Origin of the sequence: Escherichia sp. WS1451 (assembly GCF_046487365.1) — a bacterium.
Classification (GTDB): domain Bacteria; phylum Pseudomonadota; class Gammaproteobacteria; order Enterobacterales; family Enterobacteriaceae; genus Escherichia; species Escherichia coli.
Window position 1 is genome coordinate 1 of the sequence record NZ_JBJQJP010000004.1, and the last position, 115,343, is coordinate 115,343.

Consider the following 115,343-nt stretch of genomic DNA (forward strand, 5'->3'; position numbering starts at 1 on the left):
TCAAAAAAGAATAAAACTCAGTCTTGGGGGACTCAGCCCGGTAGAATACCGGACTGAGTATCAAAAAGCCGGTTAACTGAAACTGTCCAGGTTTTGGGGTTCAGTTCAGCTAGCGTCGCATCAGGCATTGTGCTCCATTGGCGAATGTGTTTAATGGCGATGCCCATGTCCGCGGCCTTTTCCGCGATGATCGTCACGATCGCGCCAGCCTTCACGATAGCCACGCTCATAGGCTTTACGCTTATCCCAGCCACGGTGGTAGCCATTATCATGACGCCACCAGCGGTTCTTACGCCATTCATAATTGCGATGCCAGTAGTCACGGTCGCGCCAGTGACCACCGTCCCAGTAATTACCGTAATGATCGCGATCGCCAATTTGTAATTTGATTGATGGCAGTAGGGTGATTTCACCTGCGTTTGCCGCAAGCGGGGTAAATGCCATCAGGGCGGCCGCCAGAAACAGTGACCTGAACATTGTTATTCTCCTTCACGATCGAAGCCGTCAGCGGCCTGTTAACGCAATATTACGGGGAGGTAAAGCCCCGTATCATCGCCATAACTCTTAAATCATAAAGGAGAGCATTTTTTGCTAAACGTTATCGTGGGGTGGCTGTTGCTTCGGACGATTGACCATCATCATCGGCTTACCTGCTAATAACAGCCATGCCGGAAGCATGACGATACAGAGCAGCGGTAGCAATGTGGTATTGGGTACAACGACTGCCGCCATAAAAAGACTTAACCAGCCATCGCGTGTTACCACCAGCACGATGCCGAGAATAGCGCAGGAAACGGTTATTGCCGCTGGAACGGCGGGAACGTGCTCATGCAGCATCAACCCTAATGCCACCCCGACAAACACTGCCGGGAATATTCGCCCACCGCGAAAGCCGCTGGCGGCAGCAACCACGAGAGCGGCAAGTTTAATCACGGCCAGCAAAAAGTAATCGCTGGTGCTGAAAGCCTGATTTGCCACCATCTGCTGCATCTCATCCAGCCCTTTAAATAGCGAAACTGGTCCAGCAATAACCCCCAGAATACCGAGAATAAATCCGCCCACTCCCAGCATTAGCACCGGATTTTTAATCTGATGCATCATCGCGTGCAACCGTGGCAGACACCATACGGCAACCATCCCTGCTGCGATGGCAATCGCCGCCACAATTGCACCGCTGAGAATATCGGTCATCTCCATCTGCCCATAATGCGCAATGGGCAGTGAAAAATGAGGATGGAAAAACAATCCGGTGGTTAGCGCACCAGCCGCCGCCGCCATTAACGGCGCAAAGAGACGATCCCATAGCGGGACTTCACTACTGCCATTTAAGGTTTGCGAAAATATCAACGCCGCCGCAACAGGTGTGCCAAACAGCGCGCCGATAGTTCCAGCAGAGGCTAAAATAGTCCACTCCATCCGGTTGACGCGCGGTAACAGACGAGCACCTATCGCAACCGCAAGGGCGATATTGACGGTCATGATCGGATGTTCCGGCCCCAGGCTGACGCCGCCAGCAAGACCGAGAATTAATGCTACGATAAGTCCTGGTAGCGCAGAGGGCGGAACCGGTGCGCCGATCAGCGGTTCACAGGCGGGGTCTGGTCCAGCATGCCCCTGGCTGAAACGGATAACCAACCCCACCGCAATACCTGTTAGCGTTAATATGGCGATGATCCAGAAAGGTGAATCCTGGGCTATCCCCAGAGTTCCCGGCAGTCGTAGCCAGAGCAAATTCTGTAATACCGAGGCGATTTTCATCACCACAATCAGAATAAGACTGGACGCAATCCCAATTGCCACGGCGGGGAGCGATAATAACAACATGGTTCTGGCTCGCGGATGGAGCATGTTCTATTCCTTATGCGGGGTCAGATACTTAGTTTGCCCAGCTTGCAAAAAGGCATCGCTGCAATTGGTGCTGAAACGATAAAGTAATTGTGTGACCCAGATCGATATTTACAGGGAGCCTGCCTTTCCGGCGTTGTTGTTATGCCCCCAGGTATTTACAGTGTGAGAAAGAATTATTTTGACTTTAGCGGAGCAGTTGAAGAATGACAAAGTATGCATTAGTCGGTGATGTGGGCGGCACCAACGCACGTCTTGCTCTGTGTGATATTGCCAGTGGTGAAATCTCGCAGGCTAAGACCTATTCAGGGCTTGATTACCCCAGCCTCGAAGCGGTCATTCGCGTTTATCTTGAAGAACATAAGGTCGAGGTGAAAGACGGCTGTATTGCCATCGCTTGCCCAATTACCGGTGACTGGGTGGCAATGACCAACCATACCTGGGCGTTCTCAATTGCCGAAATGAAAAAGAATCTCGGTTTTAGCCATCTGGAAATTATTAACGATTTTACTGCTGTATCGATGGCGATCCCGATGCTGAAAAAAGAGCATCTGATTCAGTTTGGTGGCGCAGAACCGGTAGAAGGTAAGCCTATTGCGGTTTACGGTGCCGGAACAGGGCTTGGGGTTGCGCATCTGGTCCATGTCGATAAGCGTTGGGTAAGCTTGCCAGGAGAAGGCGGTCACGTTGATTTTGCGCCGAATAGTGAAGAAGAGGGCATTATCCTCGAAATATTGCGTGCGGAAATTGGTCATGTTTCGGCGGAACGCGTGCTTTCTGGCCCTGGACTGGTGAATTTGTATCGCGCAATTGTTAAAGCCGACAACCGCCTGCCAGAAAATCTCAAGCCAAAAGATATTACCGAACGCGCGCTGGCTGACAGCTGCACCGATTGCCGCCGCGCGTTGTCGCTGTTTTGCGTCATTATGGGCCGTTTTGGCGGCAATCTGGCGCTCAATCTCGGGACATTTGGCGGCGTGTTTATTGCGGGTGGTATCGTGCCGCGCTTCCTTGAGTTCTTCAAAGCCTCTGGTTTCCGCGCCGCATTTGAAGATAAAGGGCGCTTTAAGGAATATGTCCATGATATTCCGGTATATCTCATCGTCCATGACAATCCGGGTCTTCTCGGTTCCGGTGCACATTTACGCCAGACCTTAGGTCACATTCTCTAAATCCTTCCTGTTATATCGGGAGGTAACTCTCCCGATAATCTTTTAAATCATACAGTTAATTCAATTTTTCTTTGTGTCCCCTCACAAGGCCGACCTGCGTCACACTTCCGTACAGCGGGATTAATTCTCCAGTAAATGCATTATTTGTCTGGTAACGGCGATTTGTTTTGCACGTTCATAATTTCACTCGTTAACTATCACTGAACGAGGAATTAACGATGAGTAAGAAACTGATTGCCTTATGTGCCTGCCCAATGGGCCTGGCTCACACTTTTATGGCCGCTCAGGCGCTGGAAGAAGCGGCGGTAGAAGCCGGTTATGAAGTGAAAATTGAAACCCAGGGCGCGGACGGTATCCAGAATCGCCTGACGGCGCAGGATATCGCCGAAGCGACCATCATCATCCACTCCGTGGCAGTTACCCCGGAAGATAACGAACGTTTCGAATCACGCGACGTTTATGAAATCACTTTGCAGGACGCAATTAAAAACGCTGCGGGAATCATCAAAGAAATCGAAGAGATGATTGCCTCTGAACAACAGTAATATTCGACAGGGATAATTGTTATGGCCATTAAAAAACGCAGTGCAACCGTTGTGCCTGGCGCATCCGGTGCGGCAGCGGCAGTTAAGAATCCGCAGGCCTCTAAATCCAGCTTCTGGGGTGAACTCCCGCAGCATGTGATGTCAGGGATTTCACGCATGGTGCCGACCTTAATTATGGGCGGTGTGATCCTCGCTTTCAGCCAGCTGATTGCTTATAGCTGGCTTAAAATTCCTGCTGATATCGGCATCATGGATGCTCTTAATAGCGGGAAATTCTCCGGTTTCGACCTCTCCTTACTGAAGTTTGCCTGGCTGTCACAGTCCTTTGGTGGCGTGCTGTTTGGCTTTGCCATACCGATGTTTGCCGCTTTTGTGGCGAACTCCATCGGTGGCAAACTGGCGTTCCCGGCTGGTTTTATCGGCGGCTTGATGTCTACCCAGCCGACGCAACTGCTGAACTTCGATCCCAGCACTATGCAATGGGCGACCTCTTCGCCGGTGCCGTCCACCTTCATTGGTGCCCTGATTATTTCTATCGTTGCTGGTTACCTTGTGAAGTGGATGAACCAGAAAATCCAGTTACCGGATTTCCTGTTAGCGTTCAAAACCACATTTTTGCTACCGATTCTTTCCGCCATTTTTGTCATGCTGGCGATGTACTACGTCATCACCCCCTTTGGTGGCTGGATCAACGGCGGTATCCGTACCGTGCTGACTGCCGCAGGTGAGAAGGGCGCGCTGATGTACGCGATGGGGATCGCCGCGGCGACAGCAATCGACCTTGGTGGCCCGATCAACAAAGCAGCTGGTTTCGTTGCCTTCAGCTTTACCACTGACCACGTATTACCGGTTACCGCGCGTTCCATCGCTATTGTTATTCCGCCGATTGGTCTGGGTCTGGCGACCATTATCGACCGCCGTTTAACCGGCAAACGTCTGTTCAGTGCTCAGCTTTATCCGCAGGGTAAAACCGCCATGTTCCTGGCGTTTATGGGGATCAGTGAAGGTGCGATTCCGTTTGCACTGGAAAGTCCCATCACCGCCATTCCGTCCTATATGGTTGGCGCGATTGTCGGCTCAACCGCTGCAGTCTGGCTGGGCGCAGTGCAATGGTTCCCGGAGTCCGCTATCTGGGCATGGCCACTGGTCACTAACCTGGGCGTCTATATGGCGGGGATCGCGCTGGGAGCAGTCATTACTGCGCTGATGGTGGTGTTCCTGCGTCTGATGATGTTCCGTAAAGGCAAATTGTTAATCGATAGCCTGTAAGAAGGAAAATCCAGATGACATTACTCGCTTCGCTGCGTGACTGGCTTAAGGCGCAACAACTGGATGCGGTGCTTCTCTCCTCACGGCAGAACAAACAGCCGCATCTGGGGATCTCCACCGGATCAGGCTATGTGCTGATTAGCCGTGAAAGTGCGCACATTCTGGTGGACTCGCGCTATTACGCGGATGTAGAAGCCCGCACGCAAGGTTACCAGCTGCATTTGCTTGACGCGACGCACACGCTTGCAACCATCGCCAGGCAAATCATTGCCGATGAGCAGTTGCAAACGCTCGGTTTTGAAGGCCAGCAGGTGAGTTGGGAAACCGCGCACCGCTGGCAGTCTGAACTCAATGCGAAACTGGTAAGCGCCACGCCGGATGTGCTGCGGCAAATCAAAACGCCAGAGGAGGTGGAGAAAATCCGCCTCGCCTGTGGGATTGCCGATCGCGGTGCAGAGCATATTCGCCGCTTTATTCAGGCGGGAATGAGCGAGCGCGAGATAGCCGCTGAACTGGAGTGGTTTATGCGCCAGCAGGGCGCAGAAAAAGCCTCTTTCGATACCATTGTCGCCAGTGGCTGGCGTGGGGCGCTGCCGCACGGTAAAGCCAGCGACAAGATTGTTGCAGCGGGCGAGTTTGTCACTCTTGATTTTGGTGCGCTGTATCAGGGCTACTGCTCTGATATGACGCGCACCTTGCTGGTGAATGGCGAAGGGGTGAGCGCCGAATCTCACCCGCTGTTTAACGTCTATCAGATTGTTTTGCAGGCACAGCTGGCGGCAATCTCCGCGATTCGCCCCGGCGTGCGCTGCCAGCAGGTTGACGACGCCGCGCGCCGGGTGATTACCGAGGCTGGATTTGGCGACTATTTCGGTCATAACACCGGTCATGCTATCGGCACTGAAGTCCATGAAGATCCGCGTTTTTCACCGCGGGACACCACGACGCTACAGCCAGGCATGTTACTGACCGTGGAGCCGGGGATTTATTTGCCAGGGCAAGGGGGCGTGCGCATCGAAGATGTTGTGCTGGTCACCCCGCAAGGCGCAGAAGTGCTCTACGCCATGCCGAAAACAGTGTTGCTCACGGGAGAGGCATAATGGATTTATCGTTATTAAAAGCGTTGAGCGAGGCAGATGCGATCGCCTCCTCGGAACAGGAAGTGCGGCAGATCCTGCTGGAAGAAGCGGATCGCCTGCAAAAAGAAGTGCGATTTGATGGCCTGGGATCGGTGCTGATCCGCCTCAATGAATCGACAGGTCCGAAGGTGATGATCTGTGCGCATATGGACGAAGTAGGATTTATGGTGCGCAGCATCTCCCGCGAAGGGGCGATCGATGTGTTGCCGGTTGGCAATGTACGCATGGCTGCCCGACAGCTTCAGCCGGTGCGCATCACCACCCGTGAAGAGTGCAAAATACCTGGCCTGCTTGACGGCGACCGGCAGGGAAATGACGTCAGCACCATGCGCGTGGACATTGGTGCGCGCTCGTATGACGAAGTGATGCAGGCGGGAATTCGTCCAGGCGATCGCGTCACCTTTGATACAACTTTTCAGGTTCTCCCGCACCAGCGGGTGATGGGGAAAGCCTTTGATGATCGCCTCGGTTGCTATCTGCTGGTGACGTTACTACGTGAGCTGCACGACGCCGAACTGCCTGCGGAAGTGTGGCTGGTGGCAAGTTCCAGCGAAGAGGTGGGATTACGCGGCGGGCAAACTGCCACCCGCGCGGTGTCGCCGGACGTCGCCATTGTGCTTGATACCGCCTGCTGGGCGAAAAACTTTGATTATGGCGCGGCTAACCATCGTCAGATTGGTAACGGGCCGATGCTGGTGTTAAGCGACAAGTCGCTGATTGCGCCGCCAAAACTTACCGCGTGGATTGAAACCGTGGCGGCAGAAATTGGCGTGCCGTTACAGGCAGATATGTTCAGTAACGGCGGCACGGACGGTGGAGCGGTGCATTTAACCGGCACTGGCGTACCCACAGTGGTGATGGGGCCTGCCACCCGCCACGGACATTGCGCGGCATCGATTGCCGATTGCCGCGACATTTTGCAGATGCAGCAACTTTTATCTGCCCTTATTCAACGTCTTACGCGTGAGACGGTTGTTCAACTGACGGATTTCAGATGATCTCCTGATTAACCCGGAGCGGTTATGCTAACGATTCAATTTCTCTGTCCTCTGCCTAACGGTCTGCATGCTCGTCCGGCGTGGGAACTTAAAGAACAGTGCAGCCAGTGGCAAAGCGAAATCACCTTCATCAACCATCGCCAGAACGCAAAGGCAGATGCGAAAAGCTCGCTGGCGCTGATTGGCACCGGCACCCTATTTAATGACAGTTGCAGCCTGAACATTAGCGGCAGCGATGAAGAGCAGGCGCGGCGCGTGCTGGAAGAGTACATCCAGGTGCGCTTTATCGACAGCGACAGCGTCCAGCCAACGCAGGCAGAACTGACGGCGCATCCGCTGCCGCGTTCATTAAGCCGTCTGAATCCTGATTTACTGTACGGCAATGTGCTGGCAAGCGGCGTCGGCGTGGGTACGCTGACCCTGTTACAGAGCGACAGCCTCGATAGTTATCGGGCAATCCCCGCCAGTGCGCAAGATTCCACCCTGCTGGAGCACAGCCTGGCAACGCTTGCCGAGCAACTGAACCAGCAGCTGCGTGAGCGTGACGGCGAAAGCAAAACTATCCTCAGCGCCCATTTGTCGCTGATTCAGGATGATGAATTTGCAGGCAATATCCGTCACCTGATGGCAGAACAGCATCAGGGACTGGGGGCGGCGATCATCAGCAATATGGAGCAGGTTTGCGCCAAACTATCTGCTTCTACCAGCGATTATCTGCGCGAGCGGGTCAGCGACATTCGCGATATCAGCGAACAGTTGCTGCATATCACCTGGCCGGAACTAAAACCGCGCAATAATCTGGTGCTTGAAAAACCGACCATTCTGGTGGCTGAAGATTTAACCCCAAGCCAGTTTTTGAGCCTCGATTTAAAAAATCTTGCGGGCATGATTCTGGAGAAAACCGGGCGCACCTCGCATACCCTGATCCTGGCCCGCGCTTCGGCGATCCCGGTACTGAGCGGCCTGCCGCTGGATGCGATTGCCCGTTATGCCGGGCAACCGGCAGTGCTTGACGCCCAGTGCGGCGTGCTGGCGATTAACCCGAATGACGCGGTGAGCGGTTATTATCAGGTCGCGCAGACGCTGGCGGATAAACGCCAAAAACAACAGGCGCAGGCTGCCGCGCAGCTGGCCTATTCCCGTGATAACAAGCGTATTGATATTACGGCGAATATTGGCACCGCTCTGGAAGCCCCAGGCGCGTTTGCCAACGGCGCGGAAGGTGTCGGGCTGTTCCGTACCGAAATGCTCTATATGGATCGCGACAGCGCGCCGGACGAGCAGGAGCAATTTGAAGCCTACCAGCAGGTGCTACTGGCGGCGGGCGACAAGCCGATTATCTTCCGCACGATGGACATCGGCGGCGATAAAAGCATTCCTTATCTGAATATTCCCCAGGAAGAGAACCCGTTCCTCGGCTATCGCGCGGTACGTATTTACCCGGAATTTGCTGGCCTGTTTCGCACTCAACTGCGGGCCATTTTGCGCGCCGCCAGTTTCGGCAACGCCCAGTTGATGATCCCGATGGTTCACAGCCTCGATCAGATCTTATGGGTGAAGGGCGAGATCCAAAAAGCGATCGTTGAGCTTAAGCGCGATGGCCTGCGTCATGCAGAGACGATTACGCTGGGTATCATGGTGGAAGTGCCGTCGGTGTGCTACATCATCGATCACTTCTGCGATGAGGTCGATTTCTTCAGTATCGGCTCCAACGATATGACCCAGTATCTGTATGCGGTCGATCGTAATAACCCGCGCGTATCGCCGCTGTATAACCCGATTACGCCATCGTTCCTGCGCATGTTGCAGCAGATTGTTACCACTGCGCATCAGCGGGGTAAATGGGTAGGTATTTGCGGTGAACTGGGCGGTGAAAGCCGTTATCTTCCGCTACTGCTTGGGCTGGGCCTGGACGAGCTGAGTATGAGTAGCCCGCGCATTCCGGCGGTGAAAAGCCAGCTTCGTCAACTGGATAGCGAGGCGTGTCGGGAACTGGCGCGTCAGGCATGTGAATGCCGCAGCGCGCAGGAGATTGAAGCGTTACTCACCGCGTTTACGCCGGAAGAAGACGTTCGCCCGCTGCTGGCGCTGGAGAATATCTTCGTTGATCAGGCCTTTAGCAATAAAGAGCAGGCGATCCAGTTCCTGTGCGGTAACCTCGGCGTTAACGGGCGTACTGAACATCCGTTTGAGCTGGAAGAAGATGTCTGGCAGCGGGAAGAGATTGTTACCACCGGCGTTGGTTTTGGCGTAGCGATCCCGCACACCAAATCTCAGTGGATCCGTCATTCCAGTATCAGCATTGCCCGGCTGGTGAAACCGGTTGACTGGCAGTCAGAAATGGGCGAAGTCGAACTGGTGATCATGCTGACGTTAGGTGCTAACGAAGGGATGAGCCATGTGAAAGTCTTCTCGCAGCTGGCGCGCAAACTGGTGAATAAAAACTTCCGCCAGTCGCTGTTCGCCGCGCAAGATGCGCAAAGCATCCTGACGCTGCTGGAAACGGAATTAACCTTCTGACGTTAGCCCTGAAAACGGGCGCTGTACTCTCCCGGCGTCAGGCCAAACTGACGCCGGAAAATGCGACAAAAATAGTCGCTGTCCGGAAAACCGCAACGCTGTGCCACTTCATGAATCGACAGATGATATTTCTGCAAAATCATCCTTGCCTTTGCCATTCGTACCCAGCGAACATACTCGATAAAACGCATTGTTCCATGCTGAGCAAACAGTTTTGACAGATGATTGGGCGTGATATTAAAAAACTGAGCCACGCTCTCGCGGGTGAGCTGCTGGGCATAATTATCCTGAACCCAGTTACAAATGCTGTGATAGAGAAAATCGCCGCGCGGCTGCGAATTGCCCGGTGGCATATTCACCACGTTGCGGCAAAGATGCAGCAAACTTAACACCAGTGGCTGAATGATATTCTGCTCCAGCGGCGAACGGCTAAGATGGGTGAGGGCGGTAAGCATCGCTTCACCTTCGCCGCGTTGCAGGCTGGGAAGCTGGATCTGGCGGGCAGGATGCAACAACGACGTGGTGCGGCTATCGTAAAACGATAACCCAAGCCAGGTCGGTGCGAACACCAGGCTTAACAGCATCACCGGTTTGTTGTTGACCGGTAAATTAGCCGCGCGTGCCGGAATAAACAGCATTTCTCCTTCCACCATACGTTGCTGCTTTGCTTCCAGCAGATTGCCGTATTCGCCGCGTAGCACGATATCCAGACGGGGAAAATCAATACATAAACTGCCCACTGGCAATGAGGCAGGCTGGCTGGCAAACCAGACGCGCCCCAGTAGTTGCGGGTTAAGCACCAGGCCGCTGAACAGATCGGCGAAAAATTGTTGATCGGCGGGCAAGCCTGGTGCTTTCATGAAAGTTCCCGATTAAAGATGCATTAACTGGCGGAATTCTTTAACTTTGCTGCGGCTGACCGGCACTTCAAAATCCAGATCTTTCAGCCGCAGAATATAGGTGTTATTAAACCACGGTTCGATCTCGCGGATTTTGTTCAGATTGACACAAAATGAGCGATGGCAGCGGAAAAAATGCGACGGCGGCAACTTGCTGCAAAACTCGGTAATGTTCATCGGCATTACGTAGGATTCACGCCGCGTATAGACAAAGGTCATTTTCTCGTGCGCTTCGGCGTAATAGATATCGTTAATGGGCGTGACGATGATTCGCTCATCTTTCACCAGATTAATGGTGTCATTCTCACGCGTTACCGTCGCGGCAGGCGTACTGCTGGTCTGCTGTTGTTGCCAGGCCGCTTCCAGTTTTTGCAGCATCCCGGTAATGCGTGACTCCTGATACGGTTTGAGAATGTAGTCAAACGCTTCCAGTTCAAACGCTTCTACCGCATGTTCTTTCCACGCGGTGATGAACACAATAAACGGTTTATGGGCGAACTGGCTGATGTTTTGTGCCAGCAACACACCATCCAGCGACGGAATATTGATATCCAGAAAAATGGCGTCGACGCGGTTATGCTGCAAAAACTTCAACACGTCCAGACCGTCGTCAAAGGTGCCGACAATCTCCATCTGGCTGTGCTCTTTAATTAGCCAGCTCAGTTCCTGTTGTGCCAGGAATTCGTCTTCAACAATGATGACTTTCACAATATCACTCCGGCTCAAAGCAATAACGTAGCCTGTGAGGCGACTGGGGTGCGTTGGTTAGGAATGTAAAACGCAATTTCCGTTCCTGGTTCGAGGCGGCGGATATGCAGCCCCTCGCCATACAATAACTTCACGCGATGATGGACATTCAGCAGGCCAATTTTATTGCCCGGCATTTCGTTCGCTTCGACCCGCTCAATCACCTTTGGATCGATGCCGTGCCCGGTATCTCGCACCGCAATACGTACCCGATTACCGCACTCTGCAACGCTGATGGTGACAACGCCTTTACCTTTGCAAGGCTGGATACCGTGGACAATGGCGTTTTCCACCAACGGCTGGATCAGCAGGCTGGGAATGTAGCAATTCACCTCTTCATCAATATCATAGATAACCGTCAGCTTGTCGCCAAAGCGGGCCTGCTCAATGGCAATATAGTCTTTAATTTGATACAGCTCTTTTTTGATATCGATTTGCTCATCGTCTTTTAATTCAATGTTATAGCGCAGATAACGCGACAGATTAAAGATCAGCTGGCGAGCTGTATCCGGATTCAGACGGATTGACGATGAAATAGCGTTCAAAGCGTTAAACAGGAAATGGGGATTAATTTTGCTTTGCAGGGCGCGAAGCTCTGCCTTATTTGCCATTTCACGTAGCTGCTCGGCGCGTGAAACCTCCAGTTGGGTGGAGATGATTTGCGACAGACCGACCGCCATTTCCTGTAATGACGAGGTGATCTGATGCGCGTGGCAGTAGTAAATTTTCAGCGTTCCGGTCACAACGCCTTTCTCCCACAATGGGATCACCAGCATGGAATGAATCTCTGGTGTGCGGTGGGCTTCATCATTGTTTTTAATGATGATTTTTCCATAATTCATCGCCTGACGGGTAGTCGGGCTAATGAAGTCATCGCCATTCTGATAGTTATGTTCACCCACGCCAACGTAGGCCAGCACATGATCGGTATTAGTAATCGCCACCGCATCGGCGTGAATGTCATCGCGGATAATTTCGCAGACTTTGCGTAATGACTCGCTATTGACATGGCGAAACAGCGGCAGCGTTTTGTTGGCGATATCCAGCGCCAGCTTGGCCTGCCGCGCGGCGCTGGCCTCTTTTTCGCCCTCAACGCTTTGCACCAGCAGCACAATAAAGCCGATACAGACGCTACCGAGGATCATTGGAATCCCGATTTTAGAGACGATATCGATCCCCAACGCGGTAGTTGGTGCCCAGACAATCACCAGAATCATGGTCAACGTTTCACATAACATGCCGCCGAGAATACCGACGCGCCAGCGCTGTGCTTTGGGGATTTTCAGGTTGATCCAGCCCGATATACAACCCGCCAGAATGCTGGTGATAAAGCAGGGGATCGCCGTCACGCCGCCGATATCAATTAAATACCGGTGAATACCCGCAATCACGCCGGTAATAATGCCTACCCACGGGCCAAACAGAATCCCGCCTGACATCACCGCGATAATACGTACGTTCACCAGTGAGCCTTCTACGGGAACGCCGGACCAGGTGCTGAACAGGGCGAACAGCGAGAAAATGGCGGTAACAGCGAGCAACTCTTTTGGGGAGTGTGCCGACTTGTGCAACAGTTCGCGAAACAGGCGGATACGGATGAGAAAGAACAGGCAGATAAGCATTAACGCTGCCCGATCGAAGACCGCCAGCAGCATGTTGAATATTTCGTGCACGGGTGACTCTGAATAAGGATTAAACCTCTATGATAGGTAACCTGAAGGCTGATGACCAGCAGGCCGTTTTTGAGGAAAAACCACAATTTTAAAAGGGGATTGAAAGATAAATGGTGTATTAGCAATGCATCTCTTGATAATGCACATCTGGTTGGTAAATTTATTGAAATTATAATGTTAATAAAATGAGTGGTAATTTTCTTGTTAGCGTAGATAAATTTCCTGTTTTTGAAGTGGAGTTCCTCATTTAAAACCATTGATAAAAATGTTCTAAAACGCTGGACAGACAGAAATTAATCAGGCTATTTTCAAAACAGCCACCATCGTGGCAGCGTCGCTCGGACGGTCCGGGCGCTAACGTTAATCTGAGGAAATTATGGCTGACACTCGCCCTGAACGTCGCTTTACGCGTATTGATCGTCTCCCGCCCTACGTTTTTAATATTACCGCTGAACTGAAAATGGCTGCGCGTCGGCGCGGCGAAGATATTATCGATTTCAGTATGGGTAACCCGGACGGTGCGACTCCGCCGCATATCGTCGAAAAATTATGTACGGTGGCCCAGCGCCCGGACACGCATGGTTACTCCACGTCGCGCGGCATTCCGCGGTTACGTCGCGCCATTTCCCGCTGGTATCAGGATCGCTACGGCGTTGAGATCGACCCGGAATCAGAAGCTATCGTCACCATTGGTTCGAAAGAGGGACTGGCGCATCTGATGCTGGCGACGCTGGATCATGGTGACACTGTACTGGTGCCTAATCCAAGCTACCCGATTCATATTTACGGCGCGGTGATTGCCGGGGCGCAGGTACGCTCAGTGCCGCTGGTGGAAGGTGTCGATTTCTTCAACGAACTGGAACGCGCCATTCGCGAAAGTTATCCGAAACCGAAGATGATGATCCTCGGCTTCCCGTCGAACCCAACCGCGCAATGCGTGGAGCTGGAGTTCTTCGAAAAAGTAGTGGCGCTGGCGAAACGCTACGATGTGCTGGTGGTCCATGACCTGGCCTATGCGGACATCGTCTACGATGGCTGGAAAGCGCCGTCAATCATGCAGGTGCCAGGTGCACGCGATGTGGCAGTCGAGTTCTTTACGCTGTCGAAAAGCTACAACATGGCGGGCTGGCGTATCGGCTTTATGGTCGGTAACAAAACGCTGGTCAGCGCGTTGGCACGTATTAAAAGCTATCACGATTACGGCACCTTTACGCCGTTGCAGGTGGCAGCGATTGCGGCGCTGGAGGGCGATCAACAGTGCGTGCGCGACATTGCCGAACAGTACAAACGCCGCCGTGATGTACTGGTAAAAGGGCTGCATGAAGCGGGCTGGATGGTCGAAATGCCGAAGGCTTCGATGTATGTCTGGGCGAAAATCCCGGAACCGTATGCGGCCATGGGTTCACTGGAATTTGCCAAGAAAATGCTTAACGAAGCGAAGGTCTGTGTCTCTCCAGGGATTGGCTTTGGCGACTACGGCGACACCCATGTTCGCTTTGCACTGATTGAAAACCGCGATCGTATTCGCCAGGCGATTCGTGGAATTAAAGCGATGTTCCGTGCCGACGGTTTACTACCCGCCAGCAGCAAACATATTCACGAAAACGCGGAATAAACACCATCGCCAGAAATGCAAACAGGAGCCAGATGGCTCCTGTTTTTCATTGCACAGTTTGCTTTTAGATCATCAGGGCAAAAGTACCGGCCCAAACGATGACCATAAAAGAAATGCCCATAAAGAAATATTTCACTTTACATCTCTCCGCGTAATTACTGTTACGCCTGAATGACTTCATTACACCTGATACAGTGAGTTGACACCGGGCAAAACGACCTTAAAAGTCCTGTATTTTACCGTGGGCATCACCCCAGAATTCTGAGCTAAACTGCTCCAGACGGCGCTAATGTACGCCTAAAACTGAAACGAGACAAGAGGCATTTTCTTATTTACTTTTAGTAACTTACAGGTGTCTCATATCGGCGACAGTTTAATTTCTGACGGTAATAATTAGAGATTCAGCGAAGGAAAAAACCTTAAGAAAAAAGCCATAAAAACCATGAGGTTATTATGGCTGATTTGAGGAGGGAAAGAGTAAGAGCAGTTTGTTAAATGTATAGCGACGATTCTCCCACCGGGCGCGTTTTAAAGCGACGGTGGATCCATAGGTACTGCTCCGGTGCGCGCATGATCTCTTTTTCGATAATCTTGTTCATATAGGCAGCGGCTTGATTTTCATCTGCCGGGTAGCCTTCCATCTCTGGGGTGATGTACAAACGATATCCGCTGTAATCCGCTTTTCTTACCATCGTTACGGTTAACATGGCTGCGCCAGAGAGACGTGAAAGGACATACGTACCATTGGTTGTGGCAACATTTTCCACCGCAAAGAACGGCGCGAAGGAGCTGCCTTTACGACCATAATCCTGATCGGGAGCAAACCATACCGCTTCACCTTTCTTCAGTGCACCGACAATGCCGCGCAGATTATTTCTGCCGATCATCGCTTTGTTAGAGCGCATGCGCCCACGGGTCTGCACCCATTCCATCAGCTGATTATTATGTGGACGATAGGTAGCCATCATTGGTTGGCACAGTCCCATCACGCGGCCGCCCAGTTCCAGCGACATAAAATGGACGCCGACAACCATTACGCCGCGATTTTGCATTTGTGCGCGTTTAAGGTTATCCAACCCTTCAACATCAAACCATTTACGTACGCGACTGTCGGGCCAGAACCACGCCATGCCGGTTTCTACCAGCGCCATGCCGAGTGAACGAAAGTTTTCGGCAATCATCTTCTCACGTTCTTCCGCAGAATGCTGCGGGAAGCAAAGTTCCAGGTTTTTACGGGCGATAGATTCACGACGTTTCAGGAATGGTCGCGCCATTGTGCCGATACGCGTGCCGAGAAAGCAGAGAACAGGATAAGGAAGCTGTACCCAAAGCCAGAGTACACCAAGCCCAAACCACGTGAGCCAGTAGCGAGGATGCAGAAACTCGCGTGAAAATTTGCATTTTGGAAACATAGTTACCTTCTGTAGATACGAATTGTTGTATCGCAGAAGATTCCATGTCGACAGCGGTACACTCAATTGATTAGGCCATCATGTACGACAATGGTTCCTGTAAAGAGTGTAAAGACTAGTCAGGACATAACCACGAGGAGCATGAATGCGGTGGCTCTACTTTATCACTGGCTGACTGCTTTCAGCTACTGATTATTAATCGTGCAAAGTAAAAAGTTTTCCGCACGCAATAGCGTTGCATTTAACGTGCTGTTTTCATTGATGCTTAGCAAAAATTGCCAGAGGTTAAGGATTGTCTTACTATTAAAGTGACTGAAGTTACAGGTTTTTTAGCGCGGCAGGAGGTTGAGCTATGATTTATTTATGGATGTTTCTCGCCCTGTGTATTGTCTGCGTAAGCGGATACATCGGTCAGGTCCTGAACGTGGTCTCGGCGGTCTCTTCTTTCTTCGGCATGGTGATCCTCGCTGCACTCATTTACTACTTCACCATGTGGTTAACTGGCGGTAATGAACTAGTGACGGGGATATTTATGTTTCTTGCCCCGGCTTGTGGCTTGATGATTCGCTTTATGGTGGGGTATGGCAGGCGCTAGTGGGTCAGGATGGTTCATTTGGGCAGGTGTTCACATCAGCATCAGGCATGATTGTTCACCTGCCATGTGACAGACGCTATCGCACAGGATGGATAAGATAATTCGCCTTTGTCGGAAAAGGGGGCGGAATTTCATCTGTGAGGTTTAATGGTGGCGCATCTTCTCTCATTTTTAACAAAATCGCCTGTGATGGCTGAAATTTTGTAGAATGAGTTGTCGTCATCATTGACGTTTTTTCTGTCTCTTTATAGCTCGCCTCACTACCACCACCAGAAATAGAAAATGCAAAAACATTGCATGCCATAATAGAGACCAATAAAAATAAGCTAAAAAGCATTAAGTTTACTTTCATAGAAAGTTATCCTGAAAATGGTTCACTGAAAACCTACGACGTTATTGCTGTATTTACATATAATTAATCAGTATTTACATCGATATAATAAATGACATCTCTTTTTGGTATATAAGAATAGTTCTCTGTGACAGGAAGCATATTCCTACAACTGTAAGACTAAATGCCGCTTTGCGATAATAACTACAGTTGTAAGATAACCCTTTCAAAATGTCCGTTGCTCTCTGATTTCTCATTTCATGCTCACCCAATATGATGGCGGCGTTTTCTAAAACTGTTAAAGAATGAGGTAAGTATGAAACGTTTAATTATGGCTACGATGGTCACAGCAGTTCTGGCATCTTCAACTGTATGGGCTGCTGATAATGCACCGGTAGCGGCACAACAGCAAACTCAGCAAGTTCAGCAAACGGCAGCAGCAGAGCGTATCTCTGAACAAGGTTTATATGCGATGCGTGACGTGCAGGTAGCGCGCCTGGCTCTGTTTCATGGCGATCCGGAAAAGGCAAAAGAACTGACCAATGAAGCTTCCGCTTTGCTGTCTGATGATAGTACCGAATGGGCAAAGTTCGCAAAGCCAGGTAAAAAGACCAATGTCAATGATGACCAATATATTGTCATTAATGCATCTGTCGGAATTTCTGAGAGTTATGTAGCGACACCCGAAAAAGAAGCCGCGATAAAAATTGCCAACGAAAAAATGGCGAAAGGGGATAAAAAGGGCGCAATGGAAGAGCTTCGCCTGGCTGGTGTTGGTGTAATGGAAAACCAATATCTGATGCCGCTTAAACAGACTCGTAATGCACTTGCTGATGCGCAGAAACTGCTTGATAAAAAGCAATACTACGAGGCAAACCTGGCGCTTAAAGGTGCGGAAGATGGAATCATCGTCGATAGCGAAGCACTGTTTGTGAATTAATGCTGACAGGCCGTATATTGAGGTAAAGGATTTAACTCCCTCCAGCCGACAATTTTTTATGACCACAATACGACAGGTTGTGGTCATAAAATTATTTGGCGCTCGCAGTTCTATAAACTCGAATTTTATCTTCCTCAAAGTAAACCGCAATAATCCCGTGTCATCACAAATCATTTATTATGTTATGTTTTATGGTACGCTTTAAAAAGCATAATCATACCCTTACTTGTAGATCACCGACGCTTCTTACAGTTGTAAGAATAACATCACAAATGCCGCGACTCTCTCTGATTACCACGAACCAATATTTATCATATTCTTCTTTTCGTCCTCACTACTTACCATGCAGAAAGGAATTGGAAGTAGCGATGAAATGATTTTCAGTACTTGATACAGGAATTTAAAAATATCGAGTGCAGCTACGACGATATTTTGCGGATTATTTATAGAGGGCATTATGCCTTAAATAAACGCTAAATTAACACATATTTAATTAACTAATAGGTATTGCTATGTCAACTCCACTTCAAGGAATTAAAGTTCTCGATTTCACCGGTGTGCAATCTGGCCCATCTTGTACTCAAATGCTGGCCTGGTTTGGCGCTGACGTCATTAAAATTGAACGTCCCGGCGTTGGTGACGTAACGCGCCACCAGCTGCGAGATATTCCTGATATCGATGCGCTTTACTTCACCATGCTTAACAGTAACAAACGTTCTATTGAATTAAATACCAAAACAGCGGAAGGCAAAGAGGTAATGGAAAAGCTGATCCGCGAAGCTGATATCTTAGTCGAGAACTTTCATCCAGGGGCCATTGATCATATGGGCTTCACCTGGGAGCATATTCAAGAAATCAATCCACGTCTGATTTTTGGTTCGATCAAAGGGTTTGATGAGTGTTCGCCTTATGTGAATGTAAAAGCCTATGAAAACGTTGCTCAGGCAGCGGGTGGCGCGGCATCTACTACGGGTTTTTGGGACGGCCCGCCGCTGGTAAGCGCTGCAGCGTTGGGTGACAGCAACACCGGAATGCATTTGCTGATCGGTTTACTTGCTGCTTTGCTGCATCGCGAAAAAACGGGGCGTGGGCAACGAGTCACCATGTCAATGCAGGATGCCGTGTTGAACCTTTGCCGCGTGAAATTACGCGACCAGCAGCGTCTCGATAAATTGGGTTATCTGGAAGAATACCCGCAGTATCCGAATGGCACATTTGGTGATGCAGTTCCCCGCGGTGGTAATGCGGGTGGTGGCGGTCAGCCTGGCTGGATCCTGAAATGTAAAGGCTGGGAAACCGATCCTAATGCCTATATTTATTTCACTATTCAGGAGCAAAACTGGGAAAACACCTGTAAAGCCATCGGCAAACCAGAATGGATTACCGATCCGGCATACAGTACAGCCCATGCCCGACAGCCACATATTTTCGATATTTTTGCTGAAATCGAAAAATACACTGTCACTATTGATAAACATGAAGCTGTGGCCTATTTGACTCAGTTTGATATTCCTTGTGCACCGGTTTTAAGTATGAAAGAAATTTCACTTGATCCCTCTTTGCGCCAAAGTGGCAGTGTTGTCGAAGTGGAACAACCGTTGCGTGGAAAATATCTGACAGTTGGTTGTCCAATGAAATTCTCTGCCTTTACGCCGGATATTAAAGCTGCGCCGCTATTAGGTGAACATACCGCTGCTGTATTGCAGGAGCTGGGTTATAGCGACGATGAAATTGCTGCAATGAAGCAAAACCACGCCATCTGATATTAACGGGGGCTTCTGGCTCCCAATTTATAAAAATTTCGAGGTTATTAATCATGTCAGATCAACTTCAAATGACAGATGGTATGCATATCATCGTTGAAGCATTAAAACAGAATAATATTGACACTATTTATGGTGTTGTAGGTATTCCTGTGACGGATATGGCACGCCATGCCCAGGCGGAAGGCATTCGTTATATTGGTTTTCGTCATGAGCAGTCGGCAGGCTATGCCGCTGCGGCAAGCGGTTTTCTTACCCAAAAACCAGGGATCTGCCTGACAGTGTCTGCGCCAGGATTCCTCAATGGTTTGACCGCATTGGCCAACGCAACGGTAAATGGTTTTCCGATGATCATGATTAGCGGCTCCAGCGACCGCGCGATCGTCGATCTCCAGCAAGGTGATTATGAAGAGCTGGACCAAATGAATGCGGCAAAACCGTATGCCAAAGCAGCATTTCGCGTTAATCAGCCGCAGGATCTTGGCATTGCATTGGCACGTGCTATCCGGGTCTCAGTATCGGGTCGTCCTGGCGGTGTTTATCTTGATTTGCCAGCAAATGTCCTGGCCGCGACGATGGAAAAAGACGAAGCGTTAACCACGATTGTTAAAGTTGAAAATCCGTCGCCAGCATTATTGCCATGCCCGAAGTCAGTCACTAGCGCAATTTCGCTTTTAGCAAAAGCTGAACGACCATTAATTATCCTTGGCAAAGGCGCGGCGTATTCACAATCTGATGAACAGCTTCGTGAATTTATTGAAAGTGCCCAGATTCCATTCCTGCCAATGTCTATGGCGAAAGGGATCCTCGAAGATACGCATCCACTTTCTGCGGCAGCTGCGCGTTCGTTTGCCCTGGCAAATGCTGACGTTGTCATGCTTGTTGGCGCACGACTGAATTGGTTACTGGCACACGGTAAAAAAGGATGGGCGGCAGATACACAGTTTATTCAACTGGATATTGAACCGCAGGAAATTGACAGCAACCGCCCCATTGCTGTGCCAGTCGTTGGCGATATTGCATCCAGTATGCAAGGTATGCTGGCAGAACTGAAACAAAACACATTTACGACTCCACTGGTATGGCGCGATATTTTAAATATCCACAAGCAGCAAAATGCACAAAAAATGCATGAAAAATTAAGTACAGATACTCAACCATTAAATTACTTTAATGCATTAAGTGCTGTGCGCGATGTATTGCGCGAGAACCAGGATATTTATTTAGTTAATGAAGGTGCAAATACCCTGGATAATGCACGAAATATTATTGATATGTATAAACCACGTCGTCGTCTGGATTGTGGCACCTGGGGTGTCATGGGTATCGGTATGGGCTATGCCATCGGTGCTAGCGTGACCTCTGGTTCTCCGGTTGTCGCCATTGAAGGTGATAGTGCTTTTGGTTTCAGTGGGATGGAGATTGAAACGATTTGTCGATATAACCTGCCGGTGACGATCGTTATTTTTAATAATGGCGGCATCTACAGAGGAGACGGTGTTGATCTCAGTGGCGCTGGTGCACCATCACCAACAGATCTGTTGCACCATGCAAGGTATGACAAATTAATGGATGCGTTTCGTGGCGTTGGCTATAACGTCACCACGACAGATGAACTTCGTCATGCTTTAACCACCGGTATTCAGTCGCGCAAACCGACCATTATTAATGTGGTCATCGACCCTGCAGCAGGAACTGAAAGTGGCCATATTACCAAACTTAACCCAAAACAAGTCGCTGGTAATTAAATACTGACATCGTCTCCTCTTGCCAACTCATTATCGATGGTGAGGGGACCCTTATCGGAAATACTATTATGCTAACATTTTTTATTGGCGATTTATTGCCTATTATCGTAATCATGCTGTTGGGTTATTTTAGCGGCAGACGAGAAACTTTTTCAGAAGATCAAGCCCGGGCATTTAATAAACTGGTATTAAACTACGCTCTTCCTGCGGCCCTATTTGTTTCTATTACCCGGGCAAACAGGGAAATGATTTTTGCGGACACTCGCCTGACCCTTGTATCACTTGTGGTTATTGTCGGATGTTTCTTTTTCTCCTGGTTTGGTTGCTACAAATTTTTTAAACGTACCCATGCAGAAGCAGCAGTATGTGCATTAATTGCAGGCTCACCTACCATCGGATTCCTGGGGTTTGCAGTTCTCGATCCTATTTATGGTGATTCCGTATCAACAGGTTTAGTGGTAGCAATTATTTCTATTATTGTTAACGCAATTACTATTCCTATTGGTCTGTATTTGCTGAATCCTTCCTCAGGAGCGGATGGTAAGAAGAATAGTAATCTGAGCGCATTAATTTCTGCGGCAAAGGAGCCAGTAGTATGGGCACCTGTTCTGGCAACGATCCTGGTGTTGGTTGGGGTAAAAATTCCGGCAGCATGGGACCCAACCTTTAATCTGATTGCGAAGGCTAACTCAGGGGTAGCGGTGTTCGCTGCGGGGTTGACTCTGGCTGCACATAAATTCGAGTTCAGTGCCGAAATTGCTTATAACACCTTCCTGAAGCTGATTCTGATGCCACTGGCGCTGCTTCTCGTGGGTATGGCATGTCATTTGAACAGCGAACATTTGCAGATGATGGTACTGGCAGGCGCATTACCGCCGGCATTCTCCGGAATCATTATTGCCAGTCGGTTTAATGTCTACACCCGCACTGGTACAGCGTCATTGGCTGTGAGCGTACTGGGTTTTGTCGTCACGGCTCCCTTGTGGATTTATGTCAGTCGACTGGTTTCATAATTAATCATGTTATTGATTTTACATAAATGCCGAAGTGCCTTTTCACCTTCGGCTTTTTTCAAGGCATAAGCAAATGACAAATAATGAAAGCAAAGGGCCGTTTGAAGGCTTATTAGTTATCGATATGACACATGTCCTTAATGGACCTTTCGGAACTCAACTTCTTTGTAATATGGGCGCAAGGGTAATTAAAGTTGAGCCGCCGGGCCATGGTGATGATACCCGCACATTTGGTCCCTATGTGGATGGACAGTCACTCTATTACAGTTTTATTAATCATGGCAAAGAGAGTGTGGTTCTTGATTTAAAGAATGATCACGATAAAAGTATATTTATAAATATGCTTAAACAAGCTGATGTATTAGCTGAGAATTTTCGCCCAGGTACAATGGAAAAACTGGGGTTTTCATGGGAAAGGTTACAAGAAATCAACCCGCGCCTTATATATGCTTCATCGTCAGGTTTCGGACATACCGGTCCGCTAAAAGATGCTCCTGCCTACGATACCATCATTCAGGCAATGAGCGGGATAATGATGGAAACAGGATACCCTGATGCTCCGCCAGTGCGCGTTGGTACCTCTCTTGCGGATCTATGTGGTGGTGTTTATTTATTCAGCGGAATAGTGAGTGCACTTTATGGCCGCGAAAAGAGCCAGAGAGGTGCGCATGTCGATATAGCGATGTTTGATGCCACGCTGAGTTTTCTGGAGCATGGACTGATGGCATATATCGCGACTGGGAAGTCACCACAACGCCTGGGAAATCGCCATCCCTACATGGCACCTTTTGATGTTTTTGATACTCAGGATAAGCCGATTACAATTTGTTGTGGTAATGACAAGCTTTTTTCTGCGTTATGCCAGGCACTGGAGCTTACAGAACTGGTTAATGATCCCCGATTTAGCAGCAATATTTTACGCGTACAAAACCAGGCTATTCTTAAACAATATATTGAGCGAACGTTAAAAACGCAGGCAGCTGAAGTTTGGTTAGCCAGAATACATGAAGTTGGTGTACCCGTCGCGCCGTTATTAAGTGTGGCTGAGGCCATTAATTTGCCACAAACTCAGGCGAGAAATATGTTGATTGAAGCCGGAGGAATAATGATGCCAGGTAATCCGATAAAAATCAGCGGCTGCGCGGACCCGCATGTTATGCCGGGAGCGGCAACGCTCGACCAGCATGGGGAACAAATTCGCCAGGAGTTCTCATCATAAATGTAAGATGTGCTGGTAAATAGCTCCCACATTTGAACATTGTGGGAGCCGCTATTTAGTCATTTTGTTGACAGAAAACAGCAATCTCCTGGTCTAACTCTGCAATGTGTTCTTTAACAGAGTTCAGCAACTGAAGAATTTCAGGCTTGCTGTCATCTGAAACGGGCGTTATTTCTAACTGGTGGCTAAGATTAATCAACTTTTGCAAATTCAGGATGTTAGCCGCACCGTGGATGCGATGAATACACTGATGGAAAGTTCTGTTATCGCCAGCTTCTAGTGCATGAAACGCAGCGGGTAGATCTTTATGCGTTTCATGCAGGAAAGTCATGAGAATCTCCTGCATCAGTTGTAGATCGTTCGCCGTATTATTTTTCAGGGCCTCGATATCAAGGTGGCGATACTGAGGTGCAATAGGCGCAACCTGGTGTAACTGACTTAAATGTGTTTTCAGTACATCCAGGGTCAACGGTTTGAACAAACATAAGTTCATGCCGCAATTTAACCCTTTTTCACGTTCGTTAGCCTGTGCGTTGGCTGTAAGCCCCCAGATGGGTAAGGAAGAATTTTGCTCACGGAGTTTGCGAGTCAACTCAAAACCATCCATATTCGGCATATTAACGTCAGTAATAAGCAGATCATAATGTTGCATACTGACTTTGTGTAGCGCTTGCACACCATCAGTGGCTTCATCAACATCATATCCTAATAGATTTAGCTGGCGTTTGAGTAATAGCCTGTTGGTCGGATGATCATCCGCGATTAATATGCTCAACTTTTCAGGTAGTGTGATAGGTTGTTCTGCTTTTGCCTCGACAGCCGCCACTTGTTGGGTAATTTCTACCGGGATTGTGATCGTAAATGTTGTTCCTATGCCTGGATGACTTTCTAATGACAAATCACCCTGCATGTTTTTAATTAATTCTTTGCAGATCATTAAGCCTAAACCAGAACCTGTTTGCTGACGACCTGCACTTGTTTGGCTATAGCGTTTAAACAGTTGTTGTTGTTCTTCCTGCGATAATCCACTTCCAGAATCCATAATCGTCATTTTGATAACAGCGTGGTTGTCATCAATGTGACCCAGGGAGGTCGTAATTTTTACTGCCCCCTCGGTAGTAAATTTGAGAGCATTACTCAGTAAATTAGATAAGACCTGCTTAAACGCCTGAGGGTCGATCTTAACCAGGTAGCGTTCAGGAAGCGTACTGCTGCAACTTAATGCGATCGATTTGCTTGCAGCAATCGCACCGAAAGAGTGACAAGTGTTCTGGACTAAAGTAGGGATATCGACCCATTGTGGTTGAAGTTGATAGTTACCCGATTCAATTTTGTCGACATCAAGGATTTCACCAATTAAGCCGAGGAGTGATTGTCCGGTGGCGTAGGCAAGTGAAATCGCCTCCACCCGTTGTTCCTTGCTAAGACCAGAACCCGACAGTAGTTCCAGGAAGCCCATAATGGAGCTTATTGGTGTTCTTATTTCGTGACTCATTGTTGCCAGAAACTGGCTTTTTGCGACAGTTGCATTGATCGCTTTATTTCTCTCTACTTCGAGTGCATGAATTAAATCACGCGTCTCGGTAATATCTTGCCAACCACAAATATAAACAGCATGTTCGCTTGCTGGCAGATTACATAAGGTATGCCAGTGATTAATGCATCTTTTCTCGATGCCATTATCAATTTCAAATACCTGTGTGTATATTGTTCGGTTTTCTTTCGTTTCTGCTGTGACTTCATGCGTATTAGAAAAAACATCTTTAAAGGGGGATTCACTGTTTTCTAATGGTAACATTGCACTTTTATAGTAATCAGCAGTGAAATAATGTTCAAATGCACTATTGTGACTAATGACATTACCTTGCCAGTTTACAACATAAGTTGGATTCGGTAAGGAATCCGAGAGTGCTTTTCGGAATGATATTTGGTTTTCTAAATCACCCTGAATGACTTTACGACGACGAACTGAGCGTAACAGGTAGAATCCCCATAAAAGGCTACTGCCAACTAATAAAACGGATAATGTCGTGACAATATAAAATTGCTCGCTATAGAGGTCCCATGTGTCAATGGTCACATTGGGCATTTTAATCCATTTTTCCGTCAGGCGCAGAACTTCGCTTGGGGGAATTGCATTCAGTGCTTTATTAATAATATCCTTAAGTTCCGGTTCTCCGCGAGGAAAAGCGAACGAAAGTGATGCATTCTGAACGCCGGGAATAAGAAAATGATAAAGTTCATTAGGATAGTAATGGTCGATCATGTAACGCGAATTTAACTGTGTCGCGACCAGAGCATCAAGTTCACCTTCCTTGACCTTGTGAAATGCAGCGCTGGCGTTATCGACTTTTATCCACTCTACCTCCGGATACATCTCTTTTAATTGCGAATGAAGCTCATAATAATATGGAATGGCAACTTTCATTCCTTTTTTTAATGTTTGTTCACTGTCAGGCGCTTTTTGCATGACAAAAACGTAAGGCGTTGTTATGAAGGCTTCAGCAAATGAAACATTATTTTCTCGATCTTCACTATAAATAGCGGCGGGCAATATATCCCATCCACCGGGGTTAAGCTGTGTCCCAGCATGAATATTGTGTGAAACGGTGATCGGAGAAAAATTTAAACCTGTTTGCAAGGTAATAATATTAAGAATATCACCCATCACGCCCCGAACTGAGCCAGTTTCATCTGTCATAGAATAGGGTGGCGAGTAAGGATTTTCCAGCACCTTTAAATCGGGATGCTGCTTAATCCACTGTTTTTCATGTTCAGTGAGTTCTAATGGTTTGTTCAGAAAGGCCAGGTTTCCTGTATCAAGCCAATTTTGTGATACTTCATAGCGAACTTCATTTGTTAAAGCATCAACAAATCGATTGAGTACTTCATTAAGAACGATTGAATCTTTTCTGGTTAATAAAAAGTTATATTGACGCGGTGAGTTATAATACTTCACTACATTTAAGGAGTGAGTAAAATAACGGGAAATCATACTGCTGGTAATGATGTTACTACCAATAAAGTAATCATTCTGTCCGGCTGAGACGGATGCTAATGCCTGATATAAATTTGTAAAAGAGATAATTGTTGCTTTTGGAAATGATTGATGAATTACCTCGTCTGGGGGATAATTTGCTACTCGAGCAATATTTACTGGTTTTGATGAGGTAAGCGGTCGCATTGAATCGTGAAGGGTAGTGACCAACGCAGGAAAGGTAATTATCAGAGGATTAGTTGCAGCAATGTCATCATTAAGAGGCGGCGAAGCAACTAAATGTGATAACACTATATCAACTTCACCGTCTTCCAGCGCGTCCATTGCTTTTTGATGATCTGCGTATTCCCGGAGTGTTAATTTGATATTTAACGCTCTTTTTAAAAGATTTAAATAATCAGCATTAATACCACGAATCCGTTGCTGCGAATCGGTATGCAACAACGTAGCTGTTTGGGACTTGTGTACTGCAACCACAAGATTTTTTTTGCTCGCGAGCCAGCGTAATTCCTTGTTGCTCAGACGTAGTGGATCAAGTGTGACACGGTTGTTACTACTGATGCCACGATATTCGATGTAATCTCCGTCTGCGAAACTTATGGTCGACCAAAGACCACAACAGAGAAGAAAAATATAGGGTAAAAACTTCATGTGGTTAGCCGATTTTGTTACGTTGTGCGAATGTATAAAGATCCATCAGTGATTTGCATTCTAATTTTTCCATCAAGCGACTTTTATACGTGCTGACAGTTTTGTTGCTGATGAACATTTTTTCAGCAATGTCATTATTATCCTTGCCATCAAGAATATACCGCATGACACTAATTTCTTGTTTCGATAAGGAGTCGAGTTTTTGCTGGTCGGACGTTAAACTTCCAACAAACCGGTTGAGAGAGAAGGGGAAATAGCAGTAGCCATTTTTTGCAGCTTCAATAGCCGCAATGATATTGTTCATGCCTTCTTTTTTACTCACGAAACCATTAGCGCCAGCATCAGCACAATGTTTCCCGTAAAAATGGTCATTTTTAGCGGAGACAATAATAATAATTCCGCTATATTGGCGCTTTCTCAGCGTTTCTAACACCTGGATACCGTTAACTCCGGGGATATCGACATCAATGATGACGATATCAGGTTTAAGTGTTTCCACCCGCTGAACGGCACTTCCGCCTTCAGTCAACTCTGCTAAGATTTCAATATCGTTTTTGATCAATAAATTACGAATTGCTGCGATAGCAAGAGGATGGTCATCAATAATTATTGCGTTCATAGATTATTCCCTTTGCAATGAAGCATTTCCCTTCTCCCTGTAGTAATACAGACATAAGGCATCATCTCATTTTCTCAATAAAAATAAGAAAATTTGAGCTTCCTTTAAGATAATTCGACAAGTATACCATATAAATAGTCGGCATAAATAAAATGTCAACAATAAAATCAGGGATGATACCGATGATTTATAGTTTCACATTAGCACTATAAGTCTTCTCACTAATCCTACAGGCGTAAGAATTGTATTGCAAAAGCTACGGTTTAGTCCTCTGTTGTTTCTTTTGCACCTCATTTAAATTAGGCCTCCAACGTTCCTGGGATAATGTGCAACACATGCACTGTGTTTGATATGAAGAATGAATACTCTTTTCATTCAATTCATAAATTTCATCTATGCGAAATGAGAGATAATAGTGGAACAGATTAATTCAAATAAAAAACATTCTGACAGAAGAAAATATTTTGCTTTGTTAGCGGTGGTTTTATTTATTGCGTTTTCAGGTGCCTATGCCTATTGGTCAATGGAATTAGAAGACATGATTAGTACAGATGACGCCTATGTCACGGGGAATGCAGATCCAATTTCTGCACAAGTTTCAGGCAGCGTCACTGTCGTTAATCATAAAGATACGAACTACGTTCGACAGGGTGACATTTTAGTCTCACTGGATAAGACTGATGCCACTATCGCACTCAATAAAGCTAAAAATAATCTGGCCAATATTGTTCGGCAAACGAATAAACTGTACTTACAGGATAAACAATACAGTGCCGAAGTCGCTTCAGCACGTATTCAGTATCAACAATCTTTAGAAGATTATAACCGTCGTGTACCTTTGGCGAAGCAGGGGGTTATTTCAAAAGAAACGCTGGAGCATACCAAAGATACGTTAATAAGTAGCAAAGCGGCATTGAATGCCGCTATCCAGGCTTATAAAGCGAATAAAGCTTTGGTAATGAACACACCATTAAACCGTCAGCCACAAGTCGTTGAAGCGGCGGATGCAACCAAAGAAGCCTGGTTAGCGCTTAAACGTACGGATATTAAGAGTCCTGTTACCGGCTATATTGCCCAGAGAAGCGTTCAGGTCGGCGAAACAGTGAGCCCCGGACAATCGTTAATGGCTGTCGTACCGGCACATCAAATGTGGGTTAATGCCAACTTTAAAGAAACACAACTCACGGATGTACGGATTGGTCAACCGGTCAATATTATCAGCGATCTTTATGGTGAAAATGTTGTGTTTCATGGTCGGGTGACAGGGATCAATATGGGAACCGGCAATGCGTTCTCCTTATTACCTGCACAAAATGCGACAGGGAACTGGATCAAAATCGTTCAGCGTGTCCCGGTTGAAGTTTCTCTTGATCCAAAAGAACTCATGGAACATCCCTTGCGCATTGGTTTATCGATGACTGCAACTATTGATACCAGGAACGAAGACATTGCCGAGATGCCCGATCTGGCTTCAACCGTGACGTCCATGCCTGCTTATACCAGTAAGGCTTTAGTTATCGATACCAGTCCGATAGAAAAAGAAATTAGCAACATTATTTCGCATAATGGACAACTTTAATGGCAATCACTAAATCAACTCCGGCACCATTAACCGGTGGGACGTTATGGTGCGTCACTATTGCATTGTCATTAGCGACGTTTATGCAAATGTTGGATTCCACTATTTCTAACGTCGCAATACCGACAATATCTGGCTTTCTGGGAGCATCAACAGACGAAGGCACCTGGGTTATCACCTCGTTTGGCGTAGCAAATGCCATTGCGATCCCTGTTACCGGCAGGCTGGCACAAAGAATAGGCGAATTAAGGTTATTTTTACTTTCAGTCACTTTTTTTTCGCTGTCTTCCTTAATGTGTAGTTTATCGACCAATCTTGATGTGCTGATATTTTTTAGAGTCGTTCAGGGATTAATGGCGGGGCCGTTAATTCCACTGTCACAGAGTTTATTATTAAGGAATTATCCACCAGAAAAAAGAACATTTGCTCTGGCATTATGGTCTATGACCGTGATTATCGCGCCGATATGTGGGCCGATATTGGGCGGTTATATTTGTGATAACTTTAGCTGGGGTTGGATATTTTTAATCAATGTCCCTATGGGGATTATCGTCCTGACATTATGCTTAACCTTACTTAAAGGAAGAGAAACTGAGACTTCACCGGTCAAAATGAATCTACCAGGACTGACCCTGTTAGTGCTCGGTGTTGGTGGCTTGCAAATTATGCTTGATAAAGGGCGCGATCTGGATTGGTTCAACTCGAGTACAATAATAATATTAACAGTAGTATCAGTTATTTCTCTGATCTCTTTAGTCATTTGGGAGTCGACCTCAGAGAACCCGATTCTTGATCTCAGTTTGTTTAAGTCCCGTAATTTCACCATTGGTATTGTGAGTATCACATGCGCGTATTTATTTTACTCTGGAGCGATCGTCCTTATGCCGCAGTTACTCCAGGAAACGATGGGGTATAATGCGATATGGGCCGGACTTGCTTATGCGCCCATCGGCATCATGCCACTATTAATATCACCTTTGATAGGACGTTATGGCAACAAAATTGATATGCGGTTGTTGGTGACATTTAGTTTTTTGATGTATGCGGTTTGCTATTACTGGCGTTCTGTGACATTTATGCCAACGATTGATTTTACAGGCATCATTTTGCCACAGTTTTTTCAGGGATTCGCCGTTGCCTGTTTCTTTTTACCCTTAACAACGATTTCGTTTTCAGGCTTGCCAGATAATAAATTTGCCAATGCCTCGAGTATGAGTAATTTTTTTCGTACCTTGTCAGGATCAGTTGGTACGTCGTTGACAATGACGCTGTGGGGACGCCGCGAATCGTTACACCATAGTCAGTTGACAGCAAACATCGATCAATTTAACCCCGTGTTTAATTCATCGTCACAAATTATGGATAAATACTATGGTTCGCTTTCAGGAGTTCTTAATGAAATTAATAATGAAATAACCCAGCAGTCACTTTCTATTTCTGCAAATGAGATTTTCCGTATGGCGGCTATTGCTTTTATCTTACTTACGGTTTTGGTTTGGTTTGCGAAACCGCCGTTTACAGCGAAAGGCGTTGGGTGATGGAAAAAGAGGAGACTATAGCAGGTAAAACGGCAGAATCTTAAGTCTGCGTCATCGGCAGCATCGCTCACCCAGGGAAAGGATGGCGATGCTGCGTTGAAACGTTATTAACGGCCTTTTGCCAGATATTGATTCATCTCTTCTTCCGGCACCATTCCACCTCCCGTCGCCCACACCAGATGAGTGGCATTACGCAGTTGTTCTGCGCTGAAACCGTGCATCTGTTGGTAACTTACTGATGCGCACACGCGCTGAGGCCCGGCCATACCCGCCAGTGCCGAAGATTCAAGACGAATACCTTCTTCCTGCGCCAGCCAGCCAAGCATGTCATACATGGTTTGATCGCTAAGGGTATAGAAGCCATCCAGCAGACGCTCCATCGCCCGCCCGACAAAGCCTGATGCGCGACCAACTGCAAGGCCATCCGCTGCGGTAAGGTTGTCGATACCAATATCCTGAACAGAAATCTGATCGTGTAATCCTGTATGGACGCCTAACAACATACAAGGGGAGTGCGTTGGTTCGGCAAAAAAGCAGTGAACATGATCGCCAAACGCCAGTTTAAGTCCGAATGCGACGCCACCAGGACCACCACCAACACCACACGGCAGATAGACAAACAGAGGGTTATCAGCATCGACGATACGACCTTGCTGGGCAAATTGCGCTTTAAGACGCTGGCCAGCGACGGAATACCCAAGGAACAACGTGCGGGAATTCTCGTCATCAATAAAGAAACAGTTCGGGTCAGACTGCGCTGCTTTACGTCCTTCCTCGACGGCAACACCATAATCTTGCTCATATTCCACGACCGTAACGCCATGGCTGCGCAGTTTCGCTTTTTTCCATGCCCGGGCATCAGCAGACATATGTACTGTCACCTTAAAGCCAATGCGGGCGCTCATAATGCCGATTGATAACCCCAGATTTCCGGTTGAGCCCACAGCAATGCTGTATTGGCTAAAGAACTGTTTAAACTCCGGAGAAAGCAGTTTGCTGTAGTCATCTTCAAGCGTCAGCAACCCCGCTTCCAGAGCCAGTTTTTCTGCATGTGCCAGGACTTCATAAATCCCGCCGCGTGCTTTTATGGAGCCGGAAATGGGCAAATGGCTATCTTTTTTCAGTAGCAGTTGCCCGCTGATCGGTTGTTGATATTCCTTTTCCAGCCGTTTTTGCATAGCCGGAATGGCAACCAGTTCTGATTCAATAATCCCCCCAGTAGCAGCAGTTTCAGGAAATGCTTTTGCCAGATAGGGTGCAAAACGGGATAAGCGCGCATGGGCGTCCTGAACATCCTGTTCGGTCAGGCCAACATAAGGTAAACCTTCAGCCAATGAGGTCGTGCCAGGATTAAACCAGGTGGTTTCTTTAAGAGCAACCAGATCCTTTACCAACGGATACTGGGCGATGAGCGAGTTCATTTTAGCGTTTTCCATAGTACGTCTCTTTGCGCTTAGATGATAAATGACAGCAGGAATGTGCCCGCCAGAGCGATGACTGAAGCGATAAATGTCGCTGTCGTATAGTATTTAAATGTTTCATTGAGCGTAGCGCCGCAATATTGCTTCACCAGCCAGAAAAGCGAGTCCGTAACGATCGTGCAGCCAATCGCACCTGAACCGATAGCAATCGCAATAATTTCCGGGCTGATGTCGGGATACAGCGGCAGCATGGGTGCAACAATTGCCGTTGCCCCCATCATTGCCACCGTAGCGGAGCCCACTGCAGCATGCAGAATAAGTGCCACCAACCAGGCCAGAAGAATCGGGTGCATATGCATATTGGAGAGAATAACTGCCAGCGTATCAGCGAGACTGCTGCTTTTTAAAATGGCGTTGAATGCGCCTCCGGCCCCGATAATCAGCAAAATATTAGCAATAGAACCGAAGCCATTTTCCGTATGTGTGAGCATTGTCCCCATGCTCATATGCTGGCGTATACCCAACACATAATAGGCGACAAACACGGCGATAAACATGGCAGTAATAGGGTTGCCAATAAACTCAAGCAAGGTATACAAACCACTCTCACGCGCCATATTCAATTCGGCAATCGTTTTAACCAACATCAGCGCAATGGGTAGCAGTATGGTGAATAACGTTGCGCCTAATGACGGTAGTGTTTTTTCATCGCGAACTTTGAGATCGGCAAACTCTGTGGGTACAGGTTTAAAGGGCAGTCGTTGACCCAGAAATTTAAGGAAAAGTGGGCCACCGATCAGTGATGCCATCAGCCCAACCAGCAAACCGTAGACGATCACCGAACCGATATCTGCGCCAAGCTTATTGGCAACATATAAAGCAGCCGGATGTGGGGGAACCACGCAATGCACTGCCATCAATGCGGTACACAGCGGAATGGCCAGCTTTAACAATGAGGTATTGGTTTTTTTGGCAATTGAAAAAGCCAGAGGAATCAATAGCACGACGCCCACTTCAACAAATAGCGTGATGCCGCAAATCAGGCCAACCAGCACCATAATGACATCAGCTGAAAGCCAGCGACAGCGTTGAAGTGTCAGACCAATTCTTTCTGCGGCCCCGGATACTTCCATCATTTTTCCCAGTATCGTGCCCAGGCCGATAACCGCAGCAAGGAACCCCAGCGTTCCGCCAATTCCACTTTCAATAGCATTTACCATATCCAGTGGTCCCATACCCATCATCGTTCCCACGAAGAAGCTGGCCAGCAACAGCGCCAGAAACGGGTGGAATTTGAACTTCACGATGGTCAGTACAATTAACACGATGCTGATAAGCAGCGTGCTCACAACCCAGATTTGAGAGTGCATATCTCACCTTCCCCTGTGATTAACCTGATGATATTGGACAAAAAAACAACGCAGGCTGACAAACGATAAAATTTGCCTTTCACATGAGCTAAATTGCATCAAGGGAGTGATTTACATCTAAAAATGAAGGTGAATTGAGATATGGTTCACTTTAGCTCACCTTACAGCTGAAATTTTGCCGCTATTTTTTTACACTTAAGAGAAAAATGAGGTGATTATGGAACCCCTTCGTGAAATAAGAAATCGACTGCTTAACGGCTGGCAACTATCAAAACTGCATACTTTTGAAGTGGCAGCCAGGCATCAGTCCTTCGCCCTTGCGGCAGAGGAATTGTCGCTGAGCCCCAGTGCGGTAAGTCACCGTATCAATCAGCTGGAAGAAGAATTAGGTATTCAGTTGTTTGTTCGTTCCCATCGCAAAGTGGAATTAACGCACGAGGGGAAACGCGTTTATTGGGCGCTAAAATCGTCGCTGGATACCCTGAACCAGGAAATTCTTGATATCAAAAATCAGGAATTATCGGGAACGTTAACGCTGTATTCCCGGCCCTCTATCGCCCAATGCTGGTTGGTGCCCGCATTAGGTGACTTTACACGCCGCTATCCGTCTATTTCGCTCACCGTGCTTACTGGTAATGACAATGTCAATTTGCAACGTGCCGGAATCGATTTGGCAATATACTTTGATGACGCGCCGTCAGCGCAATTGACTCATCACTTTCTGATGGATGAAGAAATCCTGCCTGTATGTAGCCCGGAATACGCTCAAAGACATGCTTTAACCAACCAGGTAATTAACCTGCGCCACTGTACGTTGCTCCATGACAGACAGGCATGGAGCAACGACTCCGGTACGGATGAATGGCATAGTTGGGCGCAACATTATGCGGTTAATTTGCCGACATCTTCTGGGATTGGCTTTGATCGTTCTGATTTAGCTGTTATCGCTGCGATGAATCATATTGGGGTAGCGATGGGAAGAAAACGCCTGGTACAAAAAAGGCTTGCCAGTGGTGAGCTCGTCGCGCCGTTTGGCGATATGACGGTGAAATGCCATCAGCATTATTACATCACCACATTACCGGGCAGGCAGTGGCCAAAAATTGAGGCATTTATTACTTGGTTAAGAGAACAGGTAAGTCAATATGAATGTTATACCTTATAATACATTAAATCATCTGGTTCCTAAATAACCTTATTATGCACTGTAAGTGTATGTTGGCTTTATAAATTGCAATTTTTATATGGGAATTGTTTTGTCAATAGTTACGAAAAGGATAAATAAAATAACCACATCTTCTTGGCGTCGAATATTGGAGAGCGATAATTTATAGTAAACTAGATTACCAGAGAAAAGATAAGTGGCAATATATTTGCTGGTGGCATTTTTATTAAATATTATATGTGTTGGTTTGTGACTTTAAAAAAATTAATTTTTAATAAAAAGGTGATTTATTTCTCATTTTGATTAATATTGAGGATCTATTATGATTATCAGTTGTATGTCATAAAAATGAGGGGCTAAAAGCCTCAATGAATTGAGGCCTTTAGAACAGGGGTTATATCTTCTTTATATCTAACACATCACCCTCCCATACTCGTTTAAATCTTGCTGCATTACTGGCTGTATATAATACCGTATGATGTATATTTCTGTGCCCTAAATAATCTTGTATTAGTCTGGTGTCTAACCCTTGATTAGCTAAAGCATACCCACAACCATGCCTAAGCATGTGAGGATGAATATTAATATTCATATTGTGACTATATTTCTTACACATCTTATACACATATTGTCTCGAGATTTTATTTCCTTGACAAGAAAGAAATAAAGAGTCTTCAAAAGGTTTTTTTACTATGTTATCACGTAGTGCTAGCCATTTTTTTAATAACAGAACAGTTTCTTTTTGCAGGGGATGTACTGTGGATAATCCATTTTTTAAACGCTTGATATATATTGCTGACTCTGAAAAGTCAATGTCGCTAATCTTTAGTGCAATAAGCTCGCTTACCCTAAGACCATGTACATATGCCATTTGTAACATGGCTTTATCTCTAATTTCATTTTTTGAACCGTTGATGGCTTCAAAAAATAACAACCATTCACTATGAGTAATAAATTTGCGCATAATATTATCGGTTATACTAATTAAGTTAAAAAATAAACTATAAATACCAGAGCCTGGTATTATTGCTTGTTTTTTATAAGCAAATAATGAGCTGGGGTTTAAATTATGCCACTAAATGGATATTCATCAATACCCCGCCAGAGAGATAGTTGCCCAGCGGGCATAGATCATTATTAGTCAACTAATGAGCATAAATAAGCACAAGGAGGTGTGTATTGTGAATAGTAATTCAATGACATGCTGGTGGTTTTTTTGTGGTGAAAATATTTGTACCTTTTTGTTTACGGATGAAAAATAAACAGTCATATTATTTTGGTTAATTGTTGTGTTAGTTTTAACACTCGGTGATGTTTTTTGTTATAGTGCATTAATTTTTAAATAAAAAAATTCATACATTCATGGATGTAATATATACAAGATACAATGTTAATTTTAGATAAAATATTAATTGCATTGGATACTTTTTAAATATGCCGATGTTGAGCTTAATTTTATGAGGGGATGCTATTTCGGGTTATAGGACTTTTTTATAATCATCTTATAGGGCTCTTTATATTTACAGGAGGGTTTTGAACGATAGTTACATAACGAAGGTTGTTTATATGCGTTTACAAGCGATTAATTAGATTAGGTGAATTTTAATAAATTAATCTATAATCATACAGCAACTATATGAATTATATTATTGACTAAATGTAATTCTTTCATCATAGTTGACATGGCTATTTTATATAAATAGAGGTGATTTATGCAAAACAGAAAATTTTTAACGCATCATGAAATTAATTTACTACTTCAATCTGTAAGACAAAAGAGTTGCTCTTCACGCGATGTTTGCATGATTTTATTGGCTTATTTTCATGGTCTGCGTGTTAGTGAGCTCTTATCTCTGCAGTTGTCGGATTTAGAACTAACTACAGAAAAAATATATATTCAACGGATAAAAAATGGATTCAGTACAGTCCATCCACTTCAAAAGGAAGAGGTGATTGCAATAACAAACTGGCTGAATGAAAGGAATTCATTAAATGTTAAACATTTCAATGATAACCCGTGGTTATTTGTTTCCCGAACAGGAAAACCATTATCGAGACAACGATTTTATAACATAGTTTCTGCTGCGGGTAAAAATGCAGGTTTAAATATTAAAGTTCATCCACATATGTTACGCCATGCATGTGGTTATTCACTAGCAGATAATGGTGTGGATACCCGTCTTATTCAGGACTATCTCGGGCATCGTAATATCAGGCATACGGTAATTTATACTGCTTCTAATTCAATGAGATTTGAAAAAATGTGGGGGAGAGGTGACGCAAAAAAGCAACATTTTGACCCAAAATGTAAACCCAATCTTTGTTTAGAAATTCTCGTATAGAAAAACATTTTTTTCTATAAAAAACATTAAATTTACTGATTTAGATCAATGTGTGACGTCAATCTACACATAAAGAGGTAGGTTTGTCTTCTTTTTAATCTTTGGCGTATAAAGCCAAAATGTAAATAATAATCAAAATTATATTCTGAATTAAAATAAATACGCAGGTTTTTTACCTGCGTTTTGTGCTATTTGTAGTTAATTAAATTGATGTTGTCAAAATGGGTCATTTTGTAAACCTGTGCCTCAAGGTTTGTCTCCCCCCGGTGTGCAAAGCAAAAGGAAATTGGGAAAGGGGATAACAGGAAATTGATTGCATGGTTTTGATTACGACGACAAAAAATATTTTTATAATTCAAGCAATTAAGAGTATGCGTTGGCGGGGTTTTTCGTACGTGAAAGTCATCGCTGTGGACGACTATTCTTCTCTGATTCGTGATTTTGGCACATCTTGCTTTCGGGATGAGCAATCGTTGTTGTTACCTGTATTCCCTGATAATGATTCTACTACCTGTATACGCTCACTGTATTTCATTCACCAATGGCTAAAAAGCCAGCCTGTCAATATTCCGTGCCTGGCATGGGGGGATAATGGTGTAGTTAGTAATAAAGGCATACCTTTCATACCGTGGAAATTAACAGCAGAGCAATTTTGTTTCTATATAGATAAATTTATCAATGGCTGGAGGTGCAAAAAAAATATTCGCGCGAGTCATAAAGTTTCTTTTTTAGAACGACAATTATCCCCGAGGGAGAAAAGTATCTTTATATATACCAAGGAAGGAAAAGATATTGCATGGATCTCTAACACCTTGGGTATATCCAGTAAGACTGTGTGGACGCATCGTCGTAGAGCTATGGATAAACTCGGGGTAAAACGTTTACATCAATTTATAAATATTCCGCGTTCCCTTATTAGTGAAAATATTCAATTATAATGTACGTTCAAGAGTATTAGTGTTATGAATAAGATATATAAAGTCATTTGGAACCATACAACCCAAAAATGGGATGTTGTTTCAGAATTGACGAGTTGTAGAAAAAAATGTAAATCAACTCGCTTAGGAATTGCTTTATCAGCAATGGTTCTGGGGGGCGCTATTGCAATTAATTGCAATAACGCAATGGCAGATGTCATATTGTCACCAGACTGGCGTCCGGGTACGAATAACTCGGGTGTTGGGGCTGCAACAGTAAGTGGTAAAACCGAATACATCACTGGTCCAAATGTCGTCCAGTCTGGTGGGTCAGGTCTTATCTGGATGACTGTAGAACAGGCAATTTTAAATGGTTACACCACTGGAGATAATTTATCCGGATTGATTTACGTCAATACCGGAGAAAAAACAAAAACCATTACAGTGAAGGATGAGGTTACTGGCGCTTATCAAACACTTCAAGTGTTTGATACTGACTCTTTCTCACAACGCGATGCGGGGACTGGAGGAAATGAAACCATTCCTGGTTTTAGTGGCACTGCAGATTTTTTCAATGCGACACGTTTTGTAACAGCCAATAATGGCGGTACAGCTATTTTGGATGTGGGTTCACCAGCAATCGGTAATTTTTTTAAAAATACACAGCTTGCTGTAGCTGATGGAGAAGGTTCCTCTGTTGTATGGAACTCGGTCAATGATTTTTATTTTCAGCCTGGTGCAACCATGCAGGGGGGCGGCGTTACTCAAAAAATCATTGACTCAATGAAATATGCTGGAACAATTACTGATTGGGCGGGAAAAGTACACCATATTAACTCTCTTGATGATTTAAAGCAATATAATCAATATTTGATAAAGTCACTAGAGGACAAAACGCTTTCTTATAAGCAGTATGATGCTGAATTTAATAAGGCCCTTATTGTCACCAAGCATAATTACAATGTGGATATGACCGCTGGGGGACGTATAGACTCAACTCCTTACAAAGAAAATGTAGGGCTGCTTGCTGTTCTCCATGCAACCAATAACGCACGAGCAATATTAGGTAAAACGGGTAAATTAACTGGAGTTCTTCCTGCCTATGGGAATGGAGGAGGGATCGTTGCAACTAATGGTGGGACCGGTGTTAATGAAGGGGTCATTGATGCCATTGGTACTGAAATGATTGCCTATCAAGACAGTACCATTGTTAACGATGGTACACTTTTTGTTTGGGATAATAATGATAAATATGCTCTCCAGGCAGAGGGGATGGTTGCCGGTAGTAATGGTTCTTCAGCCATTAATAATGGTGTTATTAATATTCGCCCATTTAAAAATGCTTTCGCTCCAGAGGGGATTAACACCGCAATTGTTGTTAGTAATGGGGGCATGGCAACAAATAAAGGCACAATAAATATTACTGCCGATGCATCAACTAATGATAATAATGGCAAAACACGAGGTGTAAATGTTGGAGCTGGAGGCTCTTTTATTAACTCGGCCTTCGGGAGCATCAATGTAGGTATTGCGGAGGATAAAACTGCGACTCATTCGGCTGTGGGTTCTGTTGCGATTGAAGTACAAAATGGTGCAAACAAAGTCGTTAATGAAGGTACTATTTTTTTGGGCAGGGGGGCTCAGGGGAACTACGGAATCCTGGCAAAGGATGCCGGGAGTGTTGATGTGGTAAATAAAGGGACTATCACTATTGACGGTTATGACAGTGATGCACCTGCACTGAATGTTGGCATGCTGGCAAATAATAGCTCCGGGATGAAAAACTCCGGGATTATCAATGTTAATGGTCTGAACAGTACCGGGCTACAGGTAATCAATGCAGGGCAATTAAATTCTGACGGTACGATAAATGTTGGCGGCGAGGGTATCAGTAGTGGTTTCCGTAACTATGGTGCCTGGGTGGAAGGTGCCAGAAGCAATGTTAATGTATCCGGAAAAATCAATCTTTCCGGTACTGGTGCTGTGGGGGTTTTTGCCAAAGATGGCGGCAGTCTTACCTTGTCAGGCAATGGTGCAGTGCTATTTGGCAGCAGCGATCAGATAGGCTTTTATGTCTATGGAAAGGACTCTGCCATTCATAATACCGGAAGCGGTGTTATGGATGTGTCCACTGAAAACTCAACATTATTCCGTATTGCCAGCGGTGCGACATTCCAGGGAACTGCAGATGCTTCTTCTGCACTTACGGCGTCTGGTAAGAACTCTTATGCACTTATTGCCACGGGGAAATCGGATGGCGGTGTGGCCTCGACAGTAACGTCTGGAGGAATGACCATCAACCTGACGGGGGAGGGGGCTACAGCGACTTTAATTGAAGGGGGAGCGCAGGGCACAATTGAAAGTAATGCCATTATCAATATGGATAATGCCAGTGCAATAGCCGGTATTGCGGATGGCAATGGCTATGATATTTCCGGCAAACTCATTAATCCGAAGGACAAGACCACACTATTAACGGCGGGGGCTCAGTTAAGTTCCACCCAGGATAAAGTGACCGGGTATATCGCCCGTAATGGGGCCACTCTAAATAATACCGGTAATATCATCTTTACTGGAAAGAATACAGTGGGCGTCCGGGTTGAGGAGGGTGCTGTTGGTACCAACAGCGGAAATATTACAGTTCAGGATGGTGGTGTGGGACTAATTGCTAATGCCACACAAGATGTTACAACGATTAATAACTCGGGAAATCTCGTTCTCAAGGGGGGAGATAATGCTAACCGTACAACGGGTATAAAAGCATCTGGTACAACAACAACGGTTAATATGACCGCGGGTACTATATCTTTGCAGGGACAGGGGGCGATTGGCGTTGAGGCCAGCAATAAAGGGACTGTTAACCTTGATGGCTCGGCAGTACCGAACTTTGCTTCTGACGGCTCTGGTATTACCGATCAGATTGCTTTTCGTATTATCGGAGATGGTGCAACCATTAAGACGAATATTGCACCGGGAACTCTGCTGGATGCCAGTGGGGAACGTTCTGTACTTTTCCGTATTGAAGATGGGGCAAAACAGGCCGGCTCTTTGCTGATGAAAACCTCCGGGACAGGCAGCCGTGGTATCTGGGCCACAGGGAAAGGGAGCAATGTCCTGGCTGATGCTGGCAGTGATTTCCAGATCCTGGGCGCTCAGGCTCAGGGATTATATGTAACTGGTGGTGCGACAGCGACGCTGAAACAGGGGGCATCAGTTAACCTTGTAGGGGATGGCGCTGTTGTCGCGGAAGTTGACGGAAATGAATACGCTCTGGATGGCAGTATTACACAAACGAATACTGGCTCGGTTATTACCAATGAGGCAGATATCTCTTCGCCGCTGAATAATGCCAAGGGCTTTATTACGCGTAATCAGGGACTGTTGATTAACAGCGGCAACATTGATTTCACTACCGGTACAGATAATATCGGCGTCTGGGTTGATAATGGTCGTTTTGAAAATACAGGAAGCCGTATAGCGGTCAATGGCGTTGCATTATTTGTTGAAGGTGAACACGCTCAGATTACCAGCACGGGAGGGGATATCGTCGCTGTGGATGGTGAGGCTGCCATTAAGCTGGGGGCGGGCGCGTCACTGAACCTGGCAGGGAGTGGCCTGGGAACGATCGAAGGTCAGAAAAATGCGCATGGCATCCTGCTGGATACAGGGGCTGTGGGGCTGGTTATTGATGGTGCGAAAATCAATGTTAATGCTGCAGGTGCGGTCGGTCACGGGATTGAGAACCGTGCAGAAATTGAAGGCATTCAGTTAACCAATACGACTGAAATTAATGTGGCTGATGGCATTGGTGTGCGAACTTCTGCTTCTCTGGCCAAGACCAACAGCGGCACTATTAATGTAGACGGCAGTGGAATTGCACTGGCGTTCCAGAAAGCTGACGGAAGTGAAACCGATAATAACCTGGATATGTCTGACTCCGCTGGATTAGTCATTAATCTGAAAGGCACGGGCGGCACGGGTATTTTCGCCAACACTAAAGATGGTGCTGTCGTGAAGAGTGGTGCAAGTGTCAATGTTACACAGGCCGATGGCGGTTCCGCTCTGGTGGTTAACAATGCGGCCAGTGAAGTGGTTCAGAGCGGTAATCTCATCTCTGCTTCTCTGAGTCATGCCGTAGTGGATGCTTCAAAAGCACAGTCCTTTACCAATAAAGGTCAGATTAAAGCTGCGTCCGCCACCGGGACTGCAATGGCGTTTGATGACGCCGTGAATACCACCGTACTGAATGACAGCGGTGCTGAAATTCAGGGGGTTGTGGCTCTGAACGGCGGTGATAACACATTCACCAATAAAGGCAGTATTACCGGAACCGTCAGTGCAAAAGAGGGTAACAATACATTTTTATTTGATGATGGCAGCATACTGACAGGAGAAGTGACTGCAGGAAATGGCAATAACAATGTAACGCTCAATGGTAAGGCTCATGTTGATAAGGTTACTGCCGGTACCGGGAAGAACACCTTCACCATTAAAGGCGAAGGGGCAACCTGGAACCTGCTGGATGGCGGGCAGGGAGATTCTGATTCCCTGATTTTTGATAACGCCATTCATACGCTGGATTCTGCTGTAAAACTACGGAATTTTGAACATGTCGGGCTGAAGAACAGTTCGCTTGTCACTCTGAAGGAAGCTCTTGTGCTGACCGATGGGGGGACCGGCCCGGGTTCCGTCGATATTGAATCGGGCAGCGAACTGGCCATTATTCCCGCAGTTGCAGGCAACTTTACCTTTGATCCACTGTTAACAGGCACAGGAACACTGTCTGCCCGTCTTGATGCCGACACATCTGCTTTTGAATTCAGCCATAACGTCGGGGATCAATTTGCCGGAACTCTGAAGCTGGGTACCAGTAGCTTTGCTCTGGAAGGGCTGAATACGAGCGGGTTAACCCATGCAATGCTGATGTCTGAAACCGGGAATATCACAACGGTTGGCTCCGGTGTTCAGCAGATTGGCGGTCTTGGGTTCAATGGCGGAACGCTGATTTTTGGTTCCGTTATGCCGGGCGATACCATTGCCAGCAACAGTATTGAAACCTCTGCTGCAGGTACGCTGGATATCCGGGGGAAAGGCACAATTCAGGTCACCATGCCAGATGAAGTGATTAATGATATTCCGGCTGTTGATACCCGTAAGAATCTGCTGGAGCAGGATGATGCGCAGACCCTGGTCACACTGGTGAATGCAGCGGGTACCGTCACCGGTACTGGCGGGCAACTGCAACTGGTGGATGAAAACGGGCAGGCTATTTCTCACAGTCAGACGTTTGATGTCACTCAGGGCGGTGAAGTTGTAGCTCAGGGAAATTATGACTATAAGCTGCTGGGAAGCTCCGACGGTATTAAAGGTGACGGACTGTACATAGGCTATGGGCTGAAGTCGCTGGATTTACAGGGAACCGGTGATAAAGCGCTGGTGCTGACACCGAGAGCGAATGCCCAGGGACTGCAGACAGATCTTGGCGCACAGTTAACGGGGGCAGGGGATCTGGCCATCGAAGCTGCGGGGCAGGTTGTCACACTGTCTAACGGCGGTAATAACTACACCGGGGATACGCTGGTGCGCAGCGGCACATTACAGATGGCAAATAATAATGTACTTGGCGCAACAGGTAATCTGAACGTCGCCAGCAATGCAGTCTTCAGAACAAACGGATACAGCCAGACTGTCGGTGCACTGCAGACAGAAACGGGAGCGCACATTCAGCTTGATAGCGGTAGTGTACTCACGGTCAGCGGCACGCAGCGTCAGCCGGGGGATGATAATGGTGGCATCATTGAAAACAATGTGCTGTCCGGTGAGGGAACGCTGGCTGTCACGGGCAGCAATCTGACGGTACATGGCACCAATATCGGGTTTACCGGTAATGCCAGCCTTACCCAGGGGGCGCTGGTTGAAATGAACGGCGCACAGGGGCTGGGAAGCCAGGGCTCCATCAGCTTTGAAAGCCTTAATGATCGCCTGGCGATTGATATCGCCGACGGTAGCGGAGTCAGCAGTAACCTGAGTAAATCGCTGTCCGGAGAAGGTTCAGTGGGTATACTGAACACCACTGATCTGACGCTTTCCGGGGATAACAGTAATTTCAGCGGTGAATTCCGTGTGCAGAAAGATGCTGCTCTGCGGGCTTCAGATGAAAAACACCTGGGCACCGGGCTGATTGACAGTGATGGTGTCACCTGGCTTACCGCCAGTGGAAACTGGTTACTGAAGAATGATATTACTGGCTCCGGCGCTCTGGTGAAACAGGGGGCGGGTAATCTGATCATTAATCATGAGCTGACTTATACCGGTGATACCACGGTTGAGAATGGCGTTCTGATTGTCGGTGATGATTCAGTCACCCGTGCCGCTGGCGCGACGTTGTCAGGATCCAAAAACATTCATGTTCTTAATGGCGGCACACTGAGTGGGCTGGGGACCGTTTCGGGTCAGGTTAATAACCAGGGAACACTGGCATCACTGAATGCTCTCTCAGGTTATGAAACGGCAGAGGCGGGCAATTTTACCGTTGGCTCACTGACCAATACCGGCGTCATTCGTCTGGCCGGTGGTAAGACAGGAAATACCCTGACCGTAAATGGCGATTACACTGGTGGCGGTACGTTAATTATCAATACCGTGCTGGGGGATGATACTTCTGCCACTGACAAACTGATTGTCACGGGTAACACCTCCGGTGATACCGGCGTGGTGGTGAATAATGTCCGGGGCCAGGGGGCTCAGACCGCTGACGGCATTGAGATTGTGCATGTCGGTGGGCAGTCTGACGGTAACTTCAGACTGCAGAACCGTGCGGTGGCAGGGGCATGGGAATATTTCCTGCATAAAGGTAATGCGGGTGGTACTGACGGTAACTGGTATCTGCGTTCTGAATTGCCGCCAGAACCACAACCGCAGCCGCAGCCACAACCGCAGCCACAGCCACACCCCACGCCGGATAAACCTGTACAGAAGGTCTATCGTCCGGAAGCGGGCTCTTATATTGCGAACATAGCGGCAGCCAACACGCTGTTCAACATCAGAATGCACGATCGTGAGGGGGAAACTTACTATACCGATGTGTTTACTGGTGAGAAGAAAGCAACAAGTATGTGGATGCGTCATATCGGCGGTCATAATCGCTGGAAGGACAGCAGTTCACAGCTGAATACGCAAAGTAACCGTTATGTTGTGCAACTGGGTGGCAGCATTGCGCAATGGACTGACGGTCAGGACCGTCTGCAACTGGGGATTATGGCCGGTTATGGAAATGAGAAGAGTTCCACGACATCCTCGCTTTCGGGATATAAATCTAAAGGTGCGATCAATGGATACAGCACCGGTTTATACGGAACGTGGCAGCAGAATGACGGTAATGACAACGGGGCTTATGTCGATACCTGGATCCAGTACGGATGGTTTAATAATACCGTTAATGGTGAAAAACTGGCTGCGGAGTCCTGGAAATCCCGTGGATTTACCGGTTCAGTGGAAGCGGGTTATACCTTTAAAGCCGGCGAATTTACCGGTAGCCAGGGTAGTCACTATGACTGGTATATTCAGCCGCAGTCCCAGATCACGTGGATGAATGTAAGAGCCAGTGAGCATACGGAGAAGAATGGCACGAAAGTTCAGCTCAGCGGAGACGGTAATATCCAGAGTCGTCTGGGCGTCAGAACTTACCTGAAAGGTAAGAGTGCGTCTGATGATAATAAGGCGCATCAGTTCGAGCCATTTGTGGAAGTTAACTGGATCCATAATACACGGAGCTGGGGTGTCAAAATGGATAATACGGCACTCAGTCAGGACGGAGCTACAAATATTGCTGAAGTCAAAACGGGTGTTCAGGGTAAATTGTCAGATAACCTGAATGTCTGGGGCAATGTTGGTGTTCAGGCTGGCGATAAAGGGTACAGTGATGCCCAGGCAATGCTGGGTATTAAATATATATTCTAATCACACAGTGGCAGGAGGGGACCTCCTGCCACCTCAGGGTTGTCATAATGAGTTCTGTAATGAAATTTTCTGTTGTTAATGCAGTAGTGCTGCTGTTGCTGATTGTACTTACTGGTGTTTTTTATATGAAAAAGTCAAAAGAAATTGCAGTTGTTAATATCGATGCTATTTATAATCAGTCTGCCGCCGGAGACATGGCCAGAAAACATCTGAATGAGGTTAAGAGTATTCTTGAAAAAGGATATGAGGATGCGCAAAAAGTATTCGCAGATAACGCGAATAAAGAGGCGCTGCTTCTTGATGCCAGACAAAAACTGGAACGACAATATGTTATTGAGGAAAATAGCGCAAAAATGGTGTTATCCCGTGCGATAGATAATGCTATAGGCACATGGAGAAAAGACAATCCTAAAAATATTGCCGTATTGTCTTCAGGTGTTGTGCTTGCGCATAACGAGTCAGCTGATATCACCAAAGAAGTCATGACTCTGGTTGAAAAAGAAAATCTGGTTTTTAATAAATTACCCAAAGTGGAAGTGCACAATAAGAATGAAGAGAAACCAGAACAAAGTAAGTAATCACTAGATTCTGACGATTTCCAGAAGGGAGATTCAGCAGGCCAGCATCTGTAATCATTCAGATTTTCTGGCTTGCTGCTAAATATGGTTGCTGAGAAAAATAGCAGTCCAGTAATTTATTCAGATTACTGAATATAATAATTTTTCAGGAACGGTTATGCTGAAGGTAGTATGTTTAATCGACACAATTATTTGCTGTGTCTAATATGAGGTGACATTTTTATGATCACTGACCAGCAAGACTGACCCGTATTGATTAGCCTGATTATTGGCAACTTATTGGGGTAGTCATTTTGACATCGAATGGGGGAGGTTTCCAGTTAAGTTCACGAATGCATGATGATTTGCGTTCACATATCGAAGTGCTGGTTGACTATACTAAGGATTTTAAGATAACTCACTGATTGTAAGTGGGTTATTGCGAGGGGGATGATAAATGGTGTCCCCTGCAGGAATCGAACCTGCAATTAGCCCTTAGGAGGGGCTCGTTATATCCATTTAACTAAGAGGACAATGCGGCATGAGTATACCCGCTAATGGACTGCGGGGTAAGTACACTGCCGCTCGATTGCTTAAACCCTCGCCATTTATGCCGGGTTTTTATCATTTTTCTTAATGTTTTCCGCACGTTCTGCTTTTTGGCGTGCTTCTGCTTTGCGCTTGTTGCTCATGTCGTTACGAATCTGTGCATGACTCATTAACGCGAAGATAAAGGTGCCGCCGCAGATGTTCCCCGCTAAAGTAGGTAGTGCGAAGGGCCAGATGAAATCGCTCCAGTGCAGCGTACCGTTAAACACCAGATAGAGGATTTCAACAGAACCGACAACGATGTGAGTGGTGTCACCCAGGGCAATAAGCCAGGTCATCAATATAATCACCACAATCTTTGCCGCACCCGCTGCAGGAAACATCCATACCATAGTGGCGATCAGCCAGCCGGAAATGATCGCGTTGGCAAACATCTCGCTGGGGGTGTTCTTCATCACATCCATGCCGATTTTGACAAATGCATCGCGAGTTTCTTCATTGAAGATTGGCATATATTCAAATGCCCACGCCGCAATACCTGTCCCGAGAATATTACCCAGCAGCACGACGCCCCATAACCGCATAAGTAAGCCAACGTTGCTCATTGTCGGTTTTTGCATTACAGGTAGTACCGCAGTCACGGTATTTTCGGTAAATAATTGCTGGCGGGCCATAATGACGATAATAAAACCAAAGGTATAACCGAGATTCTCCAGCAAGAAGCTGCCCGGCACACCTTCCAGTTCGACATGAAATATCCCTTTTGCCAGTAATGAAGCGCCCATCGACAGACCCGCCGCAATGGCTGACCACAGTAGTGCCATTGCGTCGCGTTCCAGCTCTTTTTCACCATCCTGGCGGATATGCTCATGAATTGCCATCGCCCGGGAGGGGAGTCGATCTTCATCTATTTCTATTTTTTTGCCGCGCTCTTTTTCTTCACTCTCAACTTCAATTTCGTCGCTGTGTTGATCAATTTTGTCGTTGTCCATGGTCTCTTCTCTTGAATTAGCACGTATAGCTAAAGCGTAGCGGCTTTTTTGCTCGCAACTGGCGGGAGTTACTCTGAAAATGTAGAAAAGGCCGCGTTTGCCTTTTTCTGTTTCTATAGAATCAAGTAGCCTACAGGGCGGCGATTACCAGGCTATGATCAAATCAGCAAATCAGGGCGTCTGGACATCAGTTGACGTGCTGTTACAATCGCCCACACCTAAACAGGCGGATACGGTATCGTTCCGTCATGGATGGCAAACTGCATAAGCCATAAAAAAACAGGGAGACATTTATGAAGCTTCGCCTGTCGGCGCTTGCTCTGGGAACTACGCTTCTGGTGGGGTGTGCGAGTTCCGGTACAGATCAGCAAGGGCGTTCTGACCCGTTAGAAGGGTTCAACCGCACCATGTACAACTTCAACTTCAATGTATTAGACCCGTATATTGTTCGACCGGTCGCTGTCGCCTGGCGTGATTATGTTCCGCAACCGGCGCGTAACGGTTTGAGCAACTTTACTGGCAACCTTGAAGAACCTGCGGTGATGGTTAACTACTTCTTGCAGGGCGACCCTTATCAGGGGATGGTCCACTTTACCCGCTTTTTCCTGAACACCATTTTGGGGATGGGCGGCTTTATTGATGTTGCAGGGATGGCGAACCCGAAACTGCAACGGACTGAACCTCACCGCTTCGGTAGTACGCTTGGTCATTATGGTGTGGGTTATGGGCCATACGTTCAGTTACCGTTCTACGGTAGCTTCACGCTGCGTGATGACGGTGGTGATATGGCGGATGGTCTTTACCCGGTTCTTTCCTGGCTGACCTGGCCGATGTCTGTGGGTAAATGGACGCTTGAAGGGATAGAAACTCGTGCGCAGTTGTTGGATTCCGATGGTCTGCTGCGTCAGTCGTCCGATCCTTATATTATGGTGCGCGAAGCGTACTTCCAGCGTCATGATTTCATCGCTAATGGCGGCGAACTCAAACCGCAGGAAAATCCGAACGCGCAAGCGATTCAGGATGATTTAAAAGATATCGATTCTGAATAAGAAACAAATAAAAAAGGTGAGTCACAAAACTCACCTTTTTTGTTGTTATTCCTCAATTACCCCAAGTAAAAGAAGATAAACCGACAATGACCTGGACATAATTATGTAAAAATACTGATGTTCGTCATTGTCTGTTTCCGATATTCAGACGTTGAAAAATCAAAAAAACTGGACAATTTTAATTATCATAAAAATTAACACCCAATGCAGATAGTTGATTAATTTCATTTTGATATTTAGCCTGGCGATTTTGAAGCCTTTTTTCAACTTTATCTTCGATTTCCTTAAAGTGGTCATATTTATTTTGAGAACGGTCAACTTCGTTATCGACTAAAGTAGAAATTATTTCTTTTACATTATCGCGTCTAAATTTTGCATCGTCCACTTGAAAATTATATCTTATTGCTCGACCTAAACGTTTAAAAACTTCGTTTGGCTCTCTCAGTCTTTCCCCGTTGAGCTCGTTTACAACCTGATGATCGGAACCTGTTGCAAATGATTCTGCCATGATAGCTTTACTGCTTTCAAACCACGCTGAAGCATTCCTGGCTTTTTCACTACAATATTGGGTGAGACTATCACCATTAATACGAATTCCTCTTTGAATGTGGTAGTCGTCTTGATCGTAGTAACCGAGAGATAAGTAATCATTTCCGTTTTTATTTTTAATTACAATAGCGAGAGAATCGCCTTTTTTATCTTTACCGTACCAGGTAAATAAGTCCGTTGGTTCGCTTTTCCCATTCTCATCAAATTCCGTTATCGTATGTCTGAGTTTTTGTGATATCTTATTGAAGATAAAACCAGGATCTCCATCATATATTTCTTTTAATGCGCTGAAGATCATTTCCTTGTTATTGATATCATGAGTATTCTCTACTACATTTTCATGGATGATGGTTTGGCCGACTTTTTTGTTTTCATCGTTCGTAGGTGATTTTATTGGTTCTTGATTATAGATACCACTAGTAATATCGGCTGTATCATTGGAGTCAATAGCACCCTCATTACCACTAACAACGATACTACCATCAGTAAAGTCAGCATTATTTATATCATCATGAGTCTTCTCAACTATGTTGTCATTAATGATAGCACGGACGAGTTCTTTGTCTTTATAGCTCGCAAGTAATTTTATTGTTTCTTGGTTATCGATACCAATAGTAATATGGTCTGTATCATTGGAGCCAATATCAATATAAGCAACTGAGGAATTATTAATATTAAATCTATCAGGATTGTCGTTTCCTCGTATGGCGTTTTTTATAAGCGCAAGTAGATGTTTAACACAGGTGCTTATTCCTTGCTTACCATTAAAAAGGTTTTTGAGCTCTTGTACTAATATATTAACTTCATCATTGTTATTTTCATTGATGGATTCTGTGTAAGCTGCGCTGGTATTGTTGATTGAAATAGATGGTAGCATGATTTTATTCCATGTTGATTGATTTGTTACAAATATATATTACCTAATAAAATAGACTATCAAAAAACGCTCATTTATTTAGACCCTATCTTTAATTTGAGTGTATGAGCGCACAATAGCCAGGGTGGTTTGAGTATCCTGGAAATTCAGAAAAGTAAACTCTTTGAGAAAGACGAGCAGAACGCCTGAAAATAAGCCTTTCCCTTCAGGTTTGTCTGTGGATACCACTTAATGATTTGAAAGGGCAAGCTACCATCAGGCTGTTTGCAAAACTCAGGAGGCAAGCAATGAGGAAACAACTTTCGTTGAAGTGTGGGAGTTAAAGTCACCTGCATAGCAGGTGACTTTATCCAGGCGAACGCGTTATCAGAACGCGTAGTTAAAGTTAGTACCGAACAGCCAGGCTTTACCTTCAGACTCGAACTGGTATGGGCCTTCGTTAATTTTCACGCTCTGACCGTGCATATAAGAAACACCAACATCGACTGAAGCATCTTTATTAAATGCGTAAGTCGTACCTGCACTCAGCCAGAAACGGTCCTGGTCCGGAATGGAGATAGAACGATTCTGTGCCGGAACTGGGCTGTCATCAAAGGCGATACCGGTACGGAAGGTCCAGTTATCATCGTAGTAATAAGTGGTTCCCAACGCGATGCGGTAAGCATCTTTAAAGCCTTCATGTTTCTGGAACAGCGTGTCGCCACTCGTTGAGGTCGCTTTCAGCTGCTGGAACTGACTCCAGCTGGTGTAAGCCAGGCTATAGTGAATTGCCCACTGCGGATCAACACGGTTATAACCCGACACTTCCCACATTTCAGGCAGGTTCAGCGTCAGATAACCCGATTGCGTTGCGCCACCTGTCGCGGTAGGAATTGGCAAACCGTAGTTATTAAAAGCCGGGTTAAGATCGCTGCTGTAGTTACCCTTGAAGTCAATTTTCACTTCAGAGCGGTAGGTCAATGCGTAGCGGTTGTTTTTATCCAGTTCGTACAGGATCCCGGCGTTCCAGCCAAAGCCCCACTGGTTACCGTTCAGGTGAGCGATTTTGGTATTACTGTCGATGCCGTTGGCGGTAGCTGCTAATGCTTGCCCCTGAGGAGTCTGCCCGGCAGGAGATTGCATAATCTGACCAGCAACCAGCTGCCCCAGATCGCCTGCGAAACGTTCAATCTTCGCGCGAGCGTAGACGGCGTTGAAACCAAGACCAAAGCTCCATGCATTATTTAAGCGATACGCACCGCTTAAGTTCAGGTTCATGGTTTCAAGGTCGGTTGTACCCCCGACAGAGCCGCCTGCATAAGTATCGTTAAACTCTGTAGCCAGACCATAGTTAGAGGTAATAGAAGCGCCCCAACCAAATTGGTCGTTAATCGGTGCAACAAAGTGCATGTTCGGAACCCATGCCGTAGGCGCGATGTTATCGGCTTTCAGGCTACGGCCAGATGGAGACGTTCCGCTGATATTTACATCCGGGTCAATATAAACCGCACCCGCAGAAAATGTCGGGCGGTCAAACATGGTAATCAATGCGGGGTTACGGCTAACGTTACCTGCATCATCGGCAATTGCACCTTCCCCTGAATAAGCCCGGCCCAGGCCAGAGGAAGAAAATTCGTTTAACTGAAAGCCTGCCGACCAGGCCTGGGTGGAGATAAGTGCCACTGCGACTGCGAGAGCAGACTTTGTAAACAGGGTTTTCTGGCTCATGACCATAACCTCAATGATTTATTTTTATACAAACTATGTTACGTGCTGTAACAGGAGCGCGAAGTGTAGGGTCTGAGGTACATCTTAGAAATCAGACCAGTGGCGAGAGTATAGGTCGGACCAGCTGGAATGTTGCAAGTATGTTTCTATCTTTTTTCAAATATGATCTAAGAAACGCGATCCAGCTGGCAAAATTTGGAGGTGGCGCACTCATGGATTCGGGTGAATTTTGTTTTAGATCATTTTTAAGTGTGATTTCGGTCACTTATCCGATTTTGCAGAATTAACAACTGGAGCAGCACTTTCCGGAAGCGTAAAATATCCACAACGTTTATCTGGCACCTTGGGTGCACATACAGAGGAAATCAACGATGAGTAAATGTAGTGCTGATGAAACCCCGGTTTGCTGCTGTATGGATGTTGGCACCATTATGGACAACTCCGACTGCACCGCGTCTTATAGCCGCGTGTTTGCAAACCGCGCAGAAGCAGAACAAACGCTGGCGGCGCTGACTGAAAAAGCCCGTAGCGTGGAATCCGAACCGTGCAAAATCACCCCGACTTTCACTGAAGAGTCTGACGGTGTACGCCTGGATATCGATTTCACTTTTGCCTGCGAAGCTGAAATGTTGATCTTCCAGCTGGGTCTGCGTTAATTCCTCTCGGGTATATACGCCCCTGTCAGTTCCTGGCGGGGGCGTTTTATTTTCTCTTCTACTTTTCTCTCTGTGTCATAGCTCCCACTTTCCCTTTTCTCCACTTGGCTAAATGTAAAAAAATGGTTAAGACTATGATCAGGTCAGACCACTTTATTTATTATTTTACAGGGGAGTGTTATGGGTCAGGTTTTACCGCTGGTTACCCGCCAGGGCGATCGTATCGCCATTGTTAGCGGCTTACGTACGCCTTTTGCCCGTCAGGCGACGGCTTTTCATGGCATTCCCGCTGTTGATTTGGGGAAGATGGTCGTAGGCGAATTGCTGGCACGCAGCGAGATCCCCGCCGAAGTGATTGAACAACTGGTTTTTGGTCAGGTCGTTCAGATGCCGGAAGCCCCCAACATTGCGCGTGAAATTGTTCTTGGCACCGGAATGAATGTCCATACCGATGCTTACAGCGTCAGCCGCGCTTGCGCTACCAGTTTCCAGGCGATTGCAAACGTCGCAGAAAGTCTGATGGCGGGAACTATTCGAGCGGGGATTGCCGGTGGGGCCGATTCTTCTTCCGTATTGCCCATTGGCGTCAGTAAAAAACTGGCGCGCGTGCTGGTTGATGTCAACAAAGCTCGAACCATGAGCCAGCGCCTGAAACTCTTCTCTCGCCTGCGTTTACGCGACTTAATGCCCGTACCGCCTGCGGTAGCAGAGTATTCTACCGGCTTGCGGATGGGGGACACCGCCGAACAAATGGCGAAAACCTACGGTATTACTCGCGAACAGCAAGATGCACTGGCGCACCGTTCGCATCAGCGAGCCGCTCAGGCGTGGTCAGACGGTAAACTCAAAGAAGAGGTGATGACTGCCTTTATCCCTCCTTATAAACAACCGCTTGCCGAAGACAACAATATTCGCGGCAATTCCACGCTTGCTGATTACGCAAAGCTGCGTCCGGCGTTTGATCGCAAACACGGGACGGTAACGGCAGCAAACAGTACGCCGCTGACCGATGGCGCGGCAGCGGTGATCCTGATGACTGAATCCCGGGCGAAAGAATTAGGGCTGGTACCGCTGGGGTATCTGCGCAGCTACGCATTTACTGCGATAGATGTCTGGCAGGACATGTTGCTCGGCCCGGCCTGGTCAACGCCGCTGGCGCTGGAACGTGCCGGTTTGACAATGAGCGATCTGACATTGATCGATATGCACGAAGCCTTTGCAGCTCAGACACTGGCGAATATTCAGTTGCTGGGTAGCGAACGTTTTGCTCGTGATGTACTGGGGCGTGCACATGCCACTGGCGAAGTGGACGAGAGCAAATTTAACGTGCTTGGCGGTTCGATTGCTTACGGGCATCCCTTCGCAGCGACTGGAGCGCGGATGATTACCCAGACATTGCATGAGCTTCGCCGTCGCGGTGGTGGATTTGGTTTAGTGACCGCCTGTGCTGCGGGTGGGCTTGGCGCGGCAATGGTTGTGGAGGCGGAATAATGGAAATGGCATCAGCTTTTACCCTTAATGTCCGTCTGGACAACATTGCTGTTATCACCATCGACGTACCGGGTGAGAAAATGAATACCCTGAAGGCGGAGTTTGCCTCGCAGGTGCGCGCCATTATTAAGCAACTCCGTGAAAACAAAGAGTTGCGCGGCGTGGTGTTTATCTCCGCGAAACCAGACAACTTCATTGCTGGCGCAGACATCAACATGATCGCCAACTGCAAAACGGCGCAAGAAGCGGAAGCACTGGCGCGGCAGGGCCAACAGTTGATGGCGGAGATTCATGCTTTGCCCGTTCCGGTTATCGCGGCTATTCATGGCGCTTGCCTGGGGGGCGGGCTGGAACTGGCACTGGCGTGTCACGGCCGCGTCTGCAGTGACGATCCTAAAACGGTGCTTGGCTTGCCGGAAGTTCAGCTTGGATTATTGCCAGGTTCAGGCGGTACTCAGCGTTTGCCGCGCCTGATAGGTGTCAGCACAGCATTGGAGATGATCCTCACGGGCAAGCAACTACGGGCAAAGCAGGCTTTAAAACTGGGGCTGGTGGATGACGTCGTTCCGCAATCCATTTTACTGGAAGCCGCTGTTGAGTTGGCAAAGCAGGATCGACTATCTTCCCGCCCGCTACCTGTACGCGAGCGCATTCTGGCGGGGCCGCTAGGTCGTGCGCTGCTGTTCAAAATGGTCGGCAAGAAAACAGAACACAAAACTCAGGGTAACTATCCGGCGACAGAACGCATCCTGGAGGTTGTCGAAACGGGATTAGCGCAGGGCACCAGTAGCGGCTATGACGCTGAAGCCCGTGCTTTTGGTGAACTGGCGATGACGCCGCAATCGCAGGCTTTGCGTAGTATCTTTTTTGCCAGTACGGACGTGAAGAAAGACCCCGGCAGTGATGCGCCGCCTGCGCCGTTAAATAGCGTAGGGATTTTAGGCGGTGGCTTGATGGGGGGCGGTATTGCTTATGTTACTGCTTGTAAAGCGGGCTTGCCGGTCAGAATTAAAGATATTAACCCGCAGGGCATAAATCATGCATTGAAGTACAGTTGGGATCAGCTTGAGGGCAAAGTTCGCCGTCGTCATCTCAAAGCCAGCGAACGTGACAAACAGCTGGCATTAATCTCCGGAACAACGGATTATCGCGGCTTTGCCCATCGTGACTTAATTATTGAAGCGGTGTTTGAAAATCTCGAATTAAAACAACAGATGGTGGCGGAAGTGGAGAAAAATTGCGCCGCTCATACCATCTTTGCTTCGAACACGTCATCTTTACCGATTGGCGATATCGCCGCTCACGCCGCGCGACCGGAGCAAGTTATCGGCCTGCATTTCTTCAGCCCGGTAGAAAAAATGCCGCTGGTGGAGATCATTCCCCATGCGGGGACATCGGCGCAAACCATCGCTACAACGGTAAAACTGGCGAAAAAACAGGGAAAAACGCCAATTGTTGTGCGTGATAAAGCCGGGTTTTACGTCAATCGCATCTTAGCGCCTTACATCAATGAAGCTATCTGCATGTTGACCGAAGGCGAACGGGTAGAGCACATTGATGCCGCGCTAGTGAAATTTGGTTTTCCGGTAGGCCCAATCCAACTTTTGGATGAGGTAGGAATCGACACCGGGACTAAAATTATGCCTGTACTGGAAGCCGCTTATGGAGAACGTTTTAGCGCGCCTGCAAATGTTGTTTCTTCAATTTTGAACGACGATCGCAAAGGCAGAAAAAATGGCCGGGGTTTCTATCTTTATGGTCAGAAAGGGCGTAAAAGCAAAAAACAGGTCGATCCCGCCATTTACCCGCTCATTGGCGCGCAAGGGCAGGGGCGACTCTCCGCACCGCAGGTTGCTGAACGGTGTGTGATGTTGATGCTGAATGAAGCAGTACGTTGTCTGGACGAGCAGGTTATCCGTAGCGTGCGTGACGGAGATATTGGCGCGGTATTTGGCATTGGTTTTCCGCCATTTCTCGGTGGTCCGTTCCGCTACATCGATTCTCTCGGTGCGGGTGAAGTGGTTGCAATAATGCAACGACTGGCCACGCAGTATGGTTCCCGTTTTACCCCTTGCGAGCGTTTAGTCGAGATGAGCAAGCGTGGGGAAAGTTTTTGGAAAACAACTGCAACTGACCTGCAATAAGAAGGTCAAAGCTATATGAATCCGCGCTGAATGGCGGAGTGTTGCTCAAAATGTAAACGCATATTGACTATACTTACGCCATTGAGGTAAAAAACAGCGTTTCATTCGGTGAATGGATAAGGCACAATGCCGGCCACCGTTTTCTTTCTCTGGTTTCAGATGAAAGAAAACGGGCGAATCTGGTTAACAAAAGCGGTGCAATATGCAAGTTTTTATCATGCGTCACGGCGACGCAGCCCTCGATGCCGCCAGTGATTCGGTTCGTCCTCTGACCACTAATGGTTGTGACGAATCTCGCCTGATGGCGAACTGGCTGAAAGGTCAAAAAGTGGAAATCGAACGTGTTCTGGTGAGCCCGTTCCTGCGAGCCGAGCAAACACTGGAAGAAGTGGCGGATTGTATGGACCTGCCTTCCAGCGTAGAAGTTCTGCCTGAGCTAACGCCCTGTGGCGATGTTGGTCTGGTCAGTGCGTATCTCCAGGCACTGACCAACGAAGGTGTCGAATCGGTACTGGTGATCTCCCACTTACCATTAGTCGGGTATCTGGTTGCCGAGTTATGTCCGGGCGAAACGCCGCCTATGTTTACCACGTCAGCGATTGCCAGCGTAACGCTTGATGAAAGCGGAAAAGGCCAATTCAACTGGCAAATGAGCCCTTGTAATTTGAAGATGGCAAAAGCAATTTAAGCAATCAATGCCCGGTTACGTGCGCGTACACCGGGCAGTTTCTCCGTCATACAATCATTCTTTTTCTTGTCTAAATGTTGTTAATATTTAACAACTCTCGATAGTTATTATATTTTCCCATTATTGAATCCCGTAATAAAATAAAGAAGATAATGGTTTTGTGTCTTGAATATATATTTATTGATTTAATTAATATTAAATTTTAGCAATAAATGATGGTAAGGTTATTATAATTTTTTTTAGTGTGCTTTATAAGCAATTCATTTTTGTTGATTATAATAGTTTGTTTTTTTGTTGATAATTCGCATGTTTTTTTGTTGGAAAGTGGTGAAAGTATTTTGTAGATGTATTAATTAATAAAATCTACATAAAGTGTTTAAGTATTACTAAATTGAGTTTTTTTATAGATAAGACCAACATACAGACACACCAGAGAATACTTGTTTACATTCTATGATTATATTGGAGTGTATATGTTCAATGGCTAACTATAAATATCGGGCATAATATATATTAATTTTATGTCAGGTGTTTATATTATAACTCTTAATGATTTAAGGACAAATAATGAGTAAGTTTGCCAAAACAGCCATTGCTGCGGCGATGGTCATGGGCGCAGTTGTTTCCAGTTCTGCATTTGCAGCAGGCAACAACGGTACCGCGCGCTTCTACGGCACCATTGAAGACTCCCCGTGCTCTATCGTTCCAGACGATCACAAACTGGAAGTCGATATGGGTGACATCGGTGCGGCTAAACTGACCGGCGGTGGCACCACCACACCGAAAGATTTCCAGATCCGTTTACAGGACTGCGTGTTTTCCACTGAAACAAACATGGAGACCACGTTCACCGGCACTAACTACGCGGGGCCAGCCAACACAGATAACTATGCGTTATTCAACGTTGACAGCGGTGTTGCCATGAAGAATGTGAGCCTGGTGATCGGCGATACCCATGGCAAAGGTTATAAAGTGGGCGAAAAGATTGTTCAGCCAATCGTGATGGATGCTTCAACCAGCAAAGGTAAAGACAAGCAAACGCTGAACTTTAAAGCCTGGCTGGTGGGTGAAACCGAAGCGCCGGATCTCGGCCAGTTCGAAACCCTGACCACATTCCAGATTACCTATCTCTGATGTGACAACCCCACAGCGTTCTGCTGTGGGGTTTTTCAACGCGCAACGGATTTACGACTGTTTCACAAACGGATATGTGTATGCCTAATCACTCAAATTTTCGGCTGCGGGGAATCGCCTGCTATATTGCGCTGGCAATCTCTGGTGGATCAGTCAATGCATGGGCTGATGATTCCATTCAATTTGACCCCCGTTTCCTTGAGTTAAAGGGTGACACGAAAATTGATCTCGGTAAGTTTTCAAAAAAAGGCTATGTCGACGCGGGTAAATATAATTTACGTGTATTTATAAATAAACAACCCCTTTCTGATGAATACGACATTAACTGGTACGTCTCTGAAAATGATCCAACAAAAACGTATGCCTGCCTGACACCTGAGTTAGTGGCGGCGCTGGGGCTGAAAGAAGGGATAGCAAAAAGCCTGCAGTGGACGCACAACGATGAATGCCTTAAACCGGGGCAATTAGATGGGATGGAAGTCGAGAATGATTTAAGCCAGTCGGCGTTGCTGCTGACAGTGCCACAGGCTTATCTCGAATATACCAGCAGCGACTGGGACCCACCCTCACGCTGGGACGACGGTATTCCTGGCCTGATTGCCGACTACAGCCTCAATGCGCAAACCCGTCATCAGGAGCAGGGTGGCGAGGACTCACATGATATCAGCGGCAACGGTACCGTTGGGGCGAACCTGGGGGCATGGCGTTTCCGCGCAGACTGGCAAAGTGATTATCAGCACACCCGCAGCAACGATGACGACGATGACAGCAGTAACAGTACAACGAGCAAAAACTGGGACTGGAGCCGTTATTACGCCTGGCGGGCCTTACCCTCTTTAAAAGCGAAGCTGTCGCTGGGTGAAGATTATCTCAACTCCGATATTTTCGACGGCTTTAACTATATTGGCAGCAGCGTCAGCACCGATGACCAGATGCTGCCGCCCAACCTGCGCGGCTATGCGCCGGATGTCTCCGGCGTGGCGCACAGCAGTGCAAAAGTCACCATCAGCCAGATGGGGCGGGTACTTTACGAAACCCAGGTTCCCGCCGGGCCATTCCGCATTCAGGATATCGGCGACTCCGTCTCCGGCACACTGTACGTCCGCGTTGAAGAACAGAATGGTCAGGTGCAGGAATATGACGTTACGACCGCATCTATGCCATTCCTCACGCGCCAGGGGCAGGTGCGTTACAAAGTGATGATGGGGCGTCCGGAAGACTGGAACCACAAGACCGAAGGCGGCTTTTTCTCCGGCGGAGAAGCGTCATGGGGGGTGGCAGATGGCTGGTCGCTCTACGGTGGCGTGCTGGCAGATGAACACTACCAGTCGGCGGCGATGGGGGTGGGGCGCGACCTCGCACAGTTTGGCGCGCTGGCGTTCGATGTGACTCACTCGCACGTCAACCTGGAGCATGACAGCGCATACGGCAAAGGAAAACTGGACGGCAACTCCTTTCGCGTGAGCTATGCCAAAGACTTTGACGAACTCAACAGCCGCGTCACCTTTGCAGGCTACCGTTTTTCTGAAAAGAACTTCATGAGCATGAGCGAGTATCTGGACGCGAACCAGTCGGACATGGCGCGGACCGGTAACGACAAAGAGATGTATACGATCACCTATAACCAGAACTTTGCCGCTGCGGGTGTCTCGATCTATCTCAACTACTCCCATCGTACTTACTGGGATCGCCCGGAACAGACAAACTATAACCTGATGTTTTCCCACTATTTTAATATGGGGAGCATTCGCAACATGAGCATCTCGGTGACCGGCTATCGCTACGAATATGACGATAACGCGGATAAGGGGATGTACCTCAGCATGAGCATTCCGTGGAGCGACAGCAGCACCGTGACCTACAACGGCTCTTACGGCAGTGGGTCGGACAGCAGCCAGGTCGGTTACTTTAAGCGCGTTGATGACGCAACGCACTACCAGGTTAACGTCGGTACCAGCGAACAGCACGGCAGCGTGGATGGTTATCTGAGTCACGACGGCTCGCTGGCGAAGGTTGATCTCAGCGCCAACTACCATGAGGGGGAATACCGCTCGGCGGGGATCGCCTTACAGGGCGGGGCAACGCTGACCGCGCATGGCGGCGCGCTGCATCGCACTCAAAGCATGGGCGGCACGCGCCTGCTGATTGACGCCGACGGGATTGCCAATGTGCCGGTCGAAAGCAACGGCGCGCCGGTGTACACCAATATGTTTGGCAAGGCGGTGGTCGCCGATATTAACAACTACTATCGCAATCAGGCGTATATCGATTTAAACAACCTGCCAGAAGATGCGGAAGCCACCCAGTCGGTGGTACAGGCAACCCTGACGGAAGGTGCAATTGGCTATCGCAAATTCAAAGTGATCAGCGGGCAAAAAGCGATGGCGGTACTGCGGTTGCGTGATGGCAGCTACCCGCCGTTTGGCGCGGAAGTGAAAAACGACGAGCAGCAGCAGGTTGGCATTGTGGATGATGAAGGCAATGTCTATCTGGCGGGGGTCAATGCGGGTGAGCATATGACGGTGTTCTGGGAAGGCAGCGCACAATGCGAGATCGTACTGCCGAAGCCGCTACCTGCCGATCTGTTCAGCGGCCTGTTGTTGCCGTGTGAACAAAAGGGAACGGCAGCCCCTGATTCTTCAGCGCCAGACATTAAGCCTGTTATTCAGGACCAGACGCGGCAAGTCACACCAACGGAAGCGCCGACGTCAATTTCAGCTACTCAATAATCTGATTAAGGAACGATCAATGTCTTATAAATTATCCAGTTCAATGGTCGTCAGCACGGCGCTGGCGGCACTGCTTTCCACCGTCAGCCTGGCGGCGCACGCTTCGGTCACCCCGGACCGCACCCGTCTGGTGTTTAACGAAAGCGATAAATCGATCAGCGTGACGTTGCGTAACAACAACGAAAAGCTGCCTTACCTGGCGCAAAGCTGGCTGGAAGACGAGAAGGGCAACAAAATCACCTCGCCGCTGGCGGTGCTGCCGCCGGTGCAGCGTATTGACGCCATGATGAACGGCCAGGTGAAGATTCAGGCGCTGCCGGACATTCACACGCTGCCGTCCGATCGCGAAAGCCTGTTCTATTACAACGTGCGTGAGATCCCGCCAAAGACCGGGAAAGCCAACACTCTGCAAATTGCCCTGCAAACGCGCATCAAGCTGTTCTGGCGACCAAAGGCGCTGGAGAAGATCGACATGAGAAAACCGTGGCAGTTTAAGGTGACGCTCACGCGCAGCGGCCAGGACTATACCGTCAATAACCCGACGCCATACCACGTCATCATCAGCGATGCCAGCACACAGAAGAAAGGGCCGACCGCCGCCGGGTTTAAACCGCTGGTGATGTCGCCGAAAACGTCACAGCCGTTAAAGGCAAAAATGGACAGCGCCCCGGTGCTGACCTACATCAACGACTACGGCGCGCGCCTGCCGCTGATCTTCCGCTGTGAAGGGGACACCTGCAAGGTGGATGAAGATCAAAGCAGCAAAGGCTGATAACGGGAGAGCCAGGATGAAAGGATCGTGGGCGTGGTTGCTGGTGGGCTGCATCGGTAGTTGCTCCGTGACGGCAGGGAGCAAATCGGTGGATATGATTTTACGGGTGCTTGTTGATGCTCCGCCTCCTTGTACGGTAACGGGCGCGGAGGTGGAGTTCGGTAATGTTGTCATTACCAGAATTGGTGGCGTGAATTATAAGCGCCCCATTGATTACAAGCTTGTCTGTAACAACCTGGCCATGGATGACCTGCGTCTACAGATGCAGGCGGCAACGGTCGTGATTAACGGTGAAACGGTGATCAGCACGGGGATTCCTGGGTTTGGTATTCGGATTCAGAAGGCCAGCGATAGTTCGATACTCGACTTAACGTCTGGCGCATGGCTGCCGTTTAATTTCTCCTCGGGCGCACCAGCGCTGGAAGCGGTTCCGGTGAAACAGAGCGGCACGTCGTTAACGGCGGCGGAATTTAGCGCCAGCGCCACCATTGTGGTGGATTACCAATGAAACGGATCTCACTTCTTATGCTGTGGGGCTTTTGCTCCATGGCGCTCTCAAATGTCACTTTTCACGGTTATTTAGTGCAGCCGCCTAACTGCACCATTAGCGACGGTGAAACCATTGAATTAACCTTTCAGGACGTGAATATCGACGACATTAACGGCAGTAATTATGAGCAAATCGTGCCGTATCGCATTACTTGCGATACACCGGTTCGTGACCCTTTACTGGAAATGACCTTGAGCTGGAGCGGCACGCAGAGCGACTTTGACGATGCGGCGGTAAGCACGGACATCGCAGGCCTGGGGATTCGGCTTAAACAGGCAGGGCAGAGCTTTAAGCTGAATACGCCACTGGTGGTGGATGAAACGGCTTTGCCGGCGTTAACGGCGGTACCGGTCAAAAAGAGCGGCGTCGATTTGCCTGAGGCCAACTTTGAAGCCTGGGCTACGTTACAGGTGGATTACCAATGACGAAAAAACATGCGTTGGTTTTTATCAGCAGTCTGCTGTTACTGTGCAGCAGTACTGCTCCGGCGGTCGACAACCTGCACTTCACCGGCAATCTGCTCGGTAAATCCTGTACACCGGTGATCAACGGTAGTCTGCTGGCGGAGGTGCAATTTCCTACCATTGCCGCCAGCGATTTAATGCATCTTGGGCAGTCAGATCGAGTGCCGCTGGTCTTTCAGTTGAAGGATTGCAAAAGCTCTACGCTGTTTAGCGTCAGAGTGACGCTGGCGGGAACGGAAGACAGCGAACTGCCCGGATTTCTGGCTATCGACGCCTCATCGTCAGCGTCCGGGGTCGGGATTGGTATTGAAACGGCGGCGGGCGCAGCGGTGCCTATCAACGACACGACGGGCGTGACGTTCCCGCTGAATCAGGGCAGTAACACTCTCAACTTCAATGCCTGGTTACAGACAAAAAGTGGGCGGGATGTGACGCCCGGTGATTTCAGCGCCACGGCGACGGCAACCTTTGAGTATTTTTAAGATGAAAAAATGGATGATGTTTTTCGCGAGCCTGATATTGCTCGTAATGAGTGTAGGTACGCCAAAGAGTTATGCCAGGGATAAACTCACCAGCGCAACTTTTGATAGTGTGAAAATTTACTATGGGATGGGGAGAGCAGGTTTCACCACAGGAGCCTTACATGTCACTGTGTTAACCCCAGGCGAGGTTGCCTATGGGGTATACAATACTACCGGGTATATAGGCACTGACGCGAGGGTCGTTTCATGGACGGGGTCTGGCCCTGCGCCAACGTTGACTCTTGTTGACTATAGTAGCACTGATAACTCGTTTTGCCCTGGGATAAATACGACGCTGTTTCGATGCGCATATGAGACATTTAAAGTTACCGTTCAATCTGACAATTATGGCTGTCCGTGGATCGCCTCTTTTTATGAGGTATCAGATCAACATGCATATGGAATATATACTGGCCCAACGGATCATGCTACGGCATGCCCAACGATTCCGGTGACTTCATTTGATATTTCGTGGAATGAGAATTATGTCAGCCATAGTAAAGCGTTGCAGTTACAGTCCAATGGCTCGACCATCACCACCACGCTTTCGACCTACCTGATGCAAGACGGCAAACTCTGTGATGGCAGCGTTTTTGATAACAGAGGAGCATACTGCCGCGTGGTCTCGGAACTGTTAACCTTTACCTCTTACGGTTGCGATAAATCGACAGTAACGGTTTCCCCTACACGTCATCCAGTAACGGATAAACAACTGCACGATATTGTGGTGAAGGTGAATACCAGTAGCCGACAACCGATTGATTCTACGTGTCGTTTTCAGTATGTATTGAATGAATTGTAGTGACTCTGGTACGGATGGTCGGGTATCGGCCATCCGTTATGTCATGCGGTCATCCAGTTTTTTAGAATATTCGCCACCACGGGAGCGAAAGGTGCCAGATAACCGTCGACGGGGGTGAGTAATTCGTCGATAACCGCTTGCAGCAGGTCGTCATCCTCAAGCCCCTCTGAAGGGGCAATGCCATTAGCCCACAGAAGGCTGTCGGAAAGCTGCTTACGTTTTTCAATCAATGCCCGATTATTACGTTCACTATCGCCAAGGTTGAGTACCTTAATTGCATCGATAGCTCTCGGCGTCGTCCCTTCAATTCGACCACTGATCTTGAAGATAAACTCGGTTTCACATTCCGGCATAAGCGGCGTTAACAGCAATGGCTGGTTCTTATGCGAGTCGTCACACTGGCCTTTTGTTTTGCAGCTTGCAACGATATTCGTGAATTCCAGACTGCGAGCAGGAGCTAAATCCCTGGCTTCGACATGTTCATTAACGGTATCGCGGTTTGTACCTGTCACGCGATCGCAGCAATAAGCACAGAGATAAAATTGCTCCTGAGCGCACTGCTGGCTGAGATCGCCAACGATATCCCATTTTTTTTGCGCATAAAGTTCCTGAAACCACTGATTGGCATTTTTATCCCGTGGTTTTGCTCTCACCCACTGTTGCAAACTGGCCGGTGGTTGCCCTTTAGTTATTTCGCGCATGTTTAATTTCCTGTTTGCGCAGAAGCATTCTGGCTTTCACCAGTTCAAGATGGTTTTCAGGAAGTTCCAGGCTTAGCGTATTCAGAAGAGCGTTAGCGTTGATAAAGTCGTTTTTCTGAATCAGATCCAAAAGATCGTTAAGTTTTTCTGCCACTGTCGCATTGCGAATATCCGTATCCATCACATTCAAAAGCACAGTATTCGCATCTTGCCCATACAGAGACGGGAGCTGCGTTAATTCGCCATCATCCAGAGAATAAACCAGCACATCTTTGTAATCACTGATCACTAAAGGAGAGTGGGTTGTTAAGACAAACTGGCAATGTGGGAATGTTGTCGTCAGACGCTGGATGATTGTACGCTGCCATGTTGGATGCAGGTGCATGTCCACTTCATCAATTAATACAATTCCCTCGCCGTTTAGCGGGTTTTCTAACATCGGGTTCATCATTGCCAGGCGGCGAGCAATATCGCCGACTAACGCCATCAGTGATTTTTCACCCTGCGATAATTGCAGCACATTCAGTGTCTGGCCATTTTTATCTATCGACATATGCAGGCGAGGTTTACGCCTGACGCGTAAGTTGCTGAACCCTGGCATAAAGCGACTAATGGCCGTTCTGACGGCGGTCAACTGGCGATCCCGGGACGAGGCCATGATTGCCGTTAATGCATTTAAGACGGCGTTATCGAGATCTATCCTGGTACTGAGCTTATCCAGAACGTCTTGCGGTAAGCCCGATTCATTTTCTGCATCTTCGCGATTGCGAAACCACTCAAAGAAACGGCGGAAATCAATACCCTGATTCAGGGCGTTATCGTAGCCATCCAGTTGCAAAAAATTATGACGTTCTTTTATTTTCAACGGCACATCCAGCACGACACGTTCTACGGGATAGAAGGCGATAAGCGGGAAGGATGCCCCGCTATTCTGGGTGTATTGATCTCGATAAAATGCAGCCAATTGGCTGGCCTCTTGCAGGCTGGAGGCGGTGGTCGATTTTTTCCCACTGGCCGTTCTGGCAAGCAACCAACGGTAGGGCGTAGCGGCCTCCGTCGCTGGATGCGTATTCAGTACCTGAAGTTCAATTGTCGCCGAACTCCGACCGTTCAGAATAGCGTCTTCAGGAATAGGGCTACCGTTACCTTTTTCAGTACGAACTCGGGCAACGAACCAACTCAGGCTGGTTGCCAACGATTTTAATATTGATGTTTTACCTGCACCATTATTACCAATAAAAACGGTCACATTGCTCTTGAACTCCTCCACTGGAGCCAGATGAACTTCAAGTTCTTCAAACCGCCCCAGATTAGTGAGCTTAAGCGTGCGGATATTCATCATTGAGTGCCCTGCGTTGAGTTCTGTTTGGATAATCTTACACTTAACCGTCGGCGTCTGTCAGTGAAAGCGTATGCCCGTCATGATGTCAGGGCAATTCCGGCGGCAGCCATTCATCCACTTCAATCAACACCAGCAATGCCGCATCACCACCGTACTCTTTCGGTGCCTGATGAAATGCCATTACATGGGGATGTTGCGCCAGCCACAGCGGCGTTTGCTGCTTCAAAATATGCTTACCATGACCATGCATCACGCAGGCGCAAAACACATGTTCACGGCGGCAGGCGGCAATCAACGCCCCCAGTTCCTGTTTGGCTTGTAGCTGCGTCAAACCGTGCAAATCCAAAAACAGCTCCGGTGAATAATCGCCACGGCGTAACTTCTTCGCCTCAAAATGGCTGACATCCGGGCGAACATATTTCACCGGACCTTCGGTATTTAATAATGGTTGAAACTCATCGGAGAAATAATGGCTGGCATCGGCCTGCTCCTGAACCAACCGCTTGACCGGCACTTCGCTGATTTTTTTACGCTGCGGTCGGTGGACAATCGTGTCCTGCTTAATCTTGCGAGTCCCCGCCATCAACTGGCGAAACAGCGCCTGGTCCTCCTCGCTAAGTGTTGTTTTCTTTTTCATTTAACTGTCTCTATTTCTAATTTTCCTACAGTTTACCCGACTCGTAGCGCAATCGATCGTTTTAAACGTATTTTTCCTCACTCACCGCGCGTGAATGCTGATTTATCGTCATCTTCATGGCAAACTAGCCGCCGAAATTATTGCGATCATGCCCTGGAGGAATACGTGGATAAAATTTTCGTTGATGAAGCAGTAAATGAGCTGCAAACCATTCAGGACATGTTGCGCTGGTCGGTCAGCCGCTTCAGCGCGGCGAATATCTGGTACGGCCACGGCACCGATAACCCGTGGGATGAGGCCGTACAGCTGGTGCTGCCATCGCTCTACCTGCCGCTGGATATCCCAGAAGACATGCGCACCGCGCGTCTGACCTCCAGCGAAAAACACCGTATTGTTGAACGCGTGATCCGCCGCGTCAACGAACGCATTCCGGTGGCTTACCTGACCAACAAAGCCTGGTTCTGCGGCCATGAATTTTACGTCGATGAACGCGTGCTGGTGCCGCGCTCGCCGATTGGTGAACTGATCAACAATAAATTTGCCGGACTCATCAGCAAGCAACCGCAGCACATTTTAGATATGTGTACCGGTAGCGGCTGCATTGCGATTGCCTGTGCTTATGCCTTCCCGGATGCAGAAGTCGACGCGGTAGATATCTCTCCCGACGCGCTGGCGGTTGCCGAACAGAATATCGAAGAACACGGTCTGATCCACAACGTCATTCCTATTCGGTCCGATCTGTTCCGCGACTTGCCGAAAGTGCAGTACGACCTGATTGTCACTAACCCGCCGTATGTCGATGCGGAAGATATGTCCGACCTGCCAAACGAATACCGCCACGAGCCGGAACTGGGCCTGGCATCTGGCACCGACGGCCTGAAACTGACGCGTCGCATTCTCGGAAACGCGGCAGATTACCTCGCTGATGATGGCGTGCTGATTTGTGAAGTCGGCAACAGCATGGTACATCTTATGGAACAATATCCGGATGTTCCGTTCACCTGGCTGGAGTTTGATAACGGCGGCGATGGTGTGTTTATGCTCACCAAAGAGCAGCTGCTGGCGGCCCGTGAACATTTCGCGATTTATAAAGATTAAGTAAACACGCAAACACAACAATAACGGAGCCGTGATGGCTGGAAACACAATTGGACAACTCTTTCGCGTAACCACCTTCGGCGAATCGCACGGGCTGGCGCTCGGCTGCATCGTCGATGGTGTTCCGCCAGGCATTCCGCTGACGGAAGCGGACCTGCAACATGACCTCGACCGTCGTCGCCCTGGGACATCGCGCTATACCACCCAGCGTCGTGAGCCGGATCAGGTCAAAATTCTCTCCGGTGTTTTTGAAGGTGTTACTACCGGCACCAGCATCGGTTTGTTGATCGAAAATACCGACCAGCGTTCTCAGGATTACAGCGCCATTAAAGACGTTTTCCGTCCAGGTCATGCCGATTACACTTACGAACAAAAATACGGCCTGCGCGATTATCGCGGCGGCGGGCGCTCTTCCGCCCGTGAAACCGCCATGCGCGTGGCGGCAGGGGCGATTGCCAAAAAATATCTCGCCGAGAAATTTGGTATTGAAATCCGCGGCTGCCTGACCCAGATGGGTGACATTCCGCTGGAAATCAAAGACTGGTCGCAGGTCGAGCAAAATCCGTTTTTCTGCCCGGACCCGGACAAAATCGACGCGTTAGATGAACTGATGCGCGCGCTGAAAAAAGAGGGCGACTCCATCGGCGCGAAAGTCACCGTTGTTGCCAGTGGCGTCCCCGCCGGACTTGGTGAGCCGGTCTTTGATCGCCTGGATGCCGACATCGCCCATGCGCTGATGAGCATCAACGCGGTGAAAGGCGTAGAAATTGGTGATGGTTTTGACGTGGTAGCGCTGCGCGGCAGCCAGAATCGCGACGAAATCACCAAAGACGGTTTCCAGAGCAACCATGCGGGCGGCATTCTTGGTGGTATCAGCAGCGGGCAGCAAATCATTGCCCATATGGCGCTGAAACCGACCTCCAGCATTACCGTGCCGGGGCGCACTATTAACCGCTTTGGCGAAGAAGTTGAGATGATCACCAAAGGCCGTCACGATCCTTGTGTTGGGATCCGCGCGGTGCCGATCGCGGAAGCGATGCTGGCGATCGTTTTAATGGATCACCTGTTACGGCAACGGGCGCAAAATGCCGATGTGAAGACTGATATTCCACGCTGGTAAAAAATGAACAAAACCGCGATTGCGCTGCTGGCCCTGCTTGCCAGTAGCGCCAGCCTGGCAGCGACGCCGTGGCAAAAAATAACCCAACCTGTGCCGGGTAGCGCACAATCGATAGGCAGTTTTTCTAATGGCTGTATCGTCGGTGCTGACACGTTGCCGATACAGTCCGAACATTATCAGGTCATGCGTACCGATCAGCGTCGCTATTTCGGACATCCGGATCTGGTGATGTTTATCCAGCGTCTGAGTCGCCAGGTGAGCAATCTGGGCATGGGTACGGTGCTGATTGGCGATATGGGGATGCCTGCTGGTGGTCGTTTCAACGGCGGTCACGCCAGCCACCAGACCGGACTGGATGTCGATATCTTCCTGCAACTGCCAAAAACACGCTGGACCTCCGCGCAGCTCTTGCGCCCGCAAGCACTGGACTTAGTATCCCGCGACGGTAAACACGTTGTCCCCGCGCTGTGGAAGCCAGAAATTTTCAGCTTGATCAAACTCGCCGCCCAGGACAAAGACGTCACGCGCATTTTTGTTAATCCGGCGATTAAACAACAACTTTGCCTTGATGCGGGCACCGATCGCGACTGGTTACGTAAAGTGCGACCCTGGTTCCAGCATCGCGCGCATATGCATGTACGATTACGTTGTCCTGCCGATAGTCTGGAGTGTGAAGATCAACCTTTACCGCCACCAGGCGATGGTTGCGGGGCAGAACTGCAAAGCTGGTTTGAACCACCAAAACCGGGAACAACAAAGCCTGAGAAGAAGACACCGCCTCCGTTGCCGCCTTCCTGCCAGGCGCTACTGGATGAGCACGTGATCTAATGGAAACGTTTAATAGCCTGTTTATGGTTTCCCCGCTGTTGCTGGGAGTTCTCTTTTTTGTCGCCATGTTGGCGGGATTTATCGACTCGATTGCCGGTGGCGGTGGGTTACTCACCATTCCGGCATTGATGGCGGCGGGGATGTCTCCGGCTAACGCGCTGGCAACTAATAAACTGCAAGCCTGCGGCGGCTCTATTTCCGCCACTATCTACTTTATTCGGCGCAAAGTGGTTAGCTTAAGCGATCAGAAACTCAATATCGCCATGACCTTTGTCGGCTCAATGAGCGGCGCGCTGTTGGTGCAGTATGTTCAGGCCGATGTCTTACGGCAGATTTTACCGATCCTGGTGATTTGTATCGGCCTCTATTTTTTGCTGATGCCAAAACTGGGAGAAGAAGATCGCCAGCGCCGGATGTATGGACTGCCATTTGCGCTGGTGGCGGGGGGCTGCGTCGGTTTTTACGATGGATTCTTTGGCCCGGCTGCTGGGTCGTTTTACGCGTTAGCCTTCGTTACGCTGTGCGGCTTTAACCTCGCCAAAGCCACGGCCCACGCCAAATTACTCAACGCAACGTCAAACATCGGTGGTTTGCTGCTGTTTATTCTCGGCGGCAAAGTGATTTGGGCGACGGGCTTTGTGATGCTGGTGGGGCAGTTCCTCGGCGCGCGCATGGGTTCAAGACTGGTGTTGAGCAAAGGACAAAAGCTGATCCGCCCGATGATCGTTATCGTCTCGGCGGTGATGAGTGCCAAATTACTTTACGATAGCCATGGACAGGAGATCCTCCACTGGTTGGGGATGAACTAATGAACAGTACACACCACTATGAGCAGTTGATTGAGATTTTTAATAGCTGCTTTGCCGATGAATTTAATACCCGTCTGATTAAAGGCGACGACGAACCGATCTATCTTCCTGCTGATGCGGAAGTACCGTATAACCGAATCGTCTTTGCTCATGGCTTTTATGCCAGCGCAATTCATGAGATTTCGCACTGGTGTATTGCCGGGAAAGCGCGCCGTGAGCTGGTTGATTTCGGCTACTGGTATTGTCCCGACGGACGCGATGCCCAAACGCAAAGCCAGTTTGAAGATGTTGAAGTGAAGCCGCAGGCGCTGGACTGGTTGTTCTGCGTGGCGGCGGGATATCCGTTTAATGTTAGCTGCGACAATCTGGAAGGGGATTTCGAACCGGACCGCGTGGTGTTTCAACGGCGGGTACATGCGCAGGTGATGGATTATCTGGCAAACGGCATTCCCGAACGTCCGGCACGCTTCATTAAAGCACTACAAAATTATTATCACACGCCGGAACTTACGGCGGAACAGTTCCCGTGGCCGGAAGCGCTCAACTGAAGCCAGCGCCACGTTTTACAATGAGGAAAGAAGATGATCGCGGAGTTTGAATCACGCATTCTGGCATTAATCGACGGTATGGTTGACCATGCCAGTGATGATGAGTTGTTTGCCAGTGGGTATTTGCGTGGCCACCTGACATTAGCCATCGCAGAACTGGAAAGTGGTGACGACCACTCCGCTCAGGCGGTACATACAACCGTTAGCCAGAGTCTGGAAAAAGCCATTGGTGCCGGTGAATTGTCGCCGCGTGACCAGGCGCTGGTGACCGATATGTGGGAACACCTGTTTCAGCAGGCGTCACAGCAGTAAGTAATGTGCCGGATGCGGCGTTCACGCCATATCCGGCAAGCAATGCCAGAGCAGATTACCCTGCCTTAACCGCTTTACCCTTCAACAACTTCCGCACCCATAACCGATTCGGGTTTAACGCCGCCAGCGTACTGGCATCCATCGGAATCGGTTCTTCACTCATCTGTGCCGCCAGAATCTCGGCACACAGCGGAGCAGAACACAAACCGCGCGAACCTAAAGCAGCAAACATAAAGAGATCGTCATAAACCGGCGCGCTTACCGCTTCATCTTTCTTCTCCGCCAGCGACGCATATTCCACGAGTGTAGCGTCATAATCAGGCACGTTGCCTACCATTGGCAGATGATCGCGGGTGGCACAACGTACACCGCAACGCGCCTCTTTATCACTGACATCAACCGCTTTCGCCCATTGTGCCTGCGGGAAACAATCAATCAACCGCTGGCGATTCTGCTGCTGATCGTCCTCACTGTACGCCGTATCTTCGCTGCCGCGATGATAACTGGCACCAATACAATGATGTTGATTCGCCGGATTTTGTGGCGTGAGATAACCGTCATAGCACAGCACCTGTTTCAGTTTTGCCAGTTCCGGCGTTGTCGGAATATGGCTGACCTGACCGGCCACCGAATATACTGGCAGAGACGACGTTTGGCTGAAACGGCTGATTTGATGCCCGTTCGCCAGTACCACTACACTGTGTGTTGCTTGCTGATCACCTGCAAAATTCAACAACCAACCGTCATCCTTACGGGATAAATCCTGTAACTGATGTTGATAACGAATTTGCAAACCTTGCTGTTGTGCCAGTTCCAGCACATTACGGGTTAGTTCTGCCGGACACAGCCAGCCACCTTCCGGATAAGTAATACCGCTGCAATTTGTCGCAACGCCCGTAATTTGTTCAACCGCATTTGCCTCAACGGCTACAGCCAGTTCTGCGGGTAAATCCATCGACAACATCTGTGCGATTTTATGCTGGCTTTTCTCATCCCAGCCTAACTGCGTGACGCCGCACCAGTCATGATCAAATTTAACGGGTAATTGGTCGTAAAACCGACGAGCAAAAGTAAACGCATTAGAGAAAAAACGGTTTAGCGCTTCATCGTGTTTACTTAAAAGCGGATACAGCGCCCCCTGGCGATTGCCGGAAGCACCCAGTGCGGGAGCCTCATCCGCGCAATAAAGCGTTACTTGCCAGCCGCGACGCAATAGCGCCAGTGACAACAACGCGCTGGCAATACCGCCTCCAATAATTGCCGCTTCCTGTTTGTTGCTGCCCGTACGGTTAAACCACGGCGTGGAGCAGGGGAGGGGTAATGTCTGTTCCATCACCCCACAAAGCATTTCCCGTTTGCGCCCAAACCCTTTGCGCTTTTGCATGCTAAATCCGGCTTCCTGCAAACCGCGGCGGACAAAACCGGCAGACGTAAAGGTCGCCAGCGTGCCGCCCGGACGCGCTAACCTTGCCATGGCCTTAAACAGATTTTGCGTCCACATATCCGGGTTTTTCGCTGGCGCAAAGCCGTCCAGAAACCAGGCATCTACTTTTTGATTTAGCGAATCATCCAGTTGGCTGGTCAGTTCATTTATATCGCCAAACCATAAATCCAGTGTCACGTGGCCTTCATCGAGCAATAAACGATGGCAACCGGGCAAGGGCATTGGCCACTGCGCCTGAAGTTGTTCCGCCCACGGAGCCAGTTCCGGCCAGTGTTGATGCGCTAAGGCTAAATCCGCACGGGCGAGGGGAAATTTCTCAAAACTAATGAAATGTAAGCGTTGTAATTGCGCCTGTGGATGCGCTTCGCGAAACTGATCAAATGCCTGCCATAGCGTCAGGAAGTTTAATCCGGTGCCGAAGCCGCTCTCTGCTACCACAAACAGAGGATGTGGATGCTCAGGAAAACGTGCCTCTAATTGGTTACCCCCAAGAAAAACATAACGCGTCTCTTCCAGTCCGTTATCGTTGGAAAAATAGACATCGTCAAAATCTCGGGAAACAGGTGTACCCTCAGCATTAAATTCAAGGTTGGCAGGTTGTATGGCGTAGTGTTTCACGTAAGTTACTCGTCTTACAGGCGGTGGCTCGATCTTAGCGATGTGTGCCAGGCTGCGCAAATTTCTCTATTAATTGGCTGATCGGACTTGTTCGGCGTACAAGTGTACGCTATTGTGCATGCGAAACTTACTCTATGTGCGACTTACAGAGGTATTGAATGAAACGTGCAGTGATTACTGGCCTGGGCATTGTTTCCAGCATCGGTAATAACCAGCAGGAAGTCCTGGCATCTCTGCGTGAAGGACGTTCAGGGATCACTTTCTCTCAGGAGCTGAAGGATTCCGGCATGCGTAGCCACGTCTGGGGCAACGTAAAACTGGATACCACTGGCCTCATTGACCGCAAAGTTGTGCGCTTTATGAGCGACGCATCCATTTATGCATTCCTTTCTATGGAGCAGGCAATTGCAGATGCTGGCCTCTCCCCGGAAGCTTACCAGAATAACCCGCGCGTTGGCCTGATTGCAGGTTCCGGCGGCGGCTCCCCGCGTTTCCAGGTTTTCGGCGCTGACGCAATGCGCGGCCCGCGCGGCCTGAAAGCGGTTGGCCCGTATGTGGTCACCAAAGCGATGGCATCCGGCGTTTCTGCCTGCCTCGCCACGCCGTTTAAAATTCACGGCGTTAACTACTCCATCAGCTCCGCGTGTGCGACTTCCGCACACTGTATCGGTAACGCAGTAGAGCAGATCCAACTGGGCAAACAGGACATCGTGTTTGCTGGCGGCGGCGAAGAGCTGTGCTGGGAAATGGCTTGCGAATTCGACGCGATGGGTGCGCTGTCTACTAAATACAACGACACCCCGGAAAAAGCCTCCCGTACTTACGACGCTCACCGTGACGGTTTCGTTATCGCTGGCGGTGGCGGTATGGTAGTGGTTGAAGAGCTGGAACACGCGCTGGCGCGTGGTGCTCACATCTATGCTGAAATCGTTGGCTACGGCGCAACCTCTGATGGCGCAGACATGGTTGCTCCGTCTGGCGAAGGTGCAGTGCGCTGCATGAAGATGGCGATGCACGGTGTTGATACCCCAATCGACTACCTGAACTCTCATGGTACTTCGACTCCGGTTGGCGACGTGAAAGAACTGGCAGCTATCCGTGAAGTGTTCGGCGATAAGAGCCCGGCGATTTCTGCAACCAAAGCAATGACCGGTCACTCACTGGGCGCTGCTGGCGTACAGGAAGCTATCTACTCTCTGCTGATGCTGGAACACGGTTTTATCGCCCCGAGCATCAACATTGAAGAGCTGGACGAGCAGGCTGCGGGTCTGAACATCGTGACCGAAACGACCGATCGCGAACTGACCACAGTTATGTCTAACAGCTTCGGCTTCGGCGGCACCAACGCCACGCTGGTAATGCGTAAGCTGAAAGATTAATTCGCAGTAGGTCGGAGTAGCTCGGAGTAGGTCGGATAAGACGCGCCAGCGTCGCATCCGACGATATGCACCAATACCGCCTCCGGCACTAACGCAAAAGGGAACCCGATGGTTCCCTTTTTCACATCATTGACAATCGCCGCCAGTTCCAGGCAAACTTCCCGCTTTGTCGATATCCTGCTAAAAAGACGTATGCGTTAAATCCTGCCAACGCACCGTAACCCTGAAACCAGAGAGATGAGACGGGGATACTCCTCGCCTTGCGCTGCATTCTGGAGTAATGCATGACTGCTGTAAGCCAAACCGAAACACGATCTTCTGCCAATTTTTCGCTCTTCCGCATCGCTTTTGCGGTTTTTCTCACCTACATGACCGTAGGTTTACCGTTGCCGGTTATCCCGCTGTTTGTTCATCATGAGCTGGGCTATGGCAACACCATGGTCGGGATTGCCGTCGGCATTCAGTTTTTGGCTACGGTGCTGACGCGTGGTTACGCCGGGCGACTGGCCGATCAATATGGCGCAAAACGTTCGGCGCTTCAGGGGATGTTAGCTTGTGGTCTGGCGGGGGGCGCACTGCTGTTGGCGGCGATTTTGCCCGTCTCCGCACCGTTCAAATTTGCTCTGTTGGTCGTTGGACGTTTGATTCTTGGCTTTGGTGAAAGCCAGTTACTGACGGGGGCTCTGACCTGGGGATTGGGCATCGTTGGGCCAAAACATTCCGGCAAAGTGATGTCATGGAACGGAATGGCGATTTACGGTGCCCTCGCTGTTGGTGCGCCGCTTGGCCTGTTGATTCATAGCCATTACGGTTTTGCCGCACTGGCGCTCACCACAATGGCATTACCCTTACTGGCGTGGGCCTGTAACGGCACAGTGCGCAAAGTACCGGCCCTGGCGGGAGAACGTCCATCGCTGTGGAGCGTTGTCGGGCTTATCTGGAAACCAGGGTTAGGTCTGGCACTACAAGGCGTTGGTTTTGCGGTTATCGGGACTTTCGTTTCGCTCTACTTTGCCAGCAAAGGATGGGCGATGGCGGGCTTTACTCTTACCGCGTTTGGCGGCGCATTTGTCGTGATGCGCGTCATGTTTGGCTGGATGCCGGACCGTTTTGGCGGCGTGAAAGTGGCGATCGTCTCTCTGCTTGTAGAAACCGTGGGCTTGTTGCTGCTCTGGCAAGCACCAGGGGCGTGGGTCGCATTAGCGGGCGCGGCGTTAACTGGAGCCGGATGTTCGCTTATCTTTCCTGCGCTGGGCGTGGAGGTGGTTAAACGCGTCCCCTCACAAGTTCGCGGCACCGCACTGGGCAGTTACGCCGCGTTTCAGGATATCGCCCTCGGCGTCTCCGGGCCGCTTGCGGGAATGCTGGCGACCACGTTTGGTTACTCTTCGGTATTTCTTGCCGGGGCGATCTCTGCGGTGCTGGGAATTATTGTCACGATACTGTCGTTTCGTCGGGGTTAACGAACCAGCCAGACCAGCATCAGGATAATCGCGACTAACAGTATCCACAGCGCGGGACGCGTTGCCATATTTTGCAACGTGTCCATCATCGGTGGAAAAGGATTAAGCAGCGGTTGCATATCACGCGGTTCAATCCCTTTAACCCGCCGTTGATAAAGCTGGTTAAGAATATCCTCGGCCTGGGAAGAAGAAAGCGATGATTGCGCAGAAAGGCCATATTTTTGTTGGATATATGTCGATAACGCCGCCAGTTCACTGGCATCTAAAGGTTGTTTTAGCGCCATCTGTAGTGATTCCAGTGTCGGCGTATTTTGCTGGCTTAGCGTCTGACGCGCCTGTAGCCAGGTCACCAGATGGTTAAACAGTTTCGCTGGAATTAACTCGCCATCTTTCACCCCGGAAAGTTCCAGCATCGATTGCCAGATCTGCTTGCTGGGTTCCCCCGTTGCCGCCGCAAGTTTGGTCACCAGCTGTTTAAGCGCATTGTGCTCCGCCGGTAATAAAGGACGGTCGGTCGCCTCGCGCTGCTGCGGTTGCGGAATAACCATTTTCCCTTCCTGCAACAGGGTTAGAATGGTTTTTAATTGCTCCGGTGAGAGCTGATTCAGCGGCGTCTGACCAAAGTTATGACGGATATAATCCGTGACCGCCTGACGATTATTCCCCAGACGTAAATACTCCCCTAATTGCGCTAAAAGCTGGCGGGCAGAATGGCTTTTTTGCGCGGCCAGCAGACGTTGCGCCAGATTGTGCTCAGCGGCAGGGAAGTGACGCGAAAGCAGCGGTGAATCTCCCGACAGACCAATATCGTGCCTGATACCCGCCCACAGTTCTGCTCTTTGCTGTTGCGTCAGTGAGGTCACTTTCGTCATTAAGCTTTCCAGCGAAGTACGTTGCTGACTGGATAAAGGCTGATTGCCCGCGCCAGACGGCAGGTTATCTCCCTGACCTGGTGGTTGCCCAGGAGGAGGGCCGGAAATAGGTTGTATCATTACGTATCCTTATACCTGAAATCTTCGCAAGTATGCCTGGCCGCGAGATTATGGCACACTTGTCCGGTTAACTCTCGTCTCATACAGGTAACACAAACGTGAAAATCCTTGTTGATGAAAATATGCCTTATGCCCGCGACTTATTTAGCCGTTTGGGTGAGGTGACCGCGGTTCCCGGGCGTCCCATCCCCGTGGCTCAACTGGCAGACGCGGATGCGCTGATGGTGCGTTCGGTCACGAAAGTGAATGAATCTTTGCTGGCAGGAAAACCCATTAAATTTGTTGGCACTGCCACCGCGGGGACCGACCATGTCGATGAAGCGTGGTTAAAGCAGGCGGGAATTGGTTTTTCCGCGGCACCTGGCTGTAATGCGATTGCGGTGGTGGAATATGTTTTCTCCTCCCTGCTGATGCTTGCCGAACGCGATGGATTTTCACTGCACGAGCGTACCGTGGGGATCGTGGGCGTTGGTAACGTTGGTCGCCGTTTACAGGCACGACTGGAAGCGTTAGGGATTAAAACCTTACTTTGCGATCCGCCTCGCGCCGACCGTGGAGATGAGGGTGATTTCCGCTCGCTGGATGAATTAGTTCAGCATGCGGATATTCTGACTTTCCATACGCCACTCTTTAAAGACGGGCCGTACAAAACGCTGCATCTGGCGGATGAAAAACTGATCCGCAGCCTGAAACCAGGAGCGATTCTGATTAACGCCTGCCGTGGCGCAGTTGTCGATAATACCGCCCTGCTGACCTGCCTGAACGAAGGCCAGAAGTTAAGCGTAGTGCTGGATGTCTGGGAAGGCGAACCGGAACTTAACGTGGAATTGCTGAAAAAAGTGGATATCGGCACGCCGCATATCGCAGGCTATACCCTGGAAGGTAAAGCACGCGGTACTACGCAAGTGTTTGAAGCTTATAGCAAGTTTATTGGGCATGAACAGCACGTTGCGCTGGATACATTACTGCCCGCGCCAGAGTTTGGTCGCATTACGCTGCATGGCCCGCTCGATCAGCCAACGCTGAAAAGGCTGGTGCATTTGGTGTATGATGTGCGCCGCGATGACGCACCGCTGCGTAAAGTCGCCGGGATACCGGGTGAGTTCGATAAACTGCGCAAAAACTATCTTGAGCGCCGTGAATGGTCATCTCTGTATGTGATTTGTGATGACGCCAGCGCGGCATCATTGCTGTGTAAACTGGGTTTTAACGCCGTTCATCATCCGGCACGTTAATCTCTTCTTCATGCTCTCTGCTGTAATATTGGCAGGGAGCTTTGCTATTTCTGGAGTAAACCACCATGTCTGAAGGCTGGAACATTGCCGTCCTGGGCGCAACTGGCGCTGTGGGCGAAGCCCTGCTTGAAACGCTGGCTGAACGTCAGTTCCCGGTTGGGGAAATTTATGCACTGGCACGTAACGAAAGCGCAGGTGAACAACTGCGCTTTGGTGGTAAGACAATCACCGTGCAGGATGCTGCTGAATTCGACTGGACGCAGGCGCAGCTGGCGTTTTTTGTCGCAGGCAAAGAAGCTACCGCTGCCTGGGTTGAAGAAGCGACCAACTCAGGTTGTCTGGTGATCGACAGCAGCGGATTGTTTGCTCTCGAACCTGACGTACCGCTGGTGGTGCCGGAAGTAAACCCGTTTGTACTGACCGATTACCGCAACCGGAATGTCATCGCCGTACCGGACAGTCTGACCAGCCAACTGCTGGCGGCACTGAAACCGTTAATCGATCAGGGCGGTTTGTCGCGTATCAGCGTTACCAGCCTGATTTCAGCCTCCGCCCAGGGCAAAAAAGCGGTCGATGCGTTAGCGGGGCAGAGTGCTAAATTACTCAATGGCATTCCGATTGACGAAGAAGATTTCTTCGGGCGTCAACTGGCATTCAACATGCTGCCGTTACTGCCGGATAGCGAAGGTAGCGTGCATGAAGAACGTCGTATCGTTGACGAAGTACGCAAAATCCTGCAGGACGAAGGGCTGATGATTTCGGCAAGCGTCGTCCAGGCACCGGTATTCTATGGTCATGCCCAGATGGTCAACTTTGAAGCACTGCGTCCGCTGGCGGCAGAAGAAGCGCGTGATGCGTTTGCTCAGGGCGAAGATATTGTGCTCTCTGAAGAGAACGAATTCCCGACTCAGGTGGGGGATGCTTCTGGTACGCCGCATCTTTCCGTTGGCTGCGTACGTAATGATTACGGTATGCCGGAGCAAGTTCAGTTCTGGTCGGTGGCCGATAACGTTCGCTTTGGCGGCGCGCTGATGGCAGTAAAAATCGCCGAGAAACTGGTGCAGGAGTATCTGTACTAATGTCCGACCAGCAACAACCTCCAGTTTATAAAATTGCGCTGGGCATTGAGTACGACGGCAGTAAGTATTACGGCTGGCAACGGCAGAATGAAGTACGCAGTGTGCAGGAGAAGCTGGAAAAGGCGCTCTCCCAGGTGGCGAACGAACCCATCACCGTCTTCTGCGCCGGGCGTACTGACGCAGGTGTACACGGCACCGGGCAGGTAGTGCATTTCGAAACGACCGCGCAGCGCAAAGACGCTGCGTGGACGTTGGGCGTAAATGCGAATTTACCTGGTGACATCGCCGTGCGTTGGGTTAAAGCTGTACCTGATGATTTTCATGCCCGATTTAGCGCCACGGCTCGCCGTTATCGCTACATCATCTACAATCATCGGCTGCGCCCGGCGGTACTGAGTAAAGGGGTAACCCATTTTTACGAACCGCTGGACGCTGAACGGATGCATCGGGCTGCGCAATGCTTGCTGGGCGAGAATGATTTCACCTCGTTCCGTGCGGTGCAGTGTCAGTCCCGGACCCCGTGGCGCAACGTTATGCATATTAATGTCACGCGTCACGGTCCTTATGTGGTGGTAGATATCAAAGCGAATGCCTTTGTACATCATATGGTCAGGAATATTGTCGGCAGCCTGATGGAAGTCGGTGCCCACAACCAGCCGGAGAGCTGGATAGCAGAGTTGCTGGCGGCAAAGGACAGAACGCTGGCGGCAGCAACGGCAAAAGCGGAAGGGCTGTATCTGGTCGCGGTGGATTACCCTGACCGGTATGATCTTCCAAAACCGCCAATGGGCCCGCTATTTCTGGCGGACTAACGAGAATAATGCTCGGAACATTTCAGGCTGTAGCCAACGTAGTTACAGCCTGATAGATGACGAGTACAAGGCATAGGCAAATATGGACCTGATTTATTTCCTCATCGATTTTATCCTGCACATTGACGTGCATCTGGCAGAACTGGTCGCGGAGTATGGCGTCTGGGTTTATGCCATTTTGTTCTTAATTTTGTTCTGTGAAACCGGTCTGGTGGTAACGCCGTTTTTACCGGGTGATTCATTGCTGTTTGTTGCCGGTGCGTTGGCATCACTGGAAACCAACGATCTCAACGTCCATATGATGGTGGTGCTGATGCTGATCGCCGCGATTGTGGGTGACGCGGTGAACTACACCATTGGACGGTTATTTGGTGACAAACTGTTCAGTAATCCGGATTCGAAAATCTTTCGTCGCAGTTATCTTGATAAGACTCATCAGTTTTATGAGAAACATGGCGGCAAAACGATTATTCTCGCCCGTTTTGTGCCGATCGTCAGAACGTTCGCGCCGTTCGTTGCGGGAATGGGCCACATGTCGTATCGTCATTTCGCCGCTTTTAACGTCATCGGCGCGTTGCTATGGGTACTGATTTTTACCTACGCGGGTTATTTCTTCGGAACGCTCCCCTTCATTCAGAGCAACCTTAAACTGATGATTGTTGGCATTATTTTTGTTTCAATATTGCCAGGTGTTTTCGAATTTATTCGCCACAAACGCGCTGCGGCACGCGCCGCAAAATAAAAAGTAACTCCGCGGTTCGACCACTTTTTTATCCAAAGTTTCGGGCTGTTATGTTTTAATGTGCAACATTCATGGTCTGTTGGGGGCAAAAATGGCATTATGCGTCCCCAAAGATAAAACTGGCATCGAACCAGGTTCAGACAGAAAGGTCCCTAATGAGCTGGATTGAACGAATTAAAAGCAACATTACTCCCACCCGCAAGGCGAGCATTCCTGAAGGGGTGTGGACTAAGTGTGATAGCTGCGGTCAGGTTTTATACCGCGCTGAGCTGGAACGTAATCTTGAGGTCTGTCCGAAGTGTGACCATCACATGCGTATGACAGCGCGTAATCGCCTGCATAGCCTGTTAGATGAAGGAAGCCTTGTGGAGCTGGGTAGCGAGCTTGAGCCGAAAGATGTGCTGAAGTTTCGTGACTCCAAGAAGTATAAAGACCGTCTGGCATCTGCGCAGAAAGAAACCGGCGAAAAAGATGCGCTGGTGGTGATGAAAGGCACCCTGTATGGAATGCCGGTTGTCGCTGCGGCATTCGAGTTCGCCTTTATGGGCGGTTCCATGGGGTCTGTGGTAGGTGCACGTTTCGTGCGTGCCGTTGAGCAGGCGCTGGAAGATAACTGCCCACTGATCTGCTTCTCCGCCTCTGGTGGCGCACGTATGCAGGAAGCACTGATGTCGCTGATGCAGATGGCGAAAACCTCTGCGGCGCTGGCAAAAATGCAGGAGCGCGGCTTGCCGTACATCTCCGTGCTGACCGACCCGACCATGGGTGGTGTTTCTGCAAGTTTCGCCATGCTGGGCGATCTCAACATCGCTGAACCGAAAGCGTTAATCGGCTTTGCCGGTCCGCGTGTTATCGAACAGACCGTTCGCGAAAAACTGCCGCCGGGATTCCAGCGCAGTGAATTCCTGATCGAGAAGGGCGCGATCGACATGATCGTCCGTCGTCCGGAAATGCGCCTGAAACTGGCGAGCATTCTGGCGAAGTTGATGAATCTGCCAGCGCCGAATCCTGAAGCGCCGCGTGAAGGCGTAGTGGTGCCACCGGTACCAGATCAGGAACCTGAGGCCTGATAACTGATAAGGGCAGGGCCACTGGCTCTGCCCTTTTGCTATTCTCACCGTAACGAATCAGCGGATACCATGATTATCAAACGCACTCCTCAAGCCGCGTCGCCTCTGGCTTCGTGGCTTTCTTATCTGGAAAACCTGCACAGTAAAACTATCGATCTCGGCCTTGAGCGCGTGAGCCAGGTCGCGGCGCGTCTTGGCGTTCTGAAACCAGCGCCATTTGTGTTTACCGTTGCGGGCACGAATGGCAAAGGCACCACCTGCCGTACGCTGGAGTCGATTCTGATGGCGGCAGGGTACAAAGTGGGCGTCTACAGTTCGCCGCATCTGGTGCGTTATACCGAGCGCGTACGTGTGCAGGGCCAGGAATTGCCGGAATCGGCCCACACCGCCTCTTTTGCGGAGATTGAATCGGCACGCGGTGATATTTCCCTGACCTATTTCGAATACGGTACGCTGTCGGCGTTGTGGCTGTTCAAGCAGGCACAACTTGACGTAGTGATTCTGGAAGTAGGGCTGGGCGGTCGTCTGGACGCAACCAATATTGTCGATGCCGATGTCGCGGTAGTAACCAGCATTGCGCTGGATCATACCGACTGGCTGGGGCCAGATCGCGAAAGTATTGGTCGCGAGAAAGCAGGCATCTTCCGCAGCGAAAAACCGGCAATTGTCGGTGAGCCGGAAATGCCTTCTACCATTGCTGATGTGGCGCAGGAAAAAGGTGCACTGTTACAACGTCGGGGCGTTGAGTGGAACTATTCCGTCACCGATCATGACTGGACGTTTAGCGATGCTCACGGCACGCTGGAAAATCTGCCGTTGCCGCTTGTCCCGCAACCGAATGCCGCAACGGCGCTGGCGGCACTGCGTGCCAGCGGGCTGGAGGTCAGTGAAAATGCCGTTCGCGACGGGATTGCCAGCGCAATTTTGCCGGGACGTTTCCAGATTGTGAGCGAGTCGCCACGCGTTATTTTTGATGTCGCGCATAATCCACATGCGGCGGAATATCTCACCGGGCGTATGAAAGCGCTACCGAAAAACGGGCGCGTGCTGGCGGTTATCGGTATGCTACATGATAAAGATATTGCCGGAACTCTGGCCTGGTTGAAAAGCGTGGTTGATGACTGGTATTGTGCGCCACTGGAAGGGCCGCGCGGTGCCACGGCAGAACAACTGCTTGAGCATTTGGGTAACGGCAAATCATTTGATAGCGTGGCGCAGGCATGGGATGCCGCAATGGCGGACGCTAAAGCGGAAGATACCGTGCTGGTGTGTGGTTCGTTCCACACGGTCGCACATGTCATGGAAGTGATTGACGCGAGGAGAAGCGGTGGCAAGTAAGTTTCAGAATCGGTTAGTGGGCACGATCGTGCTGGTGGCGCTGGGGGTGATTGTACTTCCAGGGCTGCTGGACGGGCAGAAAAAACATTATCAGGATGAGTTCGCGGCTATCCCGCTGGTGCCGAAAGCGGGCGATCGCGATGAGCCTGATATGATGCCAGCCGCCACCCAGGCGTTGCCGACGCAGCCGCCGGAAGGCGCAGCGGAAGAGGTGCGGGCAGGTGATGCCGCAGCACCGTCGCTCGATCCGGCCACTATTGCAGCCAATAACACCGAGTTTGAACCGGAACCTGCACCGGTCGCCCCACCGAAGCCGAAACCGGTGGAGCCGCCGAAACCGAAGGTTGAAGCACCACCTGCGCCGAAGCCAGAACCGAAGCCGGTCGTGGAAGAAAAAGCAGCGCCAACGGGTAAAGCCTATGTTGTACAACTGGGGGCGCTGAAAAATGCCGATAAAGTGAATGAGATTGTCGGTAAGCTGCGCGGTGCCGGTTATCGGGTTTATACGTCGCCATCCACGCCAGTGCAGGGTAAAATTACCCGTATTCTGGTTGGGCCGGATGCCTCGAAAGATAAGCTGAAAGGTTCGCTGGGTGAGTTGAAGCAACTTTCTGGCTTAAGCGGCGTGGTAATGGGTTATACACCGAATTAATATGGTCTTGCCTGATGCGATACTAACGCGTCTTATCTGGTACAGATAAGGCGTTCACGCCGCATCCGACACGCATTGCACGATGCCGCAAAGGCATAAAAAGTCGATGGCGTTGAATATTTTTTCAGCGCCATTTTTATTGATGCGTGGGAAGGAAATCCCTACGCAAACGTTTTCTTTTTCTGTTAGAATGCGCCCCGAACAGGATGACAGGGCGTAAAATCGTGGGACACATATGGTCTGGATTGATTACGCCATAATCGCGGTGATTGCTTTTTCCTCTCTGGTTAGCCTGATCCGCGGCTTTGTTCGTGAAGCGTTATCGCTGGTGACATGGGGTTGTGCTTTCTTTGTTGCCAGTCATTACTACACTTACCTGTCAGTCTGGTTTACGGGCTTTGAAGACGAACTGGTTCGAAATGGGATTGCCATCGCGGTACTGTTTATCGCTACCTTGATCGTTGGTGCTATCGTGAACTTCGTGATAGGCCAGTTGGTGGAGAAAACGGGGTTGTCAGGCACCGATCGGGTGCTGGGCGTCTGTTTCGGTGCGTTGCGCGGTGTGTTGATTGTTGCCGCCATTCTCTTCTTTCTCGACTCCTTTACCGGGGTGTCGAAAAGCGAAGACTGGAGCAAATCACAGCTGATCCCGCAGTTCAGTTTTATCATCAGATGGTTTTTTGATTATCTGCAAAGCTCGTCAAGTTTCTTGCCCAGAGCGTAAGTGCTCTGAGATGTGGCTTAACGAGGAAAAAGACGTATGTGCGGTATTGTCGGTATCGCCGGTGTTATGCCGGTTAACCAGTCGATTTATGATGCCTTAACGGTGCTTCAGCATCGCGGTCAGGATGCCGCCGGCATCATCACCATAGATGCCAATAACTGCTTCCGTTTGCGTAAAGCGAACGGGCTGGTGAGCGATGTATTTGAAGCTCGCCATATGCAGCGTTTGCAGGGCAATATGGGCATTGGTCATGTGCGTTACCCTACGGCTGGCAGCTCCAGCGCCTCTGAAGCGCAGCCGTTTTACGTTAACTCCCCGTATGGCATTACGCTTGCCCACAACGGCAATCTGACCAACGCTCACGAGTTGCGTAAAAAACTGTTTGAAGAAAAACGCCGCCACATCAACACCACTTCCGACTCGGAAATTCTGCTTAATATCTTTGCCAGCGAACTGGACAACTTCCGCCACTACCCGCTGGAAGCCGACAATATTTTCGCTGCCATCGCTGCTACAAACCGCTTAATCCGCGGCGCGTATGCCTGTGTGGCGATGATCATCGGCCACGGTATGGTTGCTTTCCGCGATCCTAACGGGATTCGTCCGCTGGTACTGGGAAAACGTGATATTGACGAGAACCGTACAGAATATATGGTCGCTTCCGAAAGCGTAGCGCTCGATACGCTGGGCTTTGATTTCCTGCGTGACGTCGCGCCGGGCGAAGCGATTTACATCACTGAAGAAGGGCAGTTGTTTACCCGTCAATGTGCTGACAATCCGGTCAGCAATCCGTGCCTGTTTGAGTATGTATACTTTGCTCGCCCGGACTCGTTCATCGACAAAATTTCCGTTTACAGCGCGCGTGTGAATATGGGTACGAAACTGGGCGAGAAAATTGCCCGCGAATGGGAAGATCTGGAAATCGACGTGGTGATCCCGATCCCGGAAACCTCGTGTGATATCGCGCTGGAAATTGCGCGTATTCTGGGCAAGCCGTACCGCCAGGGCTTCGTTAAAAACCGCTATGTTGGCCGCACCTTTATCATGCCGGGCCAGCAGCTGCGTCGTAAGTCCGTGCGCCGTAAACTGAACGCCAACCGCGCCGAGTTCCGCGATAAAAACGTCCTGCTGGTCGACGACTCCATTGTCCGTGGCACCACTTCTGAGCAGATTATCGAGATGGCACGCGAAGCCGGAGCGAAGAAAGTGTACCTCGCTTCTGCGGCCCCGGAAATTCGCTTCCCGAACGTTTATGGTATTGATATGCCGAGCGCCACGGAACTGATCGCTCACGGTCGCGAAGTAGATGAAATTCGCCAGATCATCGGTGCTGACGGGTTGATTTTCCAGGATCTGAACGATCTGATCGAAGCCGTTCGCGCTGAAAACCCGGATATCCAGCAGTTTGAATGCTCGGTGTTCAACGGCGTCTACGTCACCAAAGATGTTGATCAGGGCTACCTCGATTTCCTCGATACGTTACGTAATGACGACGCCAAAGCAGTGCAACGTCAGAACGAAGTGGAAAATCTCGAAATGCATAACGAAGGATGATGCCTTCGCTCAGGGTGCCGGTCTGGCACCCTGACTTGCAACTCCCGCCGAAATCCTGCAAAGTCTGCCTGCAAGTCTGACAGGGCAACTATTTATGAAACGACTCATTGTAGGCATCAGCGGTGCCAGCGGCGCGATTTATGGCGTGCGCTTATTACAGGTTCTGCGCGATGTCACAGATATCGAAACGCATCTGGTAATGAGCCAGGCAGCGCGCCAGACCTTATCCCTCGAAACGGATTTTTCCCTGCGCGAAGTGCAGGCATTAGCCGATGTGACGCACGATGCGCGCGATATTGCTGCCAGCATTTCTTCCGGTTCTTTCCAGACGTTGGGGATGGTGATTTTACCCTGTTCAATCAAAACCCTGTCCGGCATTGTCCATAGCTATACTGATGGCTTACTGACCCGTGCGGCAGATGTGGTGCTGAAAGAGCGTCGCCCGTTGGTGCTCTGCGTGCGTGAAACGCCACTGCACTTAGGCCATCTGCGTTTAATGACTCAGGCGGCAGAAATCGGTGCGGTGATTATGCCTCCCGTTCCGGCGTTTTATCATCGCCCACAATCCCTTGATGATGTGATAAATCAGACGGTTAATCGTGTTCTTGACCAGTTTGCAATAACCCTTCCTGAAGATCTCTTTGCCCGCTGGCAGGGCGCATAACTCCGCTGTTGCCCTGTTTCAGGGCAATTTTGCAACCGCGATCAAATCCTCGACATTTTGTTTCTGCCATTCAATCGAAACGCTGCGATTCAACCGCTATACCTGCTATCTTCAACTTCAGGACAATAATGCAACGTCTTATTAACATATTTAACGTTGAATGTTACTGCTGTCGTCAAGATGGCATAAGACCTGCATGAAAGAGCCTGCAAACACACAACACAATACACAACATAAAAAAGCCATTTTCACTTGAGGGTTATGTATGAAGAAGTCGATTCTCGCTCTGTCTTTGTTAGTCGGTCTCTCCGCAGCGGCTTCCAGCTATGCGGCGCTACCGGAGACGGTACGTATCGGAACCGATACCACCTATGCGCCGTTCTCGTCGAAAGATGCTAAAGGTGATTTTGTTGGCTTTGATATCGATCTCGGTAACGAGATGTGCAAACGGATGCAGGTGAAATGTACCTGGGTTGCCAGCGACTTTGACGCGCTGATCCCCTCACTGAAAGCGAAAAAAATCGACGCCATTATTTCGTCGCTCTCCATTACCGATAAACGTCAGCAGGAGATTGCTTTCTCCGACAAGCTGTACGCCGCAGACTCTCGTCTGATTGCTGCCAAAGGTTCACCGATTCAGCCAACGCTGGATTCACTGAAAGGTAAACATGTTGGTGTGCTGCAGGGATCAACCCAGGAAGCGTATGCCAATGATAACTGGCGCAGTAAGGGGGTCGATGTGGTGGCCTATGCTAACCAGGATTTGGTCTATTCCGATCTGGCTGCAGGACGCCTGGATGCTGCGTTACAAGATGAGGTTGCTGCCAGCGAAGGTTTCCTTAAGCAACCCGCCGGTAAAGATTTCGCCTTTGCAGGCCCATCAGTGAAAGACAAAAAATACTTCGGTGACGGCACCGGTGTAGGGCTGCGTAAAGATGATGCTGAACTGACGGCGGCCTTCAATAAGGCGCTTAACGAGCTGCGTCAGGACGGCACCTACGACAAGATGGCGAAAAAGTATTTCGACTTTAATGTCTACGGTGACTGATACGTCGCAGGGAAGCTGTACCTGATGGAATGATCATCATGGTGCACGCCAGGTTTGTTGCACTATCGTGGTGCATTGAAATGCATACTTAAGCATTTTTAATGAAAAATAATACGTCTAACGGGGCGGGATATTTTGCCTTGATGGTCAATTTTATGGCACGATAAGTGTAACAAACCTGTAAATATTCCCTATAAAAAGACTGTCAGTTGAGGACATTATGAAAAAACTGGTGCTATCGCTCTCTCTGGTTCTGGCCTTCTCCAGCGCAACTGCGGCGTTTGCTGCGATTCCGCAAAACATCCGCATCGGTACCGATCCGACCTATGCGCCATTTGAATCAAAAAATTCACAAGGTGAACTGGTTGGCTTCGATATCGATCTGGCGAAGGAGTTGTGCAAACGCATCAATACGCAATGTACGTTTGTCGAAAACCCACTGGATGCGTTAATCCCGTCCTTAAAAGCGAAGAAGATTGACGCCATCATGTCATCGCTTTCCATTACGGAAAAACGTCAGCAAGAAATAGCCTTCACCGACAAACTGTACGCTGCCGATTCTCGTCTGGTGGTGGCGAAAAATTCCGACATTCAGCCGACAGTCGAATCGCTGAAAGGCAAACGGGTAGGCGTATTGCAGGGCACCACCCAGGAGACGTTCGGTAACGAACACTGGGCACCAAAAGGCATTGAAATCGTCTCGTATCAGGGGCAGGACAACATTTATTCTGACCTGACTGCCGGACGTATTGATGCCGCGTTCCAGGATGAGGTCGCTGCCAGCGAAGGTTTCCTCAAGCAGCCAGTCGGCAAAGATTACAAATTCGGTGGCCCGTCTGTTAAAGATGAAAAACTGTTTGGCGTAGGGACAGGCATGGGCCTGCGTAAAGAAGATAACGAACTGCGCGAGGCACTGAACAAAGCCTTTGCCGAAATGCGCGCTGACGGTACTTACGAGAAATTAGCGAAAAAGTACTTCGATTTTGATGTTTATGGTGGTTAATCGCCATCGGTGAAAGAAAGTCCGCTCCCTTCGGGTAACCGGAGGGAGACAAGAGGCGGTAATTCACCACACACGACAGGACAGGCAGCATGTTGTATGGGTTTTCAGGTGTTATTTTACAGGGGGCGCTCGTCACGCTGGAGCTGGCTATCAGCTCTGTAGTGCTCGCTGTAATCATCGGTTTAATTGGCGCTGGCGGTAAGCTCTCGCAAAATCGGCTTTCGGGGCTGATTTTCGAAGGGTACACCACGCTGATTCGAGGCGTGCCGGACTTGGTGTTGATGCTGCTAATTTTCTACGGTTTGCAGATTGCACTAAACACGGTGACGGAGGCGATGGGCGTCGGGCAGATTGATATTGATCCGATGGTCGCAGGTATTATCACTCTCGGTTTTATCTACGGAGCTTACTTTACCGAAACGTTTCGTGGCGCGTTTATGGCAGTGCCGAAAGGACATATAGAGGCGGCGACGGCGTTCGGTTTTACTCGTGGGCAAGTGTTTCGGCGGATCATGTTTCCGGCGATGATGCGTTACGCCCTGCCAGGCATTGGCAACAACTGGCAGGTGATCCTCAAATCTACCGCACTGGTTTCGTTACTCGGCCTGGAAGATGTGGTCAAAGCCACGCAGCTGGCAGGCAAAAGTACCTGGGAACCGTTCTATTTCGCTATCGTCTGTGGCGTGATTTATCTTGTTTTCACCACCGTTTCCAATGGTGTGCTGCTGTTCCTTGAGCGCCGCTACTCCGTGGGTGTGAAGAGGGCTGACCTGTGATCGAAATCTTACATGAATACTGGAAACCACTGCTGTGGACTGACGGTTATCGCTTTACTGGCGTGGCGATCACCCTGTGGCTGCTGATTTTGTCGGTAGTGATAGGCGGAGTTCTGGCGCTGTTTCTGGCGATTGGTCGCGTCTCAAGTAATAAATACATCCAGTTTCCAATCTGGTTATTTACCTATATTTTTCGCGGTACGCCGCTGTATGTTCAGTTGCTGGTGTTCTATTCCGGCATGTACACGCTGGAGATTGTTAAGGGAACCGAGTTCCTTAACGCCTTTTTTCGCAGTGGCCTGAACTGTACCGTGCTGGCGCTGACGCTTAACACCTGTGCTTACACCACCGAGATTTTTGCCGGAGCGATCCGTTCAGTGCCGCATGGGGAAATCGAAGCCGCCAGAGCCTATGGCTTCTCGACCTTTAAAATGTATCGCTGCATTATTTTGCCTTCTGCGCTGCGTATTGCGTTACCGGCATACAGCAACGAAGTGATCCTGATGCTGCACTCTACTGCGCTGGCGTTTACGGCCACTGTGCCGGATCTGCTGAAAATAGCCCGCGATATTAACGCCGCCACGTATCAACCTTTTACCGCCTTCGGCATTGCCGCGGTGCTCTATTTAATCATCTCTTATGTCCTGATCAGCCTCTTTCGCAGAGCGGAAAAACGCTGGTTGCAGCATGTGAAACCTTCTTCAACGCACTGAGAATACGATGTCCGAGAATAAATTAAACGTTATCGATTTGCACAAACGCTACGGCGAACACGAAGTGCTGAAAGGGGTTTCACTGCAAGCGAATGCCGGAGATGTAATTAGCATCATCGGATCGTCGGGATCGGGGAAAAGTACCTTTCTGCGCTGCATTAACTTCCTCGAAAAACCGAGCGAAGGATCGATCGTGGTCAATGGCCAGACGATCAATCTGGTGCGCGACAAAGATGGTCAACTCAAAGTCGCCGATAAAAATCAGCTGCGCTTACTGCGCACACGCCTGACGATGGTATTCCAGCACTTCAATCTCTGGAGCCATATGACGGTGCTGGAAAACGTCATGGAAGCGCCGATTCAGGTGTTGGGCCTGAGCAAGCAGGAAGCGCGCGAGCGGGCGGTGAAGTATCTGGCGAAAGTCGGGATAGACGAACGTGCGCAGGGGAAATATCCGGTGCATCTTTCCGGCGGTCAGCAACAGCGTGTTTCCATCGCAAGGGCGCTGGCAATGGAACCGGAAGTTTTACTGTTTGATGAACCTACCTCGGCGCTCGATCCTGAACTGGTAGGCGAAGTGTTGCGTATTATGCAGCAACTGGCAGAAGAGGGGAAAACCATGGTGGTGGTGACCCACGAAATGGGCTTTGCTCGCCATGTTTCTACTCACGTCATTTTTCTCCATCAGGGGAAAATAGAGGAAGAAGGCGCGCCGGAGCAGTTATTTGGCAACCCGCAAAGCCCTCGTCTGCAACAGTTCCTTAAGGGATCGCTGAAATAATTCCCCCTCCGGTAGCTAACGCTGCCGGAGTATTTTCAAGGGAAATTTGCGAGTCCGCTTCCGCTGAAATGTAAAAGTTGCAGCCCGCTAAAAATACTTCTGAATTCGCTGTCCAAAGATAAAAACTGCCTGCTGCATTGGGTGTAAATCGTGGTTATTGTCGCGTCATCTTAAATTTGAGGGGTGACAGAACGCCATGACAATATCGACAACTTCCACGCCGCATGATGCGGTATTTAAATCTTTTTTACGCCATCCAGACACCGCGCGGGATTTTATTGATATTCATCTTCCCGCGCCGCTGCGCAAACTGTGTGATTTAACGACGCTTAAACTGGAACCAAACAGTTTTATTGATGAAGACCTGCGGCAATATTATTCCGACCTCTTGTGGTCTGTGAAAACGCAGGAGGGAGCGGGTTATATTTATGTGGTGATAGAGCACCAAAGTAAGCCGGAAGAATTAATGGCTTTTCGCATGATGCGCTATTCCATTGCGGCGATGCAAAACCATCTTGATGCAGGCTATAAAGAGCTTCCATTGGTGATCCCGATGCTGTTTTATCATGGTTGCAGAAGTCCTTATCCTTATTCACTCTGCTGGCTTGATGAATTTGCCGAGCCTGCTATAGCCCGCAAAATATATTCATCAGCTTTTCCGCTGGTGGATATTACCGTGGTGCCAGATGACGAGATTATGCAACATCGCAAAATGGCGCTGTTGGAGTTAATTCAGAAACATATTCGTCAGCGCGATCTGTTGGGATTAGTCGACCAAATTGTTTCGCTGCTAGTTACAGGGAACACTAATGACAGACAGCTAAAAGCCCTGTTTAATTATGTATTACAAACGGGGGATGCCCAGCGTTTCCGTGCATTTATTGGTGAGATAGCGGAACGCGCACCACAAGAAAAGGAGAAACTGATGACCATTGCTGACAGATTACGTGAAGAAGGCGCAATGCAGGGCAAACGCGAAGAAGCCCTGCGCATTGCTCAGGAAATGCTGGAGAGAGGTTTAGACAGAGAATTAGTTCTGATGGTGACCCGACTTTCGCCAGAGGAGCTTCTGAACCAGAAGCAGTGACGTCTGTGGAACTTTATTCTAATTAAATCTGTCTCTTGCAGTCATGACCGCAAGAGACAGTCATGTAGTAAACGTAACTATATTCCTCACATTTATTTATCCCTTTCTTCAATGTATTTTAACTTGTCGCTTATATATGTTTTTCTTTATAAATAAATTATTCATAATCCATATGATTTAAATGTGAGTTCCTACAATCTGTTCTTTAATTGTCTGCCACGGCAAGTCCGTTACTGGCAAAAGTGCAAAGGTTTTTCCAGATGATAATATTACTATTTCTCTGTACAAAAACATAAGGGAAATAAAATGAACAGTTATCAGAACATGTTACTCAATGATGGAAATATTGCCGAATCCGATTACCTTGCCTGTTCCGGTATAAATGAAAATCATGATGAGTATTTCGGTGCCGTTGCGCCGCCGATTATTCAAACCAGTCTTTTTGTGCAGAAGAATTACCAGCAGTATTGTGATGATATGCGTCACGAAGCCCAGCGTTACATATACAGTCGCGGCTTAAATCCAACCGTAAGTATGGTTGAAACCAAACTTGCTTTGCTGGAGGGGGGTGAAGAGGCGCGGTGCTTTGCATCAGGCATGGGGGCAATCAGCGCAGTGATGGTCGGTTTGTTAAACAGCGGTGACCATATTTTATTAGTTAATCAAATCTATGGTCCGGCTATCGAATTAGTTAAAAACCTGGCAAAAAAATACCATATTGAATATGACATTATCTCCAACGGCGATATCAATATTATTGAACAAAAAATCAAACTGAATACCCGAATGATATACGCTGAGTCACCCGGCACCATGACAATGCAGATTGTTGATTTACAGGCGATAGCTCAACTGGCGACCCGTTATGGGATTATCACCGCAATTGATAACACCTGGCCGACACCGCTATTTCAAAAACCGTTAAGTCTGGGATTTGATATTGTCATTCATTCCTGCACAAAATATCTCGCCGGGCACAGTGATGTGTTAGCTGGTGTGGTAATCACCCGCCGTGAATTGATGAGCATCATTCGTGATTTCTCGCATCAGCTATTAGGTGCCGTGCTTTCGCCGTTTAGCGCCTGGTTACTGTTACGTGGTATACGAACACTCCCGATCAGAATGGCAACGCATCAGCATAACGCGATTAACGTTATTGAATGGTTAGCTACTCGTGATGAGGTGGAAAATATACGTCATCCTCTCTGCGCTACAGATAAGGAAAAAGAGATAATTCGTCGCCAGATGTGTGGCTTTTCAGGACTGTTTAGTTTCGAATTAAAAGGAGCCGGCTTTGAGGAAGTGAAATGCTTTATCGATGCCTGCCGTATTTTCAAACCGGGCTGTAGCTGGGGCGGCTATGAAAGCCTGATTATCTCACCTAACCGTGGTTATAATCAGTCTGCACTGGATGATGCGGAGATCCCGCGCGGATTAATTCGTCTCTCGCTTGGGCAGGAAAATGCCGCTCTTTTAATTGCCGATCTGGAGCGTGCTTTTGACTCGCTAAGGACGAAACCATGACAATAAATCAGCCATCCTTTAGCTCGGCGATGATCATTCTGGCTATTATTTTTATATTGTTCCTGGCTGGCGTCGGGATACTTAATGCCCCCGTGGAGTTTGTGTTGATTGTAGTGACGTTGGTTACTGCTTTTTATGCCAGGTATTATGGTGCGCGCTGGAGAGATATTGTTAATATATTTATGAGTAAAATTAAAGAAGCAGTTCCGGCAATGCTTATTTTACTCTCTATCGGGATGTTGATTGGCTGCTGGATAGTTTCCGGAACAATTCCTTTAATGGTTTTATATGGTCTGGAAATGGTAAGCCCTCATTATCTCTATTTGACAGCCTTCCTGGTGACAGTTTGTATCTCTCTTTTTACCGGAACATCATGGGGTACGGCGGGTACTATCGGCGTAGCATTGATGGCCGTGGCTGCGGCGATGGACGTTTCATTACCGATTACCGCCGGGGCGGTGATTTCGGGTTCCTATTTTGGTGATAAATTATCGCCTCTTTCCGATACCACCAATATGGCAGCGATGGCTGCGGGCGTCGAGTTATGGCAAAGTATTCGCAATATGATGTATACCTCTATTCCTGCTTTTTTCGTCTCATGTTTTGGCTTCTGGTGGGCCGGAAGCGGCCTGAATGAAATGAATCAGCAAATTGAGAATATTGCCATTATGAGAGATGTATTACAGCGACTTTTTTGGTTAAATCCGCTGTGTTTGCTTCCCGCACTACTGGTGTTCTTCGGTGCGCTAAAAAAATGGGATACTACAGTAGTATTAATTGCCTCTTCGTTCCTCGCTTTATTTATTGGTGCAATATTTCAGCCGATTGCATGGATGGATATGGTTCAATCCGCTGTAAATGGTTTTAAAGATACCATGTTACTACAATTTGATGGTATTGCCAGCGATCCGCTGGTGGCTAAAAATCTTATGGTGCTTCTCAATCGCGGCGGAATCTATTCTATGGTCAGTCCGATTGTGGTGATGCTTTGTGCATTTTTATTTGCATCAGCACTTGAGGCATCTGGCGGATTAAATATTGTCCTGCAACGTCTGGTTAAGAAATTACGCTCTGTAACCAGCGTCGTTCTGGCTACGATGTTTTCCAGTACATTATTAGTGGCCTGTACTGGAAATGCCGTCATTAGCTTTTTTCTGGTCAAAAGCATGTATGATCCGTGCTATGACGAACATCAATTGCATAAAGTGAATATGTCGCGGGCCATGGAGTCTGGAGCCACTTTGCTGGAAGGACTTTTTCCCTGGACTATTTCCGGGATGTTTATGGCGAAAACGCTTGGTGTTGCAACACTTGATTACCTGCCGTGGACGTTTTTTAATTTGAGTTGCTTTGCGATCGCTCTTTTATTTGCTTTTCTGGCAAAATGGAGCCGTTTTGGCACTCGCTATGCCGCGCCCGAAGTAGCTCGTAGATAAAGGTAAATAACGCGCTTTCATGCCTGGCAATAATTGCCAGGCATGAAAGAACGTAAAAAATTACTGGACTACGTTTTCCAGCGCCTCTTCTAAATCGTACCAGCGAAACGCAAAACCCGCTTCTTCCAGCCGTTTAGGCAGCGCGCGTTGTCCACCTAATACCAGTACTGAAGATTCGCCCATTAACAGTCGAATGGCGGTCGCCGGGACGCGCAAAATGGCCGGGCGATGCAGCGCATGACCGAGCGCATGGGCAAATTGTTCATTGCGTACCGGGTAGGGCGAAACCATATTAAATGGCCCGCGCAGCTCGTTCTCCAGCAGCCAGAGAATGCCATTGACCATATCATCAATATGAATCCAGGCCAGATACTGCCGACCGGAACCAATCGGCCCGCCCAGGCCAAGACGAAACGGCGGCAGCATTTTACCGAGAATACCGCCATCAGGTGCCAGCACTACGCCGGTACGCAGCAGGCACACTCGCGTTTTGTCACTTTGTGCCCGACAGGCAATTTCTTCCCAGCGGGCGCAGAGTTTATGGATAAATTCGTTATGCGGCGGTTCCTCTTCGGTAACCACCACTTCACCTAAGTCGCCATAATAGCCCGTTGCCGAGCCGGAAATGAGTACCGACGGCGGCGTGTCGCTGGCATTAATCAAATCGACCAGTTTTTGCGTGATATTCCAGCGGCTTTGGCAGAGACGCTCTTTTTGCTCGTGAGTCCAGCGTTTATCAGCAATCGGTTCTCCGGCCAGGTTGATTACCGCATCAACGCCGTTGAGGTTACTCTGATCGGCAAGCCCTTGCCATAGTGTCACCCGGGGGCCGAGAACGGAACTGGCTTTCTGCGGGTTACGCGTCACTACCGTGATTTGATGGCCCAGATCCAGCAAACGCGGAATCAAATGGCGACCAATTAATCCCGTCCCTCCGGTGATCACTATCTTCATGCAGCCTCCCGATATGGCGGTTAACGCTGCCAGCTTAAGGTCATGGATACCGAATCGGCGTAGCGCAGCGCGTGCAGTTTATCGATCTCCACTTCAGCATACGTCACCCAGTGATGTTCACGTGCGATATCGAGCACATCCTGAGTTAATTTTTCCAGCAAAGAGAAACGGTTATTCTCTACATGCTGAATAATGTTTTTCGTTACGGTGCGATAATTCAGCGCATCGTTGATATCTTCGCTAGTGCGCGCTTTATCGGCGGGGTAGTGGATCGTCACATTGATAACAATATCCTGACGGTTGTTAATTTCTTCTTCCTTAATTCCGATAAACGTACGTAAACGAAGGTTCTTTATACGAATAATAGCGGCAGGTTGTGCCATTGCAGGTTCTCCGTTGTTTTACTTAGGATGAAATAATACACGAGAACCTGTTTCTGTTAACTATCCGAACGCTCATCACCGAGTTGTGCTTTTAGCAGTGCCTGCCCGGTGGCAGGGCGCGAACGGATCCGCTCATGCCAGTTCTTGACTGCCGGATACATTGCGAGGTCAATTCGCTGGCGAGTCCAGGCATTAACCCACGGCCAGCAGGCAATATCCGCAATGCTGTAGTTCTCGCCACCCAGCCAGGGCGAGTTTTCCAGCCGCTTGTTCAGTACATGGTACAGACGCTGAGTTTCAACCTGATAACGTTCAATAGCGTAAGGAATGGTTTGGGGGGCTGCGTGATTAAAATGATGATTTTGCCCAAGCATCGGCCCCAGTCCGCCTACCTGCCAGAATAACCACTGTAATGTGGCGGCGCGTTCACGCGTTTCATGACTCAAAAAGAGCCCCGTTTTCTCAGCCAGATACAACAAAATGGCACCAGATTCAAAGAGGCTTAGCGGTTCGCCGCCATCGGCTGGAGAATGATCAACAATTGCCGGAATTTTGTTGTTAGGCGAAATGCGCAAAAATTCCGGGCGAAACTGACCGCCTTTCCCCAGGTCTACCTTTATCAAGCGATAATCCAGCCCTGCTTCTTCGAGAAACAGCGTAATTTTGTGACCATTTGGTGTCGGGGCGAAATAGAGATCGATCATTGCAGCTCCGGTTGTCTAATCATCTGAACACCACAAGTATAGAAAGCGCGGCGACTTACGTGAGTATTCGTCACGTGACAGTGACAAAAAGGCTCTATAGTTTGATAGCCAGCCCCCTTTATTGCCGAGGACATAATGAGTAAACCCGCTATCACGCTTTGGTCAGATGCCCACTGTTTCTCCCCTTATGTGTTATCCGCCTGGGTGGCGTTGCAGGAAAAAGGCCTGTCGTTTCATATCAAGACCATCGACCTCGACAGCGGTGAACATTTGCAGCCGACGTGGCAAGGTTACGGTCAGACACGCCGTGTGCCGTTATTACAAATCGATGATTTTGAGTTGAGTGAATCTTCTGCCATTGCGGAGTATCTGGAAGATCGATTTGCGCCACCGACCTGGGAACGTATTTATCCGCTTGATTTAGAAAATCGTGCGCGTGCACGACAGATTCAGGCCTGGTTGCGCAGCGATCTGATGCCCATCCGCGAAGAGCGTCCGACGGATGTTGTCTTTGCGGGGGCGAAAAAAGCGCCACTAACGGCCGAGGGAAAAGCCAGTGCAGAGAAACTGTTCGCGATGGCAGAACATTTGTTAGTACTGGGTCAGCCGAATTTATTTGGTGAATGGTGCATTGCTGATACTGATCTGGCGCTAATGATTAACCGCCTGGTACTACATGGCGATGAGGTGCCGGAACGCCTGGTGGATTATGCGACATTCCAGTGGCAGCGAGCGTCTGTCCAGCGTTTTATTGCTCTTTCGGCGAAGCAATCTGGCTGATAGCAACGAAAGAATCCAGTATCATAGCTTACGTTTTTTCGACGAGGAGTGAGTGATGAAACTGATGTTTGCATCGGACATTCATGGGTCGTTACCGGCGACGGAACGTGTTCTGGAGTTGTTTGCCCAAAGCGGTGCCCAGTGGCTGGTGATCCTTGGCGACGTGTTGAATCACGGCCCGCGTAATGCTTTACCGGAGGGTTACGCGCCAGCCAAAGTCGCTGAACAGCTTAATGAAGTGGCACATAAGGTTATCGCTGTGCGCGGCAACTGCGACAGCGAAGTGGATCAAATGCTGCTGCATTTCCCGATAACCGCGCCGTGGCAACAGGTATTACTGGAAAAACAACGTCTGTTTTTGACGCATGGTCATCTTTTTGGCCCGGAAAACCTACCTGCTTTAAACCAGAACGATGTGCTGGTGTACGGTCATACCCATCTGCCAGTGGCAGAACAGCGGGGGGAGATTTTCCACTTCAACCCCGGCTCGGTGAGTATTCCTAAAGGCGGTAATCCGGCGAGTTATGGCATGCTGGATAATGACGTACTTAGTGTAATCGCACTCAATGATCAAAGTATCATTGCGCAGGTCGCGATTAATCCGTAATTTACCCACAACTCAAAATGCGCCGTAAGAGCGCCAGAAAAAGAAGGTTTCCTGATAATGGAACAGCGTCGTTTGGCAAGTACTGAATGGGTGGATATTGTCAATGAAGAGAACGAAGTCATTGCACAAGCCAGCCGGGAACAAATGCGGGCACAGTGTCTGCGTCATCGTGCAACTTACATCGTCGTGCATGATGGCATGGGCAAAATTCTGGTCCAGCGTCGTACCGAGACAAAAGACTTTTTACCCGGCATGTTAGATGCGACCGCAGGCGGTGTGGTCCAGGCCGATGAGCAACTGCTGGAATCCGCGCGTCGCGAAGCGGAAGAAGAGTTGGGCATTGCCGGTGTCCCCTTTGCCGAGCACGGGCAGTTCTATTTCGAAGATAAAAATTGCCGTGTCTGGGGCGCGTTGTTCAGTTGCGTCTCTCACGGTCCCTTCGCCCTACAGGAAGATGAAGTCAGTGAAGTTTGCTGGCTGACGCCGGAAGAAATCACCGCACGCTGCGATGAGTTCACTCCAGACTCGCTGAAAGCGCTGGCGTTGTGGATGAAGCGCAATGCCAAAAATGAAGCCGTAGAGACTGAAACGGCAGAATGAAAAAAGAGCCGCAATTGCGGCTCTTAACATTTTTAGTGGTAGCCCATCAACTGAGCGCCGATCACCACGACGCTGGACATAATAAACAGCAGTCCAAGCAGTGTCGCGCCCACCTTCAGCCAGTTACGGAAGTCCACCCGGCAAACACCGAGCGTTGCCATTAACGAAGCTGAGGTCGGGTAAATGATGTGGCTGAAGCCATCACCAAACTGGAACGCCAGCACGGTAACCTGACGGTTAACACCGACCAGATCGCCAAGCGGTGCCAGTAACGGCATGGTTAACGCCGCCTGACCAGAACCGGACGTCACGAAGAAATTAAATACTGCCTGGAAGAGCAACATAAACCAGGCCGCGACCGCATTGTCCAGACCGCTAATGGCATTGGCAATGCTGTTGAGGATGGTATTTAACACGCTGGCATCACCCGCTTCACCATTACCAACCAGCAGCAAAATCCCTTTGGCGAAACCCACCAGCAGGGCAGGGGCGATCATCATTCGCGCCCCTTCGGTAAAGGATGAAGCCATGGTATTAACCGTCATGCCGTTAAGGCGGAAAACGACGCCGATGATGCCAATCACCAGACCCATGGTGAAGAACTGGCTGGCAATTTCTGGAATAAACCAGGCATTAACGATCACGCCCCAAATCACCCAGACCATTACGGCGGTCAGGACAATCAATACCAGCCAGTCACCAAAGGTAAACGGACGTTGTTCAACATCCGCCTGCTTTTCACGAAAGAAGCGGTCGGACTCATGCACGCGTGACAGAAGAGGATTCTTTTTCACTCGTGAGGCGTACACCATGGTAAAGATCAGGCCAATCAGAGTGGCGATAACCCACACCACGATGCGCAACCCGGAGCCAGAAAGCACCGGAACGCCAGCAATCCCCTGAGCAACAACCACACAAAACGGGTTCATCCACGAACTGGCAAAACCGATTTGCGTGGCAATATAAGTCACCAGGACGGTGGTAATACTGTCATAGCCCAGCCGGACCATTAGCGGTGCGATGATAATGGCAAAGGCGACGGCCTCTTCTCCCATACCAAATACCGCGCCGCCAAGTGAAAACAGAATAAACAGCGCAGGAATAAAGAGAATTTCATTCCCGCGGGTATGGCGAATAAGCGCCAGGATACCGTTATCAATGGTTCCTGTACGCATCACAATGCCAAACGCGCCGCCAATCACCAGCATAAACATGATGATGCCAACGGCTGTCCCGTATTTCGATCCTGAGGTTAACCCTTCAAACGGGAAGTTCATCAGACCCGGGCGTTCATCGCCCGTCGTGAACAGCTGTACGCGGTGATACTCAGGTTCGCCTGCTTCGTTAGTCAGAATGCGAAATGAGTGTGGATCTACGACTTTGCGTGTTTTTGTTTGACCATCAACCTGATACTGCACTTCCTGACTGTCAAACATGCCCACCGGAACTACCCAGGTGGCAAGGCTGGTTAAAATGGCAACAAAAAAGATAATCACCAACGTATCGGGCATTGCCCATCTTCTTGTTGGTTTAGATTCAGTGATTGCGGACATAGCGCAAATATTCCCTTGCACAAAACAAAGTGGTAAGTATGCAAAGTGAGATGGCGCAATTCATTGATGCAGCGCAGTTAAGCAAGATAATCAGAAAGGATTAATGCAAATTAAGAGAATAAAAAACCGGAAATAGAGACTATTTCCGGTTCCGATATCCGCAGCGTAAAGCTGCGGATGATGACAAGATTACTGCTGCTGTGCAGACTGAATCGCAGTCAGCGCGATGGTGTAGACGATATCATCAACCAGTGCGCCACGGGACAGGTCGTTAACCGGCTTGCGCATACCCTGCAGCATCGGTCCGATAGAGATCAGGTCAGCAGAACGCTGTACCGCTTTGTAGGTGGTGTTACCGGTGTTCAGATCCGGGAAGATGAACACGGTAGCGCGACCTGCAACCGGAGAGTTCGGTGCTTTGGATTTCGCAACGTCAGCCATTACCGCAGCGTCGTACTGCAGCGGACCGTCGATCATCAGATCAGGACGTTTTTCCTGCGCCAGACGAGTTGCTTCGCGAACTTTTTCTACGTCGCTACCAGCACCAGAAGTACCGGTGGAGTAGGAGAGCATAGCAACGCGCGGTTCGATACCGAAGGCCGCAGCGGAATCAGCGGACTGAATCGCGATTTCTGCCAGCTGTTCTGCAGTCGGATCCGGGTTGATCGCACAGTCACCGTAAACGTAAACCTGTTCCGGCAACAGCATGAAGAACACGGAAGATACCAGGGAGCTGCCCGGTGCAGTTTTGATCAGCTGCAGCGGCGGACGGATGGTGTTTGCGGTGGTGTGAACAGCACCGGAAACCAGACCATCAACTTCATCTTGTTCCAGCATCAGCGTACCGAGAACCACGTTGTCTTCCAGCTGTTCGCGGGCAACGGTTTCGGTCATGCCTTTGTTCTTACGCAGTTCGACCAGACGACCAACATAGTTTTCGCGAACCACTTCTGGATCAACGATTTCAATGCCTGCACCCAGTTCTACACCCTGAGAGGCTGCAACACGGTTGATCTCTGCCGGATTACCCAGCAGTACGCAAGTTGCGATACCACGTTCAGCACAGATAGCGGCTGCTTTAACGGTACGCGGTTCGTCACCTTCCGGCAGAACGATACGTTTGCCCGCTTTGCGCGCAAGTTCAGTCAGCTGATAACGGAACGCTGGCGGAGACAGACGACGGCTGCGCTCAGAAGTGGCAGTCAGAGAATCGATCCAGTCAGCGTTGATGTAGTTAGCCACGTATTCCTGAACTTTCTCGATACGCTCATGATCGTCAACCGGAACTTCCAGGTTGAAGCTCTGCAGGCTCAGAGAGGTCTGCCAGGTGTTGGTGTTCACCATAAATACCGGCAGGCCAGTAGCGAAAGCACGTTCGCACAGTTTAGAAATGCGCGCGTCCATTTCGTAGCCGCCAGTCAGCAGCAGGGCACCGATTTCTACGCCGTTCATGGCAGCCAGGCAAGCGGCAACCAGCACGTCAGGGCGGTCTGCGGAAGTCACCAGCAGAGAACCGGCACGGAAGTGCTCCAGCATGTGCGGAATGCTGCGTGCGCAGAAAGTGACGGATTTAACGCGGCGAGTATTGATGTCGCCTTCGTTGATGATGGTCGCATTCAGGTGGCGAGCCATATCGATCGCACGAGTCGCGATCAGGTCAAAGCTCCACGGCACAGCGCCGAGAACCGGCAGCGGGCTGGATTCTTGCAGCTTCGCCGGATCAACGTTGTTCACTTTTGCTTTGGTGGAGTCGTCAAAAATCTCGGACAGATCCGGACGGGTACGACCCTGCTCATCAACCGGAGCGTTCAGTTTGTTAACGATAACGCCGGTAATATTGGTGTTTTTTGCACCGCCGAAGCTGTTGCGAGTCAGTTCGATACGCTCTTTCAACTGTTCCGGAGTATCAGTGCCCTGAGACATAACGAAGACGATTTCCGCATTCAGCGTTTTAGCGATTTCGTAGTTCAGAGACTGGGCAAACTGGTGTTTACGTGTCGGGACCAGACCTTCAACCAGAACGACTTCAGCGTCTTTGGTGTTAGCGTGGTAGTTCGCGACGATCTCTTCCATCAGCACATCTTTCTGATTGCTGGAAAGCAGACCTTCAACGTAGCTCATTTTCAGCGGTTCAGCGGCCGTCGTGGTGGAAGAGTTCGCACGCACGATAGTCGTAGTCTGATCGGGCGCATCGCCACCGGTACGCGGCTGAGCGATAGGTTTGAAAACGCTCAGACGAACGCCTTTGCGTTCCATTGCACGGATCACGCCAAGGCTGACGCTGGTCAGACCGACGCTGGTTCCGGTAGGGATCAGCATAATAATACGGGACACGGTTTATCCTCTTTCGTTACCGCCGATTTGGCGGGTTACAAAACAGCACCGCCAGCTGAGCTGGCGGTGTGAAATCAGGCAGTCAGGCGGCTCGCGTCTTGCGCGATAACCAGTTCTTCGTTGGTTGGGATAACCACCGCAGGACGGGTACCTTCTTTGTTGATGAAACCAGATTTGCCGAAACGTGCAGCCAGGTTGCGTTCATGATCAACTTCAAAGCCCAGCACGCCCAGTTTGCCCAGAGACAGTTCACGAACCATCGCGGCATTTTCACCGATACCACCGGTGAATACAACAGCGTCCAGACGACCATCCATCAGCGCAGTGTAGGCACCGATGTATTTCGCCAGGCGGTGGCAGTAAACGTCCATTGCGCGCTTCGCGTCTTCTTTCGTCGCGTAGTTGTCTTCAACATAGCGGCAGTCGCTGGTCACTTCGGTCAGACCCAGCAGGCCAGACTCTTTGGTCAGCAGTTTGTTGATTGCGTCAACGCTCATGCCCAGGGTGTCGTGCAGGTGGAAGATGATCGCCGGATCGATATCACCAGAACGGGTACCCATGACCAGACCTTCCAGCGGGGTCAGGCCCATAGAGGTGTCAACGCATTTACCGTTGCGGATAGCAGAAACGGAACCACCGTTGCCCAGGTGGCAGGTGATGATGTTCAGTTCTTCTACCGGTTTGTTCAGCATTTTTGCCGCTTCCTGGGTTACATAGAAGTGGCTGGTGCCGTGCGCGCCGTAACGACGGATGCCGTGCTCTTTGTACAGGTTGTACGGCAGGGCGTAGAGGTAAGACTCTTCCGGCATAGTCTGGTGGAACGCGGTGTCAAATACAGCAACGTTTTTGTCTTTCAGCTGTGGGAAAGATTTCAGAGCTTCTTCGATACCGATCAGGTGAGCCGGGTTGTGCAGCGGTGCAAAAGAAGCTGCATCTTTGATACCCTGAATAACAGACTCATCGATCACTACGGAGCTGGTATACTTTTCGCCGCCGTGTACGATACGGTGACCGATAGCAGTCAGCTGCGCAGACAGTTCTGGTTTTTGTGCCAGAATAGTATTAACGATAAAGTTGAGCGCTTCGCTGTGAGCGGCGCCTGCACCTAAAGCCGCTTCCTGTTTATTGCCGTCCATTTTCCATTTGATACGTGCTTCGGGCAGGTGGAAACATTCGGCTAAACCAGAAAGGTACTCTTCACCATTTACTGCATCGATGATGGCAAATTTCAGTGAAGAACTACCGCAGTTCAGAACCAGTACTAACTTACTCGACATGGAAGTACCTATAATTGATACGTGGCTAAAAAAACGTCAGGGAGCCATAGAGCGTAGCGCATGATGACACTGACATTTATGATTAACATCATGCACTGCAAATTTTTTTTGCATGATGGAAGAAATATCTTGAGTCTATGCCATTTTGCGTAATTTTCAGCCAATGGCATAATGTATATGAATTTGACGACTCAATGAATATGTACTACTTAGGCCTTCAGGCTGCTAAAGGATACCTGATAGTGGGTATGGAAGACAAAATGTTTTGAACGTTGTCCCGCTGAGTTGTGAATTTACACAAATTTTTGAATCTTTATATGTGAAGTTGAGGTGAAGCATGTCAACGCCGGATAATCGTTCTGTTAATTTTTTTAGCTTGTTTCGCCGGGGACAGCATTACTCAAAGACGTGGCCGCTGGAAAAACGCCTTGCCCCAGTCTTTGTCGAAAATCGCGTTATCAAGATGACGCGTTATGCGATCCGTTTTATGCCGCCGATCGCCGTATTTACTCTCTGCTGGCAGATTGCCCTGGGCGGTCAGCTTGGGCCGGCAGTTGCCACTGCGCTGTTCGCTTTAAGTTTACCCATGCAGGGATTGTGGTGGCTGGGCAAGCGTTCTGTAACGCCATTACCCCCTGCTATCCTCAACTGGTTTTATGAAGTTCGCGGTAAATTGCAGGAGTCTGGACAGGTGTTGGCACCCGTTGAAGGCAAGCCTGATTACCAGGCATTAGCTGACACGCTTAAGCGCGCCTTCAAACAACTGGATAAAACTTTCCTTGATGATTTGTAATTGACCCCTGATTACGCATATAAAAGAAGGCATACTCAGCCTTCTTTTTTTTCACCGTAGTAGAGTGATACAGGAGTCAACAATGGAAATGACCAACGCGCAACGTCTTATTTTGTCTAACCAGTACAAGATGATGACTATGCTCGATCCGGCAAATGCTGAACGTTACCGTCGCCTGCAAACAATCATTGAGCGTGGTTATGGATTACAGATGCGTGAACTGGATCGCGAGTTTGGCGAGCTGAAAGAAGAAACCTGCCGCACTATCATCGACATTATGGAGATGTATCATGCGTTGCATGTTTCCTGGTCTAATTTGCAGGACCAGCAATCCATCGATGAACGTCGTGTCACCTTCCTCGGCTTTGACGCCGCCACTGAAGCACGTTACCTCGGTTATGTCCGCTTTATGGTTAATGTGGAAGGGCGCTATACCCATTTTGACGCCGGAACTCACGGTTTTAACGCCCAGACGCCAATGTGGGAAAAATATCAGCGCATGCTTAATGTGTGGCATGCCTGCCCGCGTCAGTACCATTTGAGCGCCAACGAAATTAATCAAATTATCAACGCCTGAGGAGGCCCGCGTGCGGTGCAAAGGTTTTCTGTTTGATCTTGATGGAACGCTGGTGGATTCCCTGCCTGCGGTAGAGCGGGCGTGGAGCAACTGGGCCAGACGTCATGGGTTAGCGCCGGAAGAGGTGCTGGCTTTCATTCACGGTAAACAGGCGATCACCTCTCTGCGCCATTTTATGGCGGGCAAATCCGAGGCTGATATTGCCGCCGAGTTTACGCGTCTGGAGCAAATCGAGGCCACGGAAACCGAGGGTATTACCGCGCTTCCGGGGGCAATCGCCTTACTCAATCATTTGAATAAAGCAGGTATTCCGTGGGCCATTGTGACTTCTGGCTCCATGCCGGTAGCGCGAGCGCGCCATAAAATAGCTGGGCTTCCCGCGCCAGAGGTGTTTGTGACCGCTGAGCGAGTGAAGCGCGGAAAACCAGAACCTGATGCGTATCTGTTAGGCGCGCAGCTGCTGGGGCTTGCGCCGCAGGAGTGTGTAGTGGTGGAAGATGCTCCCGCTGGCGTGCTTTCTGGCCTGGCGGCGGGTTGCCATGTCATTGCGGTTAACGCTCCGGCAGATACCCCGCGCCTGAATGAGGTCGATTTGGTCCTCCACAGTCTGGAGCAAATTACTGTGACCAAACAGCCAAATGGCGATGTTATTATTCAGTGAAACACCTGATCATGATTTAGCCCCGTCTCGTCGGGGCTTTTTTATGGCAGAATCAAGTCATCCCCCTCAATTAACAAGGATAAGTTGTGAACGGTGAATTGATTTGGGTTCTTTCATTACTGGCCGTTGCCATCGTCTTGTTTGCGACGGGCAGAGTGCGTATGGATGCGGTCGCTTTGTTTGTTATTGTCGCGTTTGCATTAAGCGGAACGCTGACGGTCCCCGAAGTATTTTCCGGCTTTTCCGATCCTAACGTTGTCCTGATTGCCGCCTTGTTCATTATTGGCGATGGTTTGGTCCGTACCGGTGTTGCCACTGTAATGGGGACATGGCTGGTCAAAGTGGCGGGCAACAGTGAAATCAAAATGTTGGTTTTGTTGATGCTGACCGTCGCGGGGCTTGGCGCGTTTATGAGTTCAACCGGCGTTGTCGCTATCTTTATTCCCGTGGTGTTAAGCGTTGCCATGCGTATGCAAACTTCGCCGTCGCGCCTGATGATGCCGTTGAGTTTTGCCGGGCTGATTAGCGGCATGATGACGCTGGTGGCGACGCCGCCGAACCTGGTAGTCAACAGTGAATTGCTGCGTGAAGGCTATCACGGCTTCAGTTTCTTTAGCGTAACACCTATTGGCCTGGTCGTGCTGGTGCTGGGTATTTTGTATATGTTAGTGATGCGTTTCATGCTGAAAGGGGATACCCAGACCCCGCAGCGCGAAGGCTGGACGCGTCGAACCTTTCGCGATCTTATCCGTGAATATCGACTGACCGGGCGTGCGCGTCGTCTGGCTATTCGCCCCGGTTCGCCAATGATTGGTCAACGGCTGGACGATCTCAAATTACGTGAGCGTTATGGCGCTAACGTCATCGGTGTTGAACGCTGGCGGCGTTTTCGTCGCGTTATCGTGAACGTTAATGGGGTTTCTGAATTTCGCGCGCGTGACGTTTTGCTTATTGATATGTCTGCGGCTGATGTCGATCTCCGGCAATTTTGTAGTGAGCAGTTGCTGGAGCCGATGGTACTGCGCGGCGAGTATTTTTCTGACCAGGCCCTTGATGTGGGCATGGCAGAGATTTCATTAATTCCTGAGTCTGAACTTATTGGTAAATCGGTGCGCGAAATTGGTTTTCGTACCCGCTACGGACTGAATGTGGTGGGGCTAAAGCGCAATGGCGAGGCGATGGAAGGTTCGCTGGCGGATGAGCCTCTGCTGCTGGGCGATATCATCCTGGTTGTGGGTAACTGGAAACTGATCGGTATGCTGGCAAAACAGGGGCGTGACTTTGTGGCGCTGAACTTACCAGAAGAAGTGAGTGAAGCATCGCCAGCACACAGTCAGGCACCTCATGCCATTTTTTGCCTGGTGTTGATGGTAGCGTTAATGCTGACCGATGAAATCCCTAATCCTGTTGCCGCTATCATCGCCTGCCTGCTGATGGGGAAATTCCGTTGTATCGATGCTGAAAGCGCCTATAAATCCATTCACTGGCCGAGCATTATTTTGATCGTTGGGATGATGCCGTTTGCTGTGGCATTACAGAAAACGGGAGGTGTCGCGCTGGCGGTGAAAGGGCTGATGGACATTGGCGGCGGTTATGGGCCACATATGATGCTGGGGTGTTTGTTTGTCTTGTCGGCGGTTATTGGGCTATTTATTTCTAATACCGCGACGGCGGTGTTGATGGCTCCGATTGCGCTGGCTGCTGCCAAAACGATGGGTGTGTCGCCTTATCCATTTGCGATGGTCGTGGCGATGGCAGCATCCGCCGCCTTTATGACACCGGTTTCTTCACCTGTTAACACACTGGTTTTAGGCCCGGGAAATTACAGCTTCAGTGACTTTGTGAAGTTGGGGGTACCGTTCACCATTATCGTGATGGCGGTTTGTGTGGTGATGATCCCGATGCTGTTTCCGTTTTGACAAGAGGCTGATGTCGCATCCGGCGCTTATTGCCCGATGCGACGCAGACTCCGGCTGCTTACAGCGGTGAATCCTGGCTAATCTCATCGAGCGAAAGATGGAAGCTGGGAACAAAGACTTCCATGAAGTAGTCCATCTCCTGGCTGCGGCGCGCTTCAAGCGTCGCTTCCAGTCGCGTTTTTGCCAGCAAGAATTCATTATTTCCCGCCGCGAGTTCTTCCAGACATTTCAGATATGCACAGAGTGCATCTGCCTGTTTCACCAGCGATTTTTCTTCATCGCTATATGCATGCTCGTCAATTAACGGCGCAAAGATATCCCGCAGCTCTTCCGGAACCATATCGACCAGTTTTTGCTGAGCGATTTTTTCAATCGCCTTGTACTCCTGAGCGATTTGCGAATTGAAGTATTTCACCGGGGTAGGGAGATCGCCGGTAAGCACTTCTGAGGCATCGTGGTACATCGCCAGTAAAGCGATACGTTCGGCGTTGACATTACCGCCAAATTTCCGATTTTTGATAGCAGCCAGCGCATGGGCGACCATCGCTACCTGCAAACTGTGTTCGGACACATTTTCCGTCCGCACGTTGCGCATTAGCGGCCAGCGGTTAATGAGTTTCAGGCGGGAGAGATGGGCAAAAAAATGGCTCTGTTTCATAGTGACCTTACGTATGATGACATCATCAGGTCATTGTGGCGGGATAACACTGCCGGATGCAATCTCCGGCAGTGAAATTAAGATTACAGCTGATGATAACCAGAAAGGAAACGCGCGAACTTACTCAAAGACAGCTCGATATCATCGACACGCGGTAGCGTGACAATGCGGAAGTGATCCGGCCACGGCCAGTTGAATGCCGTCCCTTGCACCAACAGAACTTTTTCCTGCAACAGGAAATCCAGCACCATTTTCTGATCGTCGTGAATATTAAAGCGTTTGGCGTCGATTTTCGGGAACATGTACAGCGCACCACGAGGTTTCACGCAGGAAACGCCCGGAATATCGTTGATCAATTCCCATGCGCGGTTACGCTGCTCATAAAGACGACCGCCAGGGGTAATAAATTCACTGATGCTCTGATAACCGCCCAGCGCGGTCTGAATGGCGTGTTGCGCAGGAACGTTAGCACACAGGCGCATTGAAGCCAGCATTTCCAGACCTTCGATGTAACCTTTGGCGTGTTTTTTCGGCCCGTTCAACACCATCCACCCCTGACGGAAGCCAGCAACGCGGTACGTTTTCGACAGTCCGTTAAAGGTAATGGTCAGCAGATCAGGTGCCAGCGGCGCAATTGAGTGATGCTCAGCGTCGTCGTAGAGAATTTTGTCATAAATTTCATCGGCGAAGATAATGAGATTATGCTGACGTGCAATCTCCACTATCTCCATTAAAAGCTCTTTGGAATATACCGCGCCGGTTGGGTTATTTGGGTTGATAATAACGATCCCACGCGTACGAGGCGTAATTTTAGCGCGAATATCATCAAGGTCCGGGAACCAGTCAGAGGATTCATCGCAAAGATAATGCACCGCTTTACCGCTGGAGAGCGAAACCGCCGCGGTCCATAGTGGGTAATCAGGTGCAGGAACCAACATTTCGTCCCCGCTGTTCAGCAATGCCTGCATTGCCTGAACGATAAGCTCCGATACACCATTGCCGATGTAAATATCTTCCACGGTAACATCACGCATGCCACGAGCCTGGTAGTGCTGCATGATGGCTTTACGCGCGGAGTAAAGCCCTTTGGAATCGCAATACCCTTGAGCGGTAGGCAGGTTGCGAATCACGTCAACGAGGATTTCATCTGGCGCGTCAAAACCGAACGGGGCAGGATTGCCGATGTTCAGTTTCAGTACCTTGTTACCTTCTTCTTCCAGGCGTTTTGCTTCTTTCAGCACCGGACCACGGATGTCGTAACAGACATTCTCTAATTTGCTGGATTTTTCAATGGGGGACATGAATCTTGACCTTTTTTGCTGTTATCGCCACTCCCTGCCGTGGAAGTCAGCTTAGAACAATGTACTCCCCCAGGACGGCGTTTTGAAGGTCTGCAGAATAAGATTTTGCCAGAGTGGAAGGCTTGATTGTGCTGTTAATAACTTAATAATGGCAAAATAATGAGGTGTATATGCTTAATAATTAATGTTATGTAGTGAATTATTCTGATTCTTAATTGTGAGTGTGGTTTTTTTATCTGTAAGATAATTGTTTGAAAATGCCTCGTTTAAGAATTCACTAATGAATCGTGATGATGATATTTCCGCATTACGGAGAGTTTAACAGCGTGATGATTTCCGAGGTGTCGTAATGGGTGCAAGGTGTGAAACTATTGTTAAGCGGGATTAATGAATGAGGATGATGCTAATTAATTATTATTTAATATTCAAAAAGGTTTTGTTGTGCTTATTAATAATAGAAGATTACTTTGCCTAACATAACATAACTTTGCATCAGATAATTCGCAATGACCCTTATAAATAAAAGGTTTTTGGGGTAAAATGCTCGCATAAATGACGGATCCCTGCTCTTGATGCCGCCTCACCATTGCTGTTTGTACGTGTTCGCGTATGACCAGCGATGCTGCACGAGAGTGGAACAAGGGCTCACATTTACATTTATACAAACACGCGCATGTCATAAATACAAAAGAGTGAGTAACTTAATAGATATGCGATTCCTGAAGATATATTCTGTGATCTACTTCAGGCATTATAACGGAACAATGTGAGTCGCTTTTTTAGTGCAACTCATATGCATTTTTACTTTCGTCCGGGTTCCGGATGAAACTGCCAGGGAGGCACATTACAAATGGAATTGCTTGTTTGTGTGTGCACAGCATTAACCAGCTCAGTATGAGCCGCCAGTAAGTGATAATATATGATAAGTGCAAATCGTCCGATAATTAACCTCGACCTCGATCTGCTGAGAACATTTGTTGCTGTTGCCGATCTGAACACTTTTGCTGCCGCAGCTGCCGCTGTGTGTCGTACTCAGTCCGCCGTAAGTCAGCAAATGCAGCGTCTGGAACAACTCGTTGGGAAAGAGCTGTTCGCTCGTCACGGTCGCAACAAACTGTTAACTGAACATGGCATTCAACTTCTTGGTTACGCCAGAAAAATTCTGCGTTTTAATGATGAGGCCTGCTCATCATTAATGTTCAGTAATCTTCAGGGCGTGTTAACTATCGGTGCTTCAGATGAATCTGCCGATACGATCTTACCTTTCCTGTTAAATCGCGTGAGTTCGGTTTATCCGAAACTAGCGCTGGATGTCCGCGTTAAACGTAATGCCTATATGGCAGAAATGCTGGAATCCCAGGAAGTGGATTTGATGGTAACCACCCATCGTCCTTCAACGTTTAAGGCATTGAACCTGCGTACCTCGCCAACACACTGGTACTGCGCAGCGGAATACGTATTGCAAAAAGGCGAGCCGATCCCTCTTGTATTGCTGGATGATCCTAGCCCGTTTCGCGATATGGTGCTGGCGACGCTTAATAAAGCAGATATTCCCTGGCGACTGGCTTATGTCGCCTCGACGCTTCCGGCAGTTCGTGCGGCAGTGAAAGCCGGTCTTGGCGTGACGGCAAGGCCGGTCGAGATGATGAGTCCGGACCTGCGTGTGCTGAGTGGAGTAGATGGCTTACCGCCGCTACCCGATACCGAATATTTGCTGTGCTATGACCCGTCCAGTAATAATGAGCTGGCCCAGGTGATCTATCAGGCGATGGAGAGCTACCATAATCCGTGGCAATACAGCCCAATGTCTGCTCCGGAAGGAGATGACTCATTGTTAATTGAAAGGGATATCGAGTAATCGACGGACGATAGATAATTCCTGGAACAATAGTGTAAAAACGAGCCGCTGGAGGGATTTTAAACCCCAGCGGCTTTTTTTTAGTAAAAAGCCTTCCTCGTATCGTGCAGAACGCACAAAACTGTTCATTTTTCAGTCACCAGAGATTCACGTCCTGAACGCACAAATAATCGCCTGAAAAAAATCACCTGCTACAATGATGTTAAAAAATACGTAAATTTGTTGCTGCGTTTTTGTTATGGAATGACAAAAGCGTGTCACAGATCAAGAAAATACTCTCTTTTGGGGGGAGGAATCGACACAAATTCCTGTCAAAATAGACCCGTATTTTTTCCATTGCTTCACAACGGACACGATTCAACAACATCTAATTATCCTGGAGTCGTCAAGGATCTGGGGTGAAAGGGCATTAAATGCTAATGGTGTTGATATTATGTAAACTAATGTGAAGAAACTTTTGTTAAAGTTGACAAAAGGTTATAGAAAGGAGTAAAAGACCACATCAATTAGCTGTATAAAAGAATTTCTACAGTGATTGTAAGGTTTTTTTTATTCCTCCCCATGAATCGATGTGGCGTCCATCTGCCGTGAAGAGCAGTGAATCTGGCGCTACTTTTGATGAGTAAGCAATGAGTATGTCAACATCCACTGAAGTCATCGCTCATCACTGGGCATTCGCTATCTTTCTTATCGTTGCCATTGGCCTGTGTTGCCTGATGCTGGTAGGCGGTTGGTTTTTAGGCGGTCGCGCACGCGCGAGGTCGAAAAACGTGCCGTTTGAATCCGGTATCGACTCGGTCGGCTCCGCCCGCTTACGCCTGTCCGCCAAGTTTTATCTGGTGGCCATGTTCTTCGTTATCTTCGACGTTGAAGCGCTGTATCTGTTCGCATGGTCAACCTCTATCCGCGAAAGCGGCTGGGTAGGCTTTGTGGAAGCTGCAATTTTTATTTTTGTGTTACTGGCAGGTCTGGTTTATCTGGTGCGTATTGGCGCGCTGGACTGGACGCCCGCGCGTTCACGCCGCGAGCGTATGAACCCGGAAACGAACAGTATCGCTAATCGTCAACGCTAACCGCGAGGCATTAAGATGGATTATACGCTCACCCGCATAGATCCCAACGGTGAGAACGACCGTTACCCCCTGCAAAAGCAGGAGATCGTAACCGACCCTCTGGAGCAAGAAGTTAACAAAAACGTGTTTATGGGCAAGCTCAATGACATGGTTAACTGGGGTCGTAAAAACTCAATTTGGCCGTATAACTTCGGTCTTTCCTGCTGTTACGTTGAGATGGTGACTTCGTTTACCGCGGTGCATGACGTGGCGCGTTTTGGCGCAGAAGTATTGCGTGCTTCGCCGCGTCAGGCTGACCTGATGGTGGTGGCAGGAACCTGCTTTACCAAAATGGCACCGGTTATTCAGCGTCTGTATGACCAGATGCTGGAACCCAAATGGGTTATCTCAATGGGTGCCTGTGCCAACTCCGGCGGTATGTACGATATTTATTCCGTTGTGCAGGGCGTTGATAAATTCATCCCGGTTGATGTGTATATCCCGGGCTGCCCGCCGCGTCCTGAAGCGTACATGCAGGCACTGATGCTGTTGCAGGAATCTATCGGTAAAGAACGTCGTCCGCTCTCCTGGGTGGTTGGCGATCAGGGCGTTTATCGCGCCAATATGCAATCAGAGCGCGAACGCAAGCGCGGTGAACGCATTGCCGTAACCAACCTGCGTACACCTGACGAGATTTAATTTGCGCCTGTCGGCAAAGGGATTTTTCTTCGCTTATTCCTAAATCTATTTCGCGAAGCTTACTGCGCCGACAGTCACCACGGACCATTTGCAATGGTGAACAATATGACCGACTTAACCGCGCAAGAACCCGCCTGGCAGACCCGCGATCATCTTGATGATCCGGTGATTGGCGAACTGCGCAACCGTTTTGGGCCGGATGCCTTTACTGTTCAGGCGACTCGCACCGGGGTTCCCGTTGTGTGGATCAAGCGTGAACAATTACTGGAAGTTGGCGATTTCTTAAAGAAACTGCCGAAACCTTACGTCATGCTGTTTGACTTACACGGCATGGACGAACGTCTGCGCACACACCGCGAAGGGTTACCTGCCGCGGATTTTTCCGTTTTCTACCATCTGATTTCTATCGATCGTAACCGCGACATCATGCTGAAGGTGGCGCTGGCAGAAAACGACCTGCACGTACCGACCTTCACCAAACTGTTCCCGAACGCTAACTGGTATGAGCGTGAGACCTGGGATCTGTTTGGCATTACTTTCGACGGTCATCCTAATTTGCGCCGCATCATGATGCCGCAAACCTGGAAAGGTCATCCGCTGCGTAAAGATTACCCGGCACGCGCTACCGAATTCTCGCCGTTTGAGCTGACCAAAGCCAAACAGGATCTGGAAATGGAAGCCCTGACCTTCAAACCGGAAGAGTGGGGGATGAAGCGCGGCACCGAAAACGAGGACTTCATGTTCCTCAACCTCGGTCCGAACCACCCGTCGGCGCACGGTGCTTTCCGTATCGTTTTGCAGCTCGATGGCGAAGAGATTGTCGACTGCGTACCAGACATCGGCTACCACCACCGTGGTGCGGAGAAAATGG

98 protein-coding genes and 1 tRNA gene (1 of these 99 running past the window's edge) are annotated in these 115,343 nt (G+C 49.1%); 69 read left to right on the top strand and 30 right to left on the bottom strand.

Annotation, left to right across the window (positions count from 1 at the left end; genetic code table 11):
* Positions 1-150 precede the first annotated feature (150 nt).
* A complete protein-coding gene (ypeC, locus tag ACJHX7_RS07120; RefSeq protein WP_000490072.1) occupies positions 151-477 on the bottom strand; it encodes a DUF2502 domain-containing protein YpeC in 327 nt (108 codons plus the stop codon).
* Positions 478-591: 114 nt separating this feature from the next.
* On the bottom strand, positions 592-1,848 hold the full coding sequence (locus ACJHX7_RS07125) for an ion channel protein (RefSeq protein ID WP_000903114.1): 1,257 nt from the start codon (positions 1,846-1,848) through the stop codon (positions 592-594).
* 203 nt (positions 1,849-2,051) lie between these two features.
* Here ACJHX7_RS07125 and glk point away from each other — a divergent pair, with 203 nt between their 5' ends.
* The 6 genes from glk to ptsP all read left to right on the top strand — a co-directional run bounded on the left by glk (position 2,052) and on the right by ptsP (position 9,488).
* Positions 2,052-3,017, top strand: coding sequence for a glucokinase (gene glk, locus ACJHX7_RS07130; protein ID WP_000170355.1), 966 nt, complete (start codon positions 2,052-2,054; stop codon positions 3,015-3,017).
* Between the two features lie 218 nt (positions 3,018-3,235).
* Positions 3,236-3,562 carry a PTS fructose transporter subunit IIB gene (locus tag ACJHX7_RS07135; RefSeq protein WP_000038456.1) on the top strand — a complete coding sequence of 109 codons (327 nt, stop codon included), beginning with the start codon at positions 3,236-3,238 and terminating at the stop codon, positions 3,560-3,562.
* Positions 3,563-3,583: 21 nt separating this feature from the next.
* Positions 3,584-4,831 (top strand): PTS fructose transporter subunit IIC, encoded by a 1,248-nt coding sequence (locus ACJHX7_RS07140; protein ID WP_000985322.1) that lies wholly within the window; start codon positions 3,584-3,586, stop codon positions 4,829-4,831.
* Between the two features lie 14 nt (positions 4,832-4,845).
* Positions 4,846-5,931: an aminopeptidase gene (ypdF, locus tag ACJHX7_RS07145; RefSeq protein ID WP_094029662.1), complete on the top strand. Its 1,086-nt coding sequence runs from the start codon at positions 4,846-4,848 to the stop codon at positions 5,929-5,931.
* Positions 5,931-6,968: an aminopeptidase gene (gene ypdE, locus ACJHX7_RS07150; protein WP_000366049.1), complete on the top strand. Its 1,038-nt coding sequence runs from the start codon at positions 5,931-5,933 to the stop codon at positions 6,966-6,968. Before ypdF ends, ypdE begins: the two co-directional genes overlap by 1 nt.
* A 24-nt stretch (positions 6,969-6,992) precedes the next feature.
* Entirely contained in the window at positions 6,993-9,488 is a 2,496-nt protein-coding gene (gene ptsP, locus ACJHX7_RS07155; RefSeq protein ID WP_094029663.1) for a phosphoenolpyruvate--protein phosphotransferase, read from the top strand.
* Between the two features lie 2 nt (positions 9,489-9,490).
* Here the strand turns inward: ptsP and ACJHX7_RS07160 are convergent, their stop codons facing one another.
* Genes ACJHX7_RS07160 through ypdA form a run of 3 tightly spaced genes read right to left on the bottom strand, consistent with a single transcriptional unit; the run spans position 9,491 to position 12,807 of the window.
* Entirely contained in the window at positions 9,491-10,348 is an 858-nt protein-coding gene (locus ACJHX7_RS07160) for an AraC family transcriptional regulator (RefSeq protein ID WP_000646860.1), read from the bottom strand.
* Positions 10,349-10,360: 12 nt separating this feature from the next.
* Positions 10,361-11,095, bottom strand: a complete 735-nt coding sequence (gene ypdB / locus ACJHX7_RS07165) for a two-component system response regulator YpdB (RefSeq protein ID WP_001295458.1) — start codon at positions 11,093-11,095, stop codon at positions 10,361-10,363.
* A gap of 14 nt (positions 11,096-11,109) precedes the next feature.
* On the bottom strand, positions 11,110-12,807 hold the full coding sequence (gene ypdA / locus ACJHX7_RS07170) for a two-component system sensor histidine kinase YpdA (protein ID WP_000544367.1): 1,698 nt from the start codon (positions 12,805-12,807) through the stop codon (positions 11,110-11,112).
* 376 nt (positions 12,808-13,183) lie between these two features.
* Between ypdA and alaC the strand changes: the two genes are divergently transcribed.
* Positions 13,184-14,422, top strand: coding sequence for an alanine transaminase (alaC, locus tag ACJHX7_RS07175; RefSeq protein WP_094029664.1), 1,239 nt, complete (start codon positions 13,184-13,186; stop codon positions 14,420-14,422).
* 64 nt (positions 14,423-14,486) lie between these two features.
* On the opposite strand, the gene ypdK is transcribed toward alaC, so the two are convergent.
* Both ypdK and lpxP read right to left on the bottom strand, forming a co-directional pair.
* On the bottom strand, positions 14,487-14,558 hold the full coding sequence (gene ypdK / locus ACJHX7_RS07180; protein ID WP_010723117.1) for a membrane protein YpdK: 72 nt from the start codon (positions 14,556-14,558) through the stop codon (positions 14,487-14,489).
* 355 nt (positions 14,559-14,913) lie between these two features.
* The gene (lpxP, locus tag ACJHX7_RS07185) at positions 14,914-15,834 is read right to left on the bottom strand and encodes a kdo(2)-lipid IV(A) palmitoleoyltransferase (RefSeq protein ID WP_000484016.1); all 921 of its coding nucleotides are present in this window, start codon (positions 15,832-15,834) and stop codon (positions 14,914-14,916) included.
* A gap of 352 nt (positions 15,835-16,186) precedes the next feature.
* On the opposite strand from lpxP, the gene ACJHX7_RS07190 reads away from it, so the two are divergent.
* Positions 16,187-16,429: a YfdY family protein gene (locus ACJHX7_RS07190; RefSeq protein WP_000639883.1), complete on the top strand. Its 243-nt coding sequence runs from the start codon at positions 16,187-16,189 to the stop codon at positions 16,427-16,429.
* A 76-nt stretch (positions 16,430-16,505) separates the two neighbouring features.
* Here the strand turns inward: ACJHX7_RS07190 and ypdI are convergent, their stop codons facing one another.
* Complete coding sequence (gene ypdI, locus ACJHX7_RS07195; protein WP_000867661.1) at positions 16,506-16,781, bottom strand: colanic acid biosynthesis lipoprotein YpdI; 276 nt, start codon at positions 16,779-16,781, stop codon at positions 16,506-16,508.
* A 295-nt stretch (positions 16,782-17,076) separates the two neighbouring features.
* Here ypdI and ACJHX7_RS07200 point away from each other — a divergent pair, with 295 nt between their 5' ends.
* From ACJHX7_RS07200 to yfdE, 5 genes are all read left to right on the top strand, one after another.
* Complete coding sequence (locus ACJHX7_RS07200) at positions 17,077-17,700, top strand: YfdX family protein (RefSeq protein WP_000825615.1); 624 nt, start codon at positions 17,077-17,079, stop codon at positions 17,698-17,700.
* 512 nt (positions 17,701-18,212) lie between these two features.
* On the top strand, positions 18,213-19,463 hold the full coding sequence (frc, locus tag ACJHX7_RS07205; protein ID WP_000106759.1) for a formyl-CoA transferase: 1,251 nt from the start codon (positions 18,213-18,215) through the stop codon (positions 19,461-19,463).
* Between the two features lie 53 nt (positions 19,464-19,516).
* Complete coding sequence (gene oxc / locus ACJHX7_RS07210) at positions 19,517-21,211, top strand: oxalyl-CoA decarboxylase (protein ID WP_001283510.1); 1,695 nt, start codon at positions 19,517-19,519, stop codon at positions 21,209-21,211.
* Positions 21,212-21,279: 68 nt separating this feature from the next.
* Positions 21,280-22,224 carry a transporter YfdV gene (gene yfdV, locus ACJHX7_RS07215; protein ID WP_000955028.1) on the top strand — a complete coding sequence of 315 codons (945 nt, stop codon included), beginning with the start codon at positions 21,280-21,282 and terminating at the stop codon, positions 22,222-22,224.
* 73 nt (positions 22,225-22,297) lie between these two features.
* A complete protein-coding gene (gene yfdE, locus ACJHX7_RS07220) occupies positions 22,298-23,443 on the top strand; it encodes a CoA:oxalate CoA-transferase (protein ID WP_000183691.1) in 1,146 nt (381 codons plus the stop codon).
* A 55-nt stretch (positions 23,444-23,498) separates the two neighbouring features.
* Here the strand turns inward: yfdE and evgS are convergent, their stop codons facing one another.
* Both evgS and evgA read right to left on the bottom strand, forming a co-directional pair.
* Entirely contained in the window at positions 23,499-27,092 is a 3,594-nt protein-coding gene (evgS, locus tag ACJHX7_RS07225) for an acid-sensing system histidine kinase EvgS (protein WP_094029665.1), read from the bottom strand.
* Positions 27,093-27,096: 4 nt separating this feature from the next.
* On the bottom strand, positions 27,097-27,711 hold the full coding sequence (gene evgA, locus ACJHX7_RS07230; protein WP_000991370.1) for an acid-sensing system DNA-binding response regulator EvgA: 615 nt from the start codon (positions 27,709-27,711) through the stop codon (positions 27,097-27,099).
* 415 nt (positions 27,712-28,126) lie between these two features.
* On the opposite strand from evgA, the gene emrK reads away from it, so the two are divergent.
* Positions 28,127-29,290, top strand: coding sequence for a multidrug efflux MFS transporter periplasmic adaptor subunit EmrK (emrK, locus tag ACJHX7_RS07235; RefSeq protein WP_000435155.1), 1,164 nt, complete (start codon positions 28,127-28,129; stop codon positions 29,288-29,290).
* The gene (gene emrY / locus ACJHX7_RS07240; protein WP_094029666.1) at positions 29,290-30,828 is read left to right on the top strand and encodes a multidrug efflux MFS transporter permease subunit EmrY; all 1,539 of its coding nucleotides are present in this window, start codon (positions 29,290-29,292) and stop codon (positions 30,826-30,828) included. Before emrK ends, emrY begins: the two co-directional genes overlap by 1 nt.
* 107 nt (positions 30,829-30,935) lie before the next feature.
* Here emrY and dsdA read toward each other — a convergent pair whose 3' ends face one another.
* Positions 30,936-32,264 carry a D-serine ammonia-lyase gene (gene dsdA, locus ACJHX7_RS07245; RefSeq protein ID WP_410231550.1) on the bottom strand — a complete coding sequence of 443 codons (1,329 nt, stop codon included), beginning with the start codon at positions 32,262-32,264 and terminating at the stop codon, positions 30,936-30,938.
* A 17-nt stretch (positions 32,265-32,281) separates the two neighbouring features.
* Positions 32,282-33,619 carry a D-serine transporter DsdX gene (gene dsdX / locus ACJHX7_RS07250; protein ID WP_000556035.1) on the bottom strand — a complete coding sequence of 446 codons (1,338 nt, stop codon included), beginning with the start codon at positions 33,617-33,619 and terminating at the stop codon, positions 32,282-32,284.
* A gap of 217 nt (positions 33,620-33,836) precedes the next feature.
* On the opposite strand from dsdX, the gene dsdC reads away from it, so the two are divergent.
* A complete protein-coding gene (dsdC, locus tag ACJHX7_RS07255; protein ID WP_015674714.1) occupies positions 33,837-34,784 on the top strand; it encodes a DNA-binding transcriptional regulator DsdC in 948 nt (315 codons plus the stop codon).
* Positions 34,785-35,178: 394 nt separating this feature from the next.
* Here dsdC and ipuB read toward each other — a convergent pair whose 3' ends face one another.
* The gene (ipuB, locus tag ACJHX7_RS07260) at positions 35,179-35,748 is read right to left on the bottom strand and encodes a tyrosine-type DNA invertase IpuB (RefSeq protein WP_001224626.1); all 570 of its coding nucleotides are present in this window, start codon (positions 35,746-35,748) and stop codon (positions 35,179-35,181) included.
* A 748-nt stretch (positions 35,749-36,496) separates the two neighbouring features.
* Here ipuB and ipuA point away from each other — a divergent pair.
* The 4 genes from ipuA to ACJHX7_RS07280 all read left to right on the top strand — a co-directional run bounded on the left by ipuA (position 36,497) and on the right by ACJHX7_RS07280 (position 46,580).
* Complete coding sequence (ipuA, locus tag ACJHX7_RS07265; protein WP_001181154.1) at positions 36,497-37,126, top strand: tyrosine-type DNA invertase IpuA; 630 nt, start codon at positions 36,497-36,499, stop codon at positions 37,124-37,126.
* Positions 37,127-37,443: 317 nt separating this feature from the next.
* Entirely contained in the window at positions 37,444-38,064 is a 621-nt protein-coding gene (locus ACJHX7_RS07270; RefSeq protein ID WP_000243051.1) for a helix-turn-helix transcriptional regulator, read from the top strand.
* 24 nt (positions 38,065-38,088) lie between these two features.
* The gene (locus tag ACJHX7_RS07275) at positions 38,089-46,002 is read left to right on the top strand and encodes a phase-variable autotransporter adhesin UpaE (RefSeq protein WP_094029668.1); all 7,914 of its coding nucleotides are present in this window, start codon (positions 38,089-38,091) and stop codon (positions 46,000-46,002) included.
* A 47-nt stretch (positions 46,003-46,049) separates the two neighbouring features.
* The gene (locus ACJHX7_RS07280) at positions 46,050-46,580 is read left to right on the top strand and encodes a hypothetical protein (RefSeq protein ID WP_000100042.1); all 531 of its coding nucleotides are present in this window, start codon (positions 46,050-46,052) and stop codon (positions 46,578-46,580) included.
* Between the two features lie 437 nt (positions 46,581-47,017).
* Here ACJHX7_RS07280 and ACJHX7_RS07285 read toward each other — a convergent pair.
* Both ACJHX7_RS07285 and ACJHX7_RS07290 read right to left on the bottom strand, forming a co-directional pair.
* Positions 47,018-47,092: transfer RNA gene (locus ACJHX7_RS07285), tRNA-Arg, on the bottom strand.
* 75 nt (positions 47,093-47,167) lie between these two features.
* On the bottom strand, positions 47,168-48,100 hold the full coding sequence (locus tag ACJHX7_RS07290; RefSeq protein ID WP_000368131.1) for a formate/nitrite transporter family protein: 933 nt from the start codon (positions 48,098-48,100) through the stop codon (positions 47,168-47,170).
* 293 nt (positions 48,101-48,393) lie between these two features.
* Between ACJHX7_RS07290 and mlaA the strand changes: the two genes are divergently transcribed.
* A complete protein-coding gene (mlaA, locus tag ACJHX7_RS07295; RefSeq protein WP_000776768.1) occupies positions 48,394-49,149 on the top strand; it encodes a phospholipid-binding lipoprotein MlaA in 756 nt (251 codons plus the stop codon).
* Positions 49,150-49,327: 178 nt separating this feature from the next.
* Here the strand turns inward: mlaA and ACJHX7_RS07300 are convergent, their stop codons facing one another.
* A complete protein-coding gene (locus ACJHX7_RS07300; protein ID WP_094029669.1) occupies positions 49,328-50,575 on the bottom strand; it encodes a hypothetical protein in 1,248 nt (415 codons plus the stop codon).
* Between the two features lie 366 nt (positions 50,576-50,941).
* Entirely contained in the window at positions 50,942-52,282 is a 1,341-nt protein-coding gene (fadL, locus tag ACJHX7_RS07305; protein WP_015674710.1) for a long-chain fatty acid transporter FadL, read from the bottom strand.
* 371 nt (positions 52,283-52,653) lie between these two features.
* Between fadL and ACJHX7_RS07310 the strand changes: the two genes are divergently transcribed.
* The 11 genes from ACJHX7_RS07310 (at position 52,654) to ACJHX7_RS07360 (ending at position 64,233) form a co-directional block, all read left to right on the top strand.
* On the top strand, positions 52,654-52,938 hold the full coding sequence (locus ACJHX7_RS07310) for a YfcZ/YiiS family protein (RefSeq protein ID WP_001296261.1): 285 nt from the start codon (positions 52,654-52,656) through the stop codon (positions 52,936-52,938).
* Positions 52,939-53,118: 180 nt separating this feature from the next.
* Positions 53,119-54,429 (top strand): acetyl-CoA C-acyltransferase FadI, encoded by a 1,311-nt coding sequence (gene fadI / locus ACJHX7_RS07315; protein WP_000531921.1) that lies wholly within the window; start codon positions 53,119-53,121, stop codon positions 54,427-54,429.
* Entirely contained in the window at positions 54,429-56,573 is a 2,145-nt protein-coding gene (gene fadJ, locus ACJHX7_RS07320; RefSeq protein WP_094029670.1) for a fatty acid oxidation complex subunit alpha FadJ, read from the top strand. Before fadI ends, fadJ begins: the two co-directional genes overlap by 1 nt.
* Before the next feature lie 202 nt (positions 56,574-56,775).
* Complete coding sequence (gene sixA, locus ACJHX7_RS07325; protein WP_094029671.1) at positions 56,776-57,261, top strand: phosphohistidine phosphatase SixA; 486 nt, start codon at positions 56,776-56,778, stop codon at positions 57,259-57,261.
* Positions 57,262-57,828: 567 nt separating this feature from the next.
* Positions 57,829-58,395, top strand: coding sequence for a fimbrial protein (locus tag ACJHX7_RS07330; RefSeq protein WP_000032634.1), 567 nt, complete (start codon positions 57,829-57,831; stop codon positions 58,393-58,395).
* A gap of 80 nt (positions 58,396-58,475) precedes the next feature.
* On the top strand, positions 58,476-61,124 hold the full coding sequence (locus tag ACJHX7_RS07335) for a fimbrial biogenesis outer membrane usher protein (protein WP_410231551.1): 2,649 nt from the start codon (positions 58,476-58,478) through the stop codon (positions 61,122-61,124).
* Positions 61,125-61,143: 19 nt separating this feature from the next.
* Positions 61,144-61,896 carry a fimbria/pilus periplasmic chaperone gene (locus ACJHX7_RS07340; RefSeq protein WP_000120674.1) on the top strand — a complete coding sequence of 251 codons (753 nt, stop codon included), beginning with the start codon at positions 61,144-61,146 and terminating at the stop codon, positions 61,894-61,896.
* 16 nt (positions 61,897-61,912) lie between these two features.
* On the top strand, positions 61,913-62,404 hold the full coding sequence (locus ACJHX7_RS07345) for a fimbrial protein (protein WP_000678931.1): 492 nt from the start codon (positions 61,913-61,915) through the stop codon (positions 62,402-62,404).
* The gene (locus ACJHX7_RS07350) at positions 62,401-62,871 is read left to right on the top strand and encodes a fimbrial protein (protein ID WP_000822661.1); all 471 of its coding nucleotides are present in this window, start codon (positions 62,401-62,403) and stop codon (positions 62,869-62,871) included. Before ACJHX7_RS07345 ends, ACJHX7_RS07350 begins: the two co-directional genes overlap by 4 nt.
* Positions 62,868-63,392: a fimbrial protein gene (locus ACJHX7_RS07355; RefSeq protein WP_000162156.1), complete on the top strand. Its 525-nt coding sequence runs from the start codon at positions 62,868-62,870 to the stop codon at positions 63,390-63,392. Before ACJHX7_RS07350 ends, ACJHX7_RS07355 begins: the two co-directional genes overlap by 4 nt.
* A gap of 1 nt (position 63,393) precedes the next feature.
* On the top strand, positions 63,394-64,233 hold the full coding sequence (locus tag ACJHX7_RS07360; protein WP_012311634.1) for a StfH/YfcO family fimbrial adhesin: 840 nt from the start codon (positions 63,394-63,396) through the stop codon (positions 64,231-64,233).
* A gap of 41 nt (positions 64,234-64,274) precedes the next feature.
* Here the strand turns inward: ACJHX7_RS07360 and ACJHX7_RS07365 are convergent, their stop codons facing one another.
* The 3 genes from ACJHX7_RS07365 to smrB all read right to left on the bottom strand — a co-directional run bounded on the left by ACJHX7_RS07365 (position 64,275) and on the right by smrB (position 66,913).
* The gene (locus ACJHX7_RS07365) at positions 64,275-64,934 is read right to left on the bottom strand and encodes a hypothetical protein (protein ID WP_022645929.1); all 660 of its coding nucleotides are present in this window, start codon (positions 64,932-64,934) and stop codon (positions 64,275-64,277) included.
* On the bottom strand, positions 64,918-66,276 hold the full coding sequence (locus ACJHX7_RS07370) for an AAA family ATPase (RefSeq protein WP_094029673.1): 1,359 nt from the start codon (positions 66,274-66,276) through the stop codon (positions 64,918-64,920). Before ACJHX7_RS07370 ends, ACJHX7_RS07365 begins: the two co-directional genes overlap by 17 nt.
* Before the next feature lie 85 nt (positions 66,277-66,361).
* A complete protein-coding gene (smrB, locus tag ACJHX7_RS07375) occupies positions 66,362-66,913 on the bottom strand; it encodes an endonuclease SmrB (RefSeq protein ID WP_094029674.1) in 552 nt (183 codons plus the stop codon).
* A 165-nt stretch (positions 66,914-67,078) separates the two neighbouring features.
* Here smrB and prmB point away from each other — a divergent pair, with 165 nt between their 5' ends.
* Genes prmB through ACJHX7_RS07405 form a run of 6 tightly spaced genes read left to right on the top strand, consistent with a single transcriptional unit; the run spans position 67,079 to position 71,628 of the window.
* Positions 67,079-68,011 carry a 50S ribosomal protein L3 N(5)-glutamine methyltransferase gene (gene prmB, locus ACJHX7_RS07380; RefSeq protein WP_001309606.1) on the top strand — a complete coding sequence of 311 codons (933 nt, stop codon included), beginning with the start codon at positions 67,079-67,081 and terminating at the stop codon, positions 68,009-68,011.
* Positions 68,012-68,045: 34 nt separating this feature from the next.
* Positions 68,046-69,131, top strand: a complete 1,086-nt coding sequence (gene aroC, locus ACJHX7_RS07385; RefSeq protein ID WP_001297933.1) for a chorismate synthase — start codon at positions 68,046-68,048, stop codon at positions 69,129-69,131.
* Between the two features lie 3 nt (positions 69,132-69,134).
* Positions 69,135-69,959, top strand: a complete 825-nt coding sequence (gene mepA / locus ACJHX7_RS07390) for a penicillin-insensitive murein endopeptidase (RefSeq protein ID WP_001043802.1) — start codon at positions 69,135-69,137, stop codon at positions 69,957-69,959.
* Positions 69,959-70,768 carry a sulfite exporter TauE/SafE family protein gene (locus tag ACJHX7_RS07395; RefSeq protein WP_000447366.1) on the top strand — a complete coding sequence of 270 codons (810 nt, stop codon included), beginning with the start codon at positions 69,959-69,961 and terminating at the stop codon, positions 70,766-70,768. The genes mepA and ACJHX7_RS07395 overlap by 1 nt, the downstream gene beginning before the upstream one ends.
* Entirely contained in the window at positions 70,768-71,316 is a 549-nt protein-coding gene (gene epmC / locus ACJHX7_RS07400; protein WP_001089235.1) for an elongation factor P hydroxylase, read from the top strand. The genes ACJHX7_RS07395 and epmC overlap by 1 nt, the downstream gene beginning before the upstream one ends.
* Before the next feature lie 33 nt (positions 71,317-71,349).
* Positions 71,350-71,628 carry a YfcL family protein gene (locus ACJHX7_RS07405; protein WP_000559761.1) on the top strand — a complete coding sequence of 93 codons (279 nt, stop codon included), beginning with the start codon at positions 71,350-71,352 and terminating at the stop codon, positions 71,626-71,628.
* Positions 71,629-71,683: 55 nt separating this feature from the next.
* Here ACJHX7_RS07405 and mnmC read toward each other — a convergent pair whose 3' ends face one another.
* A complete protein-coding gene (gene mnmC, locus ACJHX7_RS07410) occupies positions 71,684-73,690 on the bottom strand; it encodes a bifunctional tRNA (5-methylaminomethyl-2-thiouridine)(34)-methyltransferase MnmD/FAD-dependent 5-carboxymethylaminomethyl-2-thiouridine(34) oxidoreductase MnmC (RefSeq protein WP_094029675.1) in 2,007 nt (668 codons plus the stop codon).
* Between the two features lie 158 nt (positions 73,691-73,848).
* Here mnmC and fabB point away from each other — a divergent pair, with 158 nt between their 5' ends.
* Entirely contained in the window at positions 73,849-75,069 is a 1,221-nt protein-coding gene (gene fabB, locus ACJHX7_RS07415; protein WP_000817178.1) for a beta-ketoacyl-ACP synthase I, read from the top strand.
* 284 nt (positions 75,070-75,353) lie between these two features.
* The gene (locus ACJHX7_RS07420; protein ID WP_094029676.1) at positions 75,354-76,532 is read left to right on the top strand and encodes an MFS transporter; all 1,179 of its coding nucleotides are present in this window, start codon (positions 75,354-75,356) and stop codon (positions 76,530-76,532) included.
* Here ACJHX7_RS07420 and flk read toward each other — a convergent pair.
* Positions 76,529-77,524 (bottom strand): flagella biosynthesis regulator Flk, encoded by a 996-nt coding sequence (gene flk, locus ACJHX7_RS07425; protein WP_000615818.1) that lies wholly within the window; start codon positions 77,522-77,524, stop codon positions 76,529-76,531. The two genes, ACJHX7_RS07420 and flk, sit on opposite strands and share 4 nt — an antisense overlap.
* Positions 77,525-77,622: 98 nt before the next feature.
* Here flk and pdxB point away from each other — a divergent pair, with 98 nt between their 5' ends.
* The 18 genes from pdxB to nhaC all read left to right on the top strand — a co-directional run bounded on the left by pdxB (position 77,623) and on the right by nhaC (position 95,762).
* Entirely contained in the window at positions 77,623-78,759 is a 1,137-nt protein-coding gene (gene pdxB, locus ACJHX7_RS07430) for a 4-phosphoerythronate dehydrogenase PdxB (protein WP_000699135.1), read from the top strand.
* Positions 78,760-78,824: 65 nt separating this feature from the next.
* Positions 78,825-79,838: an aspartate-semialdehyde dehydrogenase gene (locus ACJHX7_RS07435; protein WP_097728461.1), complete on the top strand. Its 1,014-nt coding sequence runs from the start codon at positions 78,825-78,827 to the stop codon at positions 79,836-79,838.
* Positions 79,838-80,650, top strand: a complete 813-nt coding sequence (gene truA / locus ACJHX7_RS07440; protein WP_001283590.1) for a tRNA pseudouridine(38-40) synthase TruA — start codon at positions 79,838-79,840, stop codon at positions 80,648-80,650. The genes ACJHX7_RS07435 and truA overlap by 1 nt, the downstream gene beginning before the upstream one ends.
* Before the next feature lie 82 nt (positions 80,651-80,732).
* On the top strand, positions 80,733-81,392 hold the full coding sequence (locus ACJHX7_RS07445) for a DedA family protein (protein ID WP_000364327.1): 660 nt from the start codon (positions 80,733-80,735) through the stop codon (positions 81,390-81,392).
* A 155-nt stretch (positions 81,393-81,547) separates the two neighbouring features.
* On the top strand, positions 81,548-82,462 hold the full coding sequence (gene accD, locus ACJHX7_RS07450) for an acetyl-CoA carboxylase, carboxyltransferase subunit beta (RefSeq protein ID WP_000118404.1): 915 nt from the start codon (positions 81,548-81,550) through the stop codon (positions 82,460-82,462).
* Between the two features lie 69 nt (positions 82,463-82,531).
* Positions 82,532-83,800: a bifunctional tetrahydrofolate synthase/dihydrofolate synthase gene (gene folC, locus ACJHX7_RS07455; protein WP_094029677.1), complete on the top strand. Its 1,269-nt coding sequence runs from the start codon at positions 82,532-82,534 to the stop codon at positions 83,798-83,800.
* A complete protein-coding gene (gene dedD, locus ACJHX7_RS07460; RefSeq protein WP_000146992.1) occupies positions 83,790-84,452 on the top strand; it encodes a cell division protein DedD in 663 nt (220 codons plus the stop codon). The genes folC and dedD overlap by 11 nt, the downstream gene beginning before the upstream one ends.
* Positions 84,453-84,687: 235 nt before the next feature.
* Positions 84,688-85,176: a colicin V production protein gene (gene cvpA, locus ACJHX7_RS07465; RefSeq protein WP_000262113.1), complete on the top strand. Its 489-nt coding sequence runs from the start codon at positions 84,688-84,690 to the stop codon at positions 85,174-85,176.
* A gap of 36 nt (positions 85,177-85,212) precedes the next feature.
* On the top strand, positions 85,213-86,730 hold the full coding sequence (gene purF, locus ACJHX7_RS07470) for an amidophosphoribosyltransferase (protein WP_000334226.1): 1,518 nt from the start codon (positions 85,213-85,215) through the stop codon (positions 86,728-86,730).
* 94 nt (positions 86,731-86,824) lie between these two features.
* A complete protein-coding gene (gene ubiX, locus ACJHX7_RS07475) occupies positions 86,825-87,394 on the top strand; it encodes a flavin prenyltransferase UbiX (protein WP_000825700.1) in 570 nt (189 codons plus the stop codon).
* A gap of 265 nt (positions 87,395-87,659) precedes the next feature.
* Complete coding sequence (gene argT / locus ACJHX7_RS07480) at positions 87,660-88,442, top strand: lysine/arginine/ornithine ABC transporter substrate-binding protein ArgT (RefSeq protein WP_000748252.1); 783 nt, start codon at positions 87,660-87,662, stop codon at positions 88,440-88,442.
* Positions 88,443-88,662: 220 nt separating this feature from the next.
* The gene (gene hisJ, locus ACJHX7_RS07485; protein WP_000737621.1) at positions 88,663-89,445 is read left to right on the top strand and encodes a histidine ABC transporter substrate-binding protein HisJ; all 783 of its coding nucleotides are present in this window, start codon (positions 88,663-88,665) and stop codon (positions 89,443-89,445) included.
* An 89-nt stretch (positions 89,446-89,534) separates the two neighbouring features.
* Complete coding sequence (hisQ, locus tag ACJHX7_RS07490; protein ID WP_000965518.1) at positions 89,535-90,221, top strand: histidine ABC transporter permease HisQ; 687 nt, start codon at positions 89,535-89,537, stop codon at positions 90,219-90,221.
* On the top strand, positions 90,218-90,934 hold the full coding sequence (locus tag ACJHX7_RS07495; protein ID WP_000569958.1) for an ABC transporter permease: 717 nt from the start codon (positions 90,218-90,220) through the stop codon (positions 90,932-90,934). Before hisQ ends, ACJHX7_RS07495 begins: the two co-directional genes overlap by 4 nt.
* A gap of 7 nt (positions 90,935-90,941) precedes the next feature.
* Positions 90,942-91,715 (top strand): histidine ABC transporter ATP-binding protein HisP, encoded by a 774-nt coding sequence (gene hisP / locus ACJHX7_RS07500; RefSeq protein ID WP_001293612.1) that lies wholly within the window; start codon positions 90,942-90,944, stop codon positions 91,713-91,715.
* Positions 91,716-91,911: 196 nt separating this feature from the next.
* Positions 91,912-92,802, top strand: coding sequence for a recombination-promoting nuclease RpnB (gene rpnB, locus ACJHX7_RS07505; protein ID WP_094029678.1), 891 nt, complete (start codon positions 91,912-91,914; stop codon positions 92,800-92,802).
* Between the two features lie 306 nt (positions 92,803-93,108).
* A complete protein-coding gene (locus tag ACJHX7_RS07510; RefSeq protein WP_001089884.1) occupies positions 93,109-94,326 on the top strand; it encodes a trans-sulfuration enzyme family protein in 1,218 nt (405 codons plus the stop codon).
* Positions 94,323-95,762, top strand: a complete 1,440-nt coding sequence (gene nhaC / locus ACJHX7_RS07515) for a Na+/H+ antiporter NhaC (protein ID WP_000154656.1) — start codon at positions 94,323-94,325, stop codon at positions 95,760-95,762. The genes ACJHX7_RS07510 and nhaC overlap by 4 nt, the downstream gene beginning before the upstream one ends.
* Positions 95,763-95,822: 60 nt before the next feature.
* Here the strand turns inward: nhaC and ACJHX7_RS07520 are convergent, their stop codons facing one another.
* The 3 genes from ACJHX7_RS07520 to yfcG are packed head-to-tail and all read right to left on the bottom strand — an operon-like array spanning position 95,823 to position 97,803.
* Positions 95,823-96,716: a TIGR01777 family oxidoreductase gene (locus ACJHX7_RS07520; protein ID WP_094029679.1), complete on the bottom strand. Its 894-nt coding sequence runs from the start codon at positions 96,714-96,716 to the stop codon at positions 95,823-95,825.
* Between the two features lie 20 nt (positions 96,717-96,736).
* Complete coding sequence (gene folX / locus ACJHX7_RS07525) at positions 96,737-97,099, bottom strand: dihydroneopterin triphosphate 2'-epimerase (RefSeq protein ID WP_000068457.1); 363 nt, start codon at positions 97,097-97,099, stop codon at positions 96,737-96,739.
* A 56-nt stretch (positions 97,100-97,155) separates the two neighbouring features.
* Entirely contained in the window at positions 97,156-97,803 is a 648-nt protein-coding gene (yfcG, locus tag ACJHX7_RS07530; RefSeq protein WP_000566499.1) for a GSH-dependent disulfide bond oxidoreductase, read from the bottom strand.
* A gap of 135 nt (positions 97,804-97,938) precedes the next feature.
* Here yfcG and yfcF point away from each other — a divergent pair, with 135 nt between their 5' ends.
* Genes yfcF through yfcD form a run of 3 tightly spaced genes read left to right on the top strand, consistent with a single transcriptional unit; the run spans position 97,939 to position 99,790 of the window.
* Complete coding sequence (yfcF, locus tag ACJHX7_RS07535) at positions 97,939-98,583, top strand: glutathione transferase (RefSeq protein ID WP_000042410.1); 645 nt, start codon at positions 97,939-97,941, stop codon at positions 98,581-98,583.
* Positions 98,584-98,638: 55 nt separating this feature from the next.
* Positions 98,639-99,190, top strand: coding sequence for a phosphodiesterase (gene yfcE, locus ACJHX7_RS07540; RefSeq protein ID WP_122992230.1), 552 nt, complete (start codon positions 98,639-98,641; stop codon positions 99,188-99,190).
* Between the two features lie 57 nt (positions 99,191-99,247).
* Complete coding sequence (yfcD, locus tag ACJHX7_RS07545; RefSeq protein ID WP_000437935.1) at positions 99,248-99,790, top strand: NUDIX hydrolase YfcD; 543 nt, start codon at positions 99,248-99,250, stop codon at positions 99,788-99,790.
* A 32-nt stretch (positions 99,791-99,822) separates the two neighbouring features.
* On the opposite strand, the gene yfcC is transcribed toward yfcD, so the two are convergent.
* The 3 genes from yfcC to ackA form a co-directional block, all read right to left on the bottom strand.
* Positions 99,823-101,343, bottom strand: a complete 1,521-nt coding sequence (gene yfcC, locus ACJHX7_RS07550) for a putative basic amino acid antiporter YfcC (RefSeq protein ID WP_001274493.1) — start codon at positions 101,341-101,343, stop codon at positions 99,823-99,825.
* Between the two features lie 189 nt (positions 101,344-101,532).
* On the bottom strand, positions 101,533-103,677 hold the full coding sequence (gene pta, locus ACJHX7_RS07555; RefSeq protein ID WP_000086732.1) for a phosphate acetyltransferase: 2,145 nt from the start codon (positions 103,675-103,677) through the stop codon (positions 101,533-101,535).
* A gap of 74 nt (positions 103,678-103,751) precedes the next feature.
* On the bottom strand, positions 103,752-104,954 hold the full coding sequence (gene ackA, locus ACJHX7_RS07560) for an acetate kinase (RefSeq protein ID WP_000095707.1): 1,203 nt from the start codon (positions 104,952-104,954) through the stop codon (positions 103,752-103,754).
* Positions 104,955-105,291: 337 nt separating this feature from the next.
* Between ackA and yfbV the strand changes: the two genes are divergently transcribed.
* The 4 genes from yfbV to ACJHX7_RS07580 all read left to right on the top strand — a co-directional run bounded on the left by yfbV (position 105,292) and on the right by ACJHX7_RS07580 (position 108,904).
* Positions 105,292-105,747, top strand: coding sequence for a terminus macrodomain insulation protein YfbV (gene yfbV / locus ACJHX7_RS07565; RefSeq protein ID WP_000106627.1), 456 nt, complete (start codon positions 105,292-105,294; stop codon positions 105,745-105,747).
* An 82-nt stretch (positions 105,748-105,829) separates the two neighbouring features.
* On the top strand, positions 105,830-106,324 hold the full coding sequence (locus ACJHX7_RS07570; protein ID WP_000426124.1) for a YfbU family protein: 495 nt from the start codon (positions 105,830-105,832) through the stop codon (positions 106,322-106,324).
* Positions 106,325-106,334: 10 nt separating this feature from the next.
* Complete coding sequence (hxpA, locus tag ACJHX7_RS07575; protein WP_001203399.1) at positions 106,335-106,985, top strand: hexitol phosphatase HxpA; 651 nt, start codon at positions 106,335-106,337, stop codon at positions 106,983-106,985.
* An 86-nt stretch (positions 106,986-107,071) separates the two neighbouring features.
* Complete coding sequence (locus ACJHX7_RS07580; RefSeq protein WP_001012889.1) at positions 107,072-108,904, top strand: SLC13 family permease; 1,833 nt, start codon at positions 107,072-107,074, stop codon at positions 108,902-108,904.
* Between the two features lie 58 nt (positions 108,905-108,962).
* Here the strand turns inward: ACJHX7_RS07580 and yfbR are convergent, their stop codons facing one another.
* Both yfbR and alaA read right to left on the bottom strand, forming a co-directional pair.
* The gene (gene yfbR / locus ACJHX7_RS07585) at positions 108,963-109,562 is read right to left on the bottom strand and encodes a 5'-deoxynucleotidase (protein ID WP_000813860.1); all 600 of its coding nucleotides are present in this window, start codon (positions 109,560-109,562) and stop codon (positions 108,963-108,965) included.
* Between the two features lie 83 nt (positions 109,563-109,645).
* On the bottom strand, positions 109,646-110,863 hold the full coding sequence (alaA, locus tag ACJHX7_RS07590; protein ID WP_000074527.1) for an alanine transaminase AlaA: 1,218 nt from the start codon (positions 110,861-110,863) through the stop codon (positions 109,646-109,648).
* Positions 110,864-111,782: 919 nt separating this feature from the next.
* On the opposite strand from alaA, the gene lrhA reads away from it, so the two are divergent.
* The 4 genes from lrhA to nuoC form a co-directional block, all read left to right on the top strand.
* Positions 111,783-112,721, top strand: a complete 939-nt coding sequence (gene lrhA / locus ACJHX7_RS07595) for a transcriptional regulator LrhA (RefSeq protein ID WP_000622290.1) — start codon at positions 111,783-111,785, stop codon at positions 112,719-112,721.
* Positions 112,722-113,350: 629 nt separating this feature from the next.
* Positions 113,351-113,794, top strand: a complete 444-nt coding sequence (nuoA, locus tag ACJHX7_RS07600; protein ID WP_000062997.1) for an NADH-quinone oxidoreductase subunit NuoA — start codon at positions 113,351-113,353, stop codon at positions 113,792-113,794.
* Positions 113,795-113,809: 15 nt separating this feature from the next.
* A complete protein-coding gene (gene nuoB, locus ACJHX7_RS07605; protein ID WP_000386733.1) occupies positions 113,810-114,472 on the top strand; it encodes an NADH-quinone oxidoreductase subunit NuoB in 663 nt (220 codons plus the stop codon).
* Between the two features lie 93 nt (positions 114,473-114,565).
* Positions 114,566-115,343: the start of an NADH-quinone oxidoreductase subunit C/D gene (nuoC, locus tag ACJHX7_RS07610; RefSeq protein WP_000247878.1), read on the top strand. The gene runs 1,025 nt beyond the window's last position; 778 of the gene's 1,803 nt are visible here — the first part of the coding sequence; the start codon lies at positions 114,566-114,568; its stop codon lies off the right edge, out of view.

Excerpts from the sequence above, each read along its gene's own strand:
- ypeC (WP_000490072.1), bottom strand. The coding sequence starts at position 477 with ATGTTCAGGTCACTGTTTCTGGCGGCCGCCCTGATGGCATTTACCCCG.
- ACJHX7_RS07125 (WP_000903114.1), bottom strand. The coding sequence starts at position 1,848 with ATGCTCCATCCGCGAGCCAGAACCATGTTGTTATTATCGCTCCCCGCC.
- glk (WP_000170355.1), top strand. The coding sequence starts at position 2,052 with ATGACAAAGTATGCATTAGTCGGTGATGTGGGCGGCACCAACGCACGT.
- ACJHX7_RS07135 (WP_000038456.1), top strand. The coding sequence starts at position 3,236 with ATGAGTAAGAAACTGATTGCCTTATGTGCCTGCCCAATGGGCCTGGCT.
- ACJHX7_RS07140 (WP_000985322.1), top strand. The coding sequence starts at position 3,584 with ATGGCCATTAAAAAACGCAGTGCAACCGTTGTGCCTGGCGCATCCGGT.
- ypdF (WP_094029662.1), top strand. The coding sequence starts at position 4,846 with ATGACATTACTCGCTTCGCTGCGTGACTGGCTTAAGGCGCAACAACTG.
- ypdE (WP_000366049.1), top strand. The coding sequence starts at position 5,931 with ATGGATTTATCGTTATTAAAAGCGTTGAGCGAGGCAGATGCGATCGCC.
- ptsP (WP_094029663.1), top strand. The coding sequence starts at position 6,993 with ATGCTAACGATTCAATTTCTCTGTCCTCTGCCTAACGGTCTGCATGCT.
- ACJHX7_RS07160 (WP_000646860.1), bottom strand. The coding sequence starts at position 10,348 with ATGAAAGCACCAGGCTTGCCCGCCGATCAACAATTTTTCGCCGATCTG.
- alaC (WP_094029664.1), top strand. The coding sequence starts at position 13,184 with ATGGCTGACACTCGCCCTGAACGTCGCTTTACGCGTATTGATCGTCTC.
- lpxP (WP_000484016.1), bottom strand. The coding sequence starts at position 15,834 with ATGTTTCCAAAATGCAAATTTTCACGCGAGTTTCTGCATCCTCGCTAC.
- ACJHX7_RS07190 (WP_000639883.1), top strand. The coding sequence starts at position 16,187 with ATGATTTATTTATGGATGTTTCTCGCCCTGTGTATTGTCTGCGTAAGC.
- ypdI (WP_000867661.1), bottom strand. The coding sequence starts at position 16,781 with ATGAAAGTAAACTTAATGCTTTTTAGCTTATTTTTATTGGTCTCTATT.
- ACJHX7_RS07200 (WP_000825615.1), top strand. The coding sequence starts at position 17,077 with ATGAAACGTTTAATTATGGCTACGATGGTCACAGCAGTTCTGGCATCT.
- frc (WP_000106759.1), top strand. The coding sequence starts at position 18,213 with ATGTCAACTCCACTTCAAGGAATTAAAGTTCTCGATTTCACCGGTGTG.
- oxc (WP_001283510.1), top strand. The coding sequence starts at position 19,517 with ATGTCAGATCAACTTCAAATGACAGATGGTATGCATATCATCGTTGAA.
- yfdV (WP_000955028.1), top strand. The coding sequence starts at position 21,280 with ATGCTAACATTTTTTATTGGCGATTTATTGCCTATTATCGTAATCATG.
- yfdE (WP_000183691.1), top strand. The coding sequence starts at position 22,298 with ATGACAAATAATGAAAGCAAAGGGCCGTTTGAAGGCTTATTAGTTATC.
- evgS (WP_094029665.1), bottom strand. The coding sequence starts at position 27,092 with ATGAAGTTTTTACCCTATATTTTTCTTCTCTGTTGTGGTCTTTGGTCG.
- evgA (WP_000991370.1), bottom strand. The coding sequence starts at position 27,711 with ATGAACGCAATAATTATTGATGACCATCCTCTTGCTATCGCAGCAATT.
- emrY (WP_094029666.1), top strand. The coding sequence starts at position 29,290 with ATGGCAATCACTAAATCAACTCCGGCACCATTAACCGGTGGGACGTTA.
- dsdA (WP_410231550.1), bottom strand. The coding sequence starts at position 32,264 with ATGGAAAACGCTAAAATGAACTCGCTCATCGCCCAGTATCCGTTGGTA.
- dsdX (WP_000556035.1), bottom strand. The coding sequence starts at position 33,619 with ATGCACTCTCAAATCTGGGTTGTGAGCACGCTGCTTATCAGCATCGTG.
- dsdC (WP_015674714.1), top strand. The coding sequence starts at position 33,837 with ATGGAACCCCTTCGTGAAATAAGAAATCGACTGCTTAACGGCTGGCAA.
- ipuB (WP_001224626.1), bottom strand. The coding sequence starts at position 35,748 with ATGCGCAAATTTATTACTCATAGTGAATGGTTGTTATTTTTTGAAGCC.
- ipuA (WP_001181154.1), top strand. The coding sequence starts at position 36,497 with ATGCAAAACAGAAAATTTTTAACGCATCATGAAATTAATTTACTACTT.
- ACJHX7_RS07270 (WP_000243051.1), top strand. The coding sequence starts at position 37,444 with ATGGTTTTGATTACGACGACAAAAAATATTTTTATAATTCAAGCAATT.
- ACJHX7_RS07275 (WP_094029668.1), top strand. The coding sequence starts at position 38,089 with ATGAATAAGATATATAAAGTCATTTGGAACCATACAACCCAAAAATGG.
- ACJHX7_RS07280 (WP_000100042.1), top strand. The coding sequence starts at position 46,050 with ATGAGTTCTGTAATGAAATTTTCTGTTGTTAATGCAGTAGTGCTGCTG.
- ACJHX7_RS07290 (WP_000368131.1), bottom strand. The coding sequence starts at position 48,100 with ATGGACAACGACAAAATTGATCAACACAGCGACGAAATTGAAGTTGAG.
- mlaA (WP_000776768.1), top strand. The coding sequence starts at position 48,394 with ATGAAGCTTCGCCTGTCGGCGCTTGCTCTGGGAACTACGCTTCTGGTG.
- ACJHX7_RS07300 (WP_094029669.1), bottom strand. The coding sequence starts at position 50,575 with ATGCTACCATCTATTTCAATCAACAATACCAGCGCAGCTTACACAGAA.
- fadL (WP_015674710.1), bottom strand. The coding sequence starts at position 52,282 with ATGAGCCAGAAAACCCTGTTTACAAAGTCTGCTCTCGCAGTCGCAGTG.
- ACJHX7_RS07310 (WP_001296261.1), top strand. The coding sequence starts at position 52,654 with ATGAGTAAATGTAGTGCTGATGAAACCCCGGTTTGCTGCTGTATGGAT.
- fadI (WP_000531921.1), top strand. The coding sequence starts at position 53,119 with ATGGGTCAGGTTTTACCGCTGGTTACCCGCCAGGGCGATCGTATCGCC.
- fadJ (WP_094029670.1), top strand. The coding sequence starts at position 54,429 with ATGGAAATGGCATCAGCTTTTACCCTTAATGTCCGTCTGGACAACATT.
- sixA (WP_094029671.1), top strand. The coding sequence starts at position 56,776 with ATGCAAGTTTTTATCATGCGTCACGGCGACGCAGCCCTCGATGCCGCC.
- ACJHX7_RS07330 (WP_000032634.1), top strand. The coding sequence starts at position 57,829 with ATGAGTAAGTTTGCCAAAACAGCCATTGCTGCGGCGATGGTCATGGGC.
- ACJHX7_RS07335 (WP_410231551.1), top strand. The coding sequence starts at position 58,476 with ATGCCTAATCACTCAAATTTTCGGCTGCGGGGAATCGCCTGCTATATT.
- ACJHX7_RS07340 (WP_000120674.1), top strand. The coding sequence starts at position 61,144 with ATGTCTTATAAATTATCCAGTTCAATGGTCGTCAGCACGGCGCTGGCG.
- ACJHX7_RS07345 (WP_000678931.1), top strand. The coding sequence starts at position 61,913 with ATGAAAGGATCGTGGGCGTGGTTGCTGGTGGGCTGCATCGGTAGTTGC.
- ACJHX7_RS07350 (WP_000822661.1), top strand. The coding sequence starts at position 62,401 with ATGAAACGGATCTCACTTCTTATGCTGTGGGGCTTTTGCTCCATGGCG.
- ACJHX7_RS07355 (WP_000162156.1), top strand. The coding sequence starts at position 62,868 with ATGACGAAAAAACATGCGTTGGTTTTTATCAGCAGTCTGCTGTTACTG.
- ACJHX7_RS07360 (WP_012311634.1), top strand. The coding sequence starts at position 63,394 with ATGAAAAAATGGATGATGTTTTTCGCGAGCCTGATATTGCTCGTAATG.
- ACJHX7_RS07365 (WP_022645929.1), bottom strand. The coding sequence starts at position 64,934 with ATGCGCGAAATAACTAAAGGGCAACCACCGGCCAGTTTGCAACAGTGG.
- ACJHX7_RS07370 (WP_094029673.1), bottom strand. The coding sequence starts at position 66,276 with ATGATGAATATCCGCACGCTTAAGCTCACTAATCTGGGGCGGTTTGAA.
- smrB (WP_094029674.1), bottom strand. The coding sequence starts at position 66,913 with ATGAAAAAGAAAACAACACTTAGCGAGGAGGACCAGGCGCTGTTTCGC.
- aroC (WP_001297933.1), top strand. The coding sequence starts at position 68,046 with ATGGCTGGAAACACAATTGGACAACTCTTTCGCGTAACCACCTTCGGC.
- mepA (WP_001043802.1), top strand. The coding sequence starts at position 69,135 with ATGAACAAAACCGCGATTGCGCTGCTGGCCCTGCTTGCCAGTAGCGCC.
- ACJHX7_RS07395 (WP_000447366.1), top strand. The coding sequence starts at position 69,959 with ATGGAAACGTTTAATAGCCTGTTTATGGTTTCCCCGCTGTTGCTGGGA.
- epmC (WP_001089235.1), top strand. The coding sequence starts at position 70,768 with ATGAACAGTACACACCACTATGAGCAGTTGATTGAGATTTTTAATAGC.
- ACJHX7_RS07405 (WP_000559761.1), top strand. The coding sequence starts at position 71,350 with ATGATCGCGGAGTTTGAATCACGCATTCTGGCATTAATCGACGGTATG.
- fabB (WP_000817178.1), top strand. The coding sequence starts at position 73,849 with ATGAAACGTGCAGTGATTACTGGCCTGGGCATTGTTTCCAGCATCGGT.
- ACJHX7_RS07420 (WP_094029676.1), top strand. The coding sequence starts at position 75,354 with ATGACTGCTGTAAGCCAAACCGAAACACGATCTTCTGCCAATTTTTCG.
- flk (WP_000615818.1), bottom strand. The coding sequence starts at position 77,524 with ATGATACAACCTATTTCCGGCCCTCCTCCTGGGCAACCACCAGGTCAG.
- ACJHX7_RS07435 (WP_097728461.1), top strand. The coding sequence starts at position 78,825 with ATGTCTGAAGGCTGGAACATTGCCGTCCTGGGCGCAACTGGCGCTGTG.
- truA (WP_001283590.1), top strand. The coding sequence starts at position 79,838 with ATGTCCGACCAGCAACAACCTCCAGTTTATAAAATTGCGCTGGGCATT.
- ACJHX7_RS07445 (WP_000364327.1), top strand. The coding sequence starts at position 80,733 with ATGGACCTGATTTATTTCCTCATCGATTTTATCCTGCACATTGACGTG.
- accD (WP_000118404.1), top strand. The coding sequence starts at position 81,548 with ATGAGCTGGATTGAACGAATTAAAAGCAACATTACTCCCACCCGCAAG.
- folC (WP_094029677.1), top strand. The coding sequence starts at position 82,532 with ATGATTATCAAACGCACTCCTCAAGCCGCGTCGCCTCTGGCTTCGTGG.
- cvpA (WP_000262113.1), top strand. The coding sequence starts at position 84,688 with ATGGTCTGGATTGATTACGCCATAATCGCGGTGATTGCTTTTTCCTCT.
- purF (WP_000334226.1), top strand. The coding sequence starts at position 85,213 with ATGTGCGGTATTGTCGGTATCGCCGGTGTTATGCCGGTTAACCAGTCG.
- ubiX (WP_000825700.1), top strand. The coding sequence starts at position 86,825 with ATGAAACGACTCATTGTAGGCATCAGCGGTGCCAGCGGCGCGATTTAT.
- argT (WP_000748252.1), top strand. The coding sequence starts at position 87,660 with ATGAAGAAGTCGATTCTCGCTCTGTCTTTGTTAGTCGGTCTCTCCGCA.
- hisJ (WP_000737621.1), top strand. The coding sequence starts at position 88,663 with ATGAAAAAACTGGTGCTATCGCTCTCTCTGGTTCTGGCCTTCTCCAGC.
- hisQ (WP_000965518.1), top strand. The coding sequence starts at position 89,535 with ATGTTGTATGGGTTTTCAGGTGTTATTTTACAGGGGGCGCTCGTCACG.
- hisP (WP_001293612.1), top strand. The coding sequence starts at position 90,942 with ATGTCCGAGAATAAATTAAACGTTATCGATTTGCACAAACGCTACGGC.
- rpnB (WP_094029678.1), top strand. The coding sequence starts at position 91,912 with ATGACAATATCGACAACTTCCACGCCGCATGATGCGGTATTTAAATCT.
- ACJHX7_RS07510 (WP_001089884.1), top strand. The coding sequence starts at position 93,109 with ATGAACAGTTATCAGAACATGTTACTCAATGATGGAAATATTGCCGAA.
- nhaC (WP_000154656.1), top strand. The coding sequence starts at position 94,323 with ATGACAATAAATCAGCCATCCTTTAGCTCGGCGATGATCATTCTGGCT.
- ACJHX7_RS07520 (WP_094029679.1), bottom strand. The coding sequence starts at position 96,716 with ATGAAGATAGTGATCACCGGAGGGACGGGATTAATTGGTCGCCATTTG.
- folX (WP_000068457.1), bottom strand. The coding sequence starts at position 97,099 with ATGGCACAACCTGCCGCTATTATTCGTATAAAGAACCTTCGTTTACGT.
- yfcG (WP_000566499.1), bottom strand. The coding sequence starts at position 97,803 with ATGATCGATCTCTATTTCGCCCCGACACCAAATGGTCACAAAATTACG.
- yfcF (WP_000042410.1), top strand. The coding sequence starts at position 97,939 with ATGAGTAAACCCGCTATCACGCTTTGGTCAGATGCCCACTGTTTCTCC.
- yfcE (WP_122992230.1), top strand. The coding sequence starts at position 98,639 with ATGAAACTGATGTTTGCATCGGACATTCATGGGTCGTTACCGGCGACG.
- yfcD (WP_000437935.1), top strand. The coding sequence starts at position 99,248 with ATGGAACAGCGTCGTTTGGCAAGTACTGAATGGGTGGATATTGTCAAT.
- yfcC (WP_001274493.1), bottom strand. The coding sequence starts at position 101,343 with ATGTCCGCAATCACTGAATCTAAACCAACAAGAAGATGGGCAATGCCC.
- ackA (WP_000095707.1), bottom strand. The coding sequence starts at position 104,954 with ATGTCGAGTAAGTTAGTACTGGTTCTGAACTGCGGTAGTTCTTCACTG.
- yfbV (WP_000106627.1), top strand. The coding sequence starts at position 105,292 with ATGTCAACGCCGGATAATCGTTCTGTTAATTTTTTTAGCTTGTTTCGC.
- ACJHX7_RS07570 (WP_000426124.1), top strand. The coding sequence starts at position 105,830 with ATGGAAATGACCAACGCGCAACGTCTTATTTTGTCTAACCAGTACAAG.
- yfbR (WP_000813860.1), bottom strand. The coding sequence starts at position 109,562 with ATGAAACAGAGCCATTTTTTTGCCCATCTCTCCCGCCTGAAACTCATT.
- alaA (WP_000074527.1), bottom strand. The coding sequence starts at position 110,863 with ATGTCCCCCATTGAAAAATCCAGCAAATTAGAGAATGTCTGTTACGAC.
- lrhA (WP_000622290.1), top strand. The coding sequence starts at position 111,783 with ATGATAAGTGCAAATCGTCCGATAATTAACCTCGACCTCGATCTGCTG.
- nuoA (WP_000062997.1), top strand. The coding sequence starts at position 113,351 with ATGAGTATGTCAACATCCACTGAAGTCATCGCTCATCACTGGGCATTC.
- nuoB (WP_000386733.1), top strand. The coding sequence starts at position 113,810 with ATGGATTATACGCTCACCCGCATAGATCCCAACGGTGAGAACGACCGT.